The 113,369-nt window shown below is 57.8% G+C and carries 107 protein-coding genes, 3 tRNA genes, 1 pseudogene and 1 riboswitch (2 of these 112 only partly in view); of the genes and pseudogenes, 57 read left to right on the top strand and 54 right to left on the bottom strand.

Annotated features, from left to right (window positions below):
- From JHL21_RS10530 to JHL21_RS10505, 6 genes are all read left to right on the top strand, one after another.
- Window positions 1-29 carry the 3' portion of a RidA family protein gene (locus JHL21_RS10530; RefSeq protein ID WP_200213385.1) on the top strand. 355 nt of this gene lie to the left of the window's left edge, so the window shows 29 of its 384 coding nt (coding positions 356-384); the start codon falls outside the window, past its left edge; its stop codon occupies window positions 27-29.
- A gap of 73 nt (window positions 30-102) precedes the next feature.
- Complete coding sequence (gene eda, locus JHL21_RS10525) at window positions 103-738, top strand: bifunctional 4-hydroxy-2-oxoglutarate aldolase/2-dehydro-3-deoxy-phosphogluconate aldolase (protein ID WP_200213355.1); 636 nt, start codon at window positions 103-105, stop codon at window positions 736-738.
- A gap of 12 nt (window positions 739-750) precedes the next feature.
- Window positions 751-1,128 (top strand): LysR family transcriptional regulator, encoded by a 378-nt coding sequence (locus JHL21_RS10520; protein WP_200213353.1) that lies wholly within the window; start codon window positions 751-753, stop codon window positions 1,126-1,128.
- A 66-nt stretch (window positions 1,129-1,194) separates the two neighbouring features.
- On the top strand, window positions 1,195-1,917 hold the full coding sequence (modA, locus tag JHL21_RS10515; RefSeq protein WP_200213351.1) for a molybdate ABC transporter substrate-binding protein: 723 nt from the start codon (window positions 1,195-1,197) through the stop codon (window positions 1,915-1,917).
- A gap of 124 nt (window positions 1,918-2,041) precedes the next feature.
- Complete coding sequence (modB, locus tag JHL21_RS10510; RefSeq protein WP_200213349.1) at window positions 2,042-2,713, top strand: molybdate ABC transporter permease subunit; 672 nt, start codon at window positions 2,042-2,044, stop codon at window positions 2,711-2,713.
- A gap of 124 nt (window positions 2,714-2,837) precedes the next feature.
- Window positions 2,838-4,019: an alpha-hydroxy acid oxidase gene (locus JHL21_RS10505; RefSeq protein ID WP_200213342.1), complete on the top strand. Its 1,182-nt coding sequence runs from the start codon at window positions 2,838-2,840 to the stop codon at window positions 4,017-4,019.
- Window positions 4,020-4,061: 42 nt separating this feature from the next.
- Here JHL21_RS10505 and JHL21_RS10500 read toward each other — a convergent pair whose 3' ends face one another.
- Window positions 4,062-4,454, bottom strand: coding sequence for a hypothetical protein (locus JHL21_RS10500; protein WP_200213340.1), 393 nt, complete (start codon window positions 4,452-4,454; stop codon window positions 4,062-4,064).
- Window positions 4,455-4,679: 225 nt separating this feature from the next.
- On the opposite strand from JHL21_RS10500, the gene JHL21_RS10495 reads away from it, so the two are divergent.
- Entirely contained in the window at window positions 4,680-5,783 is a 1,104-nt protein-coding gene (locus JHL21_RS10495; RefSeq protein ID WP_200213338.1) for a TRAP transporter substrate-binding protein, read from the top strand.
- A gap of 186 nt (window positions 5,784-5,969) precedes the next feature.
- Window positions 5,970-6,875 (top strand): sensor domain-containing diguanylate cyclase, encoded by a 906-nt coding sequence (locus tag JHL21_RS10490; protein ID WP_200213336.1) that lies wholly within the window; start codon window positions 5,970-5,972, stop codon window positions 6,873-6,875.
- Window positions 6,876-6,877: 2 nt separating this feature from the next.
- Here the strand turns inward: JHL21_RS10490 and JHL21_RS10485 are convergent, their stop codons facing one another.
- The 4 genes from JHL21_RS10485 to JHL21_RS10470 form a co-directional block, all read right to left on the bottom strand.
- Window positions 6,878-7,447 carry a dihydrofolate reductase family protein gene (locus JHL21_RS10485; protein WP_200213334.1) on the bottom strand — a complete coding sequence of 190 codons (570 nt, stop codon included), beginning with the start codon at window positions 7,445-7,447 and terminating at the stop codon, window positions 6,878-6,880.
- Window positions 7,448-7,532: 85 nt separating this feature from the next.
- The gene (locus tag JHL21_RS10480; protein WP_200213332.1) at window positions 7,533-8,159 is read right to left on the bottom strand and encodes a uridine kinase; all 627 of its coding nucleotides are present in this window, start codon (window positions 8,157-8,159) and stop codon (window positions 7,533-7,535) included.
- A gap of 57 nt (window positions 8,160-8,216) precedes the next feature.
- Window positions 8,217-9,608: a TRAP transporter large permease subunit gene (locus JHL21_RS10475; RefSeq protein ID WP_200213331.1), complete on the bottom strand. Its 1,392-nt coding sequence runs from the start codon at window positions 9,606-9,608 to the stop codon at window positions 8,217-8,219.
- Window positions 9,608-10,171, bottom strand: a complete 564-nt coding sequence (locus tag JHL21_RS10470; protein WP_200213329.1) for a TRAP transporter small permease subunit — start codon at window positions 10,169-10,171, stop codon at window positions 9,608-9,610. Before JHL21_RS10470 ends, JHL21_RS10475 begins: the two co-directional genes overlap by 1 nt.
- A 230-nt stretch (window positions 10,172-10,401) precedes the next feature.
- Here JHL21_RS10470 and JHL21_RS10465 point away from each other — a divergent pair, with 230 nt between their 5' ends.
- Both JHL21_RS10465 and JHL21_RS10460 read left to right on the top strand, forming a co-directional pair.
- Window positions 10,402-12,024, top strand: coding sequence for an ABC-F family ATP-binding cassette domain-containing protein (locus JHL21_RS10465; RefSeq protein WP_200213327.1), 1,623 nt, complete (start codon window positions 10,402-10,404; stop codon window positions 12,022-12,024).
- 77 nt (window positions 12,025-12,101) lie between these two features.
- Window positions 12,102-13,049, top strand: a complete 948-nt coding sequence (locus JHL21_RS10460; protein WP_200213325.1) for a carbohydrate kinase — start codon at window positions 12,102-12,104, stop codon at window positions 13,047-13,049.
- A 123-nt stretch (window positions 13,050-13,172) separates the two neighbouring features.
- Here the strand turns inward: JHL21_RS10460 and JHL21_RS10455 are convergent, their stop codons facing one another.
- From JHL21_RS10455 to JHL21_RS10445, 3 genes are all read right to left on the bottom strand, one after another.
- Entirely contained in the window at window positions 13,173-14,024 is an 852-nt protein-coding gene (locus tag JHL21_RS10455; RefSeq protein WP_200213323.1) for a fumarylacetoacetate hydrolase family protein, read from the bottom strand.
- Window positions 14,025-14,112: 88 nt separating this feature from the next.
- Window positions 14,113-14,544 (bottom strand): RbsD/FucU family protein, encoded by a 432-nt coding sequence (locus JHL21_RS10450; RefSeq protein ID WP_200213322.1) that lies wholly within the window; start codon window positions 14,542-14,544, stop codon window positions 14,113-14,115.
- 23 nt (window positions 14,545-14,567) lie between these two features.
- On the bottom strand, window positions 14,568-15,299 hold the full coding sequence (locus tag JHL21_RS10445) for a GntR family transcriptional regulator (RefSeq protein WP_200213321.1): 732 nt from the start codon (window positions 15,297-15,299) through the stop codon (window positions 14,568-14,570).
- Between the two features lie 137 nt (window positions 15,300-15,436).
- Between JHL21_RS10445 and JHL21_RS10440 the strand changes: the two genes are divergently transcribed.
- The 6 genes from JHL21_RS10440 (at window position 15,437) to JHL21_RS10415 (ending at window position 26,378) form a co-directional block, all read left to right on the top strand.
- Window positions 15,437-16,987 (top strand): UxaA family hydrolase, encoded by a 1,551-nt coding sequence (locus tag JHL21_RS10440; protein WP_254082007.1) that lies wholly within the window; start codon window positions 15,437-15,439, stop codon window positions 16,985-16,987.
- Window positions 16,988-17,245: 258 nt separating this feature from the next.
- On the top strand, window positions 17,246-17,707 hold the full coding sequence (locus JHL21_RS10435; RefSeq protein ID WP_169196797.1) for an Hsp20 family protein: 462 nt from the start codon (window positions 17,246-17,248) through the stop codon (window positions 17,705-17,707).
- A gap of 596 nt (window positions 17,708-18,303) precedes the next feature.
- The gene (gltB, locus tag JHL21_RS10430) at window positions 18,304-23,007 is read left to right on the top strand and encodes a glutamate synthase large subunit (protein ID WP_254082023.1); all 4,704 of its coding nucleotides are present in this window, start codon (window positions 18,304-18,306) and stop codon (window positions 23,005-23,007) included.
- A gap of 14 nt (window positions 23,008-23,021) precedes the next feature.
- Window positions 23,022-24,449, top strand: a complete 1,428-nt coding sequence (locus JHL21_RS10425; RefSeq protein ID WP_200213319.1) for a glutamate synthase subunit beta — start codon at window positions 23,022-23,024, stop codon at window positions 24,447-24,449.
- 185 nt (window positions 24,450-24,634) lie between these two features.
- Window positions 24,635-25,180: a hypoxanthine phosphoribosyltransferase gene (gene hpt / locus JHL21_RS10420; protein ID WP_169196794.1), complete on the top strand. Its 546-nt coding sequence runs from the start codon at window positions 24,635-24,637 to the stop codon at window positions 25,178-25,180.
- Between the two features lie 223 nt (window positions 25,181-25,403).
- Window positions 25,404-26,378, top strand: a complete 975-nt coding sequence (locus JHL21_RS10415; protein ID WP_200213318.1) for an alpha/beta hydrolase — start codon at window positions 25,404-25,406, stop codon at window positions 26,376-26,378.
- On the opposite strand, the gene JHL21_RS10410 is transcribed toward JHL21_RS10415, so the two are convergent.
- The 5 genes from JHL21_RS10410 to JHL21_RS10390 all read right to left on the bottom strand — a co-directional run bounded on the left by JHL21_RS10410 (window position 26,375) and on the right by JHL21_RS10390 (window position 30,402).
- On the bottom strand, window positions 26,375-26,785 hold the full coding sequence (locus tag JHL21_RS10410; protein ID WP_200213317.1) for a TadE/TadG family type IV pilus assembly protein: 411 nt from the start codon (window positions 26,783-26,785) through the stop codon (window positions 26,375-26,377). The genes JHL21_RS10415 and JHL21_RS10410 overlap by 4 nt on opposite strands.
- Entirely contained in the window at window positions 26,782-27,222 is a 441-nt protein-coding gene (locus tag JHL21_RS10405) for a TadE/TadG family type IV pilus assembly protein (protein ID WP_200213316.1), read from the bottom strand. The genes JHL21_RS10410 and JHL21_RS10405 overlap by 4 nt, the downstream gene beginning before the upstream one ends.
- Entirely contained in the window at window positions 27,219-28,532 is a 1,314-nt protein-coding gene (locus JHL21_RS10400) for a TadE/TadG family type IV pilus assembly protein (RefSeq protein WP_200213314.1), read from the bottom strand. Before JHL21_RS10400 ends, JHL21_RS10405 begins: the two co-directional genes overlap by 4 nt.
- A gap of 34 nt (window positions 28,533-28,566) precedes the next feature.
- Window positions 28,567-29,373: a histidinol-phosphatase gene (gene hisN, locus JHL21_RS10395; protein ID WP_200213312.1), complete on the bottom strand. Its 807-nt coding sequence runs from the start codon at window positions 29,371-29,373 to the stop codon at window positions 28,567-28,569.
- A 135-nt stretch (window positions 29,374-29,508) separates the two neighbouring features.
- A complete protein-coding gene (locus JHL21_RS10390) occupies window positions 29,509-30,402 on the bottom strand; it encodes an N-formylglutamate amidohydrolase (RefSeq protein WP_200213310.1) in 894 nt (297 codons plus the stop codon).
- Between the two features lie 210 nt (window positions 30,403-30,612).
- On the opposite strand from JHL21_RS10390, the gene cpdR reads away from it, so the two are divergent.
- The 4 genes from cpdR to JHL21_RS10370 all read left to right on the top strand — a co-directional run bounded on the left by cpdR (window position 30,613) and on the right by JHL21_RS10370 (window position 31,466).
- Window positions 30,613-30,972: a cell cycle two-component system response regulator CpdR gene (gene cpdR / locus JHL21_RS10385; protein ID WP_169196787.1), complete on the top strand. Its 360-nt coding sequence runs from the start codon at window positions 30,613-30,615 to the stop codon at window positions 30,970-30,972.
- A gap of 165 nt (window positions 30,973-31,137) precedes the next feature.
- A tRNA-Val gene (locus JHL21_RS10380) sits at window positions 31,138-31,212 on the top strand.
- Window positions 31,213-31,238: 26 nt separating this feature from the next.
- Window positions 31,239-31,313: transfer RNA gene (locus JHL21_RS10375), tRNA-Val, on the top strand.
- A gap of 78 nt (window positions 31,314-31,391) precedes the next feature.
- Window positions 31,392-31,466, top strand: a tRNA-Val gene (locus tag JHL21_RS10370).
- Between the two features lie 28 nt (window positions 31,467-31,494).
- On the opposite strand, the gene JHL21_RS10365 is transcribed toward JHL21_RS10370, so the two are convergent.
- Complete coding sequence (locus tag JHL21_RS10365) at window positions 31,495-31,758, bottom strand: hypothetical protein (RefSeq protein WP_200213308.1); 264 nt, start codon at window positions 31,756-31,758, stop codon at window positions 31,495-31,497.
- A 450-nt stretch (window positions 31,759-32,208) separates the two neighbouring features.
- Between JHL21_RS10365 and JHL21_RS10360 the strand changes: the two genes are divergently transcribed.
- Entirely contained in the window at window positions 32,209-34,155 is a 1,947-nt protein-coding gene (locus tag JHL21_RS10360; RefSeq protein WP_200213306.1) for a PAS domain-containing sensor histidine kinase, read from the top strand.
- A 2-nt stretch (window positions 34,156-34,157) separates the two neighbouring features.
- On the opposite strand, the gene JHL21_RS10355 is transcribed toward JHL21_RS10360, so the two are convergent.
- Window positions 34,158-34,772 (bottom strand): pyridoxamine 5'-phosphate oxidase family protein, encoded by a 615-nt coding sequence (locus tag JHL21_RS10355; protein WP_200213304.1) that lies wholly within the window; start codon window positions 34,770-34,772, stop codon window positions 34,158-34,160.
- Between the two features lie 107 nt (window positions 34,773-34,879).
- On the opposite strand from JHL21_RS10355, the gene msrB reads away from it, so the two are divergent.
- Both msrB and JHL21_RS10345 read left to right on the top strand, forming a co-directional pair.
- Window positions 34,880-35,287 (top strand): peptide-methionine (R)-S-oxide reductase MsrB, encoded by a 408-nt coding sequence (msrB, locus tag JHL21_RS10350; RefSeq protein ID WP_200213302.1) that lies wholly within the window; start codon window positions 34,880-34,882, stop codon window positions 35,285-35,287.
- 228 nt (window positions 35,288-35,515) lie between these two features.
- Window positions 35,516-36,352 (top strand): MipA/OmpV family protein, encoded by an 837-nt coding sequence (locus JHL21_RS10345; protein WP_200213300.1) that lies wholly within the window; start codon window positions 35,516-35,518, stop codon window positions 36,350-36,352.
- Between the two features lie 60 nt (window positions 36,353-36,412).
- On the opposite strand, the gene JHL21_RS17895 is transcribed toward JHL21_RS10345, so the two are convergent.
- Both JHL21_RS17895 and hrpB read right to left on the bottom strand, forming a co-directional pair.
- Window positions 36,413-36,547, bottom strand: coding sequence for a hypothetical protein (locus JHL21_RS17895; protein ID WP_282567601.1), 135 nt, complete (start codon window positions 36,545-36,547; stop codon window positions 36,413-36,415).
- A gap of 142 nt (window positions 36,548-36,689) precedes the next feature.
- Window positions 36,690-39,137: an ATP-dependent helicase HrpB gene (hrpB, locus tag JHL21_RS10340; protein ID WP_200213297.1), complete on the bottom strand. Its 2,448-nt coding sequence runs from the start codon at window positions 39,135-39,137 to the stop codon at window positions 36,690-36,692.
- 108 nt (window positions 39,138-39,245) lie between these two features.
- Between hrpB and JHL21_RS10335 the strand changes: the two genes are divergently transcribed.
- Window positions 39,246-40,154: an aldose 1-epimerase family protein gene (locus JHL21_RS10335; protein ID WP_254082005.1), complete on the top strand. Its 909-nt coding sequence runs from the start codon at window positions 39,246-39,248 to the stop codon at window positions 40,152-40,154.
- 111 nt (window positions 40,155-40,265) lie between these two features.
- Here JHL21_RS10335 and JHL21_RS10330 read toward each other — a convergent pair whose 3' ends face one another.
- The 3 genes from JHL21_RS10330 to JHL21_RS10320 form a co-directional block, all read right to left on the bottom strand.
- Complete coding sequence (locus JHL21_RS10330) at window positions 40,266-41,795, bottom strand: ATP-binding protein (RefSeq protein WP_182394396.1); 1,530 nt, start codon at window positions 41,793-41,795, stop codon at window positions 40,266-40,268.
- A gap of 142 nt (window positions 41,796-41,937) precedes the next feature.
- Window positions 41,938-44,481, bottom strand: coding sequence for an ABC transporter permease (locus tag JHL21_RS10325; RefSeq protein ID WP_200213295.1), 2,544 nt, complete (start codon window positions 44,479-44,481; stop codon window positions 41,938-41,940).
- Window positions 44,481-45,182 (bottom strand): ABC transporter ATP-binding protein, encoded by a 702-nt coding sequence (locus tag JHL21_RS10320; RefSeq protein WP_200213293.1) that lies wholly within the window; start codon window positions 45,180-45,182, stop codon window positions 44,481-44,483. Before JHL21_RS10320 ends, JHL21_RS10325 begins: the two co-directional genes overlap by 1 nt.
- A 192-nt stretch (window positions 45,183-45,374) precedes the next feature.
- On the opposite strand from JHL21_RS10320, the gene JHL21_RS10315 reads away from it, so the two are divergent.
- The 4 genes from JHL21_RS10315 (at window position 45,375) to JHL21_RS10300 (ending at window position 49,264) form a co-directional block, all read left to right on the top strand.
- The gene (locus tag JHL21_RS10315; protein WP_182394393.1) at window positions 45,375-45,890 is read left to right on the top strand and encodes a heme-binding beta-barrel domain-containing protein; all 516 of its coding nucleotides are present in this window, start codon (window positions 45,375-45,377) and stop codon (window positions 45,888-45,890) included.
- A gap of 223 nt (window positions 45,891-46,113) precedes the next feature.
- Window positions 46,114-47,415, top strand: coding sequence for a Gfo/Idh/MocA family protein (locus JHL21_RS10310; RefSeq protein WP_169195282.1), 1,302 nt, complete (start codon window positions 46,114-46,116; stop codon window positions 47,413-47,415).
- Window positions 47,416-47,522: 107 nt separating this feature from the next.
- Complete coding sequence (locus JHL21_RS10305) at window positions 47,523-48,200, top strand: GntR family transcriptional regulator (RefSeq protein WP_169195283.1); 678 nt, start codon at window positions 47,523-47,525, stop codon at window positions 48,198-48,200.
- An 89-nt stretch (window positions 48,201-48,289) separates the two neighbouring features.
- Complete coding sequence (locus JHL21_RS10300) at window positions 48,290-49,264, top strand: aldo/keto reductase (RefSeq protein WP_200213292.1); 975 nt, start codon at window positions 48,290-48,292, stop codon at window positions 49,262-49,264.
- An 11-nt stretch (window positions 49,265-49,275) separates the two neighbouring features.
- Here the strand turns inward: JHL21_RS10300 and JHL21_RS10295 are convergent, their stop codons facing one another.
- From JHL21_RS10295 to JHL21_RS10285, 3 genes are read right to left on the bottom strand one after another with little or no spacing between them, the layout of a single operon-like run.
- On the bottom strand, window positions 49,276-49,788 hold the full coding sequence (locus tag JHL21_RS10295; protein WP_200213290.1) for a hypothetical protein: 513 nt from the start codon (window positions 49,786-49,788) through the stop codon (window positions 49,276-49,278).
- Window positions 49,789-49,800: 12 nt separating this feature from the next.
- Window positions 49,801-50,076, bottom strand: coding sequence for a BrnA antitoxin family protein (locus JHL21_RS17995; RefSeq protein WP_200213289.1), 276 nt, complete (start codon window positions 50,074-50,076; stop codon window positions 49,801-49,803).
- Window positions 50,042-50,314: a BrnT family toxin gene (locus JHL21_RS10285; RefSeq protein WP_182394389.1), complete on the bottom strand. Its 273-nt coding sequence runs from the start codon at window positions 50,312-50,314 to the stop codon at window positions 50,042-50,044. The genes JHL21_RS17995 and JHL21_RS10285 overlap by 35 nt, the downstream gene beginning before the upstream one ends.
- A 175-nt stretch (window positions 50,315-50,489) precedes the next feature.
- Here JHL21_RS10285 and JHL21_RS10280 point away from each other — a divergent pair, with 175 nt between their 5' ends.
- The gene (locus JHL21_RS10280; RefSeq protein ID WP_200213287.1) at window positions 50,490-53,396 is read left to right on the top strand and encodes an insulinase family protein; all 2,907 of its coding nucleotides are present in this window, start codon (window positions 50,490-50,492) and stop codon (window positions 53,394-53,396) included.
- 81 nt (window positions 53,397-53,477) lie between these two features.
- Here JHL21_RS10280 and JHL21_RS10275 read toward each other — a convergent pair whose 3' ends face one another.
- On the bottom strand, window positions 53,478-54,491 hold the full coding sequence (locus tag JHL21_RS10275) for an alpha/beta hydrolase family protein (protein ID WP_200213286.1): 1,014 nt from the start codon (window positions 54,489-54,491) through the stop codon (window positions 53,478-53,480).
- A gap of 91 nt (window positions 54,492-54,582) precedes the next feature.
- Here JHL21_RS10275 and JHL21_RS10270 point away from each other — a divergent pair, with 91 nt between their 5' ends.
- From JHL21_RS10270 to JHL21_RS10260, 3 genes are read left to right on the top strand one after another with little or no spacing between them, the layout of a single operon-like run.
- Entirely contained in the window at window positions 54,583-55,584 is a 1,002-nt protein-coding gene (locus JHL21_RS10270) for a ligase-associated DNA damage response exonuclease (RefSeq protein WP_200213284.1), read from the top strand.
- On the top strand, window positions 55,581-57,143 hold the full coding sequence (locus JHL21_RS10265) for a cisplatin damage response ATP-dependent DNA ligase (protein ID WP_200213282.1): 1,563 nt from the start codon (window positions 55,581-55,583) through the stop codon (window positions 57,141-57,143). Before JHL21_RS10270 ends, JHL21_RS10265 begins: the two co-directional genes overlap by 4 nt.
- A gap of 31 nt (window positions 57,144-57,174) precedes the next feature.
- On the top strand, window positions 57,175-57,438 hold the full coding sequence (locus JHL21_RS10260) for a UvrB/UvrC motif-containing protein (RefSeq protein WP_169195291.1): 264 nt from the start codon (window positions 57,175-57,177) through the stop codon (window positions 57,436-57,438).
- Here JHL21_RS10260 and JHL21_RS17890 read toward each other — a convergent pair.
- Entirely contained in the window at window positions 57,435-57,824 is a 390-nt protein-coding gene (locus tag JHL21_RS17890; protein WP_169195292.1) for a MerR family DNA-binding protein, read from the bottom strand. The two genes, JHL21_RS10260 and JHL21_RS17890, sit on opposite strands and share 4 nt — an antisense overlap.
- Window positions 57,821-59,530 carry a long-chain fatty acid--CoA ligase gene (locus tag JHL21_RS10250; RefSeq protein WP_200213281.1) on the bottom strand — a complete coding sequence of 570 codons (1,710 nt, stop codon included), beginning with the start codon at window positions 59,528-59,530 and terminating at the stop codon, window positions 57,821-57,823. Before JHL21_RS10250 ends, JHL21_RS17890 begins: the two co-directional genes overlap by 4 nt.
- Before the next feature lie 375 nt (window positions 59,531-59,905).
- Here JHL21_RS10250 and JHL21_RS10245 point away from each other — a divergent pair, with 375 nt between their 5' ends.
- The 11 genes from JHL21_RS10245 to JHL21_RS10195 all read left to right on the top strand — a co-directional run bounded on the left by JHL21_RS10245 (window position 59,906) and on the right by JHL21_RS10195 (window position 73,112).
- Window positions 59,906-62,371: an acyl-CoA dehydrogenase gene (locus JHL21_RS10245; RefSeq protein WP_200213280.1), complete on the top strand. Its 2,466-nt coding sequence runs from the start codon at window positions 59,906-59,908 to the stop codon at window positions 62,369-62,371.
- Window positions 62,372-62,386: 15 nt separating this feature from the next.
- The gene (locus JHL21_RS10240; protein ID WP_200213278.1) at window positions 62,387-64,345 is read left to right on the top strand and encodes a 3-hydroxyacyl-CoA dehydrogenase NAD-binding domain-containing protein; all 1,959 of its coding nucleotides are present in this window, start codon (window positions 62,387-62,389) and stop codon (window positions 64,343-64,345) included.
- An 11-nt stretch (window positions 64,346-64,356) separates the two neighbouring features.
- Window positions 64,357-65,640: an acetyl-CoA C-acetyltransferase gene (locus JHL21_RS10235; RefSeq protein ID WP_200213277.1), complete on the top strand. Its 1,284-nt coding sequence runs from the start codon at window positions 64,357-64,359 to the stop codon at window positions 65,638-65,640.
- 441 nt (window positions 65,641-66,081) lie between these two features.
- A complete protein-coding gene (locus tag JHL21_RS10230; RefSeq protein ID WP_254082004.1) occupies window positions 66,082-67,695 on the top strand; it encodes a peptide ABC transporter substrate-binding protein in 1,614 nt (537 codons plus the stop codon).
- Window positions 67,696-67,798: 103 nt separating this feature from the next.
- Window positions 67,799-68,722: an ABC transporter permease gene (locus JHL21_RS10225; RefSeq protein ID WP_199531918.1), complete on the top strand. Its 924-nt coding sequence runs from the start codon at window positions 67,799-67,801 to the stop codon at window positions 68,720-68,722.
- Complete coding sequence (locus tag JHL21_RS10220) at window positions 68,722-69,639, top strand: ABC transporter permease (RefSeq protein ID WP_169195299.1); 918 nt, start codon at window positions 68,722-68,724, stop codon at window positions 69,637-69,639. Before JHL21_RS10225 ends, JHL21_RS10220 begins: the two co-directional genes overlap by 1 nt.
- 10 nt (window positions 69,640-69,649) lie before the next feature.
- Window positions 69,650-70,492 (top strand): ATP-binding cassette domain-containing protein, encoded by an 843-nt coding sequence (locus JHL21_RS10215; RefSeq protein ID WP_200213276.1) that lies wholly within the window; start codon window positions 69,650-69,652, stop codon window positions 70,490-70,492.
- Complete coding sequence (locus tag JHL21_RS10210; protein ID WP_182394376.1) at window positions 70,489-71,355, top strand: ABC transporter ATP-binding protein; 867 nt, start codon at window positions 70,489-70,491, stop codon at window positions 71,353-71,355. The genes JHL21_RS10215 and JHL21_RS10210 overlap by 4 nt, the downstream gene beginning before the upstream one ends.
- A 296-nt stretch (window positions 71,356-71,651) precedes the next feature.
- Window positions 71,652-71,777 (top strand): type B 50S ribosomal protein L36, encoded by a 126-nt coding sequence (ykgO, locus tag JHL21_RS10205; RefSeq protein WP_046105532.1) that lies wholly within the window; start codon window positions 71,652-71,654, stop codon window positions 71,775-71,777.
- 151 nt (window positions 71,778-71,928) lie between these two features.
- On the top strand, window positions 71,929-72,312 hold the full coding sequence (locus JHL21_RS10200; RefSeq protein WP_200213274.1) for a hypothetical protein: 384 nt from the start codon (window positions 71,929-71,931) through the stop codon (window positions 72,310-72,312).
- A gap of 107 nt (window positions 72,313-72,419) precedes the next feature.
- Window positions 72,420-73,112, top strand: a complete 693-nt coding sequence (locus tag JHL21_RS10195; RefSeq protein WP_200213272.1) for an outer membrane protein — start codon at window positions 72,420-72,422, stop codon at window positions 73,110-73,112.
- 77 nt (window positions 73,113-73,189) lie between these two features.
- On the opposite strand, the gene pyk is transcribed toward JHL21_RS10195, so the two are convergent.
- Window positions 73,190-74,629, bottom strand: coding sequence for a pyruvate kinase (gene pyk / locus JHL21_RS10190; protein ID WP_182394373.1), 1,440 nt, complete (start codon window positions 74,627-74,629; stop codon window positions 73,190-73,192).
- A complete protein-coding gene (locus JHL21_RS10185; protein WP_169195305.1) occupies window positions 74,626-75,171 on the bottom strand; it encodes a DUF1036 domain-containing protein in 546 nt (181 codons plus the stop codon). Before JHL21_RS10185 ends, pyk begins: the two co-directional genes overlap by 4 nt.
- 239 nt (window positions 75,172-75,410) lie before the next feature.
- Between JHL21_RS10185 and JHL21_RS10180 the strand changes: the two genes are divergently transcribed.
- Window positions 75,411-75,674, top strand: coding sequence for a DUF2312 domain-containing protein (locus JHL21_RS10180; protein WP_169195306.1), 264 nt, complete (start codon window positions 75,411-75,413; stop codon window positions 75,672-75,674).
- A gap of 57 nt (window positions 75,675-75,731) precedes the next feature.
- Here JHL21_RS10180 and JHL21_RS10175 read toward each other — a convergent pair whose 3' ends face one another.
- Complete coding sequence (locus JHL21_RS10175) at window positions 75,732-75,959, bottom strand: flagellar basal body rod C-terminal domain-containing protein (protein ID WP_200213271.1); 228 nt, start codon at window positions 75,957-75,959, stop codon at window positions 75,732-75,734.
- 270 nt (window positions 75,960-76,229) lie between these two features.
- Here JHL21_RS10175 and JHL21_RS10170 point away from each other — a divergent pair, with 270 nt between their 5' ends.
- Window positions 76,230-77,825, top strand: coding sequence for a methyl-accepting chemotaxis protein (locus JHL21_RS10170; protein WP_200213269.1), 1,596 nt, complete (start codon window positions 76,230-76,232; stop codon window positions 77,823-77,825).
- Window positions 77,826-77,839: 14 nt separating this feature from the next.
- Here the strand turns inward: JHL21_RS10170 and JHL21_RS10165 are convergent, their stop codons facing one another.
- Window positions 77,840-78,610, bottom strand: a complete 771-nt coding sequence (locus JHL21_RS10165; RefSeq protein WP_200213267.1) for a class II glutamine amidotransferase — start codon at window positions 78,608-78,610, stop codon at window positions 77,840-77,842.
- 3 nt (window positions 78,611-78,613) lie between these two features.
- Window positions 78,614-79,324, bottom strand: a complete 711-nt coding sequence (locus JHL21_RS10160; protein WP_200213266.1) for an aspartate/glutamate racemase family protein — start codon at window positions 79,322-79,324, stop codon at window positions 78,614-78,616.
- Window positions 79,325-79,474: 150 nt separating this feature from the next.
- Between JHL21_RS10160 and JHL21_RS10155 the strand changes: the two genes are divergently transcribed.
- Window positions 79,475-79,939, top strand: coding sequence for an Lrp/AsnC family transcriptional regulator (locus JHL21_RS10155; protein WP_169195310.1), 465 nt, complete (start codon window positions 79,475-79,477; stop codon window positions 79,937-79,939).
- Between the two features lie 2 nt (window positions 79,940-79,941).
- Here JHL21_RS10155 and dxs read toward each other — a convergent pair whose 3' ends face one another.
- The 6 genes from dxs to JHL21_RS10125 form a co-directional block, all read right to left on the bottom strand.
- Complete coding sequence (gene dxs, locus JHL21_RS10150; protein WP_200213264.1) at window positions 79,942-81,870, bottom strand: 1-deoxy-D-xylulose-5-phosphate synthase; 1,929 nt, start codon at window positions 81,868-81,870, stop codon at window positions 79,942-79,944.
- Window positions 81,871-82,032: 162 nt separating this feature from the next.
- Window positions 82,033-83,718 carry a DUF882 domain-containing protein gene (locus tag JHL21_RS10145; RefSeq protein ID WP_200213263.1) on the bottom strand — a complete coding sequence of 562 codons (1,686 nt, stop codon included), beginning with the start codon at window positions 83,716-83,718 and terminating at the stop codon, window positions 82,033-82,035.
- A 182-nt stretch (window positions 83,719-83,900) separates the two neighbouring features.
- A complete protein-coding gene (locus JHL21_RS10140; RefSeq protein ID WP_200213261.1) occupies window positions 83,901-85,598 on the bottom strand; it encodes a murein L,D-transpeptidase in 1,698 nt (565 codons plus the stop codon).
- A 153-nt stretch (window positions 85,599-85,751) separates the two neighbouring features.
- Window positions 85,752-86,435 carry an outer membrane protein gene (locus JHL21_RS10135; protein WP_199531911.1) on the bottom strand — a complete coding sequence of 228 codons (684 nt, stop codon included), beginning with the start codon at window positions 86,433-86,435 and terminating at the stop codon, window positions 85,752-85,754.
- 109 nt (window positions 86,436-86,544) lie between these two features.
- Window positions 86,545-88,029: a sigma-54 dependent transcriptional regulator gene (locus tag JHL21_RS10130; RefSeq protein WP_169195314.1), complete on the bottom strand. Its 1,485-nt coding sequence runs from the start codon at window positions 88,027-88,029 to the stop codon at window positions 86,545-86,547.
- A gap of 178 nt (window positions 88,030-88,207) precedes the next feature.
- Window positions 88,208-88,384, bottom strand: coding sequence for a YdcH family protein (locus JHL21_RS10125; protein ID WP_182394366.1), 177 nt, complete (start codon window positions 88,382-88,384; stop codon window positions 88,208-88,210).
- Window positions 88,385-88,538: 154 nt separating this feature from the next.
- On the opposite strand from JHL21_RS10125, the gene JHL21_RS10120 reads away from it, so the two are divergent.
- The 3 genes from JHL21_RS10120 (at window position 88,539) to JHL21_RS10110 (ending at window position 90,417) form a co-directional block, all read left to right on the top strand.
- A complete protein-coding gene (locus JHL21_RS10120) occupies window positions 88,539-88,754 on the top strand; it encodes a YdcH family protein (protein WP_182394365.1) in 216 nt (71 codons plus the stop codon).
- Window positions 88,755-88,827: 73 nt separating this feature from the next.
- Complete coding sequence (gene purE / locus JHL21_RS10115; protein ID WP_199531910.1) at window positions 88,828-89,319, top strand: 5-(carboxyamino)imidazole ribonucleotide mutase; 492 nt, start codon at window positions 88,828-88,830, stop codon at window positions 89,317-89,319.
- A gap of 6 nt (window positions 89,320-89,325) precedes the next feature.
- Window positions 89,326-90,417: a 5-(carboxyamino)imidazole ribonucleotide synthase gene (locus tag JHL21_RS10110; RefSeq protein WP_200213259.1), complete on the top strand. Its 1,092-nt coding sequence runs from the start codon at window positions 89,326-89,328 to the stop codon at window positions 90,415-90,417.
- Here the strand turns inward: JHL21_RS10110 and JHL21_RS10105 are convergent.
- Entirely contained in the window at window positions 90,414-91,106 is a 693-nt protein-coding gene (locus tag JHL21_RS10105) for an alpha/beta fold hydrolase (protein ID WP_200213257.1), read from the bottom strand. The genes JHL21_RS10110 and JHL21_RS10105 overlap by 4 nt on opposite strands.
- Before the next feature lie 204 nt (window positions 91,107-91,310).
- Here JHL21_RS10105 and rpsU point away from each other — a divergent pair, with 204 nt between their 5' ends.
- A complete protein-coding gene (gene rpsU / locus JHL21_RS10100) occupies window positions 91,311-91,541 on the top strand; it encodes a 30S ribosomal protein S21 (RefSeq protein ID WP_169195319.1) in 231 nt (76 codons plus the stop codon).
- Window positions 91,542-91,606: 65 nt separating this feature from the next.
- Here rpsU and JHL21_RS10095 read toward each other — a convergent pair whose 3' ends face one another.
- The 4 genes from JHL21_RS10095 to JHL21_RS10080 form a co-directional block, all read right to left on the bottom strand.
- Window positions 91,607-92,815 carry a multidrug effflux MFS transporter gene (locus JHL21_RS10095; RefSeq protein ID WP_200213255.1) on the bottom strand — a complete coding sequence of 403 codons (1,209 nt, stop codon included), beginning with the start codon at window positions 92,813-92,815 and terminating at the stop codon, window positions 91,607-91,609.
- The gene (locus tag JHL21_RS10090) at window positions 92,812-93,621 is read right to left on the bottom strand and encodes an alpha/beta hydrolase (RefSeq protein ID WP_200213253.1); all 810 of its coding nucleotides are present in this window, start codon (window positions 93,619-93,621) and stop codon (window positions 92,812-92,814) included. Before JHL21_RS10090 ends, JHL21_RS10095 begins: the two co-directional genes overlap by 4 nt.
- A 41-nt stretch (window positions 93,622-93,662) precedes the next feature.
- Entirely contained in the window at window positions 93,663-94,301 is a 639-nt protein-coding gene (locus tag JHL21_RS10085) for a DsbA family oxidoreductase (protein WP_169195322.1), read from the bottom strand.
- A gap of 77 nt (window positions 94,302-94,378) precedes the next feature.
- Window positions 94,379-94,921, bottom strand: a complete 543-nt coding sequence (locus JHL21_RS10080; RefSeq protein ID WP_169195323.1) for a hypothetical protein — start codon at window positions 94,919-94,921, stop codon at window positions 94,379-94,381.
- A 134-nt stretch (window positions 94,922-95,055) separates the two neighbouring features.
- Between JHL21_RS10080 and JHL21_RS10075 the strand changes: the two genes are divergently transcribed.
- Window positions 95,056-95,274: a SlyX family protein gene (locus tag JHL21_RS10075; RefSeq protein WP_254082003.1), complete on the top strand. Its 219-nt coding sequence runs from the start codon at window positions 95,056-95,058 to the stop codon at window positions 95,272-95,274.
- Between the two features lie 39 nt (window positions 95,275-95,313).
- Here the strand turns inward: JHL21_RS10075 and JHL21_RS10070 are convergent, their stop codons facing one another.
- The 7 genes and pseudogenes from JHL21_RS10070 to JHL21_RS10040 all read right to left on the bottom strand — a co-directional run bounded on the left by JHL21_RS10070 (window position 95,314) and on the right by JHL21_RS10040 (window position 102,277).
- Window positions 95,314-96,717: an NAD(P)(+) transhydrogenase (Re/Si-specific) subunit beta gene (locus JHL21_RS10070; RefSeq protein WP_200213380.1), complete on the bottom strand. Its 1,404-nt coding sequence runs from the start codon at window positions 96,715-96,717 to the stop codon at window positions 95,314-95,316.
- Between the two features lie 8 nt (window positions 96,718-96,725).
- Window positions 96,726-97,034 (bottom strand): proton-translocating transhydrogenase family protein, encoded by a 309-nt coding sequence (locus tag JHL21_RS10065; protein WP_200213251.1) that lies wholly within the window; start codon window positions 97,032-97,034, stop codon window positions 96,726-96,728.
- 254 nt (window positions 97,035-97,288) lie between these two features.
- Window positions 97,289-98,515: pseudogene (locus JHL21_RS10060) on the bottom strand (Re/Si-specific NAD(P)(+) transhydrogenase subunit alpha); the annotation flags it as partial.
- Between the two features lie 66 nt (window positions 98,516-98,581).
- The gene (locus JHL21_RS10055; RefSeq protein WP_169195326.1) at window positions 98,582-98,740 is read right to left on the bottom strand and encodes an aa3-type cytochrome c oxidase subunit IV; all 159 of its coding nucleotides are present in this window, start codon (window positions 98,738-98,740) and stop codon (window positions 98,582-98,584) included.
- 46 nt (window positions 98,741-98,786) lie between these two features.
- Window positions 98,787-100,589 carry a M3 family oligoendopeptidase gene (locus tag JHL21_RS10050; RefSeq protein ID WP_200213247.1) on the bottom strand — a complete coding sequence of 601 codons (1,803 nt, stop codon included), beginning with the start codon at window positions 100,587-100,589 and terminating at the stop codon, window positions 98,787-98,789.
- A gap of 102 nt (window positions 100,590-100,691) precedes the next feature.
- On the bottom strand, window positions 100,692-101,453 hold the full coding sequence (locus JHL21_RS10045) for a sulfite exporter TauE/SafE family protein (protein WP_199531902.1): 762 nt from the start codon (window positions 101,451-101,453) through the stop codon (window positions 100,692-100,694).
- A gap of 74 nt (window positions 101,454-101,527) precedes the next feature.
- Window positions 101,528-102,277, bottom strand: coding sequence for a DUF1013 domain-containing protein (locus JHL21_RS10040; RefSeq protein WP_169195329.1), 750 nt, complete (start codon window positions 102,275-102,277; stop codon window positions 101,528-101,530).
- A 297-nt stretch (window positions 102,278-102,574) separates the two neighbouring features.
- Here JHL21_RS10040 and JHL21_RS10035 point away from each other — a divergent pair, with 297 nt between their 5' ends.
- Both JHL21_RS10035 and JHL21_RS10030 read left to right on the top strand, forming a co-directional pair.
- Window positions 102,575-102,760 carry a DUF1192 domain-containing protein gene (locus JHL21_RS10035; RefSeq protein ID WP_169195330.1) on the top strand — a complete coding sequence of 62 codons (186 nt, stop codon included), beginning with the start codon at window positions 102,575-102,577 and terminating at the stop codon, window positions 102,758-102,760.
- 328 nt (window positions 102,761-103,088) lie between these two features.
- Entirely contained in the window at window positions 103,089-103,604 is a 516-nt protein-coding gene (locus tag JHL21_RS10030; RefSeq protein WP_248306526.1) for a DUF1465 family protein, read from the top strand.
- 3 nt (window positions 103,605-103,607) lie between these two features.
- On the opposite strand, the gene JHL21_RS10025 is transcribed toward JHL21_RS10030, so the two are convergent.
- Both JHL21_RS10025 and rpmE read right to left on the bottom strand, forming a co-directional pair.
- The gene (locus JHL21_RS10025) at window positions 103,608-103,931 is read right to left on the bottom strand and encodes a hypothetical protein (protein ID WP_200213379.1); all 324 of its coding nucleotides are present in this window, start codon (window positions 103,929-103,931) and stop codon (window positions 103,608-103,610) included.
- Between the two features lie 66 nt (window positions 103,932-103,997).
- On the bottom strand, window positions 103,998-104,219 hold the full coding sequence (rpmE, locus tag JHL21_RS10020; RefSeq protein WP_169195332.1) for a 50S ribosomal protein L31: 222 nt from the start codon (window positions 104,217-104,219) through the stop codon (window positions 103,998-104,000).
- Between the two features lie 217 nt (window positions 104,220-104,436).
- Here rpmE and JHL21_RS10015 point away from each other — a divergent pair, with 217 nt between their 5' ends.
- Complete coding sequence (locus JHL21_RS10015; protein ID WP_200213245.1) at window positions 104,437-106,251, top strand: ABC transporter ATP-binding protein; 1,815 nt, start codon at window positions 104,437-104,439, stop codon at window positions 106,249-106,251.
- Window positions 106,252-106,325: 74 nt separating this feature from the next.
- Here JHL21_RS10015 and JHL21_RS10010 read toward each other — a convergent pair whose 3' ends face one another.
- Window positions 106,326-107,006 (bottom strand): thiamine diphosphokinase, encoded by a 681-nt coding sequence (locus JHL21_RS10010; RefSeq protein WP_200213243.1) that lies wholly within the window; start codon window positions 107,004-107,006, stop codon window positions 106,326-106,328.
- A 42-nt stretch (window positions 107,007-107,048) separates the two neighbouring features.
- A riboswitch (TPP riboswitch) is annotated at window positions 107,049-107,149 on the top strand.
- A 69-nt stretch (window positions 107,150-107,218) separates the two neighbouring features.
- Here JHL21_RS10010 and thiB point away from each other — a divergent pair.
- The 3 genes from thiB (at window position 107,219) to JHL21_RS09995 (ending at window position 110,500) form a co-directional block, all read left to right on the top strand.
- Window positions 107,219-108,223, top strand: a complete 1,005-nt coding sequence (gene thiB / locus JHL21_RS10005) for a thiamine ABC transporter substrate binding subunit (protein WP_200213242.1) — start codon at window positions 107,219-107,221, stop codon at window positions 108,221-108,223.
- A 62-nt stretch (window positions 108,224-108,285) separates the two neighbouring features.
- The gene (locus JHL21_RS10000; protein WP_200213241.1) at window positions 108,286-109,878 is read left to right on the top strand and encodes a hypothetical protein; all 1,593 of its coding nucleotides are present in this window, start codon (window positions 108,286-108,288) and stop codon (window positions 109,876-109,878) included.
- Window positions 109,862-110,500 carry an ATP-binding cassette domain-containing protein gene (locus JHL21_RS09995; protein WP_200213239.1) on the top strand — a complete coding sequence of 213 codons (639 nt, stop codon included), beginning with the start codon at window positions 109,862-109,864 and terminating at the stop codon, window positions 110,498-110,500. Before JHL21_RS10000 ends, JHL21_RS09995 begins: the two co-directional genes overlap by 17 nt.
- Window positions 110,501-110,511: 11 nt before the next feature.
- Here JHL21_RS09995 and JHL21_RS09990 read toward each other — a convergent pair whose 3' ends face one another.
- Window positions 110,512-112,317, bottom strand: coding sequence for a hypothetical protein (locus JHL21_RS09990; RefSeq protein WP_200213237.1), 1,806 nt, complete (start codon window positions 112,315-112,317; stop codon window positions 110,512-110,514).
- Between the two features lie 180 nt (window positions 112,318-112,497).
- Window positions 112,498-113,369 carry the 3' portion of an adenylosuccinate synthase gene (locus JHL21_RS09985; protein ID WP_169195339.1) on the bottom strand. 418 nt of this gene lie beyond the right edge of the window, so 872 of the gene's 1,290 nt are visible here — the last part of the coding sequence; its start codon lies off the right edge, out of view — the gene reads right to left on this strand; the stop codon is at window positions 112,498-112,500.

The following is a 113,369-nucleotide window of genomic DNA, read 5'->3' as shown; positions in this document are numbered from 1 at the left end:
TTGTCGCCAAGCGTCCCCGTTCTGCATAAATCGCCTTGCGCTCGGGTGTTGCAGGGCCTAACGACTTTAGTCGAATAACCGCTGACATTCGCGAGAGAGTTCATGCCGCAGGACGCAAACGCCATTCGTTCCATTCTGTCGCTGGCACCGGTGGTGCCTGTGATTATTCTTGATGATGTGGCGCAGGCCCGTCCGCTGGCCGAGGCGCTGGTCGCCGGTGGTCTGCCTATATTGGAAGTGACCCTGCGCACGCCAAACGCGCTCAAGGTCATGGAAGAAATGGCCAAGGTTTCAGGCGCGATCGTTGGCTCTGGCACGGTGCGCAATGCCGCGCATATGAAGAGCTCGGTGGATGCAGGCTGCCGCTTCATGGTGTCGCCGGGGGCGTCGCCGCGTTTGCTTGATGCGGCGGAAGACGTGTCTATTCCGCTCCTGCCGGGTATTGGCACCCCGACCGAGGCTATGGCCGCAGCTGAGCGCGGCTATTCCTTCCTTAAATTCTTCCCAGCGGAAGCTCTTGGCGGTGCGCCAGTGCTCAAGGCTTTTGCCTCGCCACTGCCAGACATCACCTTCTGCCCGACCGGTGGCATTGATATCGTCAAGGCCAAGACCTATCTGTCGCTGCCCAACGTCATCTGCGTTGGTGGCAGCTGGATCATGCCAGCGGATGCACTGGCATCGGGCGATTTTGCCAAGATAGAAGCGCTGGCGCGCGAAGCTAGCGCGCTCAAGGGCTAAGGACCTCGTCGCGTGGCCGGATCGGCAAAACCTGTTCCGGACCATGGGCTTGGCCATTTGCGCATTGTTCTCTCGGAAACCGCCTATGTCGGTCCCGGGAGAGCCGATCTCCTCGAAAATATCGAGCTGACAGGCTCAATTGCAGCCGCCGGTAAGGCGATGGGCATGAGCTATAAGCGGGCGTGGAGCCTGGTGCAGGACCTCAATGATGGTTTTGGGCAGCCCCTAGTGATGTCCATGCGCGGTGGGTCTACTCAGGGTGGGGCCACGCTAACTCTCTTTGGAAGCGAAGTGTTGGCGGCCTATCGCCGGATGGAAGTCAGTGCGCAGTGCAGTATTGTCCATGAGGTGACGGCGCTGCGCGAGGCCATGGCAAAGCCAACAGCCTGAAAATCCGCTTGCCAGTGGGATGGCGTTCGGTCATCGATATGTCTGGGAGAACATATCGAGGATAAAATGTTCAAACTGGTGGTTTCGGTTGCGGCGCTTTTGGTCGGTGTTTTGCCCTGTGCTGCGGACCAAGTGCATGTGGCTGTTGCTGCCAATTTCACGAAAGTGGCTGAGCAATTGGCCGAGGATTTTGCCAAAGCTTCGGGCCACGAGGTGGTGCTGAGCTTTGGGGCGACCGGACAGCTTTATGCGCAGATTAGCCAAGCGGCCCCGTTTGATGTCTTCCTGTCGGCCGATACTGCACGGGTCGAAAAAGCGATTGCAGAGGGTCACGGTGTGGCGGGGACGGATTTCGTCTATGCCTTGGGTCGATTGGTCCTCTATGCGCCCGGTCTCGAAACGGGTGAAGCGCCGCTCAACGGTGACTTCCAAAAACTTGCTATTGCCGATCCGAAAGCGGCTCCCTATGGGGCGGCCGCGGTCGAAACCCTTGAGGCGCTGGAATTATACGAGGTGGTGGCCGACCGATTGGTGCAGGGCGAAAACATCACGCAAACCCTGCAGTTTGTTGAGACGGGAAGCGCGGAACTCGGGTTCGTTGCCTTGAGCCAAGTGATCGGCAAAGACGATGTATGGGTGGTGCCGCCCGAGCTCTATAGCCCGATTGCGCAGGGGGCAGTCTTGCTAAATGGAGCTAAGGATAAGGATGCGGCAGAGGCGTTTCTCGCCTATTTGCGCGGGGCTGAAGCGGTGGCAGTAATTGAGGCAGCGGGCTATTCGGTGGAGTAGTTTCTTGTGTTTGCCTTAACCTTGAAGAAGGGCCCCCTCACCCGGCGCTGCGCGCCGACCTCTCCCCGTAGGGGCGAGGTACAGAAAGCGATGTGCTGAGGCGCAGATATAGAATGGCAGATGAATGGGTGAGCTGATTTCGCCAATCGTTTTAACGCTGACGCTGGCGCTGTGTGTCACGGCGATCTTGCTCGTGGTGTCTACACCTTTGGCGTGGTGGCTGGCGCATGGGAAAGGGCGGGGGCGCGAAGTCATTGGGGCGATTGTGACGCTGCCGCTGGTGTTGCCGCCCACAGTTCTTGGGTTTTATTTGCTATTGGCGCTGGGGCCTTATGGGCCAGGGGGCGCGCTGGCCGGGCTTTGGGGTGCGCGGACTTTAGCCTTTTCATTCCAAGGGCTTGTGATCGGCGCGGCGCTTGGCTCGCTGCCGTTTATGGTGCAGCCGCTGCGCAATAGTTTTGCAGCGATTGAACAAGAGGTGCTTGAGGCGGCGGATACGTTAGGCGCGCGGCGGATGCAGAGGTTCTGGCGGGTGGCAGTGCCCCTGGCCAAGCCGGGCTATGTGGTCGGTGCGATTATGAGCTTTGCCCATACGATTGGTGAATTTGGCGTGGTGCTGATGATCGGGGGCAATATTCCGGGTCAGACCAAGGTCCTTTCCATTGCCCTTTATGATTTCGTCGAGCGATTAGAATGGGATAAAGCCCATATTCTGGCTGGGGGCATGGTCGTGTTCGGCTTTACAGTAGTTCTGGCGACCTTGCGTTTTTCTCGTGGTTTTTCCGCCAATTCCTAAGGCCAAACGCGCCGGTGCAGGGCCTGTGCTGACACAAGTTGAGCGCTGAGTTTTGCTTTGTGCGAACAGACATTGACGACTAACATGTTAGTTGCTAGGCGAATGTCTCGGCCGGAGAAATTTTATGACCAAGCTCGATAAACTGCTCACCATTGATGAACTGATGGCGGAAGCGCGCCGTCGTGTGCCTAAGCAGTTTTTCGACTATGCCGACAGCGGTGCTTGGACGGAAAGCACCTACCGCCAGAACACGGAGGATTTCAAAAAAATCTTCCTCAAGCAGAAGGTCGCCGTGAACATGGAGGGCCGCTCGCTGGCCACGATGTTTGGCGGACAGGCTGCTGCAATGCCGGTGGCGCTGGCCCCAACAGGGCTGACTGGGATGCAATGTGCTGACGGCGAGATCAAGGCGGCGCGGGCAGCAGAAAAATTTGGCGTGCCGTTCACGCTCTCGACCATGAGCATTTGCTCGATTGAAGACGTGGCCGAAAACACCTCGAAGCCGTTCTGGTTTCAGCTCTATATGATGCGCGACCGTGCCTTTATTGAACGGTTGATTGATCGGGCGAAGGCCGCGAAGTGCTCGAAGCTGGTGTTGACCATGGATCTGCAAATTCTAGGGCAGCGCCACAAGGATTTGCGCAATGGCATGTCGGCTCCGCCAAAGTTCACGCCAAAGTTCATTTTTGAAATGGCCCGCAAGCCGCGTTGGGCCATGCAGATGCTGGGCACCAAGCGCCACTCATTCCGCAATATTGTGGGGCATGTCGAGGGCGGGGGCGACCTTTCAAGCCTGTCGCAATGGACAGCAAGCCAGTTTGATCCGTCGTTGAGCTGGAAGGAAGTGGCTTGGGTGAAGGAGCGCTTTGGCGGCGAGGTGATTGTTAAGGGCGTTTTGGACCCGGAAGACGCTAAGGCGGCGGTGGCTCATGGCGCAGATGGGGTTATCGTCTCCAATCATGGCGGTCGTCAGCTCGATGGTGCGCCGAGCTCGATCCGGGTTTTGCCAGAAATCGTCGATGCAGTGGGCAAAGACACAGAGGTCTATCTCGATAGTGGTATTCGCTCTGGGCAAGATGTTCTCAAGGCCATGGCGCTGGGCGCCAAGGGCACTTTCATTGGTCGTGCCTTCCTCTATGGACTTGGGGCCGGTGGTGAGGCCGGGGTGACCCGCGCGCTCGAAATTCTCCGTCGCGAAATGGATATTACCATGGCGCTGTGTGGCGAGCGGGATGTGCGCAATATCGGCGCGCATAACCTCTATTCGGTCGATCTGCCGCCGCGTCGGCTACCCGGCCAGAACTAAGGCAGGAAGCGTAGCGGCCACTGGGTCGCTACGCAGTTTTCTTTATTCGATGGCAAGATGCCAAACGCCGCCGACGCCGTCGCCGGTGATGTCGCCTGCGGCTTTGTCATCTACCCAGTAATAGAGCGGCGCACCTTTATAGGCCCAGATTTTGGTGCCGTCGGTGCGGTCGACTATGGTGAAATCGCCCTCGGCGGCGTCGCCATCATTGGCGAAAAGCGGTGGCCATTTTTCCGCACAGTCATCGTAGCAATTGGACACGCCCGAAGTATCCTTGTCGAAGGTATAGAGCGTGAGCCCACCCGCGCCAGTCAGCACGGATTTGCCGCCGATATCGACGGATTTGACCGCGCCACCGAGATAGTCCGTGGCGAAGCTGGGAGCGGCGATAAGCGCCAGAATTGAAGCAAGAACGAGAGTTTTAGGCATACGCATAGGTCAGTCCTCCGCGTGAACAGGCTCTCTGCCTGCGGGAGGACAACGTTGATCGTGCGAAAAAGCGTCAAAGAAATTAACAAAAACAGTAAGTTGCTCTCGCTCTCTAAAAAATTACTCGCTGCGCACAAGTCGCTGGACAGAATTCAAGACTATTGATTTTCTAGTGATTGATAACTGCATGACGAGAAACCCGTCAGCAGAATATTTGCAGGGAGGATATTTATGAAGAGACGTGAGTTTTTCAAATCAGCTTCTGTTGCAACCATCGGCGCTGCAGCAGCGACCACTCTGGCCGCTCCGGCGATTGCTCAGGGCAATATTACATGGCGCATGACAACCACTTGGCCGAAGAATTTCCCCGGCCTGGGCATTGGTGCGCAGAACGTTGCTGACCGTATTACCAAAGCAACCGGTGGTCGTCTGACCGTGCAAGTATTCTCGGCGGGCGAGTTGGTCCCCGGTCTGCAGTCGCTCGATGCGGTGATCGATGGTTCGGCGGAGATGAGCCATGGCACCCCATACTATTGGCAGAACAAGAGCCAAGCGCTGAGCTTCTTTACCGGCGTGCCGTTTGGCATGACCAACCGCGAACTGACAGCTTGGGTGCGCTATCTCGGTGGGCAGGAGATCTGGGATAAGGTCTATGACCAGTTCGGTCTAATGGGCTTCCTCTCGGGCGACACTGGCACCCAGGCTGGCGGTTGGTTCCGCAATGAGCTGACAGGCGTTGCCGATCTGCAGGGGCTGCGCTTCCGTACGCCGGGCCTTGGTGGTCAGGTGTGGGGCAAGCTTGGTGCGTCGGTGACCAATCTTGCCGCCGGCGAAATCTTTGCGGCGCTCCAGTCGGGAACATTGGACGCGGCTGAGTTCGTTGGTCCGTATAACGATCTGGCGCTGGGCTTTTATCAGATCGCCAAGAACTACTACTTCCCAAGCTTCGTCGAGCCGGGCTTGGCCACCGAGGTGGCGGTGGATAAGGCCAAATTCATGGCCCTGCCAGAAGACATTCAGGAAATCGTCAAGGCCTGTATTCAGGCGGCTTATGACGACGTGTCTTCCGACATGTATGCCAACGATCCGCGCGCGCTGCGTGCGCTCGTCGAGGAGCATGGCGTGCAGGTCAAGCGCTTCCCAGAAGAGATCATTGAAGCTGGCGCTAAGGCGTCGATGGAACTGATCGCGGAAATCCGTTCCGGTGGTGATGCACTCACCAAGGAAACAGCGGAAAGCTTTGTTTCGGCGTTCAACTTGCTACGCGAACGTACCGAAGGCACCGACATGCCGTATCTGGCGGCACGCGAAAAATACATCAAGTTCGACGCGTAAGCCGGGCGGATTTTTGACCGGTTGCATCGGGGCTCGCGAGGGCCCCGATGTTTTTTTGCCTGTAGGTTCGTCGTGGAAATCACTCTTGCCGCTCAAACGCTCCCGGGGGGGCAAGTGTTGAGCAGTCAAAGATTTACTTTCATCCCGCAGAGTACAACTATTGAAATTTCGACGTGGGTTTTCAGAATGAATAGCGAAGACAATATTCCCTCAGAAATTTTGAACGCGCTGTTGTCGAGCATGTTTGAAATATCCCCAATCGCGATGTCGATCTCGACGAGTAGCGGAAGAGACTCTCAATATCTGCGCGTCAACGAAGCCTATTTGCGGCTGGTTGGGCGTCAGTGGGCAGACCTCAAGGGTGTGAAGGTGGCCGAAAGTGCGGTGCGCGAGGATGAGGCGCGGATACGGCGGCATCGACGGCTGGCGACTGAGGGTGGCTATGTCGGGGAATATGTCGAAATCCACCGGGCGGACGGGGTAATCGTGCCGACGCTGATTTCGGCCCAGCGCAGCATTATCGATGGTGTGCAATATGACGTCGAGATCATCGTCGATATATCGGCGCGCATGGCCGAGCAAAGGGCACATGAGCAGGCGCTGGCGAAGCTGGCGCGAACTGACGTCATTTCCAAACTGCCCAATCGGCTGGCGTTTGACGAAAAGCTGCGAGAGGCGGTGGAGCGAGGCTGCGACTATGGGCGGCCGACGCTGGCGCTTCTCGACCTTGATGGCTTTAAGGCAATCAACGATCTCCACGGCCATGCGGCGGGCGATGAAGTGTTGCAAACCGTGGCCGACCGGATCGCGCAGACCTTGCGAGCCGAAGACTATGTCTTCCGCATTGGCGGCGATGAATTTGCCATTTTGTTCCGGGTGACACCGCAAGCTGTGCCTGAGGAGCGGCTAGAGCAGATTATTGAGGCGGTTTCCGCGCCTATGGCCATCGCGGGTCAATCCATGGAAGTGGGCGTCTCGATGGGCGTGGTTCGGCTAGAAGACAATGAAGAGCTGATGAGCTTCTTCCGCAGGGCGGACAGCCAGATGTATGCGATGAAGAACCAGCGCAAGCCGATGCGGGTGCGAGGATAGAGCTAGGCCTCGTAGACTAGCTTTTGAATGCCGTTGGAATAGGTCTCAGCGCTAAGCAGCTTGAGGTTTTTCTTGGGCTTGTCAGTGGTGCTGAACAGGCGCTTGCCCGCACCCAGTAGGACCGGGAAGACCAGCAAGTGGTAGCGGTCGATAAGGCCAGCATCCGTGAGCGCGCGGGTGAGGGTGGCGCTGCCGTGGATAATCAGCGTGCCGTTAAAATGGGATTTGAGAGTGGCGACGTCCTCGATCGAGCGCAGGATGGTCGTGGCGCCCCAATTATTGACCAGATCGCTCTCATCAAGCGTCGTGGAGACGACAAATTTGGGCAGCGCATTGTAGCGGGGGAACTCTTCCGTCATGCCCGGCCAAATAGGAGCAAAGCTTTGGTAGCTGTGGCGGCCGAGCAGCATCGCATCCGACACGGATTGCTCTTCACTCTTCATCGCATAGGCGTCTTCGACAAAGTCGATGTCTTGGAAGGTCCAGCCCGAATTGCGGTAGCCTGGTTCGCCGCCGGGGGCTTCTACCACACCATCGAGAGACATGAAGGCGGTCGAAATTATCGTGGCCATGATCGTTGATCGCATTGCTGAACAACGGGAGCATGACGTCATCACGGCGCGAAGTAAACGCAGATTCTGACCGCTGCGTTGGGGCTCAGGCGGCGTCGATGGGGAAGGGGCGCAGAACGAGCCAAGATTTGGGGCGTGACGCGACGATGCAGTCGAAGCGATTGCTTGGTGCCGCCTGCCCAAAATACCAATCCTCGGCGCGATGCCACTGGCGCTCCCATGGCCCAATAGTCCCCTCGCGGGCGATGAGGCGCTTGGTCCGTAGCGGGGGCGACGCCTCGACTAAGAGCGCTAGGTCGATGAGGTCGGAGAGTTCGGGCCGGGCCGAGTAAACGCCTTCGAGAATAATGAGAGGGCGCGGGGAGAGATGCACTGGTGTGGCGGCTAGGGAGCCATCAAAAGCATCCCAATCAAAGCTGTGGTAGTGCGCGTTTGCGCTGTTTCGCAGTGTGGTCAAAACGTGCCGCTGAGATCGCCAATCAATGCAATCGTCTGCGAGGGTTTTGGCGCTGTCTTGGCGCAGCGTGACGCCGCCGCGGTAAAAGTCGTCTCCAGAGACCAGCAGCGCATTGGTGCGCGTGGCGAGGTATGCCGCGAACGTGGATTTTCCAACGCCGCTTCTGCCATCGATGGCTAGAACGAGGGGCTGCGACCGCCCTTGAACACGGTTGGTCAGGTGATCGGCTAAATGGTCCAGTGGCGTATCGACCATCCCCCCTCCGCGTTGCGAGATGGCGGCATCTTGCGACGCCGCCATCTATTCCAGTTCTTAGCTATAGAGCATTCTTGGCAGCCAAGTGATCATGTCTGGGAAGAAATAGAGGATCACAAGGGCCAGAATCTGGAGGCAAACAAATGGAATGATGCCGCGGTAGATCGTGCCCGTGGTGACAGACGGTGGGGCCACGCCGCGCAAATAGAAGAGGGCGAAGCCGAAAGGCGGCGTGAGGAAGCTGGTCTGCAGATTTACGCCCACCATCACGCCAAGCCAGATCGGATCGACGCCGAGCGTGAGCAGCACGGGGGCGGTGATCGGGATGACGATGAAAATGATTTCGAAGGTGTCGAGGATGAAGCCCAAGAGGAACATCACGAGCATCACCACGACAATCGCACCCATCGTGCCGCCCGGCATGGACGACAGGAACTCATGCACGAGGTTTTCCCCGCCCATCATACGGAACACGATGGAGAACACCGCTGCGCCGAAGAGGATGATGAACACCATAGAGGTGATCGAGGCAGTGGAGACGACAACCTGTTTTAAGACGCCAAAGTCGAGCCGACGGCGGATCAGTGCTAAGAGCATTGCCCCAACGGAGCCAACCGAAGCGGCTTCTGTGGGTGTGGCGATGCCAGCGAGGATCGACCCCAAAACCGCAATGATCAAAAGCAGCGGTGGTATGAGCGCCGTCACCACTTCGCGCATGAGGCCGTCTTTTTCGCTCGCTGGAACTGGCGTTGCCGGTGCCGCCTTTGGATTGGTGATGGCAACGAAAATCACATAGAGCGCGTAAAGAACGACGAGCAGCAGGCCGGGGATAATCGCGCCAGCAAACAGCGCTCCAACGGAAACCGGTTCTGGAGCGAAATTGCCCTTGGACATTTGCACCTGGGCGTTAATGCCCGAGAGCATATCGCCCATGAAGATCAGCACCGTCGATGGTGGAATGATCTGGCCCAAAGTGCCGGAGGCGCAGATGACGCCGGTTGCCAGCTTTGGATCATAACCAGCACGCGTCATAGCGGGCAGCGAAATCAGGCCCATGGTGACGACGGTTGCGCCGACAACGCCGGTGGATGCAGCGAGCAAGGCGCCAACCAAAATCACCGACAGGGCTAAGCCGCCGCGAAGGTTGCCGAAAAGCTTGCCCATGGTGAGCAGCAATTGCTCGGCAATGCCGGATCTTTCCAGCACCACACCCATGAAGACAAAGAGCGGCACCGCAACGAGGACCTCGTTGGTCATCAAGCCGATATAGCGCCCAGCAAGGGAGCCATAGTTGGAGGGGTCGTAGACGCCAAACCACCAACCTACGAGGCCGAAAATGAGAGCAGTTCCTGCGAGCGAGAACGCTACGGGAAAGCCGAGCATCAGCACGCCGATGACGCCGAGGAACATCGTCCCGGCGAGGATTTCTCCAAGAAGTACGGGATCCATCAGTGGGCTTCCTTCACGTCATCAAGCTTGTAGCGCAGGTTCTCAGGCAGCAGCGCTTCGCTGTCGCGTAAGACGAGAATGGCGCGTGCGGCCATTCCAATGCCCTGCAAGATGATCAGCACGGCGAAGACGATGATGAAGCTCTTAAGAATGAAGAGTCCGGGCATGCCGCCGATATTGGCGGAGCCTTCATAAAAGCTCCACGAGCGGCGAACTGCCGGCCAACAATACTGGATAACGATCCACATAAAGGGCAGCAGGAAGAAAACCACGCCGAACAGATCGCGCCAGGCTTTGCTGCGCAAAGTCGCCGGGCGATAGAAAATATCGACGCGGACGTGATCGTCGCGTAATAGCGCAAAACCTGCGACACCGGTGAACATGGCGCCAGCGAGCCAGACGTAAAGATCCTGCATCCATAGGATGGAGACATGGAAGAAATAGCGCTGAACTACGACGGTGAAGCAAACCAGCACGCAAGCGAGTGCGAGCCAGGATAAAATCTGGCCTACCAGCCAGTTAATAGAACTGATCAACCGGACCAGTGCGGCTAAAGCCTGCAATTCCGTTCCCCCTCCAACCAATTTGTCCGTGCTTATTTGCGGACGATCTCCTCAACTTGATTGAGCATTGATGTTTGTGTGTGGTCAACTTGATAAGTGAACGGTTTAGATAAAATCCGTTCCGTGTGCGGCATTGTCTTGCCGAGGCCAACAATTGGTTGAGGGGGCTTGCTTGATGAGGACGCGGATGATTTAGGGGCGGTTCCAGTTTTCTCCGCTAAGGCCTCCCCATGATCCGCCTCGAAAGTATCGGCAAGCAGAACGGCAAGCAGATTGTCTTCATCGAAGCGTCGGCGGCGCTGCAGAAGGGCGAAAAGATCGGTCTCGTCGGTCCCAACGGCGCGGGGAAGACCACGCTCTTCCGCATGATTACCGGCGAAGAAAGCCCTGACGAAGGTCAGGTCTCCGTCGATCGCGGGACCTCGATCGGCTACTTCAATCAGGACGTTGGCGAAATGTCTGGTCGCTCGGCGGTGGCTGAAGTGATGAATGGCGCGGGCCCCGTTAGTGAGCTGATGGCGGAAATGGCTGAGCTGGAAGCAGCTATGGCTGATCCGGACAAAGCCGACGAAATGGACACGATCATCGAGCGCTATGGCGATGTGCAGGGGCGCTTCCAAGAACTCGATGGTTATTCGCTCGACGGTCGTGCCCGCGAAGTGCTCGACGGTCTTGGCTTTAGCCAAGAGATGATGGACGGCGATGTGGGGAAGCTCTCGGGCGGTTGGAAGATGCGCGTGGCTCTGGCCCGCATCCTTCTCATGCGCCCAGACGTGTTGCTCCTCGACGAACCGAGCAACCACTTGGACCTTGAAAGCCTGATCTGGCTCGAAACCTTCCTCAAGGGGTATGCTGGCGCGCTACTCATGACATCGCACGATCGCGAGTTCATGAACCGCATCGTCAACAAGATCCTCGAGATCGACGCGGGTACGCTGACCACCTACACAGGTGACTACGAATTTTACCAAAGCCAGCGCGAGATCGCGAACCGCAATCAGCAGGCGCAGTTTGAGCGTCAGCAGGCGATGCTGGCCAAGGAAATCGCTTTTATCGATCGTTTTAAGGCCCGTGCGAGCCACGCCGCGCAGGTGCAGAGCCGCGTGAAAAAGCTCGATAAGATTGACCGCGTCGAGCCGCCAAAGCGTCAGCAGGTTGTCGCCTTCGAGTTCCGTCCTGCGCCACGTTCGGGCGAAGACATTGTCCTCGTGAAGGGCGTGAACAAAGCCTATGGCTCTAAGGTGATTTACGATAACCTCGACTTCCATGTGCGCCGCAAGGAACGCTGGTGCATTTTGGGCGTCAATGGCGCTGGTAAGTCGACCCTACTCAAGCTGGTTGCTGGTGCAACTGAGCCGGATGCCGGCACGGTGGGTCGTGGGCCGAGCACGAAGATGGGATATTTCGCCCAGCATGCGATGGATTCCATCGATGGCGACAGCACGATTTTCCAGACGTTGGAGTATCATTTCCCGCAGGCTGGTCAGGCTCCACTGCGCGCGCTGGCTGGTTGCTTTGGCTTCTCCGGCGACGACATTGAAAAGAAATGTCGGGTGCTTTCTGGTGGCGAGAAGGCGCGTCTGGCGATGGCGCTGATCCTGTTTGATCCACCAAATTTCCTTGTGCTCGACGAACCGACCAACCACTTGGATATTCAGACCAAGCAGATGTTGATTGAGGCGCTGTCGAATTTTGAAGGCACGATGCTGTTCGTCAGCCACGATCGCCACTTCCTCGCCGCGCTGTCGAACCGCGTTTTGGAGCTGACGCCAGAAGGCGTGCACACCTATGGCGGTGGCTATACCGAATATGTGACGGCGACTGGTCAGGAAGCGCCTGGTCTGCGCAGCTAATTCAGCGTCGCCCTTACTGGTGAGGCAAGAGACAAAGTGGTATCTCCCGAAACGAGACTGTGTTTTGGGAGATATGCATGTTCGTTGTGGGTGGAGAGAGCCTCGTAGACCTCGTTCCGGTGTCAAACGCGCCGGATGCAGAGCGACAGGCTCTACCCGGCGGGTCGCCAATGAACTGTGCGATTGCTATCGCCAAGCTGGGCAATAAGTCTGGCTTCATGTGCCCCATCAGCCAAGATGAATATGGCGACATGCTGCTCAAGCCTTTGGCGGCGGCGGGGGTGGAGGTTTTGGTCAAGGAGCGCGTTGCTGCGCCGACGACCAAGGCGATCGTTTCCTTCAATGAAAAGATGCAGGCCTCATATGTGTTTGAGCGTGGGGCAGATCGAGCCTTTACGCGCGACAGTCTGCTGAAGGCGCTCCCCAGCACGCTTGAGCTGTTCCAGATCGGTGGGTTCTGTCCCATTTTGGCAGAAGACGCTGTGGTTTGGGACGAGGTGGTGAAGTCGGCAATCGGTCGAGGCGCAACCATTTCTATTGACATCAATGTGCGTGAAAAGCTGGTCGATGATGAGGCTGGCTACCGCCAGCGCCTGTCGCATTTCCTCGATCTGGCGCACATCATCAAGCTTTCCGAAGAGGACCATGATTGGCTCTCGCCCGGGCTCTCCATTGAAGAGCACGCAAAAGAACTGCTCTCGCGCCCCAATAGCGAACTGGTGGTGGTGACGCTGGGCGAGGGGGGCTCAATTGCTTTCTCCCATGCTGGTCATGCGCAAGCTCCGATTTATTCGCCGCCGGTGTTTGGGGACACGGTTGGGGCAGGCGATAGTTTGATGGCAGGCATTCTGACCTGGCTCTACGAAGCCGACGTGCTCAAGGCGCATAGTTTGTTGTCGCTCACTGATGAGCAGCTGGAAGATATGCTGGAATTCGGTGCGGTGGTTGCTGGGATAAATTGCGGTCGTAAGGGCTGCCAGCCGCCGACCCGTGCGGAAGTTGAGCAGGTAATGTCGGAACTTTAGGTCTTGGGGGCTCGCTGATGGGCCCCTTAACCTAACCTCTCCGTAAAAGGAAAGGTTGAAAAGCGCCTTGAAAAGAAAAGGGCCCGATGGGGCCCTTTATAATTTGCCGTGTCAGCTTTGGCCTTAGGCGGTGTAAGCTTTGACGTTTTGGCGTTGTTCGCCAAGACCGTCGATGCCCAAATGCATGACATTGCCCGGCTTGAGCCAAACGGGTTCTGGCTTGATGCCCATGCCGACGCCTGGAGGGGTGCCGGTAGAAATAACGTCGCCTGGCTGTAGGCTCATGAACTGGCTGACGTAGGAGACAATGGTCTTGACGTCGAAGATCATGGTCTTGGTGGAGCCGTTCTGGTAGCGCTTGCCGTCGACTTCGAGCCACATTCCAAGATTCTGCGGATCTGTGACTTCGTCCTTGGTGACGACCCATGGGCCAATCGGGCCGAAGGTGTCGGAGCCTTTGCCCTTATCCCAAGTGCCGCCGCGTTCGGTCTGGAAGTGGCGCTCGGACACGTCATTGATCAGGCAATAGCCTGCAACGTGATCCATCGCGTCTTCAAGCTCGACATAGCGCGCTTCAGTGCCGATGACGATGCCGAGTTCGACTTCCCAATCCGGCTTGATCGAATTCTTTGGAATGATGACGTCGTCATTGGGGCCGATGATGGCGCTGGTGGCCTTCATGAAAATGATCGGCTCAGCTGGGATCGGCGCGCCCGTTTCAGCGGCGTGATCGGCGTAGTTGAGGCCAATGCAGATGAACTTACCAACGCGGCCCACGCAGGGGCCGATGCGTTCACTCGCCGAAAGTGTCGGCAGCGAAGCGAGGTCGGCCTTTTCAATCTTGGCCAGACCGGCAGGCGTGAGAACATCACCAGCGATGTCATCGACGACAGAGGATAGATCACGGATCGACCCGTCAAATGCGAGGATCGCCGGCTTTTCGGCGCCCTTAGCACCTACGCGCAGAAGTTTCATATGAGGTCTCCCTTGAACTTGGCTCTGTCTTACAAACTAACATGTTAGCGTGTCGAGGCCGCTAGACGGAAAATCCGTTCGGTTCGACTTAAGACTGACGGATCACGCCTTTCTTGAGAAGGATGTTGCCATAGAGGCGGCCCTCGCCGGTCTGCACCACGGCGGAGGCGCCGCGCGCACGGTCATAGAAGGCGAAGCGTTCAATGGTCGAGAATTTTGCGGCGGGTTCGTGCTTGGCGATGATCTGTTCGAATTCGTCAAAAATCGGGGGCTTGGCGTTCGGATCGCCGACGACAGCCATGGCGATAGCGGCATGATCGACAAAATCATCGAGCGGAAGCAGCGCCAGCACGGCGTTTAGGACATCGGTGGCGGAGCTGCCATCGGCGCGGATCACTTCGGGACCCAGATATTCTGCCGGGAAATTGGCGTCGACAATGGCGATCTCATCGCCGTGGCCCATGGCGCGCAAGGCGTAAAGCAGGTCTGGGCTGAGAATGGCCGGAATATTCTTGAGCAATGTTTCCTCCCTGAAACAAATGTTTAGCCGAAGGGGAAATCGTCCTTACTGGCGGAAAATTCGGCACCGTCGGCGAACATGAGTGGATGCTCTGTGGCGAAAGCGAAAAGTTCGATCATCACAGCATCAATGTGAGCGCGAATGGCGGTGATGGCCTGGCGTTCGTTCTTGGCGAGGATGCCGTCGAAAATGGCCTGATGTTCGGCAATGGTGTCGTTGAGGCGTCGTGGGGTGATGATCAGGCGGCGCGCGCGATCAAGATTGGCGCGCGTCTTATCGATCACCGACTTCACCTTATTAAGGCGCATCGAGGTGAAGATGATGTCGTGAAATTCAACGTCGATCTGATGGAAGGCTTCTTCATCGTCGCGGTGCGCCGCATCGCGTTGGGCCGCCATATTGGCATGGAGCGCGGAGATAACGCTCGCGTCGTGTTTGCCGATGAGCACGCGCAACGCTTCACTCTCAATACCTTTGCGGATCAGCATGTATTCGCGCACATCGGCAATGCGAATGAGGGAAACGGTGGAGCCGCGCTGAGGTGCGATATCCACCAAGCCCTCTTCGGCAAGGCGGGCTATGGCCTCACTAACGGGGAACCGCGAGACACCGAGCTGGGCGCAAATGGCGTTCTTGTCGAGCATGACGCCGGGTTCGAGTTCGAGCGTGACAATTCCCTGACGCAGAGCGTTCGTCACATCTACGGTGACAGTGCCGCGGGCCAGAGACCCGGGAGCGCCAAGAAAATCATACATACCAGTTTGCGTCCTCATGCTAACATGTTAGTTAGGGTTCGAGTGTTTGACAATGCGCTGCCGTGCTTAGAGTTCCAATGCCTATGGCACAAGTGAGCTGGCGTCACAGTCATTGTCAGAATGTGTGAAGGCCCACGATGACCGAAGCTATGATCCGCCCCGAAGGCAAAACGCTAGTTTTGAACGCTGCCGATAATATTGCGGTGGCACTGGCAAACTTGGATGTCGGCACTCAGACGCCGCAGGGCGTGGCGATTATTCGGCGGGTGCCGCGCGGGCATAAATTTTCCACGCAGCCGATTTTGGCCGGTGAGGCGGTCGTCAAATTTGGTCAAATCATTGGTTTCGCCAAAGAGAACATCGCGCCGGGCGATTGGGTCCATGAGCACAACTGCGGCATGGGTGGGCCCGATGGGTCGCTGAGCCATGACTACGCTTTTGCGCAGGGCGCGTTGCCGGTAGATTTTGTGCCCGCCGAAAAGCGGGCCACGTTCCAAGGCTTTAAACGGGCGAATGGCTCGGTGGGGACGCGCAACTACATCGGTATTTTGACCTCGGTGAATTGTTCGGCAACCGTCGCGAAATTTATGGCGGAGGCGATTAATCGCTCTGGCGTGCTCGATGATTATCCCGAAATTGATGGTGTTATCCCCTTTGTGCATGGCACGGGCTGCGCCATGGACCTCTCGGGGGAGGGCTATCAAATTTTCCGCCGGACCCAGTGGGGGTATACGTCCAACCCCAATCTGGGAGCGGCGCTTCTGGTCGGCCTCGGTTGTGAAGGCTTCCAGATCGATAAGATGAAGGAAGCTTATAACCTCAAGGAAACCGACACCTTCCAGACCATGACGATCCAAGAGATCGGCGGGACGAAGAAGATCATTGATTGGGGTGTCGAGCGAATAAAGGAAATGCTGCCGGTAGCGGCGCGGGCGCGGCGCGAGACTGTCGACGCTTCGCATCTGTCGCTGGCGCTTCAATGCGGTGGGTCGGATGGCTATTCGGGCATTACCGCCAACCCGGCTCTGGGCGTTGCGGCGGACTTGCTGGTTAAGCAGGGCGGCACGGCCATCCTTTCGGAAACGCCAGAGATTTACGGTGCGGAGCACCTTCTTACGCGCCGCGCAGTGAACCAGGACGTGGGCGAAAAGCTCATAGCGCGCATCAAGTGGTGGGAGGAATACACCGCGCGCAATGGCGGGGAGATGAACAACAACCCCTCGCCCGGCAATAAGCTCGGTGGGCTGACGACGATTTTGGAAAAGTCGCTCGGCGCTGCGGCCAAGGGCGGCACGACGCCGCTGACCGCTGTTTATGAATATGCCGAAAAGATCACCGAAAAGGGCTTTGTGTTTATGGACACGCCCGGCTTTGATCCGGTGTCGGCAACGGGGCAGGTGGCGGGTGGGGCCAATATTTTGGCGTTCACAACCGGCCGTGGCTCCGCCTACGGCTGCAAACCAGTACCGTCGATTAAGCTCGCGACAAATTCGGATATGTATGCGCGCATGACGGACGACATGGACATCAACTGTGGGGACATTGTTGAGGGCGTGTCGATCGAGGCCAAGGGGCAGGAGATTTTTGATCTTATGCTGCGCGTGGCTTCTGGCGAAGAAACCAAGTCTGAAGCCTTGGGCTATGGCGACAATGAGTTTGTGCCTTGGCAGGTTGGTGCGGTGATGTAATCGCTGCCATTTGGTAGGACAGAAAAAGGGCGGCACTCAGGTGCTGCCCTTTGTTTTTTTGACGTGCAAATCAGAAAATCTCCAAGAAACCGAAAAATGAAATTGGGGTCTTGAAGGGGCATTTTTGAACCCTACATCTGAAGCGTTCGCCGGTATCCGGGAACGCCGGTTCAGAAAATACAGCGCTCGCCACAGATGGGGGTGCGTCTTTTATGGGCCGGAGCAAACATCCACGTTGCTTAATGAAAGAATGTGAAAATGCAGACCGTCGATTTCTCCCCATTCTACCGTTCCACTGTTGGCTTTGATCGCCTGTTCAACCGTTTGGACACGCTTTCGGCTCAGGAAACGAAGAGCTACCCTCCTTACAACATTGAGCGCACCGGTGATGATGCTTATCGCATCTCCATCGCAGTTGCAGGTTTCTCCAATGGCGACATCGCAGTCGAAACCAAGGAAAACAGCCTCGTGGTAAAGGGTGCCAAGGCTGTTGAAGCTGGCGACACCAAGCGCGAGTTCCTGCATCGCGGCATTGCTGAGCGCTCCTTCGAGCTGCGCTTCCAGCTGGCCGACTATGTTGAGGTGCAAGGCGCGAGCCTTGAAAATGGCCTGCTGCATCTCGAGTTGAAGCGCGAGCTGCCGGAAAGCAAGAAGCCGCGCACCATCGCAATCAACTCGGCAGCCCCGACTGCAACCATCGAAGACAAGTCGGTTAACTAACCTCCTCTGGGCCCGCTCTTCCTCCTGCGGGCCCTATCTCCCTCCGACGTCCATCGGATAGGCAAAGGCGCAGGCTCGTTCCCTGCGCCTTTTTCTTGTGCAGTCAGGCTGTTTGCATCAAATAGGAGTTTCGCGCTCCACACCTAAACTTCTGGCCATTTCGCGGGGGATGTCATGCCTAAACGGGCATTGTCCTATCATTTCCTATAGGTAATTCCACAGAACTCCTATTTTTTCTTCTCGCGCTGCGTCGAAACTGCTTGCTGCCAGTTTGGAATTATGCAAATGTGGAAGTGTTAGGGCAGTATCTCTGTCCTATCTCCGTGCGTCCCGCTCTCCGCGGTCAAGCGCACACGCTGGTTCGGCTGGCCCGCTTATCGTGAGCGGAAACGGATAGGCGGGGCGAGAGGAAGCCCGAAGTTGAGCGGCCATTTGGATGCAGCGCCGCTACCCTATATTATCGACGGATACGCCGTTCGAGCCGTACGCTGTACGACCCGCAACTTCGCCGTGTCTGTTATTAACTTGCGGCTTGCCGCCTGTGCATTCGTCCCCCTGTGAAGGGGCAATTCAGTTAAGGGATAAGTTTGATGGTCATGAGCCCAGGATCGAACCAGACGCCAACACGCCAGTCCGCCGCCGGCGCGGTTCAGGGACGCCCGGCGGCACAAGGCCTGTATGACCCCAAACGCGAGCGCGATGCCTGTGGCATCGGGATGATCGCGAACATTAAGAATAAGCCTAGCCACGAAGTGGTCCAGAAGGGTCTCGAAATCCTCGAGAATCTGGAACATCGCGGCGCCGTCGGCGCAGACCCCTTGATGGGCGATGGCGCTGGCATTCTCGTGCAGACACCGCACGCCTTCTTCAAGAAGGTGCTGCCCTTCGCACTTCCCGAAAAGCACCACTACGCAGTCGCAATGATCTTCTACCCGAATGGGGAAGAGCTCAAAGTCCGTTGCGCCGAAGTGGTTCGTCGCTGCATCGCCCAAGAAGGCCTCACCGTTCTCGGCGAGCGCACTGTGCCTTGGGATAACTCCAAGCTTTCCGAAGGCGTTATCGCCACGCAGCCGATCATCGAACAGATGGTTGTGGCGCGTCCGGACGGCCTGACCCTCGATGAGTTCGAGCGCAAGCTCCTCATCGTGCGCAAAGTCATTTCCAACACCGTTTATGGCGAGATCCCCGAGAGCCAGTCGGACAACGGTTTTTATGTCGTGTCGATGTCGGCCCGTACGCTCGTCTATAAGGGCATGTTCCTCGCGGACCAGCTGGGCGCATTCTATACCGATCTTCACGACGAAGATTTCGAAAGCGCGATTGCCCTTGTGCACCAGCGTTTCTCGACCAACACCTTCCCGTCCTGGAAGCTGGCGCACCCCTATCGCATGACCACCCACAATGGTGAAATCAACACCATCCGTGGCAACGTCAACTGGATGGCTGCCCGTCAGGCTTCGGTGCACTCCAAGTATTATGCCGAGGATATCGGCAAGCTTTGGCCGATCTCCTACGAAGGTCAGTCCGATACGGCATGCTTTGACAACGCGCTCGAATTCCTCGTGCGGGGTGGCTATCCGCTGCCGCACGCAGCGATGATGCTCGTGCCAGAAGCATGGGCTGGTAACCCGCTGATGGATGAAAAGCGTCGCGCTTTTTACCAGTACCACGCCTCCTTGATGGAGCCATGGGACGGTCCGGCAGCGATGTCGATCTCGGACGGCCGCTATGTTGTGGCAACGCTCGATCGTAACGGTCTGCGCCCGGCACGCTACCTTGTGACCAAGGAAGATCACGTCATTCTGGCCTCGGAATCGGGCGTTCTCGATATTCCGGATGAAGACATTGTTGAACGCTGGCGCTTGCAGCCGGGTCGTATGTTGCTCATCGATCTGGAGCAGGGTCGCATTATCTCGGATGACGAGATCAAGTCGACGCTCGCTACCTCCAATCCATATGCTGATTGGCTCGCGCGCACCCAGATCGTTCTGGAAGATCTTCCCGCCGTTGCACCAAAAGCTCCGGAGTCGACCGAAGCGCTGCTGGATCGCTTGCAGGCGTTTGGCTATACGCAGGAAGACGTAAAGCTGCTGATGGCGCCAATGGCGACCACTGGGCAGGAAGCCGTTGGCTCGATGGGGACCGACACACCGCTGTCGGCGCTGTCGAACCAGTCCAAGCTGCTTTACACCTACTTCAAGCAGAACTTTGCGCAGGTCACCAACCCGCCAATCGATCCGATCCGCGAGGAATCGGTGATGAGCCTTGTCTCGTTCATCGGTCCGCGTCCGAACTTGTTTGACCTAGAAGGTCTTTCGAAGGTGAAGCGCCTTGAAGTGCGCCAGCCAATCCTGACCAATGAAGATCTCGAAAAGATCCGTGGCATTGGCGAGATCGACAGCAACCAGTTCAAGACCAAGACGCTCGACATTACCTATCCTAAGTCGGAAGGTGCTGAAGGCATGGAAGCGGCGATTGAACGCCTCTGCCAGGCCGCAGAAGATGCCGTGCGTGGTGAATACAACATCATCATTCTGAGCGACCGTTTGGTTGCCGCAGATCGTCTGGATATCCCGACCCTGCTGGCGCTCGCGGCTGTTCACCACCATCTGATCCGCAAGGGTCTGCGTACCTCCACTGGCCTCGTGGTTGAAACGGGTGAAGCCCGCGAAATCCACCACTTCGCTATGCTCGCGGGCTATGGCGCAGAAGCGATCAACCCATACCTCGCTTTCGAAGCGCTGCAGTCGCTGCATGCTGAGAGCAACTTCCCTGAGGAAGTGTCGGCGGATGAAGTGGTTTACCGCTACATCAAGTCGGTCGGTAAGGGCCTGCTCAAGGTCATGTCCAAGATGGGCATTTCGACTTACCAATCCTATTGCGGCGCGCAGATCTTTGATGCGGTTGGTCTCAACACCGATTTCGTCAACAAGTACTTCTTTGGCACCTCGACCTCGATCGAGGGCGTGGGCCTTGGTGAAGTTTCGGAAGAAACCGTTCGTCGCCACGACCTCGCCTTTGGCGATGATACTGTGCTGCGCAAGTCGCTCGAAGTCGGTGGCGAATATGCCTACCGTATCCGCGGCGAAAAGCATGCTTGGTCCCCAGACGTTGTCGCTGACCTGCAGCATGCTGTGCGTACTGCTGACGAAGCGCCTGAGAATGCTCAGGACCGCTACAACAGCTTTGCCAAGCGTGTGAACGAAGCTGAAAACGGCTATCTCGCCATTCGTCACCTCTTGGACGTGAAGCCAATTGGCGAGGCTGTCGCACTGGACGACGTTGAGCCTGCTGCGGACATCGTCAAGCGTTTCGTTACCGGCGCGATGAGCTTCGGCTCGATCAGCCGTGAAGCGCATACGACGCTTGCGCAGGCCATGAACAAGATCGGCGGCAAGTCTAACACCGGTGAAGGTGGCGAAGAGCCTGATCGCTATAAGCCACTGGCAGATGGTTCGCAGAACCCACTGCGTTCAGCCATTAAGCAGGTGGCTTCGGGGCGCTTTGGCGTGACGGCTGAATATCTGGTCAACTCGGACCAGATCCAGATCAAGGTTGCACAGGGCGCAAAGCCAGGTGAAGGCGGTCAGCTGCCGGGCCATAAGGTCGACTGGATTGTGGCCAAGACTCGTCACTCGACCCCAGGCGTGGGCCTTATCTCCCCGCCGCCGCACCACGACATCTACTCGATCGAAGATCTCGCGCAGCTCATTTACGATCTCAAGAACGTCAATGAACAGGCCGACATTTCGGTCAAGCTCGTGTCAGAAGGCGGTGTTGGTACGGTTGCCGCTGGCGTTGCCAAGGCACGTGCTGACCACATCACCATCTCCGGCTTTGACGGTGGCACCGGCGCTTCGCCGCTGACATCGCTCAAGCACGCTGGCGGTCCGTGGGAAATCGGTCTGGCAGAAACCCATCAAACGCTGGTGCTCAACCGCCTGCGCTCGCGTGTTCGCCTGCAGGTTGACGGTGGTCTCAAGACCGGCCGCGACGTGCTGATCGGCGCGCTGCTGGGGGCTGATGAATTCGGCTTCTCGACTGCGCCATTGATCGCGGCTGGCTGTATCATGATGCGTAAGTGTCACCTCAACACCTGCCCGGTTGGCGTTGCTACCCAGGATCCGGTGCTGCGCAAGCGCTTCAAGGGCACGCCAGAACACGTCATCAACTACTTCTTCTTCGTGGCAGAAGAGCTACGTGGCATCATGGCTTCGCTGGGCGCACGCACGCTCAACGAGCTGGTTGGCCGCTCGGACCTGCTGGCACAGAAGGGCGTAGATACCCACTGGAAGACCGCAGGGGTTGATCTCGCCAAGCTGATCTACAAGCCAGAGCCTCTGGGTGAAGACACGATCTTCCACTCGGAAGTTCAGAACCACCACCTTGAAGCTGTGCTTGACCGTCAGCTGGTTGAGCTGGCCGCTCCGGCACTCGAAAACGGCACTCCGGTGCAGATTGATCTGCCGATCCGCAGCCGTGACCGTTCGGCTGGGGCAATGCTCTCGGGCGCTCTCGCCAAGAAGTACGGCAATGACGGTCTGCCGGAAGACACCATTTCGATCACCCTGCGTGGCACGGCTGGTCAGGCATTTGGTGCCTTCCTGTCGAAGGGCATTTCCATCGATATGATCGGCGATGCCAATGACTATGTCGGCAAGGGCCTTGCTGGTGGTCGCATTGTGGTGCGTCCATCCGACAAGATCGGCATTGTTCCGGAAAAGTCGATCATCGTTGGTAACACCGTTCTTTATGGTGCAACCTCAGGTGAATGCTACTTCCGCGGCGTTGCTGGCGAGCGTTTCGCCGTTCGTAACTCCGGCGCTATTGCAGTTGTCGAAGGCACGGGCGACCACGGTTGCGAATACATGACCGGTGGTCTGGTCGTCGTCATGGGCAAGACCGGTCGAAACTTTGCTGCAGGGATGTCCGGCGGCGTGGCTTATGTTCTCGATGAGGAAGGTACCTTCCGCGATCGCTGTAACTTGGCCATGGTCGATCTCGAACCGGTGCAGGAAGAAGAAGATCTGATGCAGAAACTCCACCACCACGGTGGGGATCTCGAATGGCATGGCCGTGTCGACATCTCTGGCGACATGACCAAGCACGACGATGAACGTCTGCACCAGCTCATCTCCAACCACCTGCACTACACCGGCTCGACCCGCGCAAAGTACATCCTTGAGAACTGGGCCGAGATGCGTCCGAAGTTCGTTAAGGTCATGCCGGTCGAATACCGTCGCGCCATCCTTGAGATGGAAAAGAAGCGCGCCTTTGGCGTCAATGTGGCTGCTGAGTAAGGGGAGAGCGAGCAATGGGTAAGGTTACTGGCTTTCTCGAAATCGAACGTGAAGAATCCCGCTATCAGCCGGCTTCGGACCGTATTCGTCACTTTGGTGAGTTCACCATTCCACTGTCTGAAGCGCGCGTCACCGATCAGGCGGCGCGTTGCATGGACTGCGGCATCCCCTTCTGCCACGGCGATACGGGCTGCCCGGTTCACAATCAGATCCCGGATTGGAACGACCTCGTTTACAACAACGACTGGGAAGAGGCTGCGCGCAACCTCCACTCAACCAATAACTTCCCCGAGTTCACTGGCCGCATTTGCCCCGCACCGTGCGAGGAAGCGTGTACGCTGAATTTGGAAGATAGCCCGGTCGCGATCAAAACTGTTGAGCAGGCGATTGCCGACAAGGCAATCCGTGGCGGTTGGGTCAAGCCCGTTATCGCTGAAGCCAAGACCGGCAAGAAGGTCGCCATCGTTGGCGGTGGTCCTGCAGGCATGGCTGCGGCCCAGCAGCTGGCGCGTGCAGGTCATGACGTTCACCTCTATGAGCGTGAGCCCAAGGCTGGCGGTCTGCTGCGCTACGGCATTCCAGACTTTAAGATGGAAAAGGAACACATCGACTTCCGCGTTTCGCAGATGGAAGCCGAAGGCGTCACTTTCCACTATGGCGAAAACATTGGCGTCACCCGTCCGCTCTCTGAGCTTCAGGCTGGTTACGATGCGGTGCTGCTGACCGGTGGGGCAGAACGTCCGCGCGATGTGGATGTTGAAGGCAAGGACTTTGACGGCGTTCATTTCGCCATGCCGTTCCTCGTACAGCAGAACCGCCGCGTCGGTGGCGAAGACGTCTCCGAGCAGTTCCAGCTATCTGCCGCGGGCAAGCATGTTGTGGTTGTCGGTGGTGGTGATACTGCCTCTGACTGCGTTGGTACTTCGTTCCGTCAGGGCGCGATTGCCGTGACCCAGCTCGACGTGCGTCCAATGCCACCAGAAATGGAAGACAAGCTGACCAACTGGCCAAATTGGGCAGTTAAGATGCGTACCTCGTCTTCGCAGGCAGAAGGCGCGATCCGTGAGTTTTCTGCCGGCACGATGAAGATCATCAGCAATGCCAAGGGGCATGTCACGGGCGTTGAATGCGCGCGTGTGGATCGTTCGCGTAAGCCAATTGAGGGTTCGGAATTTGTCATCAAGGCTGACCTCGTGCTCTTTGCAATCGGCTTTGCTGGTCCAGTGGCCGAAGGCATGCTGACCGAGCTGGGTGCTGATCTCGATAAGCGCGGGAATCTGTTTGCTGACACGTTCACCTACAAGACCTCGGTCGATAAGGTTTACGCAGCAGGCGATATGCGCCGCGGCCAGTCCCTCGTTGTTTGGGCGATCCGTGAGGGCCGTCAGGCTGCTCGTGCGATTGACCTTGATTTGATGGGCAAGACTGCACTGCCGCGCTAAGCGGCTAGGGTTCAATTGAATAGAAAGCCCCGCTCCGGCGGGGCTTTTTTGTTTTAAGCAGTTCCTCGCGCGTTCATAGAGGAGCAGAGGGGAAAGGCGTGCAATCTAGGGAGTAAGTAAGCCTTCTGTTGACCCCAAACCCGCCCCGCTCTAAGACCGCACTCTCTGCGCTGCCGAGGACTCACATGAGCCACACACCTTACGTCATTGATGAATTGATCTCCGCCAAAGCCATTGCTGCACGCGTTGAGGCGCTGGCGAAGGAAATTTCGGCTCACTACTCGGATACCGACAAGCTGGTGGTTGTTGGGCTGCTGCGCGGCTCGTTTATTTTCATCGCGGATCTCGTGCGTGAAATTAATCTGCCAGTGGAAGTCGATTTCATCGAAGCCTCATCCTATGGCGACGGCATGGAATCGAGCCGTGAAGTGCGCATCTTGAAGGATCTACGTGGCGAAATCGGTGGTCGCGACGTGCTGGTGGTGGAAGATATTATCGACACCGGTCACACGCTGACCCATGTGCTCGAAATCCTCAACACGCGTCACCCGCGCCGGATTGAAATTTGCGCGCTACTCAACAAGCCGTCGCGTCGTGAAGCGGAAGTGAACGCCAAGTGGATTGGCTTTGATATTCCAGACGAGTTCGTGGTTGGCTATGGTATCGACTATGGCCAGCGCAACCGTAACCTTGGCTACATCGGTAAGGTGCGTTTCACCGACGACGAATAGTATTTAGGGCGCTGCGGCGCCCTTTGATTTGCGCAGTGAACGCAGAATGAATGCCTTTTTCGGATCGGGTTCAGACCTGGGTGCGTAGTTATGGGGGGCGGTTCAAAGTCCCCCGCACCCCGCTTGGGCCGCAATCAAAAGGAAAAGCCAGTGGCCATCAGGTTGCTGGCTTTTCTTTTACCCTCAAGGCAGTAAGGTTCACAGCCGTAAGCATGAGGACGTCGTGACAGTACTCGTTGATCCGAATGGAGCAAAACTCCTCTCAATTCCCAATAATCCAGCACCGGAAGGGGCGCGGGTGGGGTATTTTCGGACCTCGGATAGGGTGCGCCTGCGCTATGCGCTGTGGCCACGGAAAGGCGATGTCGCGCGTGGAACGGTCTGCCTTGTGCAGGGGCGCACCGAATATATTGAAAAATATTTTGAGACAGTCGCTGATTTTCAAAAGCGTGGATTTGCCGTGGCGACATTTGATTGGCGCGGGCAGGGCGGCTCAGATCGGCTGATCGGCAATAAGACCCTTGGTTATGTCGATCGCTTTGAGGATTACTGGACCGATCTGCGCTGTTTCCATCGGGATATTTTGCTGCCCGATTGTCCGGGCCCATTCTATCTCGTCGGGCACTCTATGGGTGGTATGGCCAGTCTTTATGCGGCAACGCAGGATCGGATGATCTTTGATCGCGTGTTCCTATCGGCGCCTATGGTTGGGCTCCATGGCATGGAAGATAGCTTGCCAAGAGTGCGGATGGTTGCTGAGACGCTAAGCTTTTTGGGACTAGGACGCCTGCCAATGGCGCGTCGTGGGGATCGTCGACCCGATGAAGCCATGTTCCCCAACAACCCGCTCACATCCGACGCGGGGCGATATCAGCGCATGGTTGAGACGCTCCGCGCCGATGAGAGCCTATACATTGGGTCGCCGACATTTCGTTGGCTCGCCGCGGCCATGGGGGCGATGATGGCCACGAAGCGGGATCGCTTCCCTAGCGAGATACAAATCCCTGTCCTGATGCTGGCGGCTGGCGGAGACCGTATCGTCTCAACGCCCGCGATTGAGGAGTTGGGCCTGCGACTGCGCACAGGACACCACACTGTTGTGCCAGGTGCCCAGCACGAGTTGTTCATGGAGAATAACCGCGTTCGTGCTCAGGTGTTTGCGGCGTTCGACGCGTTTGTAACCAATCAGACGGTTTAGGTGCCGCCGAGTGGAACCGAAGCACGGGCGACCATGGGGATGCCACTCGGAAGTGAAAATGGGCCAACCGGTCGGAAGATATAACTCAGTGTGACCTCCAAGTGATGATAGGGCGCGGTCTTTTCAGTCAGCGCGACTGTGAGGTCCTCAGCCGTGATCGTGGTGCCCTTGGTGTCAGCAAAAATTTGGGTTGTAGCGCCACTTCTATCCTCTGGGGCGAAGAGAAGGTGACGTGCGCCTCCTTCGGCGATTTGGGTCAGTGTGGCGTGCGCGTGAATGGCGAAGCCCACTTCTGTTAGGCCGACCAACGTCAGAATAAAGATGGGTGCGATGAGCGCAAATTCCACGGCTGAACCGCCGCCGTCGTCGCGCAGTGCGCTTTTAGAATTTCTCCGCCGCCGCATCATTTGTACCCTACAAAGAGTTCAAAATTGGCGGATACGGACATGTCGACGCCCATGAGCGGGCTCGCATAAGGCAGGCTGGCGCTTGCCAGAACGTAGTGCGCGACGCCCTTGTAGCAACTCTGGCTGCAGGCGATAGCCTGACTGTTGCAGCGGCAGATTTTCTCGACGGAAACGCTGGCTGCTCCGGCTTTATCGTCCAGCTGATGATTAATGACCGTGGTGGTCATGGCGAGGTCTGTGCCCTCGGTCTGCATAACGTGCTGCATTCCAGAGTTGAGCGCCGACTGCACTTTGATCTTTTCAGTGAACCCGGTTCCGAGATCGTAAACCGCGACAAGCAGAAGGAGAACGATTGGGACGATGAGGGCGAACTCAATCGCCGCATGTCCGGCTGCGGTGCGCCAAAACCGACGAAGCATGCGCAAGAGGGCCATCATGCTGCAGGACCTTTGGCGAGACGGACTTGGCCGGCATTTGCACTCGCACCAGTGCCGCCTGAGCAATTATTGTTGATGGTACCCGCACCGCGAATGTCGATCATTGACGCTACAATCTGTGTACAGCGGGCCGTGGCGAGGTTGGGTCCTGCCTCCGTGAATAGTCTATCATTGGGGAAATAGACTGCGCCTTGCACATTGCCCAAAATGCCGATGAGACGGACATCTCCGCCGACGAGATTGGGGTTCCCCATGATGGCAATACCCGCAGTTGGGCCGGTTTTTGGCGCACTCAACTGCCATTGAACATCTTGGGCAATGTCTAGGACGTGCGTTTGATCGACATAGATCGTGACGCCCTCGCCGATAATTTTCGCGCCATTCGTGGCGCGGAAGCCGGCCGTAAAATAATAAATGCCCGGAGCCAGCGTCACTGTGCCGGCAATCTCAACTTGTTTGCCATATTTTCCCGGATGCAGGCTGGCGCCGCCGGGCATGCCTGCGCCATACCGGCCTTGGGCAACATTCTGATCGGCCAAGGTGTTGGTGTCTGGAATTTGGCTTGTGCCCCAAAACTGGGTGCCAGCGAGATGGTTGCTGGTTTCAGCACGTGTATAGGTGCCATTGGGGCAATTGCTAAAGGTGATTTTTGCGCTGCCGTTTGTGGCGTAATTCCCTGGCGTGGTTGCGCATTCGGCGGCCAGTCGGGTTGACCCTTCACCCCAAATAGCGTCCGCGCTGTTGGAATTGGTCGCGACCGTGCAGCTCATGTTCACTTGGACAGAGGCGGCAATGAGGATCGAGCGAGACTGCTTCTGCTTTAACGCCAACATGCACGGCACGTTTGGCGCAGCGGTGTTTGCCGTAGCATACGAAACGGTGGAGATATCGAGCCAGCTCTGTTTGAGAAAAAGTTGCGATAAGAACAGACGCGAGGGTTCTTGGAGGATGGCGCGTGAGGAATTAGCGCCCAAAGTCCCGTCTGGCGACGGGATCAAAATCACGATCTGATCGTCTGGTCCCGAATATCCAGATGCACGTGCCTCAGCGATGCCGATAGTGACGGCATCAGTGAGTGACTTGTCCTTCTGATAGGCGACAAGCGCGCTATAAGCCGCTGCGTCCGCCGCGATTTGCAGACGGTTCTTATCCGCGTACCAAGAGCCCACTTCAATGGCGAGTGCGGAAACTCCAAGCAGCGATGGCAGGAGAATGCCAAATATTATGGCGACCCCACCGGAATTGTCGGTGAGAAATTTTTTGAGATTGCGCAAAGTTTCGATGCCCCCAGCGAAAGCGCGTGGAGGCATCTAACATGTTGTCAGTTAATAAAACGTTCGGCGATTATTTGGCTTTAGTGATGAGTTCTAGCGCTTTTTCGAGCAGTTCTTGACTCGCGGCTGCGACTACATTTCCGCCACCTGTGGGCTCTGATCCATCCCAGCAAGAAATGGCGCCGCCCGCTTCTCGGATGATCGGCACTAGGGCGGCAATGTCGTATGTGTTCAGGTATGGCTCAACGACGAGATCTGCATGGCCTGAGGCGAGCAGAGCGTATCCATAGCAATCCATGCCAAAGCGCTGGAGACGCGTTGCGCCTTCAATTGCTTGCCATTTCGCCTGGAGGTCTTCCGTGTCAAACAGCTTGGGTGTCGTCGTAAATACCCGTGCTGACGCCAATTCGTTTAAGCCGGAAGTTCGGTTCGATTGGGCAAGGTCGCCGCGTCGATAGGTGGAGGCCCCTGGCACTGCTAGGTAGTTTTCGCCAATGAACGGTTGGCTCATTAGGCCCGCGACGGCAACACCGTCTACAGCAAAAGCGATGAGTGTGCCCCAAACGGGCGCACCGGAAATGAACGCCCGTGTGCCGTCAACCGGGTCGATGATCCAGCTATAACGACTATCTCCTGTGCGCCCCCATTCTTCGCCAATGATTGCGTGGTCGGGGAAAGCTTGCTCGATCACAGAGCGGATGGCGGTTTCAGCACCTTTGTCCGCTTCCGTCACAGGATCAAAGCCCTTGGCAAGCTTGTTGTCGACGGCGATCGGTGTGCGGAAAAGGGGAAGTGTTTTTGCCGCCGCTGCGTCGGCGGCCGCAAGTAGCGTCGCCTGAATGCGGGCAAAGTCAATTTCTGAGGGGAGGTCGGCCATTATCGCTCACCAATGCCAGCGGGTTTTCTGACCAAAGCAGATAGCTTGCAATGCAGCAGGGTTAAACCCCTAAAGCATTTCTGATCGGCGCAGTTCGGGCCATGTTGGTTCTAAGCAGAGGGGATGATTGGTTTTCTATTCTGCCGCCTTAGAGAGCCCTACGCGATTGGTCGCGAGCGCGACGAGGTCAAGACCGATCAGGGTCTGGATCAGGCTGTCGATCACCGTTTTCATGGTGGCGAAGCCCGAATGTTTTTCGAGGGTCACTTCGTTCATATAGAGGTGGCGGCTGATTTCGATCTGGAGTGCGTGGACACCATGCTGGGGGCGGCCATAGGACCGCGTGCAAAAACCCCCCGCATAAGGCCGGTTTCTCGCGACCTTTAACCCGGCCGTTGTGAATGCGGTTTCGACCAGATCGATGAGGGGGGCGGCGCAAGTCGTGCCGTAGCGGTCGCCCAATACAACGTCCGGCGTAGCGCGTTCACCGTTGCGGCCAATGCGCGGCATAGAATGACAATCAATGAGGATCGCAATGCCCGAATGGGTCATAGCCTCACTCATGAGCTTTTGAAGCGCAGCGTGGTAGGGGTGATAAATCCCTTCGATGCGCATGCGAGCATCGTCCATGGTCAGGCGTTCGCGGTAAATGGGCTTATTTTCGGCGACCACGCGGGCAATGGTGCCCAAGCCAGCGGCAACGCGCGGCGAGGTGGTGTTAAAGCGATCTGATAAGGAGTCGACGAACATCGTGGGATCCAGCTCCCACGGCTCACGATTGACGTCCAAATACGCGCGCGGAAAATGCGCTCTCAGTAAGGGGGCGCCAAGGTGTGGTGCTCGGGCGAAGAGCTCGTCCACATAAGCGTCTTCCGATTGGCGGATTGACAGATGATCGAGCCGTGCCATTGCCAGAAATCGTTCTGGATAGACTTTGCCAGAATGAGGTGAATTGAAAACAAGGGGCGATACCGGCCGCCGCGGGCGGATGGTTTCGAATGCAGGTTGATCCCAATAATCGGATCGCACGCGTTTCCCCCATTGCGCTCAGAGCGCCGCCGTGATTTTGCTCATACCAGTTTCGCCCTTCGCGGCCGACTTGTCCAGTTTGTCGCGCAATTGCCTTGTGGCGTTCCTCGAAAGAACTGCCTATGGTCGAGAGTGGTTGCGAAACTGCAGAACTGGCATAAATATCGCCAGAACTCCGACTCACTCTTAAAGACGACATCAGGGATGCTGATGAAGCGAATTCTGCTTGCTGAAGACGACAATGATATGCGCCAGTTCCTGACGCGCGCGCTCAAGAACGCAGGCTATGACGTTGTCTCATTCGACAATGGGCTGTCAGCCTATGAGCGTCTGCGCGAGGAACCTTTCTCGCTGCTGCTCAGTGATATTGTGATGCCCGAAATGGACGGGATCGAGTTGGCACGTCGTGCCACCGAACTCGATCCAGATCTCAAGGTCATGTTCATCACTGGCTTTGCCGCTGTCGCATTGAACCCAGACAGCGACGCGCCCAAGGATGCCTCTGTTTTGTCAAAGCCATTCCACTTGCGCGATTTGGTGAGTGAAGTGGAACGCCTACTCGCCGCGTAAGCGGGGCGAGCGCGCAAAATGCTAGGCGTTTCGCGGTAATCTGCGGAAACTGCAAAAGAATTTGCGAAAGTAATCCACAGGGGCAAACGGCCTCTTGACCGGCGGAACCGAAATATGGTCTATCGCCAACATCGGAAGCGGCAACGCTTCTGACCCGAGAGAGATGGGCGTATAGCTCAGCGGGAGAGCACTACGTTGACATCGTAGGGGTCACAAGTTCGATCCTTGTTACGCCCACCATCTCTTTCTCCTCTGCACAGCGCAGGGGGTGCGTAGCTCAGCGGGAGAGCACTGCCTTCACACGGCAGGGGTCACAGGTTCAATCCCTGTCGCACCCACCATGATACAGAACAGGCTTTCAGCTCAGTTCATGCGGGAAACCGGATAGACGACGTTGTAAGACAGTTCACCCGAGAGATGGGCGTATAGCTCAGCGGGAGAGCACTACGTTGACATCGTAGGGGTCACAAGTTCGATCCTTGTTACGCCCACCATCTCTTTTTCATCAAAAAATAAAGTCGCCTAAACCAAGCCCACCAGATTGGTGGCCGTGGTGTTTGTCGCTTTGATGCGCCGAATACGGATTGGCATTATGCTGCCTGTAGGGATGTTGGCCAATGTTAACTCGGCGCCGGACAGCAGTGTCACAGCAAGATTGCCGCCGGTCCCAACATAAATGGCGCGGGTCGGCTCGGTTAGGTCTAGCGAGTCAGAAGGGCTTATGGAGAAGCCGTGGTCCGCAGGGGAACTCAAGCTCTTGGCGTGGCCGGAATATCGATCTGTCATTTCAATTCTCTTTTTGCGCTGTAGAGAGCGTATGCCGAGCCAGCGGTCCGGGGATAACTCCGATGTGTTCATCTTAAATGCGAATGCGATGATCGTTCGCCTTTAGCATTTTACCCGAGGGGTGCGGAGTTGGTTTTGTTTTTGTTGGGTGTTGTTGCAGAAAGTTAACTTTAGGAGGTTCAGGGTGGGTTGTACACTTCGGAATTGCTTGCTGGTTTTGTGATTTATTGATTTGATGAAATTGGAGTGCTTGTCACTTGCTTTCAGCAAGGATAGAAACGCTCTATACAACTGTCAGTCCATATTTTTAATTAATAAGCGTTGGCTAAAGTGCGTGTGTCGATCTCGGTCCGACCGTTGCTTGTCTCTGGCGCAAAAGTAGCGATGCAAACGCGGAACCAAGTCGCTGAGCATGAGTTCATCTGCTGAATTGATGGAGAGCGTTCGCCTATGCACAATGATCCATCTCGGCTGCTAAGCCCGGGTGAGACCGAACGCTTCAAGTTTCTGGTCGACACGATAAGCGAGTATGCGATTTTCGCTCTTGATGACGAGGGGCGGATAACCTCGTGGAATCGTGGCGCTACGTTACTCAGCGGTTTGTCGGCGACCGACGCCATTGGTCAGCATCTCGATAGCTTGTTTAAAGGCAGTTCTCACTCGCTAGGCCTAATGACGTGCATTCAGCAGGCGATAGGCGAAGCCGGTCGATTTGAGAGCACGGAATTTTTAGTTCGTGGAACCTCGTCTCCGGTTGCCGTGCACGTTACGGCGGAAGCACTTGTGGGCCAAAATGAGCGCGATGCCGCGTATGGCGTAACGATCCGTGCGATAGATGAGTTCGATAGCGCTGACGTTCATCCGCTCGGGACCGAAGACGGATTTCGCACTCTGGTTATGAATGTTTCAGACTATGCGATTTCCATGTTGAGCTTGGAGGGGCGTGTTGAAAGCTGGAACAAGGGTGCGGAGCGGATCAACGGCTATACCGCCGAAGAGATAATCGGCACGCATTTTTCAGCGTTTTTCCCGAGCGAGGCTCAAGCGGCGGGGCTGCCTCAGAGGGCGCTTGAGATTGCCGCCACCAAAGGCCACTTCCACGATGAAGCGCAACGCGTTCGCAAGGATGGGACGGTCTTTTGGGCCAGCATTGCAATTGACGCAATTCGCGACAGTAATGGAATGCTCGTTGGTTTCGCCAAAATCGTTCGTGATATTACCGATCGGATCAACCAGCAGGAGAGTTTGGAGCAAGCCCGCGAGGAATTGTTCCAGACCCAAAAGCTTGAGGCTATTGGCCAACTGACGGGTGGTGTCGCGCACGACTTCAACAATCTCTTGATGGTGGTGATGGGCAGCCTTGAAGTGCTGAAAAGGCGATTGCCGGCTGATGACCGCAATAGTCGCCTCATCGACAACGCCTATCAAGCCGCACAACGCGGTGCCCAATTGACCAAGCGGATGTTGGCTTTTGCCCGCAAGCAGGATTTGGAGAACCGTCCTGTCGACCTTGCTGAAGTGGTGCGGGGCATGGGCGAACTCTTGAGCCGCACGCTTGGGCACTCGGTGATGGTGGAAACGCGCTTTCCGATTAGCCTGCCCAAGGTCAGCACAGATCCCAATCATTTGGATGCCGCGCTGCTGAACCTGGCCGTCAATGCGCGCGATGCAATGCCGAACGGGGGCACGCTTCGGTTTTCCGCAGCGGAGCACGACATCGCTCCTGGCCATGTGAAACTCAAGCCCGGCAAGTATGTTTGCCTGTCGGTTGAGGACACTGGCGAAGGCATGGACGAGGAAACGCTCGCACATGCTCGTGAACCGTTCTTCACCACTAAAGGGGTCGGAAAAGGCACCGGCTTGGGACTGCCGATGGTTCAGGGGATCGCTGAGCAGTCCGGCGGCATGATGTCGATCTACAGCGTTAAGGGGGAAGGGACCAGGGTCGAGCTTTGGCTTGAAGCACTCGCCGCCGAGACTGAGCCGGTGGCTGAAGTGATCAAACCTGATGCCCTGACACCGCGCATTGCTAAAACCCAGCTCAAAGTCCTAGCGGTTGATGATGATGCGCTGGTTTTGCTCAACACCTCTCTCATGCTCGAGGAACTGGGTCATAAGGTCGTTGAGGCGCATTCTGGTGCGGAGGCTCTGGCCTTGCTCGAAGCGAACCAAGACATTGATCTCGTTATCACGGATCACGCCATGCCGCGCATGACTGGGGTGGCGCTGGCTGAAGAAATTATCAAGCAGTACCCAGAGCTTCCCGTCGCTTTAGCCAGTGGCTATGCCGATATTGAGCAGGCCCGACGGATGAACCTGCCGCGCTTGGCGAAGCCATTTACACAAGGCGAGCTGCAGAAGCTGATTTCGACCCTAACAGAGGCTCCCGCAGCCTGATTTCACCAGAGCGTCTCTTTGGCTCGTTGAGGCCAAGATTTATCATAGCTCTCGCCGCCGACGGCATTGGCTGTGATCGCGGCTAACATTTGTCCTGCTGAGGGAAGATCTTTGGGATCGACATGATGATCCGGGTTCCATAGCTCCGAGCGCATGATGGCGCGGGCGCACTGGAAGTAAATTTCCTCAATCTGCAACACGACGACGGTCCGCGGTGCTTTTTCCTCGATGGCGAAGCTTTCGAGTAAGGCGGGGTCTGCCGAAAGATGCGCCCGGCCATTGACCCGCAATGTGGTGCCGGAGCCCGGAATGAGAAAAAGAAGCGCACAGCGGGGATCCCGCACGATATTTCGCAGGCTGTCGATACGGTTATTGCCCCGGCGATCCGGCATCATCAGCGTGCTGCTGTCATGAATCCGGATGAAACCCGGTTTGTCGCCACGGGGCGAGCAGTCGAGGCCTTCGGGGCCAGACGTCGCGAGTGCCACAAAGGGGCTGGCTTCGATGAGGCGGGCGTATTCCGGCGTGACGGTGGGGCTGACCTTCACTAGGGAGGCGGGGGCTGGTGCTGGTTGATAGAGCGCCTCGAGTTCAGCGATTGAGGAAATCACAGTCATAGCGCCTCCGCGTTCTCGGCCAAACTTGATGGAACAAGGTGGTGGGAATAGGCGCTTAGACTAACTATATCCTTGAGGCGAACAAGGGTGATTGAAGGAGTAAAGCCATGGATGGCCATACTTACAAGGTGACGCGTACTGATCAGGAATGGCAGGAGCGCCTGACACCCGAGCAATATTATATTATGCGCCAGCACGGTACCGAGCGTCCGGGCTCTTGCGCCTTGTTGCATGAGAAGCGTCAGGGTGTTTTTTCCTGCGCAGGCTGTGACACGCCGCTGTTTGGCGCGACGCTGAAGTTTGAAAGTGGCACGGGTTGGCCAAGTTTTAACGACCCTCTACCCGGCGCTGTAGCGAGTACAGTTGACCGCTCGCATGGCATGGTTCGTACCGAGGTGCATTGCGCGACTTGCGGGAGCCATCTCGGGCATGTTTTCCCTGATGGACCGCCTCCAACGGGCCTGCGCTACTGCATCAATGGGATCGCGCTGACCTTCGAGCCGAGTGCGGAATAAGCCCTTTGAACATGTTCTCGGCAGAGTTTTGCTCTGCCGAGAGATCTAAGGCACACAAGCTTGCGTAAGTGAGTTGAAAGGTTCGATCGCTACAAGGGATGAGCGCAGGGTGTGTCATACAGCAGTGTAGGCAACACATGCTGAAGGAAGGCGTTGGCCAGACTTCGACGCTCTGCTCTGAACGAAGGCGCGGGCGGTTTCGCGTTTCGTCATGTTACGGAGTTTGTATTGCGTCATCCCAAATATATTCTCGGTGCAGTTGCTGTTAGCACGCTGCTTCCGAGTGTCGCCCTTGCCCAGAATTTTGGCCAGCTGGATCAAGCTCAGCTTAGCTATTCCCAAGCGGAAACCAGGCCAGATCTTATCGTTGAACTCGGCCTCGGGGCGGGTGCGACGCCTGCCTATGAGGGTGCTTCCACCTACACCGGTACGATCCTTCCCCTCATCAATCTCGAGCGCCTCAATATTCCCGGCGTGATCGACATTGGTGGTGCTGGCGCGACCGATGGGCTGAAGATCGCTCCGTCCATCAGCGTCGTGCGCGAACGCAAAAGCGCCGATTTCGCACCATTGGCTGGCCTAAACAATGTCGACACGACCTACGCGCTTGGTGGTCGGATCGGCTATGAAATCGGCTTGAATGAAGCTGTCAGCGTACAACCCTATGTAGCGGCGCGTTATGCTTTTGGCGGCGCGCAAGGCTTTGTCGGGGAAGTGGGGCTTGATATGACGGCGCGGTTGACGCCTGAGCTGACCCTTGTTGCTGGGCCTGTCGTGAACTTCGCCAGCGAAAACTATATGGACCGATATTACGGCGTCAGCGCTGCAGAATCTGCGGCGACAGGCGGGCGTTTGGCCGCGTTCGATCCGCAAGGTGGGATCAAGTCGGTCGGCGTAAAAGCTGCTGTGAAGTATGAGTTCGTCGCCGACACCTTCCTTAATCTTGAAGGGTCCTATTCACGGATCGTGGGCGGCGCCGAAAACTCGCCAATCGTGCAGTCGGGCAGCGACTCTGCCTTTACTGCGGGCGTGGGTATTTCACGTCGCTTTTCGTTCAACTACTAAGTCTATCCGGGGGCAGGCCATGCCCCCGGGCTCACGCTTTAGAGCTGATACGAGTGGGTGTTAGCTGCGTTCGGCGATCTTCGTGCCGATAAAGCGACCGAGGCCTAGGCCGACGACATAGAGGGCCACACGCATCCAGAACTCGGGGATATGGAACACGAATTGCGTGGCAATCACGGCAATTACCACGCCCACTATCGCTCCGATATCGCTGAAACGTTGCGTTTTTGGTTTATCGCGCCAAGCCAATGTATTGCCCCCCAAATGCGTTGACCATCTTAGCTAGCTGATTTGCCTCTGTCCCGAAACAAGGAACCTCTGCGCGGGCAGATGTGCCCTAGGTGCCGCGGGGTTTGGCGCGGCTGGTTGGTGGGGCTGCAATGGGGTCTTCGGGCCAAGGGTGACGCGGATAGCGGCCTTTTAAGTCTTTTGCCACGTCTTTCCATGAACCTCGCCAGAAGCCGGGCAGATCGCGCGTCGTTTGGATCGGGCGATGAGCCGGGGAGAGCAGGATCAACAACAGCGGGATTTTGCCATTGGCGACAGAGGGGTGGCGGTCAAGTCCGAAGAGTTCCTGCACGCGGACTTCGAGCGCTGGGCCATTTTCGGCAGCATAATCAATCGGTAAGTTACTGCCTGAAGGCGCTGAGTAGTGGCTGGGCAGAAGGCGGTCAATGTCTTGCCGCGCTGACCACGGGAGCAGGCCATCGAGGGCCGCGCCCATGTGTTCGGCAGTGATTGCTGCCAGCTTGGTTTCGCCGAAAAGATGGGGTGCGAGCCAGCTCGGATCTTGGGCGAGGGCATCGTTGGAAAGGTCTGGCCAGTCGCCGCCAAGTGTTTGATGCAAATAGGTTGCGCGGGCGCGGATGGCCTTTTGATCTTTGGACCAGGGAAGGTTTTCTGGGCGCTTCAGCGCCGCTTCGGCCAGAAGCTGCGCGGCGGCTTCATGGTCAGTGACTGGGGCGGTGTCATCGGCAAGTTTTAGGGCGTCGAGGCGGCGCTGGCGGCGGGCGCGGACGGAGCCGGTTTGCGTTTCAAAGGTCAGAGTGGTTTCAGATTTTATATGCGCGCCAAAGAGTTGGTCGAGCTCATCTGCGCTGAGCGCGGCGGCGGAGCGGATGCGGCCTTGGGTTGCACTGCCGGTGATGTCCGCGACGACGAGAAAGGGCGCCCCTGCAAGGGCATGGGCTTCGTCGAGTTGGGCTTGGCGGCCATTGGCGAGACGGAAGCGCCCGCGCGCGCCAGCGGGCTGCGCGACCCGGTCAGGGAAGGCATTGGCGAGATGATAGCCAGCGGCCAGAGGCTCGCCGGATCGGGCACTGCCAGTCTGCTTGGCCCAGCGTTGAGCGAGCGCTCGCGCGTCATCAGCGCGTTTGCCGCGTTCGGAGCGGAAGCGCTCGAGACGGCGGGCGAGATCGGTATCGTCTCCACCAAGGCCGCGCTCACCAATGAGAACGGCGAGTTCGGCTGCAGTTTTGGCGTCGCCCGCTTCTGCTCCGGCGACAATCATATGCGCAAGCCGAGGGTGGAGAGTAAGTTTGGCTAGGGCTTTGCCTGCGCTCGTCAATTGTCCTGTTTGGTCGATAGCGTCAAGGCGCGTGAGCAGAGCCTTGGCTTCCGCCCATGCGGGGGCAGGGGGCGGGTCGAGGAAGGCCAAAGCCTTCGGATCGGTAACACCCCAAGCGGCCAAGTCGAGCAGCAGATTGGACAGATCTGCCGCCAAAATCTCAGGTGTATCAAAGGCTTCGAGCGCTGCTGTCTGGCCTTCGTTCCAAAGACGGATGCAAACGCCGGGGCTGGTGCGACCAGCGCGGCCACGGCGCTGGTCAGCGCCAGCGCGAGAGACGCGTTTGGTTGCAAGTGTCGTCAGCCCGGTCGAGGGTTCGTAGACGGGAGCGCGGCGAAAGCCGCTGTCGACGACAATCCTAATCCCTTCAATTGTCAGGGAAGTTTCGGCGATGGAGGTGGCGAGAACGATCTTGCGTCGGCCTTCTGGGGCGGGCTGGATGGCGCGATCTTGTTCGGCAGGCGTGAGCTGGCCATAGAGCGGCGCGAGATCGACATTGGCCGGAAGGCGCTGCGCGAGACGCTCGGCGGTGCGGGTGATCTCACCTTGCCCGGGTAAGAACACCAAGGCTGAGCCTTCATGCTCGCGCATGGCTTTGAGGACGGCGGAGGTGACCTGATCTTCAAGCCGTTGCAGCGGATCGGGCTCCGCATAAAATGTTTCGACCGGGAAGGTTCGACCAGGGCTATCAAGGACTTGCGCATTGTCGAGCAGAGCTGAAATGCGGGCGCTGTCGATGGTCGCGGACATGACGATGATTTTGAGATCATCGCGAAGGGCGCGGGCATCGAGAGCTAGGGCAAGGCCGAGGTCGGCATCAAGGCTGCGTTCGTGGAACTCGTCGAACAGCACGGCAGCGACGCCGGACAGTTCTGGGTCATCGAGGATCATGCGGGTGAAAACACCCTCGGTGACCACTTCAATCCGGGTCTTGGTAGAGACCTTGGATTCCATGCGGACGCGATAACCCACTGTTTGGCCAACGTCTTCGCCCAAGAGCTTCGCCATTTGCCGGGCGGCGGCGCGAGCGGCGAGGCGGCGGGGTTCAAGGAGGATGATCTTGCCATCTTTGCGCCAATCGGCGGCGAGGAGGGCCAGTGGTACCCGCGTGGTTTTACCCGCGCCGGGTTGGGCCACAACTATGGCACCTTGCTGGCATTTAAGGGCCTCAGAGAGGGCCGGAAGTATGGCGTCGATGGGCAGATGGGGCCAATTCATGCCCACGGGATAACCGTGCCGTGGCTTTGGAGCAAGTACTCCGGATTTTTACCGATTATTATGTCGGATCGAACGAATTTGGGTCGAAGCGTCTACAGGGGCGGAACCATGAGAGATAAGTTCCGGTCCGACACAAAACTGCCGGAGATCGCTATGCAGCTCACCCGTATCGCCAATGATGAGCTCACCGTCGATGTGGCCGCGCTTGGGGCAGAGATGCAGTCGCTGCAAACGCGGGATGGGCGGAACTGGATGTGGCAGGGCGATGCCAATTTCTGGACGGGTCGTTCGCCCATTCTGTTTCCCATTGTCGGCAAGGCGATCAACGATAGTCTGCAGATAAATGGCGAGCGCTTTCAGATGGGACAGCACGGCTTCGCGCGGCGATGCGCATTCGAGCTGGTGCTGGAAGAGGCAAGCCGGTGTATCTATCGCCTGAGCGCGTCAGATGCGACGCTGCAAATGTATCCGTTCGATTTCCAGCTCGATATTGAGCACCGCCTTGTGGGACGCTCGGTGATTGTGACGGCCACGGTGGCCAACCTTGGTGATAAGCCCATGCCATTTGGTGTCGGTTTCCACCCCGCATTTGCCTGGCCGCTGCCGGGCGCAAATGGCGCGCACAAGATCCGTCTGGAGAACCAGAACGCGCCGGGGATGAAGCGCTTGTCGGGCGGCGTGTTCAACGAAGAGGTTTTGCCGTCTCCGTTCGTGAACGGGGAATTGACGCTCGATCATAGCCAGTTTGTTGACGATGCGATGGTCTTCATGGAAGGGGCGGGAGAGTCTCTGGTTTATGGTCCTGACGACGGTCCGAGCTTGCGGTTCTCGTGGACCAATCTGCCGAATTTTGCGCTGTGGACTAAGCCCGGCGCTGGGTTCATCTGCCTCGAGCCCTGGCATGGGACGGCAGCGGCGCAGGGTATGAGCGACGAGTTGGCGGATCGTCCGTATACGTATTGGCTCGAAGCGGGCGACAGCGCGAGTTTTGCGTTTGAAGCTGAGGTAAGGGGGTAAGTTAGCCCCCACCCGGCCTCCCCCTGGAAGGGGGAGGGGCGCAGGGGCTATAGTTTTGGTGCTCGGTATAGAGCTCTCGGGGGCTGACCTGAGGGCGGCAAGAGCTGAGGTTTACTCGGCTGCCGGGCGGTGGTCGGCTAGGGCGTCGGGGCCTGCGGGATCGCCGGGCAGGGTTTCAGCGCCGAGGTCTGGGAAGGCGACGATGCGCTGATTGCGGAAATCGGTGCGCAAGACGATCAATCCGCGTTCTTCAAACCATGTCAGCAGACGGCGCGCGCGTGAGGCCGAGTGCGTGCCGTATAGGCGCGCGAGGGTTGCGTCGGACGGGCAAGGTTGGCTGGTCAAAGCCGCTTGCGCGAGCACGAGGAAAACGCCCTGCACGTCGTCGGTGAGGGTTTCCGAGAGATCAAGGGCTTGCTGCCAGCCTTCCGACTTGGCCACATCTTCTTCGGGTGCAACGCGCGCGACGTTGAGCATGCGCTTGAATTGCGGCAGGGCCGGAGGCTCGCCGGGGACGCGGCGAATGCGGCAGCGAACCAAAAAGTCCTGATAGAGCTGAGCATTGGTGCGGAAACCCGCATCCGGATCGCCCATCAGTTCTTCCATCACCGCTTTGATCAATTCATCTCGCTCGGCCTGATCGATTTCAGGGAAGAGCGTTGGTGGTGGTTGATCGGCTTCTGCTTCCGCCTTTGCCTTCGCGCGCTTTTCAGCGACCTGCGCCAGCAGTTCGTTGGTTGATGGCGGTGGTGGCGGAGGCGGACGGCGCACGATTGGACGGGTGATCTCGTCTGGATCGTGGGTGAAGATCAGGTCCGCTGCATCGACCGGCGCATCTGGGAGTGGGGTCAGCTTAGGCGATGTGGAACGGGCCGAGGTTTCGACCGCGCCAATAACGATCGGCAGCGGGCGGCGCGAAATGGCTGGTCCGAGGGCGACGAAGTGGCCGCGCTGCAAATCGCGGAACTGTTCGGCCTGACGACGGTCCATGCCCAAAAGGTCGGCGGCGCGCGCCATGTCGATGTCGAGGAAGGTACGGCCCATGAGGAAGTTCGACGCTTCCGCCGCAACGTTTTTGGCCAGCTTGGCCAGACGCTGGGTGGCGATGACGCCTGCGAGGCCGCGCTTACGGCCACGGCACATGAGATTGGTCATGGCGCCAAGGGAGAGCTTGCGCGCTTCGTCGGAGACTTCGCCAGCAGCTGCGGGCGCAAAGAGCTGGGCTTCGTCAACAACGACCAGCACAGGATACCAATAGTCACGGTCTGCATCGAACATGCCGCCAAGGAAGGCAGCGGCAGCGCGCATTTGCTGCTCAGCGTCGAGGCCTTCGAGATTGAGCACGACTGAGACGCGGTGCTGGCGCACGCGGTTGGCGATACGGGTCAGCTCGGCTTCGGTGCGGGTGGCATCGACAACCAGATGGCCGAACTTGTCCGAAAGGGTGACGAAGTCCCCTTCCGGATCAATGATGCATTGTTGAACCCACGGGGCGGATTGTTCGAGCAAACGGCGCAAAAGATGCGATTTGCCCGAGCCAGAATTGCCCTGCACCAGTAGACGGGTGGCGAGCAGCTCTTCCAGATCCATTGCGGCGGAGCCTTGGCCCCGCGCCTGTCCCATGTCGATTGCGACCTGCATTGCTTCTCCAGCGGAATGCGCTCGCACTCCAGCGGAACGGGCGAACGCATTGTGACGGCTTAGGTGAGGTGACTGTTAGCACATCACTAGTCCGATTCGTCTCGCCCAGACGCGCAATGTTACCGCAGGCCCCGCGACCTGTTTAAAGGTCGCGGAGAAGGCGGGCGGGACGCGCTGTGGCGGCACGCAATATTGTCATCGCCCCCAAGAGCGCGGTGATCGAAATGGCGAGGCCGATGACGATGGCAATAACGTCGGGACGATAGGTGAACTCTACCTCCAACATCAGGCCAGAAACAACGCGACCAACCAGCAAGCCCAAGACCACGGCTGGGATTGCCGCAAGGAGCGCCAGCAGGAAGTATTGGAGGAATGCGGTGGCCAGAAGTTCGAAGCGCGTCGCGCCCAGAACCTTGGTGATCACCGTATCGGCTTCGCGCTGACGGCGCCCTGTAGAGAGCGAGCCCACAAGCACCAGTAGGCCATTGCCGACGGCAAGACCCCCGACCAGTGTCGCGGCGAAGGACAGCTGACCGAGCGCGTCGGTCACCTGCTTGAGCGTATCGCCCACGGAGATGAAGCGAATGTCGGGAAGCTCAGCGGCGAGGAGGCGCGTGATGGCTTCCTCTTGGCCGGGGTTAGCCGTGACCGAGGCAAAGAGCGTGGTTGGATAGGCTTCCAAAACGCCGGGTGCGAAGGAGGCGAGGAAGTCGATGCCGCCTTGCCAAGAGTAGTCACGGAAGTTGGCAATGGTGGCCGTGACGGGCTCGCCAAAGATTTCGAAAGTCAGCGTGTCGCCTATGTCGACGCCCAAACCATTGCGCAGGCTCTGATGGAGGCTAACGAGCGGTTCGCCCGCATAGTCTTCGGGCCACCAATTTCCAGCGACGAGGCGAGAGCTCGACGGCATCTCCTCGCGATAGGTGAGAGGGACTTCGCCGGACAGCAGGAAGCTGGCCTCAGGACCGCGCGTGCGGATCTGATCGGCGGCCGTTCCCTTGATCTGGGTGAGCGCGCCGCGCAGCATTGGCGTGGCGACGAAGCGGCCGATGCCGCGTTCCTCGGCAAGGGCTTCGAGATCTTCGATTTCGTCGGGGAAGAGGTCTGAGCCCACAAGCGTTGGAGCGTCGAAGGCCGATGCGCCCAAGAACTCGCGCTGTAGGTTCGCCTGCATGACCAGAACGACGATGAGCATGGCGAGGGCCATGCCGGCAGAAACGGCGACAGCTGCGGCGTTTTGACCGGCGGCAGAGATCGACCGCAGGGCATGGCGAATGATGCGCGGCCCGCGTTCTGGAAGCTTTGAAAGGCTCCACTGAACAAGGCGGATGAAGCCCTGGAAGAGGATTGCCGCGATGGCGCTGGCCGCGCCAAAGGCGAGCACGAGCGCAATGTCATTGGTCATCAGCCACGCCAAGAAGAAAAAGGCGAGAATGGCGAGCAGCAGTGGCACGACCTGCGGCGAGAGCAGCAAGGCTTTCCAATCGACCGGTGGCGCATCAAGGCCCTTCGAGCGGAACAAAAGCACCGGGCGGATCGCCTGGGCTTGCTGCAGCGGCAGATAGGCAAAGGCGAAGGCTGTGACGAGGCCCGCGCCTGCGGCGACCAGCAGGGGCTGGGGGTAGATGGCTGGCGTCAGCGATATGCCGACCGCGCCCGAAATTGAGGGCAGGAGCAACCAAGCAATGCCGCCACCGACGACGAGCCCGATCAGCACCCCGACAATGGCAAGCGCTGCGACCTGAGAGAAAAAGTGCAGGAACACGCGCGAGCGGCCAGCACCAATGGAACGCATGACAGCGATAACGCTTGAACGCTCGGAAATATAAGCGCGCATGCCGGTCCAGACGCTGACCCCACCAATGAGGAGGGATCCGAGGCCGACGATGACGAGGAAGCGCATGAAGAGATCATAGTAGCGCACCATTTGACCCAGCCCATCGCGGGCAGAGCGAACGGTCCAGCCGAAATCGGAAAACTGCTCGGTGGCACTGGCCAGACCGGCGTCGATGTCGCCCGAGGTCAGCTTGACCTTATAGCGATACCAAGAGCCGAGGCCCGGGAGGGGCGAGGTGCGGTCTGAGATGCGGTTAAAACCATCGACAGTGATGAGGACGGGAATGCCCAAGCGGAAGCCGCGGACCGCTGCATCGGGTATCCGGGTGAGCGTGCCGCGCACGGAAAACTGCGTGCCGCCAATGCCCATGATGTCGCCGGGGGCGAGATTGAGCTGGTCGAGAAGCACTGGGTCAATGAGGGCGCCATAGGCATTGTCTTGGCGCCTGAGAAGCTCGTTGATGTCTTCGCCAGCGGGCAAGTGCGGGCTGACGATAGAGCCGAACATGGGGTAGCCGTGATCGACGGCGGTGACGTCGGCGAAGGCTTCGCCGTCAAAACTCTCGGCGCGCAAATTGGTGTCGACGACGTAGACAACCTGCCCGAGCTTTTCCATTTCCGCCACTTCATCGGGCGTTGCAGGACGATCGGCGCGAGACAGCTCGATGTCGCCGCCCATGATCTCGGCAGCGCCTTCGTCAATGGCATGACTGATGCTGGTGCCGACCGAATTTACGCCGGAGATCAGTGCGGTGCCGACGGCAAGGCAGACGACGAGCAGCAGGAAGCGGCGCAGATCGCCGCGCATGTCGAGGAGGCCAATACGGATGGCCGGCCAAATCCGTCCCATTAGCGTGCTGCCGTGGTTTCGATGAGCTCGCCCGCGGTCATGGTGTAGACGCGGTCGGCCTTGGCGGCGAGGGCTGGGTCATGGGTAATCAGGACAACGGCGGTGCGGTTCTTGCGGGCCAAATCGAACATGAGATCGACAACCACGGCGCCGGTTTTTTGATCGAGATTGCCGGTTGGCTCATCGGCGAGAAGAAGCGGCGGATTGGCGACTGTCGCGCGGGCAAGGCCAACGCGCTGTTGTTCGCCACCCGACATGGCCGAGGGACGGTGGTCGAGCCGATCTTGTAGGCCGACGGCTGCGAGAGCCTTGGCGGCTTGTTCGCGCACCTGCGCCATGGAGAGCTTTTCATCGGCGATTTCGAGGGCCATGCCGACATTGTCGAGCGCGGTTAGCGAGGGGATGAGGTGGAAGCTCTGGAAGACAATGCCGACGGTGTTGCGGCGGAATTTGGCCAGTTCGTCTTCGTTGAGCTTGCCGAGGTCGGTGCCATTGACGGTGACACTGCCGCCGGTGGCCTTTTCGAGGCCCGCCAGAAGCATCAGCATGGAGGTCTTGCCCGAACCCGATGGGCCGACGATCGCGACCACTTCAGCCGGTTTTACTTGCAGGAAAACCTTGCGCAGGATGTTGAGCGGACGTCCGGCGACGTCGAGAGTGTAGTCAACATTTTGTGCGTCGATGATCGCGGCTTCGGACATGCCGGGCCTTCCCCCTAATAAACTCAGAATCGTGTCTGTGACACTTTTGGAACTCTTGTAGACGAGAGAGGTTGGCAATCGGTAACAAAGCAAGTCACACGTAAAATTTCCCACTGGCGTGAATTTGCGTCGGCTGGCAGACATAATTAAGAGCTAACTGCGAAGCTTAGATCGATTTTGACGAGGCTATTCATGCTTAAGACTTGGCTGCGGACTTCCTTTGTGGCGCTGACCATGCTGACGCCGTTTACGGCTCCAGCGCTGGCGCAGCCGGAATTAGAGAAGCTGCAGAGCTATCTCGGCGATTGGCGCGGCGAGGGCGCGCTGACCGGAGGTGGCAGAAATGAACCCTTCCGTTGCCGCTTGTCGGTGGCGCAGGGCGTACAGCTGAAAGTCAACTATACCGGGCGTTGCACGCTGGTGAATGCGACGCTCTCGATTAGCGGTACCATCGCCTACAATGCTGCGGGTAAGCAGTATGAGGCCGCGATGAGCTCGAATGCCGGGTTTACCGGCCTCGCCATTGGCCGCCAAAGTGGGGATCGGATTTCGTTCGATCTGCAGGAAAAGCAGAAGGACCGCGCCGGGAGCGATGTGCGCATCGGCTCGAAAATCAATTTGATCGGGGAAACGATCACCGTCGATTTCGAGGTGGAGTTCAACGATTCAGGTGAAGTGCTGAAGGCATCGGTGCCGTTCGCAAAGTAACCTTTCGGTTAACTTATGTATGTGGGAAGCGGGGCCTTGTGGTCCCGCTTTTTGTTTTTGTGGCCATGGGACGCGCCGTAAAAACGGGGAAATGATGAGCCGTACCTCAATTTCTTTAGTGTTGGTGCGGTAAGGCGTTGACAGCGCGATGGTCTTGTTCAATCTTGTATGGAAGAGCGAACCAATTGGTTCAGGCCCCTCCTACAAGATCGACAGTTCTCAGATGAAATATGCAATTGTTGGCACGGGTGGCCGACACCAGATGTTCCGCGAAGCGATTGCCGAAACACATGCTGATACGGCGGAGCTCGTGGCGCTGTGCGACAATAACCAGAGCCGTTTAGCGCTATCGGCGTCTAAGGTTCCCAATCGCGGTGGCAATGGTATCGCCACGTATCTGGCGGAAGATTTCGACCGCATGCTGGGCGAGCAGGACCCAGATACGGTGGTCGTGACCGTGCCGGATTATCTGCATGACGAATACATCGTGCGGTCGCTGCGTGCGGGGCGCAATGTGATGACGGAAAAGCCGATGACCATTGATATGGCGCGGCTGAAGCGGATTTTGGATGCGCAGCGGGAGACGGGAAAAAAGGTCACGGTGACCTTTAACTATCGTTACTCGCCAGCGCGGACGCAGCTTAAAGAAATTCTGATGAGCGGCACGATTGGCGATATTACCGCCATCGACTTCCGTTGGTATCTCGACCGGGTGCATGGTGCTGACTATTTCCGGCGCTGGCACCGCTATAAGGATAAGTCGGGTGGCCTACTCGTGCATAAAAGCACGCACCATTTTGACCTGCTCAACTGGTGGGCGGCGTCGACGCCTAAGAGCGTTTCAGCCATCGGCAAGCGTGATTTCTACACCCCAGAAATGGCCGTAAAGCTCGGATTGGCCGACCATGGCGAGCGTTGCCACACCTGCCCGGTGGCGGACAAATGTGCGTTCAAGATGGACCTCGAGGCAGATGAACCGCTGAAGGAACTCTATCTCGATGCGGAGGATGATGACGGCTACTGGCGCGATAAATGCGTCTTTGCCGACGACATCACCATTGAAGACACTATGCAGGTGCAAGCGCAGTATCAGAACGGTACCTCGCTCAATTATACGCTTGTGGCTTATTCCCCTTGGGAAGGGCTGGAGGTGAAATTCCACGGCACGAAGGGCGAATTAACCCATAGGCACATCGAAGTGCATGGTGTTTTCGCCGGTGGGCACCGCGAGCGCGGAGGCGATGAAGTGGAACAAATGACCACTGAATTGCATCTCGCCGGGGAACTCCCCAAAAAGCTTGACGTTTGGACAGGCAAGGGCAGTCACGGCGGTGCGGACCCGATCATGCTTGGATACTTGTTTAATCCCAATGGGATGGAGGAAGATAAGTATGGCAGAGCGTCTGACCACACGGCTGGCGCTTGGTCTATTCTGACGGGCATTGCGGCAAACCGCTCCATTGCGGAAAGCGGCGCAAGAATAGACATCGACCAGATGTTACGAGACGCGGGCATTTCCCTTTAGATGGAAATGAGCAACAGCGCTCAAAACTCAGCACTCCGACCTGCGCGGGGTGCTTTTCATTTCCGGGGGGATTTGGGATACCAGTTGGCAAAAGGATGGCCAGAGATATGGGTGTAGAAATAGACAGCGTCAGTGAACAGACCATGGCCATGCGCCTTGTGCAGGCCCTGCGCGATGAAATCGTGACGCTCGTTCTCAAGCCCGGCGATGCCATTTCGGAAAGCGATATTGCCACCAAGTATGGCGTATCCCGCCAGCCCGTGCGCGAGGCCTTTATCCGACTGTCCCAACAGGGCCTGCTGCTGATCCGCCCTAAGCGGGCGACCGTGGTGAAGAAGATCTCGCCAGATGGCGTGCGTCAGAGCCGCTTCATCCGCGAAAGCATCGAGGTCGAAACCATTCGCCGTGTCGTGGCGGAAGGCAATGGCGAGGCCAAGTCCATTCTTGATGCGATCATCGTTGATCAGGAAGCCGCGGCGGCTAAGGACGACACGCTGCAGTTCCACCTTCTCGATGAGCTGTTTCATCGTACTTTGGCGCGCATGGCGGGCGTGGAATACGCTTGGCAGATGGTTGACGACCACAAGATGCAGCTCGACCGCGTGCGCTATTTGACGCTCGATCTGAGCTCGAAGGACCGCGCGATTGCCGAACATAAGGCCATTGTTGACGCGGTAGCGCGTGGCGATGCGGCGGCATCCGAAGAAGCGATGCGCGCGCATTTGGGTCGTGCAGAAGCTCTGCTCGACCAGACGATTTCTGAATATCCAGAATTTTTCGAATAAGCGTTAGCTCTTCCGGGAACTGAGCGCGTGTCTTTGTCTTGTCCCTTCTGTGGGTGGGCGATAGCCTGACCCAAAATAAGGGGCAGGACATGAAGACACGGCGTTTGGGGCGGACGGGCTACGAGGTGAGTGAAATTGGTCTCGGCTGCTGGCAGCTGGGGGGCGATTTCGGTCCCGTTGGTGACGACACCGCCAAAGCCATCCTTGATGCTGCGGTCAATGCGGGTATCAATTTTTGGGACACTGCGGACGTTTATGGTGGCGGGCTGAGCGAAAGCCGGATTGGTGCTTTCCCGAAGGCCGGTGCCGTTAAAGTCGTTACCAAGGTTGGACGGTCCAGCACACTCTTTCCCAATCGCTACACCAAAGAGGGTGTGCGCCAAAGTCTTCTTGGATCAGCGCAGCGCCTCGGCGTTTCGACGCTTGATCTGGCGCAGCTTCATTGTGTGCCGACCAGTGTTCTGCGCGACGGGGCGATCTTCCGCTGGATGGATGAGCTTCGCGATGAGGGGCTCGTGCGCCACTGGGGCGCCAGTGTTGAAACGATTGAGGAAGCTCTTCTGTGCCTAGAGCAGTCAGGCTGCGCTACACTCCAAATCATCTTCAACCTGTTGCGTCAGGACGCGGCGACGCAATTGTTGCCGAAGGCGGCTGAAAAGGATGTTGGCATTATCGTCCGACTGCCGCTGGCGAGCGGCCTCCTCACCGGAAAGTTTGATAAAACCTCGGTCTTTGAGGCGAGTGACCATCGCAATTACAATCGGGATGGTGAGGCTTTTTCGGTGGGCGAAACTTTCTCCGGCATTCCCTTTGATCGCGGCGTCGAGCTTGTTGCGGAATTGAAGGGGCTTGCGCCCGAAGGCATGCCGATGAGCCAATTTGCGCTGCGATGGATTTTGGATCATCCGCAGGTGTCCACGGTGATTGCGGGTGTGTCCAAGCCAGAGCAGATCGCAGACAATGTTGCCGCCAGCGAGCAGCGTAGCCTATTCCCCGCACTCTCCAAGCAATTGGGGGAATGGTATGAGAAGACAGTGAAGCCGGAGATCAGGGGCGGGGTCTAACCCCGCCACGGTTATTCAGGCGTACAATCGGTGGGGAGCACGGCGTCGAGCGCCTTGCTCTCGACCGCCTCCAGCTTACCCTCTTCGATATGCATTGGAGCGTAAGGAGGAGCGTCCTGATTGGTTGGCAGGGCGAGCTTGAGTGTGAAACAGCCTGCGAACTGCGCACTCGTGCCATCGTGATTTTGGGCGTCAATGGCGACGGGCAGATAGTAATAGCTCGAGCCCGCCGCCCCCTCTTCGGTCGGTTCGCCCGTCAGGAGGGTAACGGCTTTTGTCTCTTCGTAACCGGCCTTGAAGGCTTCGTAATCTGCTGACGCGGCAGTGTCGTTCGACTGAGCGTGAGAGTTGGCGCCATAGTAGGACCAGGCGCGCAGATATTCTTCGCGATTGATGGCGTTATAAAGCGATTGCACGACAGCTTGGGGGGACGAACGATCGTCTTGATAGGCTGGGTCCGGCATGTCTTGAGCAAAGGCAGGCAGAGCCATCAGCGCGGAAAACACCGCAAAACAAAAACGCATAGTCCGACTTTCTCAGCGTGATTTTTGGGCTTTTACATAAGCGGCGAGCACATTCTGCATCCGCGTTATGTGACCTTTGCCTTGCTGTTTGAAGAACTCAAACACTTCCGGGTCAAGCTTGAGGTGAACTGATTTTGAGGTCAGTGGTTCGCGCAATACAGCGTTTTTCCAGAACTCATCGCCAAGTTCGGGGCCTTCTGGGGCGTCAGGATTGTGATAGTAATCGCCGCGTTCGTTGAACTCTTTGATCTGTTCAATCGTATATCGTCTGATATCGGGCTTGGTCACGTCTGCCCCCTTTCCATGCGGAGATGATCCGTATCACCTCGCCGCGCAGCGTATAGACAACGACGAAGTACTCACTGCCGAGGCGGCCGACGGCCCGCCATCTCTGTTCTTGGTAATCTGCCCGCTCATCGCGTTCTGCGATATGAAGCAGCAGGAAAACCATTGAAACGCGGCGGAAATCGACGCCATGCTTTGCCAAATTGGCCAGTCGTTTCCTTTCGTCCCACTCGAACTCCATATTTCAGCTCCAGACCGGTAGGAGCATGAGAACAGGCGGATGGTTCTGGCGTCTATTGTTAGATATCCGATGTACACCAAAAGTGTACACTTTTCAAGTGAGTGCTTTGTGCCTCTAGCGGATCAGTGTTGCGACACCTAGGTTAAGTGTCAGAAATTTGCTGAAGGCGTGATTTATGTCCCATCCTGCGTTCGAACTGGTTCGTGATGAAGCTATTGCCGAGATCAATTCTCAGGCGCGGCTCTATCGGCATAAAAAAACCGGCGCAGAGGTGCTTAGCCTCATAAATGACGACGAAAACAAGGTCTTCGGCATTACCTTCAAAACCCCGCCAGAAGACGCGACTGGCATTGCTCATATTCTTGAGCATTCGGTGCTGTGTGGGAGCCGAAAGTACCCGGTGAAGAAGCCGTTTGTGGAGCTGCTCAAGGGCTCCATGCATACCTTCCTCAACGCCATGACCTATCCGGACAAGACCGCTTATCCGGTCGCGAGCCAGAACCTCAAAGATTTTTACAACCTCGTGGATGTGTATCTCGACGCGGTGTTGTTCCCGATCATTTCGGAAGACACTTTCGAGCAGGAAGGCTGGCACTATGAGCTGGATAGTGCTGACGCACCGCTGGTTTATAAGGGTGTGGTCTTCAATGAGATGAAGGGCGTTTATTCGTCGCCGGACTCGGTGATGCATACCCAGAGCCAAAACGCGCTCTATCCGGACACCACTTATGGCAAAAGCTCGGGGGGCGACCCTAAGGTCATTCCTGATTTGACCTATGCGCAGTTTAAGCGCTTCCACGAAACCTATTACCACCCGTCCAATGCACGTGTGGTGTTCTCTGGTGATGATGCGCCGGAAAAGCGCCTCGACATTCTGGATGCCTATTTTGACCAGTTTGACCGTATCGCTGTTGATGCGGAGGTGAAGCTGCAGCCGCGGTGGAATGCGCCGCGCGCGGTTTCGGGCACTTATGCGGGGACGATCGACAGCGAAAAGCGTCGTGACGGGATGGTGTCCGTCAACTGGATGCTCGATGAGCCCGATGGGCGTGAGGAAACGCTGAGCCACGGCATGTTAAGCTATTTGCTCGCGGGCAATTCGGCTGCGCCGCTGCGCAAAAAGCTCAATGAATCTGGCCTTGGCGAAGGTGTTTTGGGCGGTGGTATTTCGACCTATTTGCGCCAGCCAATGGCAGGCGTGGGCCTCAAGGGAATTGACCCAGCCAATGCCGAAAAGGTCGAAGCGCTTATTCTTGATACCTTGCGGGACCTCGCCGAAACAGGGTTTTCGGACGATCAGATTGATGCTGCGATCAATATGTTCGAGTTCAACCTGCGCGAAAACAATACGGGTTCTACCCCCCGTGGCATGAGTTACATGTTCACCGCTATGGGCCCCTGGCTGCATGGTGGCGATCCGCTGGCCCAGCTTTCCTTTGAGGAGGCGCTAGCGTCGGTTAAGGCCAAGGCGAAGGGCGAGCATTTCAAGCATGAAATTCGGCGTCTTTTCCTTGATAACCCGCATCGGGTGACCTCGACGCTTGAGGCTGATCCAGAGCAGGGCGCACGCGAAGCGCAGGCAGAAGTCGACAAGCTTGCCGCTGTTCGCGCCGGTTTGGACGATGAGGCGATCCAGAGTGTTGTCGCGCGCACAGAACGGCTGAAGGCGCTGCAAGAGGCGGTCGACAAGCCCGAAGACTTGGCAAAGATCCCGACGCTGAGCCGCGATGATCTGGAACGCGATATCCGCACCATCCCGACGGATGAAAGCGCGATTGATGCGGCGCGGTTCTTTTATCATGACCTTGCGACCATCGGGATTTTGTATCTCGATGTCGGGTTTGATGTGACTGTGCTCGACAGTGAGCAGCTGCCCTATATGCCGCTCTTTGGCCGCGCATTGCTGCAGACCGGGACGAGCAAGGAAGATTTTGTCTCGCTGACGCAGCGCATCGGCAGAACAACAGGGGGCGTTGCCCAGAATCGCGCATTGGCGACGCGCTCTGAAGATGGGCAGACGGCAGCCTGGTTCTTCCTTTCTGGGAAGGCCGTGGCTGATAAGTTTGGCGATATGCTCGACATTATGAGCGATGTCCTGCTCGACGCACGCCTGTCAAACAAAGAACGTTTCCGCCAGATGGCGCTGGAAGAAAAGGCGGGCTTTGAGGCGCGTCTGGTGCCCGGTGGCAATGGCATTGTCGATACCCGTATCAAGGCGGCGCTGACCGAGGCGAGCTGGGTGGCCGAGCAGATGAGCGGGGTCAGCTATCACGAGTTTCTCAAGGTGCTGATTGAGCGCATCGATAGCGATTGGGCGAGTGTGGAAGCGGAGCTGGTGAGCATTCGCGAAAAGCTCTTCAATCGTGGGGCGATGGTGATCAACCTGACCGCGGACGCGGACCTGTTGGATCGCGCCAAAAGCGAGCTGAGCCAATTTGTAAGCCAACTGCCGGGCGGCAAATTTGAGCGCGCGACCTGGCGGCAGACAAGTTTTGCGGCGCATGAAGGGCTCATCATTCCGGCACAGGTGAATTATGTCGGTAAGGGCGCAAATTTGAAGGCGCTGGGCATCGAGTTGACGGCTTCAGCGTCGGTCGTTCTGCGTCATCTCAACACCACTTACCTTTGGGATAAGGTGCGTGTGCAGGGCGGGGCCTATGGTGGGTCGAGCCGGTTTGACCTGTCGTCCGGCAATTTCTCGTTCCTCTCCTATCGCGATCCAAACTTGCTCAAAACGCTTGAGGCTTATGACGGCGCGGCGAAGGCGTTGCGCGCGGGCATTGGCGAGCAGGATTTGACACGCTCGATCATCGGGGTGATCGGCGATCTGGATCGTCCGGAGTTTGCGGATGCGAAGGGCTATTCGGCGATGTGGCGGATTCTGAACGGCACGACGGACGCGGTGCGTCAGCAGCGCCGAGACGAAGTTCTGGCAACGTCAGCGGCAGATTTTGAGGCCATGGCAGCGGCTGTTGAAGCCGTGGCCGAAAAGGGCCGTATTGTAGTGCTCGGCGGCGAGGCTGCGATCACGGCGGCCAATGCAGAGCGCGATGGTCTGCTGACGGTCCAGAAGGTGGTTTGAGGCTCGTTACCCCGCCCTTAATCCCTCCCCGCAATGGGGAGGGAGACGGCTTCGCGTTCGGAAAGGTGGGCAGGGCCTAGACTATTTGTTTAAGGCGTCGACGAGGTAGGGCAGGCTAATGTCCATGCGGTAGTCGACGCCTGAGTGGTTGTCGGGGAATTCCTCGTAGCGGTGCTCAATGCCACGCTCGCTCAGGAGCTTCTGGATGCGGCGGGAGCCATAGAGGATGTTGTACTGATCCTCGGTGCCGCAATCGAAGTAGAAGGCTTTGAGCTTCGATATTTCCTGCGCGTGCGTTTTGACCATTTCGGCCGGGTCCCACTTGAGCCAATTGGCCCAGCGTTCTTCGATGATATCGCAGGTGTCATAAGTGACGGGCAGACGCAGACCGAGGAAGGTCTCCTCGCTTGGATCGGGGTCAAAGCTTGCAGCTTGCGCAAGGATCATGAGCGTCAGCGTGTCCTTGCCGTCGATTTTCACCTTGCTTTCAAAAGCGGTGAGCCACTGCTCAATGGAATTTTCGGTCTTGGCGAGCGCGCGCAGCGTGTTGGGGAATTCGCCGAGATAGAGGAGGTCAAAGCCGGCGTCGCCAGAATGGCTTGCGGCAGCGGACCACACATCGGGATGGCGCATGGCGTGAATATGGGCGCCGAAGCCGCCTGAGGATTTTCCGAAAACGCCACGACGTCCGGTGCCGCCGCAGCCGAATTTTTGCTCAACCGCTGGGAGCATCTCAGCGATGAGGAAATCCTCGTAATTGCCGACGACGGGCGAATTTACATATTGGTTGCCGCCGAGGCGTGAGTAACAATCGGGGAAGGCAACAACGACCGGGGCGAGCGTGCCTTCGCCGATCAGGCGGTCAAGGCGCTCTGGGACGTTTTCGGAGAAGGCTTTCCAGGCTGTGTGGGCAGGACCTCCGGCCGTGTAGCCAACAAGGTCGACCAGAAGCGGTAGATCTTTGCCGTCATGGCCGTGCGGGACGTAGACGTCGACAATGCGCGCGGTGTCATCACCCAAACGGTTGCCAATGAGCGCCTTGCTCTCAACGATCAGCCGATGGACTGTGCCTTGTGGGTGCTTGCTGCGACGCATGTCGGGCTCCTTGTGTTGCGGTATGGTTTTAGGCCAACGCGAAGACAAGGCAAGAGGTTGAACCTGTCACGCGGGCGAGCGTTAGGGGACTATGGGTCATATCTTAAACCGAGATCTTTACGTCCCTTCCATCGACGCTTGGATTGATCCGAGCGTGCCACGTCCGCGTGCGGTGATTACCCATGGCCATGCCGACCATGCGCGATCGGGGCATGGGGCGGTGTTGGCGACGCCAAAAACCATCGAGATTATGAAGGTGCGGTATGGCGTGGATTGCGCGGACACGTTCCAGGGGCTCGATTTTGGCGAAAAACTTACGATCAACGACGCGGTGGTGAGCCTATATCCGGCGGGGCACATTTTGGGCTCCGCGCAGGTTCTTATTGAAGCCCAAGGCCAAAGGGCGGTGGTCACTGGGGACTATAAACGTTTGCCGGATCGGACAGCGGAAGCGTTTGAGCCGGTGGCCTGTGATCTGATGGTCACCGAGGCGACGTTTGGCTTGCCTGTGTTTCAGCATCCCAAGCCGCAGAGCGAGATCGCGCGGCTCTTAAAGTCGGTGCAGGATCAGCCAGAGCGCTGCCATTTGGTGGGGTCATATGCATTGGGCAAAGCACAGCGGGTGATCGCGCTGCTGCGCGATGCGGGCTGGGACAAGCCAATCTATTTGCATGGCGCAATGATTAGGCTTTGCGAGCTTTATGAGCAGTTGGGCGTACCGCTTGGAAACCTCATTCCGGCGACGGGGACGACCAAAGCGGAAATGGCCGGGCAGATCGTTATCGCGCCCCCCTCGGCCATTCGGGATAAGTGGAGTCGCCGCTTCCCCGACCCGGTGGTGTGTCAGGCTTCCGGCTGGATGAGCGTCAAACAGCGGGCGCGACAGGCCCTGGTTGAACTACCGCTGATTATCTCTGACCATTGCGATTGGGGCGAGCTGAACCAATCCATCCACGATAGTGGTGCTTCAACCATTTGGGTGACGCATGGGCGCGAGGATGCGCTGGTTTATTGGTGCAAGAAGCAGGGGCTTGAGGCTGAGCCGCTGGCGCTGCCCGGCCTTGATGATGACGGCGGGGAGGGCGGGGAATGAAGCGTTTCGCGGACCTGCTCGATCTCTTGGCACTGACACCCTCGCGCACGCGAAAGATTGCGGCACTGGCACAGTATTTTGCTGAGGTGCCCGACCCGGACCGGGGGCTGGCGTTGGCAGTTCTGACCGGCGAATTGGACATCCGCAATGTGAAGCCGCAATTGCTGCGGCAGACGGTGCTTGCGGAGGTTGATGAAACCCTCTTTGCGCTCTCCTATGATTATGTTGGCGATCTGGGAGAGACCATTGCGCTGATCTGGCCACACCACGGCACCGGTGTGCTGCCGAGCGTGAGTGCGGTGGTCGATATTCTTAATCAGACCAGCAAAGCCGAATTGCCCAAGGTGATTGGGGAGCTGCTAACCAATGCTGCGATCCATGAACGCTGGGCTTTGGTGAAGCTGGCGACGGGGGCGCTGCGGATTGGCGTTTCGGCGCGGCTGGCCAAGACAGCGCTGGCGGAGATGAGCGGAGTGCCGCTGCAAGAGATTGAGGAGGTCTGGCATGGGCTCGAGCCACCCTATGCCAACCTCTTTGCGTGGCTAGAGGGCAAGGCCGAGAGGCCCGACATTGATCACACAGCGCGGTTTCATCCGTTGATGCTGTCGACGCCGATAGAGCTCAGCGATTTTGAAAAACTCGACCCCAAGGACCACTCGGTTGAGTGGAAATGGGACGGTATCAGAGTTCAGTTGGTGCTGAGTGGCGACAGCAGTTCGCTGTTTTCCCGCACAGGGGACGATATCGCGGGAAGCTTTCCAGATGTGGTCGAGGCTGCTCGGGGGCGGGCGGTGCTCGATGGGGAGTTGCTGGTCGGCAAGGATTTCGAGCCGGGAAGTTTTAACGATCTGCAGCAGCGGCTGAACCGGAAGGTGGCGACCGGCAAGCAGATGGCGGAGCTGCCGGGTTTTGTGCGGGTCTACGACATGCTGTTTGATGGCGATGAAGACATTCGGGCTCTCCCATGGCGGGAGCGACGAGGAAGACTTGAGGCTTGGTTCGCGCGCAATCCGCAGACGCGGCTTGATCTATCGCCGGTTCTGGACTTTGCCGATTGGGAGGAATTGGCCAAGCTCCGCCGCATGGGCGCAGATGAGCATGGGCACGAAGGAGTGATGATCAAACTCAAAAGCTCGCCCTATGTGCCGGGGCGGCCAAAGGGGTATTGGTTCAAGTGGAAGCGCGACCCTAATGTGGTCGATGCTGTGCTGATGTATGCCCAGCGCGGGCATGGCAAGCGGAGCTCCTATTACTCCGACTACACATTTGGCGTGTGGAAGGGCAATGAGATTGTGCCAATCGGAAAAGCCTACTTTGGTTTCACCGATGAAGAGTTGAAACAGCTCGATAAGTGGATCCGCGCCAATACGACGGCGGCGTTTGGGCCTGTGCGTGAGGTCAAAAAAGAGCTTGTGTTTGAGGTGGCGTTTGACAGTGCGCAACGCTCGACACGACACAAATCTGGCGTGGCCCTACGCTTTCCGCGCATCAGCCGCATTCGATGGGACAAGCCTGCGCAAGAGGCGAATAAGCTTGAAGATATGGACGCATTCTTGTGAGCGGGACGAAGACCGAACCGAGGGAGTAAAAATGTCATCGCGAACAAATTTGCAGCGCTTACAAGCGCTCGAAAAGGAAATGGACGCAGCGGCGGCCGATTTCGATTTTGAGAAAGCCGCAGCCCTGCGCGATGAAATTGCGCGCCTCAAGGGGGAAGCTGATGGCATTGTTGGGCGCGCACCACCGGGCCAGATCGGGCTGGGCACGGATCAGCCTGTTCGAGAGCCGCCCAAGAATTGGGTGAAACCCAAGAAGCCGGATTTTCTAATCGGGGCGAATAAAAAGAAGCGTTAGGTTTTGACCAGCCGATCTTGCGCCAGGTTTTTGATCTCACGCAGCTCGCGGATCGTCGTCTCGAGGTCATCGCGCTGACGCTCCAACAGGGCAATGCGCTCATCGACTTTCTCGGCGAGCAGGTTCACCTGTTGACTGCGGTTGGCGTCATAAAGGCTGAGGTAATCGGAAATATCGCGCAGCGAAAAGCCGAGGCGTTTGCCGCGCAAAATCAGGATCAATCTGGCGCGGTCGCGACGCCGAAAGACGCGGGTTGCACCAACGCGCTCCGGATTGAGTAGGCCCTTGGTTTCATAAAAGCGGATTGCACGCGTTGAAATGCCGAACTCTTTGGCAAGGTCGGCAATGGCGAAGAGATCTTTTGTCTCGCTGGCCTCTTCGGTCACTTTTGCGCTTTCCGCTGTGTGTATTCTTCACGGAGCTCTTTCTTGGAGAGCTTTCCGATCAAGGTCTTAGGCAAACTGTCTTTAAAGATAAACTCTTTTGGCATCTCGAGTTTGTTGATTTTCTCGGCCAAGAAGGTCTTTAGCGCGGGGCCGTCCGTGGACATGCCTTCGCGCAATTTGATGAAGGCGACCGGGGCTTCGCCGCGGTATTCGTCAGGAACACCAATGACGTTAACCTCTTCGACGGCTTCGTGCGTCGCGAGCGCTTCTTCGATGGTGCGTGGGTAGACGTTAAAGCCTGAGCAAATGATGAGATCTTTGATGCGGTCAACAAGGAAGACATAGCCGTCTTCGTCCATGTGACCGACGTCGCCGGTGCGCAGCCAGCCATCCATGAACACATCGGCATTGGCTTCATCATTGTTGAAATAACCGGCCATGACCTGCGGGCCCTTGAGCTGCAACTCGCCATCTTCGCCGAGACCGACAACTTGTTTGGTGTCGATATTGACGAAGCGAACGTCAGTGGCCGGGAGCGGCAGGCCAATGGACATGGGCTTGTTGACGCCCGAGAAGGGGCCGCAGCAGACGACCGGCGAGGCTTCAGTGAGGCCATAGCCTTCAACGAGGCGGCCGCTGGATTTTTGCGCAAACAGACCGCGCAACTCATTTGGCAATGGTGCGCCGCCGGAGACAATGAGCTCGAGGCTGGCGAGGTTTTCGCGAGTGAAGCTAGAATTGTTGACCAAGGCTGCGATGAGGGTCGGCACGGCGGGCATCAAATCGGGCTTGGCGCGTTTGAGCAGTGCCAAGAAGCCCTTGGGCTCAAAACGCGGCATCATAAACACCGACATGCCGCAAATGAGCGGCATGTTGAGACAGGTCGTCATGGCAAAGATATGGAAGAAGGGCAGTACCGCCACGGCCTTGTTGCCAGTCTTGAACACTGGAGAAAACCACAGGCGCGCCTGGTCGGCGTTGGCGGAAATATTGGCGTGCGTGAGGAGGGCGCCCTTGGGAATGCCAGTGGTGCCGCCGGTGTATTGCTGCACCGCGATATCACTGCCATTGATCTGTACCGGTGTCGGCGTGTGGCGTTTCGCCAGAAGCGCCTCGAAAGAGAACAGCGCCGCGCCCTCGTTGCTGCGCGGAATTTTGGTCAGCTCTTTGGCCTTCACAACACTGAACAAGATTTTCTTGACCAGCGGCAGCGCATTGGGGAAGTGCGCGACAATCAGCTTTTTGATGTGACCCGCTTCGACAAGGGCTTGGCCCTTTTCGCAGATATTGGCGAGGTTGAGCGTCACCATGATGTCGGCACCCGCATTGCGGGTGATGTGCGTCAGCTCAGGGATGGTGTAGAGTGGGTTGCAATTCACCACCGTACCACCAGCCAATAGCGTGCCGTAATAGGCGATGGGGTAGAACGGGGTGTTGGGCAGCATGAGCGCCACACGCGTGCCCTTCGTTACCCCAAATTCTTTTTGCAGCGCACCGGCAAAGGCGCGGATTTGCTCGGCAAGTGAGGCAAAACTAGTTTTTCCGCCGAGGAAGTCGAGAGCCAGACGATTGGGTTCGCGCGCGCAAGTGGCGAGGATTTGCTCATGGACTGGAGTCGTGTCGATCGCTGCGTCCCAGGCAATCGTTTCAGGATAGCTGTGGAGCCATGGGCGCGACTGCTTAGAGGTATCCAAAGAAGTGTCCAAGAGAAATTCCTCCAATAGTACTGCGCTGCGCGGAGCAGCTGGTCCCCCTCGCGTGTTGAATGAACTTTGTGTTCGGCTCTTTGGTCGATTTTTCCAACACGTATTGGAAACTATTCCACGGGTTTACGTTAGCGTCAATTGAGCGCTTGTGGCTGCTCAGAGCACCAAATCAAGGTTTGCGTTACCACTGGCGATGAACCTATTGGTGTGTAAGTTGACGTATACGTAAACTTGAGTAAATTAAGTGGGCGTCGCGCTTGAGTTCTGAATAGGCCTTGGGTGCGCGCTGAGGAGTAGCCGCGGCGAGTATTCGCGGGCGAGGAGACAGTGGCGATCCAAGCCTTCGGGCGTGGCGCGCTTGTGGAGGATAGGGGCATGACCCTGTTGCTGATCGTGATCAGTTTGATCGTTTTTGCCGCTTTGGCCGTGCGTGAAAGTGCGCTTTGGCAATGGGGAGCGGCAGTGGTGGTCATCGGCCTTGCCTCCGGTTTCCATTTTACAGCGGACGGGGCCAATTATGCTCTGGGCTTCGGGAGCTGGCTGCTGCTTGTTTTCGGCGCGCTGCTGTTGCTGCTGGCGATAAAGCCACTGCGTCTCGCGGTGCTGACGACGCCCGTTTATGGCGCTGTGAAGTCCATTCTTCCCAAGGTGAGCCGCACTGAGCAGGAAGCGCTGGACGCGGGTACTGTCGGTTGGGATGCCGAGCTCTTTTCCGGGCGTCCGAACTGGGACAAGCTGACCCAGATCCGCCCGCTGACCTTATCGGCTGAAGAGCAAGCCTTTTTGGATGGCCCGACCGAACAGGCGTGCCAGATGCTCGACGATTGGGATATTCGCCATAACCGCGCGGACCTGTCGCCTGAGTTGTGGCAGTTCCTGCGCGACAAGGGATTTCTGGGCATGTTGATTGCCAAGGAACACGGGGGCCTTGGGTTTTCGGCGCAGGCCCAATCGATGATTGTGTCCAAGATTGCCAGCCGCTCGGTGGCGGCGGGGATCACCGTGATGGTGCCAAACTCGCTCGGACCGGGTGAGTTGCTGGAGAAATACGGCACGCCGGCACAAAAGGAAAAATATCTCCATCGTCTGGCGACCGGTCAGGATGTGCCGTGCTTTGCACTGACGGGTATTCACTCCGGGTCTGACGCCGGCGGCATGCGCGATATTGGTGTTGTGACCAAGGGCATGTGGAATGGCGAGGAAGTGCTTGGGGTCAAGCTGTCGTTCGACAAGCGCTATATTACGCTTGCCCCAGTGGCGACGCTGGTTGGTTTGGCGTTTCTTCTCAAAGATCCGGACAATCTGCTCGGCCGTGGTGTTGACGTTGGCATCACGTTGGCTCTGGTTCCGCGCGACCATCCGGGCCTTGATATTGGTCGTCGTCACTTCCCATCGCGCCAGGCCTTTATGAATGGTCCGGTGCGGGGCAAGGACATGTTCGTGCCGCTCGATTATCTGATCGGTGGTGTGGATTATGCCGGTCAGGGCTGGCGCATGCTGATGGAGTGTCTCTCCACAGGCCGCGCGATTTCACTGCCTGCGATCGGCACGACGTCGATCAAACAAACCCTGCGCACCACTTCCGCCTATGCGCGTATTCGTCGCCAGTTCGGCATCCCCGTTGGGATCATGGAAGGCGTGGCGGAGCCTCTCGGGGAGATGGTCAAGCGCGCCTATATGTATGAAGCAGCGCGGCGGCTGACGGCGTCAATGGTTGACGAGGGGCAGCGTCCGGCGGTTATCGCGGGGCTGCTTAAATATACGACAACGGAAGCCATGCGCGACAGCATGGACGAGGCCTTCGATATTCAAGGCGGGCGCGCCATTCAGGATGGTCCGAAGAACTATCTGTTTGGCGGGTATATGGCGATCCCGGTGGCGATCACCGTGGAAGGGGCCAATATTCTCACCCGTACGCTGATGACCTTTGCGCAGGGGGTGCTGCGGGCGCACCCTTATTTGCTCAAAGAAATTCAGGCGGTTCAGAACAAGGACCGCAAGGCGGGCCTTAACGCGTTCGATCTCGCTTTTGGTGGGCACACCAAATTTATGCTGCGCAATATTGTGGCGAGTTTCCTGCACGGGATGAGCAATGGCGCTTTCGCTTCGTCTCCCAATGAAGGGCCGATGGCGGGGCATTATCGCAAGCTGCACCGCTACTCGCAGGCCTTTGCGCTGGTGGCGGATTGGACCACAGTGGTGCTCGGAGGTTCGCTCAAGCAGAAGCAGAAGATCTCGGGCCGCATGGCTGACCTGTTGGGCGAGCTTTATCTGATGTCGGCAACGCTCAAGCGTTTTGACGAGGAAGCGCGCATTGAGGAAGATAAGGCACTGGTCGACAGCATCATTGCCGACCGCATTGCCAATATCGAAAAAACCTTCGGCGAGGTGTTCGACAATTTCCCGAACCCCGTCTTTGCCTGGGCGATGCGCATCCTCTGCTTCCCCTTTGGCCGCTACGCAAAGCGCGCGTCCGACAGGGCCAACTATCGCCTGGCTAAGGCTGTGTTGGTGCCGGGTGGGTTCCGCGATCGCCTGACGACGGGTGTCTATATCTCCAATGATCCTGACGATGTGACCGGGGTGTTGGAGGATGCGTTCAAGAAGGTCGTCGACGCCGAAGAGATCGAAACGCGCTTCATCAAGGCATCGCGTAAGGGTGTTATCGAGCGTCGTCTTGATCGTGACGCGATTGCTGACGCGGTAGCCGCTGGCGTGCTCAACGACAATGAGGCGGGCATCATGCGGGCGGCTGATGAGGCCACCGAGCGCGCCGTGCAGGTTGATGATTTTGCGATGACCGTGTTGGATAAGACCGCGCCACGGTCGGCGGCGGAATAGGGATCGGAGGAAAGAATGGCTACTGCAATCGCAGAGACCAAGTTCTGGAATTTCACTATCGATCTCGAAAAGATTGGTTGGCTAACGATCAATACTCCAGACGCGCCGGTCAACACGCTGAGCCGTGCGGCGCTGATGGAATTGGAAGCACTGGTTGCCCATTTTGAGGAGATGCAGACGACCGGCGAGTTGATCGGCGTTGTTCTGCTCTCCGGCAAAGACAGCGGTTTTATCGCGGGCGCCGATGTCGCCGAGTTTGATAGTCTGAGTGACTTCTCGGTTCTGCCCGACGCGCTGCGTCGCACCCACACCATCTTCCAGCGCTTGGAGAGCTTAAAGATTCCGGTTGTGGCCGGTATTCATGGGTTCTGCTTGGGCGGGGGGCTAGAGCTAGCACTGGCCTGCCACTACCGTATTGCCGTCAATGACGAGAAAACTCGTATTGGCTTCCCTGAGGTCAACCTTGGGATTTTCCCCGGGTTTGGCGGGACGGGACGCTCTATCCGTCAGGCCGGGCCGGTTGATGCTATGCAGATCATGCTCACGGGCAAGATGCTACGCGCCGGGGCGGCGCGTGGTCTCAACCTTGTCGATAAGCTGGTGCGGCATCGCGATATGCTGGCCTGGGAAGGCCGCAAGGCTGTGCTGCAAAAGCGCAAATCCGAGCAAGCCCCGCCGTATAAAAAGGCGATGGCTCTGCCCGGTGTTCGCGGCTTCATTGCTAATAAAATGCGCGAGCAGGCGGCCAAAAAGGCGCCAAAAGCGAATTATCCGGCTCCCTATGCTCTCATTGATTTGTTCGAGGAGCATGGCAATGATTGGCGCGCGATGGCACGCGGCGAAATCGAGGCTATCACCCCACTGATGGGTGGCCCGACTGCTAGCAATTTGCGTCGTGTGTTCTTTCTCTCTGAAAAGCTTAAAAAGCAGGGGCTGAAGGGCGCGAAATTTGCGCGTGTTCACGTCATCGGGGCAGGCGTCATGGGTGGCGATATTGCCGCGTGGTGCGCTTATCGCGGGATGAGTGTGACGCTTCAGGATCTCGATTTAGAGCGCATTCAGCCGGCGCTGGATCGAGCCAAGAAGCTCTTTAAAAAACGCTATAAGAAAAAACACGAGGTTGATGCGGCGATGCTGCGCCTCACGCCTGATCCGCATGGCACAGGGGTGCCGCGCGCCGATGTTATCATCGAGGCGGTAGTGGAAAAGCTTGAGGTCAAGCAGAGCATTTTCTCTGGCGTCGAAGGCAAGTTGAAGCCGGGTGCGATCCTCGCGACGAACACTTCGTCGATTGAGCTTGAACGCATCGCGGAAGCGCTTAAGGACCCCAGCCGCTTGATCGGCTTGCACTTCTTTAATCCAGTGGCGCAACTGCCATTGGTTGAGGTGATCCGCTCAACCTTTAACGACGATGTAGCCATTGGTAAGGGCGCAGCTTTTGCGCTCGCTATCGGCAAATCGCCAGTGGTGGTGAAGTCTGCACCGGGCTTCCTCGTGAACCGTGTGCTCATGCCTTACATGCTGGGCGCCGTGGAGCGCGTTGAAGCGGGCGAAAGCAAGGAATTGCTCGACGCGGCAGCAGTTGCCTTTGGCATGCCGATGGGGCCGATCGAGTTGATGGATACGGTTGGGCTGGATGTGGGCAAGTCAGTTGCGACTGAGCTCGGGCATGCGGTGCCGGAAAACAGCATTTTTGCCAAGCTGATTGCGCAAGGCAAGCTCGGGCGCAAGACCGGCGAGGGCTTCTATTCGTGGAAGGACGGCAAGGCCGTCAAGGATGCAGCGCCAGAGCATCCCGATCTCGTCGGGCTGGGCCGCGAGCTGGTCAAGCCACTGGTTGATATGACCGAAGTTGTGGTCCGTGAAGGCGTGGTGGCCTCGCCTGAGCTGGCCGATATCGGTGTGATTTTCGGCACGGGTTTTGCGCCATTTCTGGGTGGGCCGATGAAGGCCCGTGCAGACGGCCGGGCGTGAGGGGGAAGACAATGACTGAAGTGAAACGCGTTGCCATTGTCGGTTCGGCCCGCATCCCGTTTGCACGCGGCGGTACGGCATATGTCGAGGAAAGCAACCTCTCGATGTTGGCGGGGACGCTGCGCGGGCTTTCTGACAAATACGGGCTTAAAGGCGAAAAGATTGATGAAGTTATCGCCGGGGCAGTGATCAATCATTCGCGCGATTTCAATATCGCGCGAGAGGCCTTGCTCGACGCCGGGCTGTCGCCGCGCACGCCGGGAACGACCATGCAGATTGCCTGCGGAACCAGCTTGCAGGCGGCACTGGTTCTGGCCGGTAAGATTGCTTCGGGTCAAATCGACAGCGGTATCGCGGCGGGCTCAGACTGCGTGTCAGACAGTCCAATTGTTTTCGGGCCGAAGTTTCAGCATCGCCTTCTCAATGTGAATGCTGGGAAAACTCCGGGCGACAAGTTCAAGGCGCTCAAAGGGTTTTCTTTTGGCGAACTGACGCCGGTTGCGCCCTCGGTCAATGAACCGCGCACGGGCCTATCGATGGGTCAACATTGCGAGCTCATGGCGCGCGAATGGAACATTGCGCGGGCCGATCAAGATGCGCTGGCTGTCGCTAGCCATCGCAACGCCAGCGCTGCCTATGAAGAGGGCTTCCACGACGATCTCGTGGTGCAGCATGCGGGCCTTGTGCGGGACAATAATGTGCGGGCCGACGCCAATCTTGAAAAAATGGCGACGCTCAAACCGGCCTTTGACAAAACTTCGGGCTACGGCACGCTGACCGCGGGCAATTCGACCCCGCTCACAGATGGCGCGGCCAGCGTGCTCTTGGCGAGTGAAGAGTGGGCGAAAGCGCGGGGTCTGCCAATTCTTGCTTACCTCACCACAGGCCGGGTGGCGGGAAATGATTTCGCCCATGGCGAAGGGCTGTTGATGGCACCCACCATTGCGGCAAGCGACATGCTCGATCGGTCGGGCCTGAGCTTTGCCGATATCGATTACTTCGAGCTTCATGAGGCGTTCGCAGCGCAGGTCTTGTGTACGCTTAAAGCTTGGAATGATCCCGAATATTGCCGGACAGTCCTTGGCCGTAATGACGTTCTTGGCCCGATTGATCGGGCAAAGATCAATGTGAAGGGCTCGAGTCTTGCCTATGGGCACCCATTTGCAGCGACGGGGGCGCGCATTCTGGGACTGACGGCAAAGCTGGTTTCGGGGCAGGCCGGTAAGAAAGCCTTGATCTCGGTGTGCACTGCCGGTGGCATGGGCGTGACTGCTCTGGTAGAGGGAGCGGCATGAGTGATAACGTTGTAAAATTCCGTCGCCCTGAGAAGAAGCCAGAACCAAAAGCGCCCAAGCCTAAACAGACTTGGCCGAGTTGGTTACCTTTCGCCGTGCTCCTTGCTGTGGCTGTAGTGATCTATCTTTTTCAAATGTGATGTCCGCTTAGACATGCTGGACAATAGCGGGCGCGCCTTGATTTATGAGGGTGCGCCCGCTTTGTATTCACAAACCTGTTTACCGCGCGAAATCAGGCTGTTGTGGCACCACATAGTTCAAGCCTAACTGTTCGTATGAACAGATATTTCATAGTTGTTTTGAGTTCTGGCAAGTTTCACTTGTCAGTAGACGGATTTGCACGATACCGTCCAATGATCTTGGCAAAGGAACTGCCAAGCTGAGTTGAAGTTGGGCAATGAACAACTTCCCCCAAGGGATAATTATAGGAGATGGGACCATATGAAGTTCACGACAGCTTTTAAGGCAGTCGCGACCGCCGGCGTTATGGCGTTGTTGATGAGCACGGCAGCTTCTGCTGTGACACTGCAGTTGCACAACGGTGGTGATCCGGGAACTCTGGACCCGCATAAGGCGTCGGGCGACTGGGAAAACCGCGTTATCGGCGACTACATCGAAGGTCTGCTCACCGAAAGCCCAAGCGCTGAAGCTATTCCGGGCCAGGCCGAGTCCTGGGATATTTCGGAAGACGGCACGGTCTATACCTTCCACCTGCGTGACGGTATTGCTTGGTCGGACGGTACCCCAGTGACCGCTGGCGACTTCGTGTTCGCATTCCAGCGCTTGTTTGATCCAAAGACTGCTGCCGACTACGCGTATCTGCAGTTCCCGATCAAGAACGCTGAAAAGATCAACTCGGGCACAATCGCCGATTTGAACGAACTTGGCGTCAAGGCAATCGACGACAAGACGCTCGAAATCACGCTGGAAGCTTCGACCCCATTCTTCCTTGAAGCGCTGACGCACTACACCGCTTACCCAGTGCCAAAGCACTTGGTTGAGAAGGTTGGCGACGATTGGACTAAGGTCGAAAACATCATCGGCAACGGCCCATACCTGATCAAGGAATGGCTGCCAGGTTCGTATGTTCGCTCTGAAAAGAACGCTGACTATTACGACGCTTCCAACGTGAAGATCGACGAAGTCTTCTACCACGTTCTGGAAGATCAGGCTGCAGCGCTCAACCGCTACCGCGCTGGCGAATTCGACATTCTGACCGACTTCCCATCTGACCAGTATCAGTGGCTGCAGGACAACATGCCTGGCCAGGCACACGTCACGCCATTCCTGGGCATCTATTACTACGTGCTGAACCAGGAAGAAGGCGAAGTTCTTTCCGACGTTCGCATCCGTGAAGCGCTCTCGACCACCGTCGTTCGCGACGTGATCGGGCCAGATATTCTGGGTACGGGCGAGCTGCCAGCCTATGGTTGGGTCCCACCGGGCACTTCCAACTATGTTGAAAATGCTTACCATCCAGCTTGGGCTGACACGCCATATGAAGAGCGCGTCGAAAAGGCCAAGGCACTGATGACTGAAGCCGGTTACGGCCCAGACAAGCCTCTGACCCTGCAGCTGCGTTACAACACCAACGACAACCACCAGCGTATCGCTGTGGCACTTGCTGCCATGTGGGAACCGCTGGGTGTTAAGATCGAGCTGTTCAACGCTGAAACCGCAGTGCACTACGACGCTCTGCGCGCAGGCGATTTCCAGGTTGGCCGCGCTGGCTGGCTGCTCGACTACAACGATCCATCCAACACGCTCGACCTTCTCAAGGACGGCGTTGATCAGGCCGGTACGATCAACTGGGGCAATAACTACGGTCGCTATTCGAACGACGAGTTCAATGCGCTGATGGTCCAGGCTTCGACCGAACTTGATCTGGTAAAGCGTGGCGAACTGCTCGCTGCAGCTGAAAAGATCGCCATGGATGAGTTCGCTGCAATCCCGATCTACTGGTACGTGTCTAAGGACGTCGTCTCGCCAAAGATTTCGGGCTTTGAAGCAAATCCGAAGAACATCTTCCGTACCCGCTGGCTGTCTAAGTCCTAGTAACCGAAGTTAAGTTTTTTGAGACCGTGGGGGCCAAAAGGCCCCCACGGCGCTTTTGTCCGGGAGAGGTGCTTCGCCTCTTCGGCCAAGGAGTTCGCTATAAATGCTGGCATATGCCTTTCGGCGTGTCTTGTCGGCGATCCCTATCGCTTTGATCGCTGTGACCGCCTGCTTCTTCATTCTCCGCCTAGCTCCCGGTGGTCCGTTCGACGGTGAGCGCGCGCTCCCGCCAACAGTGCTCGCCAATCTCAGAGCGCACTACAATCTCGATCAGCCGTTGATCGTTCAGTATTTCCTCTACGTGTGGCGTTTGCTGCAGGGCGACCTTGGCCCATCGATGGTGATCGACGGGTTCAACGTTAGCGAACTCATCTCGATCGGCTTTCCCTTCACCCTCACCATGGCTTTGTCGGCCTTTGTGATCGCGACGATTGTCGGCATGATCGCGGGCATGGTCGCTGCCGCTTATCAGAACAAGTGGCCCGACTATGTGTTGGTGCTGGGCGTCATGATCGGCGTGCTGATTCCGAACTTCCTGATGGCGGCCCTGCTCCAGCTCTGGTTCGGCGTTTATCTGAAATGGGTGCCTGCGGGCGGTTGGGTCAGCGGCTCTTGGGCCCACTTGGTTCTGCCTGTCACCGTTTTGGCTTGGCCGCACGCTGGGCGTATCTCGCGCCTGATGCGCGGCTCGATGATCGAAACGCTCGGTACAAATTATGTCCGCACGGCGCGTGCGAAAGGTCTTGGCGAACGTCTGGTGCTGATGCGCCATGCGATCAAGCCGGCACTGCTGCCCGTCGTGTCCTATCTTGGACCTGGCCTTTCATATCTCCTCACTGGCTCTCTCGCCGTTGAGCAGGTGTTCGGCCTGCCGGGTATCGGCAAATATTTCGTCACAGCCGCGCTTAACCGCGACTATGGCGTCGTTCTGGGGACCACCATCCTCTACATGTTCATTATTCTCGCGCTCAATCTGCTCGTGGACCTCGTCTACGCTTGGCTTGACCCAAGGGTGAGGTACCGCTGATGGCTGGTTTTACCGGTAAAGACCACGTTCTCACCGCCTATGCTGAAAAGCTGGCCACCGAAGCGCCAAAGGGTCGCTCGCTGGGGCAGGACGCGTTCAATCGCTTGAAAAAGAATAAGATGGCGGTGATCTCCATCTTCATTCTCGTAACAATTATCCTCGTCGCCTTCATCGGGCCGTATCTCGTGCCATGGGGCTATTCCCAGGTCGACTGGAGCAATATTCGCAAGCCGCCTGATTTTGACGCTGGCCACTATCTCGGCACAGACCAGAACGGGCGCGACATGCTCGCTCGTGTGCTGCAAGGCACGCAGATGAGCTTGGTCGTGGCCTTTGTTGCGACGCTGGTTTCGGTAACCATCGGTGTCGTCTACGGAGCCGTCGCCGGCTATTATGGTGGGCGCGTTGACGCCATCATGATGCGCTTTGTCGATATTATGTATGCGCTGCCTTACATCCTCTTCGTCATCATTTTGGTGGTGATGTTCGGTCGTAACCCGGTGCTGCTGTTTATCGGCATTGGTGCGATCGAATGGCTCACCATGGCGCGTATTGTGCGTGGGCAAACGCTCTCCATTAAGGAGAAAGAGTTTGTCGAGGCCGCGCGCGCTGGTGGGGTCAAGCCTTTCACCATCATCATGCGTCACATCGTACCGAACCTGACCGGTCCGGTGGTGATCTATGCGACGCTGACCATTCCAGAAATCATTATCGCGGAGAGCTTCCTCTCCTATCTCGGTCTGGGTGTGCAGGAACCGCAAACCTCGCTCGGTACGCTGATCTCGGCTGGTGCGCCAGTTGCCGAAGTGATGCCGTGGTTGATGCTTGCGCCAGCCGCTGTGCTGATCACGCTGCTGTTCTGTCTCACCTATATCGGCGACGGTCTGCGTGACGCGCTCGACCCCAAGGACCGATAGGAGGCTGACCATGGCACTACTAGAAGTCAAAAACCTCAAGGTCGAGTTCGAAACCCCCGATGGCATCATCGAGGGCGTGCGGGACCTGTCCTATACGCTCGAGAAGGGCAAAACACTGGCCATCGTTGGCGAGTCGGGATCTGGTAAAACGCAGGGCGCTTTCGCCATAATGGGTCTATTGCCCAAAAATGGTCATGCCTCTGGTTCGGTGAAGTTTGATGGCAAGGAGATTCTCAATCTCCCCCGCAAGCAGCTCAACGAATATCGCGCCAAGCGTATTGGTATCATCTTCCAGGACCCGATGACGTCGCTGAACCCTTATCTGCGCATCTCGCGGCAGATGACCGAGGTTCTGCAGCTCCACAAGGGAATGAGCTATAGTGCGGCGCTCGCGGAAAGCGTGCGTCTGCTTGAGGCGGTGCGGATTACCGATGCGAAGAATCGCATTCATCTGTATCCGCATGAGTTCTCGGGCGGCATGCGTCAGCGCGTGATGATCGCAATGTCGCTGCTGTGTAGCCCGGAATTGCTCATCGCTGACGAGCCAACGACCGCGCTCGACGTGACAGTTCAGGCCGAGATCATCGATCTTCTCGTGGATCTGCAAGAGGATTTCGGGACTTCGATCATCCTGATTACCCATGATCTTGGGATTGTCGCTGGCACGTGTGAGGACACGCTGGTGATGTTTGGGGGTAAGGTGATGGAATATCGCAAGACCGCCGATATTTTTGCCAGTCCCGAGCATCCCTATACCAAGGGCCTGTTGGCGGCATTGCCGCGCTTGGACAAGCGAGTCGAGCGTCTTTCCACCGTCTCCTATGACTTCATGACAGGGGCGCGCCAAGCATGAGTGACCGCGAACCAATTCTGAAAGTCCGCGATATCAGCGTGGACTTTAGTCTTCCGCCAAGCACGCTCTTCGGCAAGAAACGCGTCCTGCATGCGGTCAAGAATGTCTCGTTCGACCTCTATGCGGGCGAGACACTGGGCATTGTCGGCGAGTCGGGTTCTGGAAAGTCGACGCTCGCGCGAGCCGTGTCGCGGCTGGTGCAGGCAACCGGGGGCACATCGCACTATTTGGGTAAAGACATCCAGACCATGACCAGCAACGAGCTTCTGGCTCTGCGCAAGGACATTCAGATGGTGTTTCAGGACCCACTGGCGTCGCTGAACCCGCGCATGACGGCAGGGGCGATCATCGCCGAGCCGCTGCAGACCCATGAGCCGCGTGTGACCAAGGCCGAGCGCACAGCACGCGTGATCCATATGATGGAGAAGGTTGGGCTGCAGGGCTCGATGATCAACAAATACCCGCACGAGTTCTCGGGCGGGCAATGTCAGCGTATCGGCATTGCGCGCGCCTTGATCACCAACCCCAAGCTGGTGGTGTGTGACGAGGCGGTATCAGCGCTCGACGTGTCGATCCGGGCGCAGGTGATCAACCTTCTCATGGACCTCCAGAAAGAGCTGGGCATCTCCATGCTCTTCATCTCCCACGACATCGCCGTGGTTCGGCACATAGCGCAGCGCGTGATGGTGCTCTATCTCGGGGAAGTGGTGGAAATTGGCGACGTGGCGCAGGTGGTGGAAGATCCACAGCATGCCTACACCAAGAAGCTGATCGCGGCCGTGCCGGTTCCCGATCCGGTTGTAGAGATGGAGCGGCGTGAAGAGCGGCGTCGTCTCCGCAAGGCTGCGCAGTCGGCAGCGTAAAGCGTCCGGCAGGCTTAAAAGGAGCGGGGGTGAGTCTCAGACTCGCCCCCGCTCCTTTGTAATTGATGTCTTGTTGACGCCGCGCACAGGGTCCAGATTGCGCAAAATGGCGCGAAATCCACGCCTGATGGCCTGTAATTGCTCGGGATTTCCACAGGACAGGGCCAGAATAGGCAAGAGTCTAGAGTTTAGGATTTCTGCGCGTCTGCCGCGTTGACAGGCTCCGACGTATTCCCTATGAAGGGGCAAGTTTCCGGGCGCCTAGGCGCCTCTTTTGTTTGACCGAGGATACCAAGATGAAGATCCGCAACTCGCTCAAGGCGTTGATGACGCGCCATCGCGCGAATAAACTCGTCCGCCGTCGCGGCCGGGTTTACATCATTAACAAGGTGGACAAGCGCTTCAAGGCCCGTCAGGGCTAATACGCTTCCCAGCAAGAATTGCTTGACAAGGCCCGCATAAACATGCGGGCCTTGTTTTTTATTGGGCTGGTGAAGGTTGGGGGACCTGATGCCGCTATCGCACACGCTTACGGTGACTGTGGACAGGCCGTATCGCCAGGTTGATACGTTCATGTCTGACCCAAAGAACTTCGGCAAATGGGCCGCCGTGGTTCCCGGGACGTATAGAAAGCAAGAGGGTGGGGACTGGCTGGCCGAAGTGACCTTCGGCGGGGTGAGGCATATCCGCTTCGTTCCCGGCCTCGGAAACGGCATTTATGACCATGCGGTGTTCCGGCCCGGAGAGATACCGTTGTTTATGCCAATGCGCGCTATGCGCTATGGCGAAAAGACGGAGGTGCGGTTCACCTTCGTTCAGCGCTCCGACATGTCGGTTGATTCTTTTCACGACACTATCGCCTGTATTACCCGCGATCTGACGCGCCTTAAGGATGCGATTGAAGCGGACTACTATTCCACCGATCAAGTGAGCAATGTTTTCGCCTTCAGAGCGTGAGTTTTAGCGCATCTCAGGATGCGGTCGCGTGGGCTGAGGCTGAATATTTGTGCGTAACTGCATATTAACTATAAATGTTCATGCTCCTCGGTAATTTCGGAGGGGCTATGCGTAAGATTTTAGGGTCAATTGTTTTAGTTTTTTCAGTAACACCGGTTGTTGCTGCCGACTTGTATCTGCCAGATTTTGGCAATTCTGCGATTGCCTATGCTGGTCCGGCACATGACTGGACAGGGTTTTATGCTGGTGTGTACGGCGCCTACACGGGCGGCATAACCAGTACGACAAATACGAGTAGCGGTGTTGTGACAGACGTGACAATGCGCGGCGCAGGGCTCGGCGTCACTGTTGGCGCTAACTACCAATATGAGCAGCTGGTTTTTGGTGCTGAAGCTGATCTAGGCTGGTCCGGTGCCACCGGCACAACTGCATGCGTAATCCTGACGACTTCCGATTGCTCGGCAGATATTCGCTGGTCCGGGACGCTGCGGGCTCGTGCCGGCATCGCCTTAGACTCGGTGTTGCTGTTTGGTACAGCTGGTCTTGCCGTTGCTGAGGGCGTGGGTAAGACAACGCCAGCACTCACCGGTACCGATGGTATTTATTCTGCCGGATTTGTCGGCTGGACGGCAGGCGTTGGCGCCGAGGTCAAGGTGACCGAAGCGATTTCGCTCAAGGCCGAATATAATTATGTCGATTACGGTAAGAAGACCGCGTCGGTCGGCGCGCTGGGTAACGACCCCTATGACATTCACGCCAAGGCGCATGTCGGTAAGCTTGGGATCAACTACCACTTCTAATACGGGCTCCTTCCTGAGGCCCAAAGAAAAGCCCGCCGAAAGGCGGGCTTTTCATATTCATACTAGGCTTGCAGCGTTTAGCTGGAGCCAGCGCCATCCTGACGGACAAAGGCGATGCGCAGCATATTGGTGGCGCCAGGAGTGCCCAGTGGCACACCAGCGGTGATGGCAATGCGGTCGCCTGGGCGGGCAAAGCCTTCCTGGTAAGCGATGACGCAAGCGCGATCGACCATGTCTTCAAGGTTCACTGCGTCTTCAGTTTGAACGCAATGGATGCCCCAGACCACCGACAGGCGGCGATTGGTGCGAAGGTTTGGCGACAGTGCAATGATTGGTTTGGAGGGGCGCTCACGGGCTGCGCGGATCGCGGTCGAGCCGGATGCGGTGTAGGTGAGAATCGCGGCCAGATCGAGCGTTTCAGCAACCTGACGGGTTGCAGCGGAAATCGCATCGGCTGCAGTGGCTTCTGGCTCGGTCTGTGCGGCGCGGATAATGCCACGGTAGTTTGCATCGCTTTCAACGGCGATGGCCACCTTGTTCATGGTCGCCACAGCTTCGACCGGGTACTGGCCCGATGCGGATTCTGCCGAGAGCATGACAGCGTCAGCGCCTTCGAAGACCGCGATAGAGACGTCCGAAACTTCTGCGCGGGTCGGGACCGGTGCGGTGATCATCGATTCCAGCATCTGGGTAGCGACGACGACTGGCTTGCCGTAGCGACGGCACATGCGGATCATACGCTTCTGCAGGCCCGGAACGGTTTCCAGCGGCAGTTCAACGCCGAGGTCGCCACGGGCAACCATGATGGCGTCGGACAGCTTGACGATGTCCTCAAGGCGCTCGATGGCCTGTGGCTTTTCGATCTTGGCCATAACGCCAGCACGACCCTGAACGATCTTGCGGACGTCGATAATATCTTCTGGGCGCTGAACGAAGGAGAGCGCGATCCAATCGACTTCAGCCTTGAGGGCTTCGAGAAGGTCAGCGTGATCTTTTTCGGTCAATGCACCGGTGGGGAGCAGGGTGTCTGGAAGGGATACGCCCTTCTTGTCCGAGAGCTTGCCGCCATAGACGACTTCAGTCTCAATGGCGCCGCCTCCGACTTTAGTAGCCTTGAGCTGCAGCTTGCCATCGTCTAGCAGGAGACGGTCGCCGACCGAGACGCTTTCGATGATTTCTGGATGCGGCAGGTAAACGCGCTGTTCGTTGCCCTGATCGTCATTTTGACTATCGAGCGTGAACTTTTGGCCTGCGACGAGATTGATAGAGCCCTGTGCGAACTTCCAGACGCGCAGCTTGGGGCCCTGCAAATCGGCGAGAATGCCGATTGGGTGCTTGAGACGCGCTTCGACATTGCGGATCCGCTTGACGGTCTGATGCAGAACCTCGTGGCTCGCATGGCTCATATTGATCCGGAAGACGTCGGCACCGGCCTTGGCCAGCTCCTCGATCATAGTCTCCTCGTGACTTGCTGGCCCGAGGGTTGCGAGGATCTTCGCGCGTCTGATCCGTCTCATTGCGTGTCCGTGTCTTCTGAAGTTAGAGGTGCGTCGGGGTCTACCAGAAAAGCTGGCTCTTCAAGATCTTCGCCCAAGTCCGGGCCGACAACGCTTGGAAGACCATCGCTTTCGGTCAATTGTAGCGTCCAGTCGGTACGGTTCTGCGTGTCAATTTCAAAGAACCCGGTGCGCTCATACCCGCGGGCGAGGCAATCCTCAACCCCGAATATCGTGAAGGTCTCGTCTCTGGTACACATGAAGACTTCGCCATCCCACGATCCGCCGCCGACATCATCAACAGCGTAGAGATAGAAAAAGCGTTGTTGCAGGTCGCCTTGGTAGAGAACGCGACAGTCGCCAGGAGGGGCCTGCCACCAGCCTTCACTCATCCAGCCACGCTCTGCACGATAGCCGAGCGAGACTGATATGAGGTTTCCAGTTTCGTTACAAATGCGGAGGTCTGCCTTGGCGGGCACAGCCAGGGCAAAAAAGCCACCAAAACTCGCAAGCAAAATTGCAGATCCGAGGCGGATGCGGCGCACGTGCGATCCCGAATTCATTGAAAAATGTACTACCGTTTTGACCCTAAGCGGAAGGTGAGGTCAACTGATAACGCCTCGATATGACGGAAACATGGAGTTGTTATCACAAGCGGTGGCGCGCTGTGTGAATCCGCGCACAAAGGGGTTGAACCCAAACCGCCCTTGGGGTTGATGGGGAACAAGACTATTTATTCATTTCTCCGAGTCAAAACAGGCGCCAAGCCGCCAGTTTCGGCAGCGATCTACAAGAGGTTATCATGGCCGTCGAAGACAGCGTCGCACAGGACCAGCTGCGTGCGTTCATCGAACGTATCGAGCGTATGGAAGAAGAAAAGGCGGCAATTGCCGCTGATATCAAGGAAATTTATGCCGAAGCCAAGGGCAATGGCTTTGACACCAAGATCCTGCGCAAGATCGTGACGATCCGTAAGCAGGATCACAATGAGCGCATGGAGCAGGAAGCGATTCTCGAGCTCTACATGAGCGCGCTGGGCATGGTGGACGCTCCATCCGACGACTAAGAGTTGTCCTGCCGTTAAACAAAACTCCCGCCCTGGTGCGGGAGTTTTTTTATGCGCCTAGGCCAAGATGTCGATTAGCGATTTTGTCATGTTTTGCGCGGCGTTAGCGACTTTGACATTGGCCTTGAAGTCGATTTCTGCGGTCATGGCGCTCATGAGTTCATTGCCGATGTCGACTTCGGCGCCGGGAATGCCACTGCGCGCAATCTGATTGGCACTGTGCTGAAGTTGGCTGGTCGCACGCGCCATGCCGTGGGTGGCGGTTGATAAGGCGGAAATGGTCATTACGTTCCTCGCCGGGACAATGTCCCGAGTGTCTGCCCGAGGTCATGAACAATCCGCTAAACCTTCATTTCAAAGGTGATGGTCTGTCAGAATAATGGGTAATGACAGTAGTTTAGCATAATCCGCTGTTTACTTTGATCGTATAGCGTACTGGCACGACTTGGTTTGTGGCGAATACGTGCGCATAGCTTAATTCATTGAAATATAAAGATCTTTGTCTTGCGCTGTGTGGGAGGGGCCACACGCATGTTGTCGTCGGGGAGGTACTGTATGGAAATAAGCGCGCAGGACGCTCGTCTGCAATTTATTGGTTTAGCCCGCGATGAGGCCGCACAATTGGCGCCGATCTCGGACAAGGTGGAGGCATTGATCGCCAGTGCGCTCGCTGTGTTCTACGCAAGGCTCGATAATGAACCCGAGGTGGCTAAACTTTTCTCCTCCAAAGCGAGTGTAGAGCGCGCACAGGCGCGCCAAACTACGCATTGGCAAAGCCTGGCGCGCGGGCAGTTTGACGAAGCTTATTTTGCCAGAGGTAAGGTCATCGGGGATATCCATGCCAAAATTGGTTTGGAGCCAAGGTGGTATATGGGCGGATACGCCCTCATTCTGGAGCATTTGCTGATTGGATTGCTCGAGGAAGACGAGCCAAATTTTTGGCATAAGCGTGGGACTAGGCTGGCACAAAAGGGCGCCACGAGGGGCGCCATTGGGGCTTTTGCGAAAGCCATTGTCCTCGACATGGAAATTTCCGTCAGCACCTATTTCGATCAGATCAGCGCCGAGACGGCGCGGCTTAATGGTGCACTCGGCGATGTGGTGGCAAGTGCCACCAATGGGGTGTTCGATAAACGGATCGAGGCGAACTACGCCAATGATGATCTGAACCGCCTGGCTGAGCGCGTGAACGGGCTTATGGCGGTGATTGGCACCCAATTGGCCTCAAATGGCGCGGCCTTGGAAGCGCTCGCGCGGGCGGATTTGAGCCAAAGGCCGAATTATGCAGCGGAGGGTGCTTTCGCGCAGTTGCGGGACAACATCGACCATGTGGCTGTGAACCTGACCAGTATTGTCGATGAGCTACGCGAAAATTCGAGCCAGCTGAAATCAACCACTGCCGAACTGGTGAGCGGCACGAGTGACCTGTCGGCACGAACCACCCAGCAAAGTGCAGCTGTCGAAGAGATTGCCACAACAATCGGCGGGGCCTTCGAGCGGTTGGACCAATGCGCGCAGCAGGCGGATCGGGCCGAGAGCGGGACGATTGGCGTGCTCAATGATGTCGCCAAAGCAGAAGCTGTGATGAGCCAAGCGACCGACGCCATGGTGGACATTGGCACAGCGTCCCGGCAGATCGGCTCCATTATTGATCTCATCGACACAATCGCCTTCCAGACCAATTTGCTGGCGCTCAATGCTTCGGTAGAGGCGGCGCGTGCGGGGGACGCAGGCAATGGCTTTGCTGTGGTTGCTCAGGAAGTCCGGCGATTGGCGCAATCGGCGGCGGAAGCCTCCAAAAAAGTGGGGGGCCTTGTGGAGCAGTGCATGAGCATCGTCGACCATGGGACTGGCGTCGTCGGCTCTGCTGCAGAGCAGCTTGGCACGATCGCCGATGGCGTGCGCAAGTCATCGCATGACACGACCGCAATTGCTGTGGCGACGCGGGAGCTTTTGGGCACGCTGGGTGAAGTGAACCGCGCAGTGCAGCAGATTGATCAGATGACCCAGCACAATGCCGCGCTGGTCGAGCAGACCAATGTCGCTTTGGAGCAGACTGAAGCAAGAGCCAAAGGCCTCGATGCCATTGTCGACGTGTTTATGGTTGAAAGCCTGAAACACCCTGCGCGGGCGATGGTGGGCGGTTTCTAACCCGCACAGTCACATCACCAGGCAATCATAAAGTCTTCGAAAGCGATGTCCTTGCCGATGGTCATATGACAATTGGCAGGGACGGCGTGCCACTCATTCTCATTGCTGACGAAAGGCTCGGACGCCACGGCTATGCCGCCGGACATGTGGCGCCAGTAAAGGCTGGGGGGCCTATCGTCACTGGCGCAGCGGAAGGCATGGAGATTTTCGCCGTCGCTCAAAATGGCGGTGAAACGCAGCGCTTCGGTGATCCCCTCATTGATCTGAAGGCGGTGACAGGCTTCCAGCGTTCTGGCGATGGCGCGGGCAGGGTCTGTATCCAGCCCTTGTCCGAGCGCCGAGAGGAAAATCGCCTCGCTGTCAGAATTGCCGCGACGGCGACCATAGATCGGATCAGGAATGAGGGCTTCGACCGAGCGGCGAATGGCTGGATAGCCGCCGATCTGGCCATTGTGCATGAAGAGATGTTTGCCCGCCGAGAAGGGATGGCAATTGGAGAAGGACACTTCCCCCGATGTGGCCGAACGCACATGGGCAAGAAAAAGCTTCGCCTCCACCGACCGGCAGAGCGAGGCTAGGTTGGCATCGGACCAAGCAGGGAGGGTGCCGCGGTAAACACCCGGCTCGGGCCGGGCGCCATACCATCCAATGCCACATCCGTCGCCATTAACGACGGTTTTGGCTTCACGCGCCGAAAGCGACTGACTGACGAGTGACGCTTCCGGCTCGATGAGCAGGGTGTCGAGATAAATCGGCTCTCCGGTATAGGCGAGGAACCGACACATGATTTAGGCCGCGATCTCGAGGTCGTTGGCGAGCGCGAAGCGGACGGCCGCATCGGCGTGAATGATGGTGGAATCGTAGCCGGCAATGCCGAGCTTGTCTGGATCGACCAACATCGAGATTTCAGTGCAGCCCAGAATGACGCTGTCGATGCCGCGGGACTTCATCTTTTCAATGATACCGAGGTATTTTTCGCGGCTGGTGTCGAGGATTTTGCCCTGGCACAGCTCGTCGAAGATGACGTCGTGGACGATCTGACGGTCTTCTGCGTCGGGGGTGACAATCTCGATGCCGAGCTTGGCCATGCGTTCGGCATAAAAGCCGTGTTCCATGGTGTAGCGCGTTGCCAAGAGGAGTGGGCGCTTGCGGCCGTCGGCCTTCAGCGCCTTGGCGGTTTCTTCGATGATGCAGATCAGCGGAACGCCAGCCATGTCAGCGACAGGCTTGGAGACCAAGTGCATGGTATTGGTGCAGATGAGCACACAGGCTGCGCCAGCGCGGTTGAGGCTTGCGGCGGCGTGGCCCAAGAGATTGCCAGCATCTTCCCAACGGTCGGCCTTTTGGAGGGCAACGACTGTGGTGAAATCGAGCGAGCGCATCGCGATCTCTGCTGAGGCCAACCCGCCACGCATACGGCGGATCTCCTCGTTGATACGGCGGTAGTACACAGCGGTGGATTCCCAGCTCATACCGCCGATCAAGCCAATGGTTTTCATCACACAACTCCGAAATTCTTGAAGACTAGTGTGCCTGCAAGTGGTCGCCTCAAAATTGAGTTTTTGGGTCGCTTTGGTGGTGATATTGCAAGTGGATTGCGTAATATTGGTGTTTTATGCAAACTAGCGACGAATTAATGGAGTGTTACGATGCTTGATGAGCGTGATCGGCAGATTCTAAGCCTGCTGCAAGCCAATGCGGATACGCCGCTCAATGAGATCGCCGAGGCGGTGTCTCTCTCCCCCAGCGCCTGTTCACGCCGTATCGCCAAGCTGAAAGAAGACGGCATTATCCGGCACAACAGGGCGGAGCTCGATCGGGGCAAGATCGGGCTACCGTCGACGATTTTTGTGATTGTGCGTACGGGGAGCCATGCTGCGGACTGGCTCGAGAAATTTCACGCGGCGGTGGATACGATCCCTGAGATCGTCGAGGTGCACCGGCTGACGGGGAATTTCGATTACATCATGAAATTGGTGCTGCCCAATGTCGAGCATTACGACGTGATCTATAAGCAGCTGGTCGGGCGCATCGAGATGTATGACATGTCTGCCTACATCTCGATGGAGACGGTCAAGCACGCCAGCGGCGTGCCGACCCATTATGCGCGCTAGGATTAGACCTGAGCGAGTGCTGCTGTCATGGCCGCTTGGTCGTAACCGAGCGTGGTCAGAGCGGTTTTGACGATGCCTGCACGGTCGAGACCGGACTGGGCATACATGTCAGCCTGTGTCGAGTGCTCGAGGAACTCATCTGGGATCATCAGCGGGCGGAAGCGGAGCTTGCCGTCCAAGAGGCCGTTGGAGGCGAGGAAGGTCGCCACGTGAGCGCCGAAGCCGCCCTGACCACCTTCTTCTGTGGTGATGAGGACATCGTGGGTCTGCGCCAGCTTGGCGATGAGTTCCTCATCGAGCGGCTTGAGGAAGCGCGCGTCGGCGACAGTGGGGTTGAGGCCGAGGGCCGCCAATTTATCTGCGGCTGCCAGTACTTCACCGAGACGCGTGCCGTAGGACAGCAGCGCAATCGTTGCGCCCTGACGCACGATGCGGCCCTTGCCGATCTGCAGAATTTCGCCACGCGCGGGCATGTCGACGCCCATGCCGTCGCCACGCGGATAGCGGAAGCTGATCGGGCCATTGTCATAGGCTGCGGCGGTCGCAACCATATGGCGGAGCTCAGCCTCGTCGGCAGCGGCCATTTGGATGATACCGGGGATCGCGCCGAGATAGGCGTTATCGTAATTGCCCGCGTGGGTCGGACCATCAGCGCCAACATAGCCAGCGCGGTCGATAGCGAAGCGAACGGGCAGATGTTGAATGGCGACGTCGTGCACGACCTGATCGTAGGCGCGCTGCAGGAAGGTCGAGTAGATGGCGCAGAAGGGTTTTAGCCCTTCGCTTGCCATGCCCGCGGCAAAGGTCACGGCGTGCTGCTCGGCAATGCCGACGTCGAAAATGCGGCTCGGGAAGAGCTCGGCGAATTTGTCGAGCCCGGTGCCCGAGGGCATAGCGGCGGTGACAGCGACAACGCGACTATCGGCTTCCGCTTCCTGGATGAGTGAAGAGGCAAAGACCGAGGTGTAGGACGGCGCGTTGGACGCGGCCTTGGCCTGCGCGCCGGTGACGACGTTGAACTTATTGACGCCGTGATATTTGTCGGCGGCGTTCTCAGCCGGAGCGTAGCCCTTGCCCTTTTTCGTCACCGCATGGATCAGGATGGGACCCTTGGGGAAATCGCGGGCATTTTCCAGAATGACAATGAGGTCATCAAGGTTATGGCCGTCGATTGGGCCGATGTAATAAAAGCCCAGCTCTTCAAACAGCGTGCCGCCGGTGAAGAAAGACCGAGCGAACTCTTCGGTCTTGCGTACGGGCTCGTGGAAAAACTCTGGGAGTTTTGAGACGACAGCTTTGGCGGCTTCCCGCGTGTTACGGTAAGCGGGGCCAGAGACGAGGCGCGCCAGATGGCTGCGCAAAGCCCCGGTTGGCGGGGCAATCGACATGTCATTGTCGTTGAGAATGACGATGAGGCGCGCATCCATGGCGCCAGCATTGTTCATGGCTTCATAGGCCATGCCTGCGGACATCGAACCGTCACCAATGACAGCGATGACGTTGCGCGGCGTGGACTGCAGCTCTGAGGCAACCGCCATGCCGAGACCGGCGGAAATGGAGGTTGAGGAGTGGCCAGCGCCAAAGGGGTCGTACTCGCTTTCGGCGCGGCGGGTGAAGCCGGACAGACCATCCTTTTGGCGCAGCGTGCGGATGCGGTCGCGGCGGCCAGTGAGGATTTTGTGCGGGTAAGCCTGGTGCCCAACGTCCCAGATGATGCGATCATGCGGGGTTTGGAAAACGGCGTGCAGGGCGACGGTCAGCTCGACCACGCCAAGGCCAGCGCCCAAGTGGCCACCAGTCACCGAAACGGCGTCGATCATTTCCAGACGCAGCTCATCGGCCAGCTGGCGCAATTGCTCGCGCGGCAGCGCACGCAGTTCCGCTGGTGTCGTCACTTTGTCGAGCAGCGGTGTATCGGGCTTTTCGGCCAAGCTGGTCCCCGTCGAAAGGAAGAAAATCGCCGCCTGTTCTAGGCGGCGTCAGAAGCAATGGCAATGCGGCATGAGTTGTCTGGAAAGCTTAGCGCAGGATAAGCGCAGCCGGCACGCACCGCAGATAGCAACTCCCACCGTGTTGAACGGTGGGAGGCAAGATTAGTTTCGTGCCAAAGAGAAGCGGTTGCTTGGCAGACCTTCGTCTGATTTCTGAAGGCCCAAGCTGCGGCTGCCCATCTGCGGAGCAGGGTCGAGACCAGCCTCATCGTAATCATAGATCACGGCAAAGTGGTCTGAGGTCAGCGCTTTGGGAACGGTCAGAATGTCGACCGCGTGCTCCAGATCGGGTGCGACGAAATCACGAGAATTGGTCGGAACCAGGCCTGCAACATGTGCTTCGAGCGCCTTTGCCAAAACTGTGTCTGGCACAGCAGAGGTCGTGAACGGCTTGTCAAAGAGACCACCGTAAGCCGGGACTTCTGGCGAGAGCGCTGCTGTCTGCACAGCGCCGGTCGAGGCAACAACAGGGCGGCCCAGAGGGGGAAGCGCTGTTGGCAGAGCCGCTGGCGCGGAGGCGACCAGAGGTTGAGCCGCGGACGCACCTTCGGTTTGCGGCATAGCCGGAGCATAGGCCGAAAGCAGCGCTGGCGCTTCCTCGCTCATATGCACACGTGGGGTCGGCATTGCTGGCGGCGCGAGAGCTGCCAGTGCCATTACCGCGTTCTCAGCATTGCCTGCACGGAGGTCAGACGGGAGCGCTGTCGGCAAGGCAACGGCCACAGTGATAGGGCCGCGCAGCTCGTCTTCGGTTAGCGGTGCGCTGCCGACGGTCGAGAATGGCAATGTTGGGGTCGCGGCTGCGACCTGCACTGCTGGCCGCACTTCTGGCTGTGCTGCGGCCACGGCGACCGCTGGGCCTCCGAGGTCAGCAGGGCGCATCATCGGCATAACTGGGGCAATGGATGCGACGGCGAGAGGCGCTGCAGGCTGAGCCTGTGGGGTTGCGCGAGGGGCTGGCGCGGAGGCGACTTGCACCTGTGGCGCTGCTGCCTGCTGCTGATTGCCGCCGAACAGCATGTCCATGAGATTGCGACCGCCACCAGACGCGGCTGGCGCTTCGGCAAACTGGGTGCCGCTCGAGGAGGAGCCATTGCATGGATAAGCGTGGCACTTTTTCCATTCCGCCAAGGCGACCTGATAGCCTTGTTGCGACAGCGGTTTGCCATCGTTTGGAAGGTGCATGGTGCGACCATCGGGGAAGAGCTCATTCAGCTGCGCGCGGGTCATGCGCGGCCAAGCGCGCACCGAACCGGTATCAAGGTGAACGAAAGGGCTACCCGAGGATGGGTAATAGCCGACGCCGCCCACCTGCTTGCGCATCGCTGCGGCGCGAAGGCGCGCGAGGGGTACGCCAGGGATGTAGAAATCCATAGCGGTGCCGCGCATGTGCTGGGAATTGTCGGCAACGCCAGACGAATTCTTGGCCAGCATGGCGTTGGTTTGCGGAGATCGATAAGCGGAGACAACGTGGATCGGCTGGGTGCCGCCGACGTCCTGATAGACTTCCCACACCAAATCGAACAGGCGCGGGTCCATTTTCGCTGGCTCGTTGCGGCGCCAATCGCGCAGCATAACGTTGAGCTGATTGAGACCATCCTGCACATAGCGACCGTTGCGCTTGAAGACGATGCGCTGAGTCTCTTTTGTGTGGGTGTAATGCAGATAAATGGCGCGCTCGTTAGCCGCCTGCGCCGGCAATGCCGACAGCAAGACTGGCAGGCTGAGAACAGCTACCAACGAAAGGCGCGCAAGGCGCTTCCAATTTTTCAAACCCAGTACCGTCACGCGAAACACTGCCCGGTTCTTTACAGATCAGGACGGAAGGTTAACGTTAAAAAGCAAACGAATGTCTTAACGCTAACCAGATGTGAACGAGAAAATCGCCCGTTCACATGAGTGTTATAGACCCCAAAAGCAGGCACAACCAAGGCAAAAGTGTGAACGCGCTGTTAGGGTTTATTTTCCGTTTACGGTGCCACTTCACCCGGAATACTGGTGTCTGCCACGACATTTGGTGTGATCGGAGTGGCGCCTAAGCCCATGGCAGCAATCAAAGCGGCATGGTGACCGTAAACGTCCGAAAAGTTTTGCATGGCACCAGCGCCGTCAACGCGGACGGTGAAATAGGCCAAGTGCACTGGAATCTGCTTGGTTGGATTAACCCAGCGTTCGGAGGGGCCAAACATGGCCTCGAGCGAGGTGCGCGAAATGTTGGGCTCGTTCGCCATTAGCGCATCGGCGAAAGCAAACGGATCTTCAACGCGGACACAGCCGTGGCTGAAAGCACGCGAGGCGCGCGAGAAGAGGTTCTTCGATGGCGTATCGTGGAGATAAACGTCGTGCTTGTTGGGGAACAAGAACTTGATCTGGCCGAGCGAATTGCCTGGGCCTGGACGCTGACGGACGCGGAAGGGGAAATTACTCGCGGACACGGCGGACCAGTTGACCTGCCACGGGCTCACAACGTCGCCGTTGTAGATGAGGTCCATGTTCTTGGCGTCGGTGTAGCCGTGGTTGTTCAAAACAGCCGGAGCGATCTCGCCTTTAATGATGGAGGTCGGAACATTCCAATAAGGATTGACCACGAGATGGCGGATGCTGTCGGAGAAAACCGGCGTTTGGTTTTTGAATGTGCCGACGACGACGCGTGTGGTGTATTCTTCCTGGAAGTTGCGCTGCACAGACAGGCGGAACTCTGGGATGTTGACGAAGACGTTGAAGTCGCCGAGGTCGGACGGCATCCAACGCCAGCGTTCCATATTGGCAATGATGTCTTCACGGCGGATTTCAGCACCACCGTTGAGAGCGGAAATGGTCGCAGGTCCAATGACCCCGTCCACTTCTAGGCCTTGCGAGGCCTGGAAGGATTTGACCGCCTGGAAAGTGATGTCGTCATAGATGTCGGAGCCAAGGCTCGCGACCTGCAAACGCTCACGAATGGCATGAACGCGCGGGTCTGTATTGCCGGGGCGAAGGGTCGGGCCGCCTGCAATCGGCGTCGGGCGATCCGTCGCAATTGTATTAAAACTCGCGAGCGCCGCCTTGAGCGAGAGAAACTCAGGATGGGTTGGGCTCAATTCGTTCAGAACGGCAGCGGGGTCGGCACTGCGGGCCAAGCGTTCGAGCAGCGCCGCTTCATCAATCGACTTGGTTTTGATGTCGAGATTGGTGCTGATCGACTGCGGATTGATGCGGCCGTTGTGAAGGTGGTGGGCATAGCGCGTGGTGGCACTAGTGAAGGCTGTTTCAAGCGTTGCCATCGCGACGGCATCACCACCAACGCGGGTGAGGTCGATCTCGGCGGTCAGGTAGTCCTGCGGGCGCAGACCTTCGGCTTCGGCATTGCGAAACAGGGCGACGATTTTTTCAGCGGCCGGGGAGAAAGTCAGCTGGCCCGAGGTATCCTGGCTCAGCCAGATCGGCTCAAAGCTGCGTTCGCCATAAAGGAAATAGAGGCGCTGGGCCTCTTCATAGGCCGGAGTGCCTGCGCGGGCACTTGCATAGGCGGTCGAGAGACCTTCCTTGATCGTGCGGGCGAGTGGACTTTGTGCGGGGGCAATGACGATACGGGAGGTCGTCAGATTAGCGGCGGGTTGCGCCAGTGTAGGCTGGACGATGCTTGCTGCTGCCAGCAGAGCGACAAAACTTACGACGACCTTATTCATACCTGGCTCCAAGACGCACGCGGCACGGCCGACTCTGCCCCAAAACCTAGCCGCAAACTTGTCGATACTCCGTAAAGGTTAACGGGAGCAATCACTCCCGAATGTGTGAAGTCGGCCTGTTGCGATCCTGCAACGGGCCGACTTCTGATCGTATTAGAAGCGGTAGTTTACGCCAGCGCGGACAACCGAGAAACGCTGGGTCACATCGCGGGTCGAAGTGCCGATGCCGTAGGACTGGGTGCCCAGATCGACATAGAGGTACTCAGCCTTGAAGGAGAGGTTCTGGGTTGCCTGAGCTTCCAGACCAACACCAGCAGTCCAGCCGAAGTGGTTTGCGTTTGTCGTGGTGGTCGACGCGCCGCTCTTAATTTCTGCAGCGCCACGACCAAAGGCAACGCCAAGGGTCGCAAATGGCATAACCTGACCAACCGGGATACCGGCACGCGCGCGAACGGTCGAGAAGAACTCTGTGCGCTGTTCGAACTTGTCGCCGGTGCTCAGGGTTTCTTTGTAAACCGGGCCGCCGAACTGGACGTCAGCTTCACCGCCGAGGACGAAGCCGCCCATGTCCATGTTGTAGCCAGCCTGAGCGCCGAGGTTGAAGCCGCCGCTGTTGTGCTTGCCACCAGTTGCGCTACCGGCGACGACGCCGCCTTCGATTTCGGTCTGACCGAAGGCATAGCCCCCGTTCACGCCTGCGTAAAAGCCGGTCCATTGGGCAACGGACGTCGCAGCGAACATTGGCGAAGTGGTGTTGCTGTTCCAATTGAGGTCAGCAGCGTTGGCGGCAGCTGTGCCTGCCAGAAGTGCGAGAAGAGCGATGCCCGAAAGTCTCATGATGGCCTCGACGTTAAAAACTTCCCGCAAAATCGCGCTAATCTCTTAACGCCTCGGTAAGCAACGTGGTTAACGTCGAAGTTTGTTCATCACGTTCGTGCTGGCTTTGTTAAGCAGCGTCGGTAACCAAACCTTCGGCCAAGCCATATTCATGGAGCTTGCGATAAAGGGTCGAGCGGCCAATGCCCAAGGCTCTGGCGACACGAGACATGCGACCGCCGTGGTGCTCGATGGCAAACTGGATTGCGTCACGCTCGATGGCTGCTAGGGACAGCAAGGCCCCGCTGTCGTTCAGGAACCTGTCGGGAGCGGGTGTGCTCAGGATATCCACGCGCACGCGAGATGGGGCGTCGTCGATGTGGGTTGGATTGCGCGGAACCGGGGCCAGCGCAACGCTGCGGAATGCTTCTTCGCGCCCGGCAGACTGGGCCAAGATCTGGGGGAAATCGGCAGGTTCGAGGAAGGCGCCGTCGGTGAGCACAATGGCGCGATAAACCGCGTTTTCGAGCTGACGGACATTGCCAGGCCAATCATAGCCCATAAGAAGAGCTTGCGCTTCAGCGGTGAGTCCCAAGATGCGCTTGCCAGCTTCAGCTGAGAAACGGGCAATGAAGTGGCTTACCAGTGCGTTGAGGTCTTCCATTCGCTCGCGTAGCGGCGGGGTATAAATGGGGAAGACGTTGAGGCGGTAATAGAGATCTTCGCGGAATTCGCCCGATTTGGCGAGATTCAACAGGCGCCGGTTGGTCGCCGATATGAAGCGAACATTGACGCGCTCAGGGCGCGTTGCGCCGATGGGCTCTATTTCGCCTTCTTGTAGGACACGCAAGAGCTTGACCTGCGTTTCGAGTGGCAGCTCGCCCACTTCATCAAGGAAGATCGTGCCGCCATTGGCTTCAGCGAACTTGCCGCTCTGATCAGCATGCGCGCCTGTGAACGCGCCCTTCTTGTGACCAAACAGGACCGACTCGACCAGGTTCGGGGGAATGGCACCGCAATTGACGGTGACGAAAGGTTTTCCGGCGCGTTCGGACGTGCCTTGGATGATGCGGGCGACAAGTTCTTTGCCCGTACCGGTTTCGCCTTCAATGAGGACCGGGATCGCGCTCTTGGCGGCTTTGCCACAGAGGGTAATGACGCGCGCCATAGCAGGGGCTGCGGCGATCATATCCTTGTGGCTGAAGGTGCCAGATTTGCGGGCGTGCTCGGCGCGGATCGCCGATTCGAGCGCATCCAGTTTCATGGCGTTGCGCAGCGAAATAACCAGACGCTCGGGGCTGACGGGTTTGACGAAATAGTCCGCCGCGCCCTGACGCATGGCCGAGATAACGGTTTCAAGTGAGGCGCTTGCGGTCTGGACAATAACGGGGGTGGTCATGCCCTCGCGGCGCATCACTTCCATAACGCCCATGCCATCGAGATCTGGCATGACCAGATCGAGAATCATCGCGCCGATTTTGCGATCTTCGCGCAGGATGGAGAGCGCCTGTTCGCCACCGGTGGCGGTCAGCGGTTTGAACCCGGCACGGTTTGCAATCTCGGCGGTGAGCCGCAACTGGACCGGATCGTCATCAACCACCAGAACACGCGTCATGAACCTATTGGCCTTCCCGTCGCAGGACACACGAATCGCTGTGTGCCACTTTGGGAAGACGATGAAGGTCTGCCCTTAAGAGGGCGTTAATCCTATTGATTTTGCTTTTGTTTACTAAAATGAAAAAGGGTCCCGGCTGTGCCGTGACCCTCCAGAGAAACTCTGCCTTTCGTAGAATTTATTGCCGCGTGGCGCCCTGGAGACGGTAAAGTTCGTCCTTCACTTCGAGTTTTTTGCGTTTGAGCGAAGCAACCATCAAATCGTCTTTGAGGCGATTTTGCATTTCAGAATGGATCTGCTTATCCAGTTCCTGATGGCGCCGCTCGAGCGCTGCGATGTGGCCTTCAGTCGTCATTAAAGAACTCCTTTCAGCGTGTTGGACTTGGGTATCGTCACAAATCTTTCATGCTTTGTCGACACCCATGCGGCAGTCCTCGAAAATGTGATGCATTTTCCATGATCATGGGCTAACCAGAGGTAACTGATATGCCCACAAAGTTGGTGCGTGAATGCTGCCCCTGACTAAGGAAATTGAGGCCCAGTTCGGTCTTGAACTGGCAACAAAACGCCAGGAACATGCCGATTTGGACGCTGCGATCCTGACTTTAACGCAGTCTCAAATGGCCGATCAAATGCTGATCCAGCGGCTCAAAAAGCGCAAACTGGCGCTCAAAGACCGTATCGCTCAGCTCGAAAATATACTCTTGCCTGACATCATCGCTTGAGGCCTTGGCTGCTTGAGTTATGGCCAAATCTGGGCTAATGCCGCGCTTTGTGGAGCGCTCTGAGGGACACGCCATGCTCAAGCCACCCGTCGCCATTGTTATGGGCAGCCAATCTGATTGGCCAACTATGCGGCTGGCCGCAGAAACCCTCGAAAGTCTCGAAGTCGAATATGAAGCGCGCATCGTTTCGGCGCATCGTACGCCTGAGCGCATGGTCGATTTTGCCACCAACGCCAAAGCTGAGGGCGTTAAGGTGATTATCGCCGGTGCTGGTGGCGCGGCGCATCTGCCGGGCATGATTGCCGCGATGACGACACTGCCTGTGTTCGGCGTGCCCGTGCGCTCCAAGGCGCTTTCGGGCGTCGATAGCCTTTATTCCATCGTGCAGATGCCGGGCGGAGTTCCTGTTGGAACACTCGCCATTGGCGAGCCGGGCGCTATCAATGCGGCGCTGTTGGCGGCAGCTGTCTTGGCGCTGAACGATGATGAACTTTCCGATCGCCTCGAGGCGCATCGCGCCCGCCAAACGGCGTCTGTGCCCCAATTTCCCTCTGATACTGAGTAGTCGTCCGTGACCCAAGATTCCGCGCTGCCCGCTGGCTCCACTATTGGTATTTTGGGCGGGGGGCAGCTTGGACGCATGTTGGCTTTGGCTGCCGCAAAGCTGGGTTTGAAAAGCCACATTTATTGCCCGGACCCACAGAGCCCGGCATTTGATGTGACGCCTTTCAAGACGGTGGCGGCCTATGACGATACGGCCGCGCTCAAGGCCTTTGCCAGCCAGGTCGATGTCATCACCTATGAGTTTGAGAATGTGCCTGCTGCAACAGCGGTAATTCTCGCGGGGCTGAAGCCGCTGCGTCCCGGCGCAAAAGCGCTGGCGATCTCGCAGGATCGTCTGGCCGAGAAGGGCTTTTTGGCGTCCAAGAACATTCCGGTCGCGCCTTATCGCGCAATTCATTCGCTTGATGATTTGAAGGCGGCGGCGGCTGAGGTGGGCCTGCCGGCCGTGCTCAAGACCACGCGTCTCGGATATGACGGCAAGGGGCAGCGTGTGTTGCGGGACGCTTCGGAGCTTGAAGCGGCGTTTAATGCGCTCTCGCCGCACCCGCTGGTGCTTGAAGGTTTTGTGCCGTTCAGCAAGGAAATCTCGGTCGTTGTTGCTCGTGGGCTGGACGGGTCGGTCAAAAGTTTTGACCCGGCGGAAAACGCCCATCGTGACCACATCCTTTACACGTCCACGGTCCCGGCCGAGTTGCCGATGATCGTCGAGCGGCAGGCGGGCATGATCGCCAAGGCGATTGTTATCGCGCTTGAATATGTGGGCGTGCTGGGGGTCGAGTTTTTCGTGGTCGAGACGGACGGCAAAACCAGCCTGATCGTCAATGAGATCGCGCCGCGGGTGCATAACTCGGGCCATTGGACCGAGGCCGTGTGCCTGACCGACCAGTTTGAGCAGCATGTGCGGGCCGTTGCAGGCTGGCCTTTGGGCAATCCGCAACGCATGGCAGACGTCGTCATGCAAAACCTTGTCGGCGATGAAGTCGACATGGTGCCCAATGGGCTTGATGGCGATACGCAACCCCACCTCTATGGCAAGGCGGAAGCGCGGCCCGGTCGCAAGATGGGCCACATCAACCGCATCGTGCGCAGCTCGGTTTAACGGGCGAGAAGCGTCTTAAACGCCGCAATCACTGGGGCGGGGTTCTCCATAGGCGGCAGGTGCCCTGCATCAGGGAAGACCGACAATTCGGCGTGGGGAATGGCTGAAGCCATTTCCTTGGCCAAGTCCAGTGGCGCCATTTTGTCGAGCGCACCAACGCCCACCAAGGTTGGGACGGCGATAGCGGGCAGGGACGGCAGGGAGTCGATGCGGCTCAGAATGGCGTTCTGCTGACGGATATAGACATCTTGCCCGACGCGTTCGGACATGGCTTGAACCTCGCCTGCCAAGGGCGTGCCCAAATGATGGGGCGCGATGAGATTGCCCAAGAGACCACGCGACACGCCGATGAATTTGCCCTGACCAACCATGGCTATGCCCTTGCGGCGCGTGTCTTGGCGCTCTGGCGTATCAGCGCGCGCCGATGTGTCCAGTAGGGCGAGGTGGGTGACGCGTTCAGGGGCCTGACGCATAATTTCGAGCGCCACATAGCCGCCCATGGAGAGGCCCGCCAAGGCGAATTTATCTGGCGCCGCAGAAAGTGTGCGAGCGGCCATCGCCTTGATGGTGTCATCCAGACGAAGGTCGGCGACCATTGGCGCAATAGTGTCGCTCAGCCCATCGATGACATCACGCCACAAGCGCTGATCGCAGATAAGGCCAGGCAAGAAGACGAGGGGGCGATACATGGGGTGCACTTTCGTTTGGAGGTGGTGCTGTAACAATGCTGGCTCGTATGTAGCAAGTTGAGGGTCGCAACGCCCGGAAACTATGGACATATTTGGAGCGTTGTTGTATAGAGCCCGCCATTCAGGCGGTGCGGGCGGTGGGTTGTTTCGATCGGCGCGCACATGTTCAACACATTAGCCAAGCATTGAAGGGGCTGGTTACCTTTGCAAGTAGTCGTTCGCGATAACAATGTTGATCAGGCGCTGCGCGCGCTCAAGAAAAAGCTGCAGCGCGAAGGCGTCTTCCGTGAAATGAAGCTGCGCAACTACTTCGAGAAGCCTTCGGAAAAGAAGGTTCGCCGTAAGGCCGAAGCTGTTCGTCGCGCCCGCAAGCTGGCTCGAAAGCGCCTACAGCGCGAAGGTCTGGTGGCTGCACCGACGCCAACGCCACGGTAAAGCCTGACCGCTCAAGAGAATTTTGAAAGGCCGTCTCCAAGGGGAGGCGGCCTTTTCGTTTGTGGTTACGTGGCCACCTTCAGGCGCTTTTTGTCGTACAGCGCCAGTGCGATGATGAGCACGGCGATGATGGGGAGCTCGACCATCATGGCTGTACGGGCGTTTGGGAAGAGGGTGCTGCCAATGAGCGAGCCGACGAAGCCTCCGCCCATTTGTAGAAATCCGCTCATGGCGGCGGCGGCGCCCGCGATCGTGCCGAAACCAGCCATAGCGGCGGTTGTGACGCTAGGGCCGATCAGCGATAGGCCAACCATCCAGATGCCGACCGGGACCATGATCGAGAGCAGGCTGGTCGGGATCAGGGTGGGGAGAATGATAAAGCTCAGGCCCGACAGACCAAATGCCACGAGGGAAAATGTGACGATCCGATCAGCCGTGGTGCGGCTGGCGAGGGCTCCGGCAACCAGATTGCCAATGGTAAAGCACCCGGTTTGCACCAGCATGGCCATAGCGAATTGGAAGGGCGTGAGACCCAGATCGTTGATGAGGACGAAGGGCAAAAGCGCCGTGAACCCGTGGAAACCACCAAAGGTGAGACCGAGCAAGAGCGCAGGGACCATGAAATCCTTGGAGGTCAGCAAGGTCTTGTAGTTTTTGAAAATAATCGACGGACTGAACGGGATGCGGCGCTCGGGGGGCAGGGTTTCGCGGCTCGAAAAACCCAGCAGTGCCAATATCGCCAAGCCGAAGCCCGCCATGATTACGAACATAATGTGCCACGGGCCAAAGGCGAGGATAACGCTGCCTAAAGTGGGCGCGACGGCGGGCGTGACGGTGAGAATGAGATTGACCATCGTCAAAATGCGGATGGCTTCGGCACCGACGAATTGATCGCGCACCATGGCACGCGATAGCGCTACGCCGGCTGAGACGCCGAATCCCTGGACGAACCGTCCCACGAACAGCATCTCGATATTGGGCGCGAAGGTGCACAGAAGGCTACCCAGCACATAGATGCCGAAGAACACCATGCCGATACTGCGGCGACCGAACCGGTCGGAGAGGGGCCCACAGAGGAGCTGCGCGAGGGCGAAAGAGGCGAAGTAGACGGTTAGAGTGAGTTTGCCAGCGTTTTCGCTGATGGCCAGCTCTTGGACAATGGTGGGCAGAGCCGGTTGATATAGGCCTAGACTTAAGGGGCCGGTCGCCACCATGAGACCGCCGATAATGGCGGTACGGCGGGCAGACATGCCCGCCAGTTTGGTTTCACTCACTTGGTAAGTGCTCTTTCAAAAAACGGTTCGGCTTGCCCCCAAATCCCTGCGGCCCAGAGGTCGCTGTGGTCAGCGCCGGGGACGATCCAGAGTTCATCCGGATTGGGTGCGAGGGCATAAAGGCGTTCGCCGTTGCTCACGTCGATAGTTCTGTCTGCGGTCCCATGTGCCACAAGCACCGGAGCGGAAACAGTTCTGATCCACTCATTGCTGGGATACTTATCTTGCATGACTAGGGCGACAGGCAGGATGGGATACCATTCTGCGGCGACGGTGACCGCCGAAAGGAATGGCGTCTCTAAGAGCAAGGCTTTGGGTTGGCGTAAGCTCGAAACATAAGTGGCCGGGCCGGTGCCGATGGAGCGCCCCCATACCATGATCGGGTCGCCTTTGGCGGCAGCCCAATCGTAGACGGCCAGAGAGTCCGCCAAAATATTGGTCTGGTTGATCTCGCCTGGCGAGGCCGGGAAGCCGCGATAGTCAAAGGCTAAAAACCCGTAGCCAGCCTCAACCCAAGTTTCGTAGCGCTCGTATTCTTCCGAGAAGCTGCCTGTATTGCCCTTGTAGAACAGGATGAGGGGCTTGCCCTCTGCAGGTGGCTGATACCAGCCGTTGACGAGAGTGTCGGCATCGCCAATGGAAATGGTTTGTGCCTCGGTCAACGCTGTGTCCGAAAGCGGGATCAGAGTGCCGACAGGGTCGTACTGAAAATTGCGCTGGTTGAAATACATATAGGCCGTGGCGCTGAGGTAGGCCAACGCCGCAAGGGAGACCAGAGCAATTGCCGCAACGCGAATGATCTTCATCGGAGACGTCCTTGGCTGAGCTGCTCTGGTCTATAATACGATCAGAGTTCCGAAATGGTTTTTTCGAGCGCCTGAGCGAAGACTTCTGCAGGTTGTGCGCCGGAGAGCGCGTATTTTTCGCCAAAGACAAAAAATGGCACGCCGCGAATGCCCTGCTCGGCCGCGCTGGTGGCGAGTTGAGCGGTGATGGCGAGCTCGTTCTCGTCATTGATTGCGTCGAGGACATCGCCGCGATCCCAGCCAAATTCGACAGCAATATCGGCTAGGACATTGTCGTCATTGATCTGACGGTGTTCGAGGAAATAAGCGTCAGCGATGGCATTGGCCAGTTCGTGCTGATTGCCATTGGGCTTGGACAGACGCGTGATGGTGTGCGCCTTGGCCGTGTTGAACATGCGCGGTTGCTTGCTCAAATCGAGATCGACGCCGGCCTTTTTCGCTTCACTTTCGACCCGCTCCCACATTTCCTTGGGATCCTTGCCGTATTTTTCGGCGAGCATTTTGCCCACGTCCACACCTTCGGGCGGCACGGTAGGATCGAGGTAAAACGGGTGATTTTCGACGATAACTTCAACGTCGTCTGGAAGCGCTGCAAGGGCTGAGTCGAGACGCAGAGAGCCGACCAAGCACCATGGGCAGACCACATCAGTGAAGACGTCTATTTTGAGTTGTTTAGCCATGGTGGCTCCTCTTGCGTTTGAGCGTTTCAAATGAGCCTTCATATGAGCTCTTGCAAGAGGGAACTTCTGAGTAACTGTCAGACCGCGGCAGAGTGTGTCTGCACATAGATCGGCGCGAAGGGGGGAAGGTATGAGGCTGCGAGCAGCAGGCCCATGACCGTCGCCAGCCCGACCATCACGAGGGCCGGTGTCATGAACCAGACCGCGCCCTGGGAGTGCGGAGCGACGCGCAAAAGCGTGCCGACGGTGAGCAGGAACAGGCTCGTGCCAGCCAGTGTGAGTTGAAACGGATCGAGCGCGGACGTGGCAAAGGGGAGGGCGATGAAGCCTGCGGTGGTGAGCATGACCCAGAACCCGGCAGAGTGCGAGCTGCCCGCGCGTGTGATCGCCGCATAGGCTGCGCCAAGGCAGGCGAGCTGGCTGAGATGGAAAATGGCTCCGATCCAGCCCGGCATTCCGAAGGGTGAAAAGAAGAGCGGCTGCATGCCCAGTGGGTCAGCCAAAAAATTGACCAAGCCAAAGACCCCGAGCGGGAAGAGGACGGATACAAAGGTGCGCAACCACTGCGCGGGGGTCAGGTGCAGGCTCTGTACTTTGTCAAAGGCTTGGGAGATAGCCATCGCAACCGCTCCAGAAGGTTCGGGTATCAACAGCGATTGGCGTTGCTAGGTTCCGTATAGGTAAACTTGCGCTCTTTAACGTGATCTCTTGTGAACGGCTGTGGCTCAGCCTATGTCGGGCGGAGACATGAGGTATGAAGGTGAACAGCATGGATACCAATGAGCGGATCGATGCGCTCGAAATGCGGATCGCCTATCAGGACCAGGCGATCGAAGAGCTGAACGCAACAATTACCGACCAGTGGCGCGTGATCGATTTGATGCGCAAAAAGCTCGGCATGCTGGAGGAGCAAGTGCGTTCGGGCAGCTTTATCGCAGACCCATCCACTGAACGTCCGCCGCCGCATTATTGATCAAAGAAAAGGCCCGCCGAAGCGAGCCTTTGATTTTTGCTAGTGACCGAGCGCTTTGACGATGTCCTCGGTGACTTTTTTGGCGTCGCCAAACAGCATCATGGTGTTGTCACGGAAGAACAATTCGTTCTGAACGCCAGCATAGCCCGCTGCCATGCCGCGCTTGATGAACAGAACTGTGCCTGCGTCCTCAACATTCAAAACCGGCATGCCATAGATGGGCGATGTTTTGTCGGTCTTAGCCGCTGGGTTGGTGACGTCGTTGGCGCCAATGACGAAGGCAACGTCAGATTGCGCAAACTCCGAGTTGATGTCTTCAAGCTCGAACACTTCGTCGTAAGGCACATTGGCTTCGGCGAGCAGCACGTTCATGTGGCCGGGCATACGACCTGCCACAGGATGAATGGCGTATTTGACCTCAACCCCTGCAGCCTTGAGTTGGTCGGCCATTTCACGCAGCGCGTGTTGAGCCTGCGCGACGGCCATGCCGTAGCCGGGGACGATGATAACCTTGCCCGCGTTTTTCATGAGGAAGGCGGCATCGTCGGCCGCGCCCTGTTTTACGGGACGATCATCTTCCGCGCCCGTACCCGATGCCGTAGTGTCCCCACCAAAACCGCCTAGGATGACCGAGATAAAACTGCGGTTCATCGCCTTGCACATAATGTAGGAGAGGATCGCGCCCGAGGAGCCGACAAGCGCGCCCGTGATGATGAGGGCGGTGTTACCGAGGGTAAAGCCGATGCCTGCGGCGGCCCAACCCGAGTAGGAGTTGAGCATGGATACCACCACCGGCATGTCCGCTCCGCCGATGGGGATGATCATCAAGCCGCCTAGGATGAGCGCCAAAATGGTGATGGCCCAGAAGAGCCACGGATCGCCATTGGTGGAGAAGACCCAGACCAGCGCGACTATGGCGATGCCAAAGGCGATGTGAATGGCGTGGCGATAGGGCAGGATGATCGGCTTGCCGCTCATATTGCCGTTGAGCTTGGCAAAGGCGATGACCGAACCGGTAAAGGTGAAAGCGCCAATGGCAGTGCCAATCGACATTTCGATGAGCGCCTGCATGTGGATGTGTTCGGCTGTGCCGATGTTGAAGGCTTCCGGCGCGTAAAGCGCGGCGGCGGCCACAAAGACCGCAGCAAGGCCGACGAGCGAGTGGAAGGCGGCGACAAGCTGAGGCATGTCGGTCATCTTCACCGCTTTGGCGACGTAAGCCCCTATGCCCCCACCAATGGCGAGGCCGCCGATGATGAGGAGCCAGCTGACCCAATCACTGGGGGCGGCAACGGCGAGAGTGGTGACGATGGCAATGCCCATGCCTACCATGCCGAAGAGATTGCCCTGACGGGCCGAGCGAGGGCTAGAGAGCCCGCGCAGCGCGAGGATGAAGAGCACGCCTGCGACGAGGTAGAGAATGGCAGCGATATTTGCGTTGATCATCGCTATCAGCCCTTCTTCTTATACATCGCCAGCATGCGCTGGGTGACGAGAAAGCCGCCAAAAATGTTCACGCTGGCAAAGATCAGCGCGATAAAACCAAAGGCCTTGCTGGCCCAGCTGGCTTCATTGACGGAATGCACCCCGACGGCGAGGAGCGCGCCAACCACGATCACTGAGGAAATGGCATTGGTGACGCTCATGAGCGGGGTGTGCAGGGCTGGCGTCACACTCCAGACGACGAAGTAGCCGACAAAAATAGCCAGCACGAAAATGGCCAGACGGAAGGTAAACGGGTCGATGGCAGAGACGTCCATTACTTGTCCCCCTTGGACGCAGTGGCGGTCTTTCTGGTGCGTTTTGGCGCTGGCTTTGCGGCTGCTGCCGCGGCTGCAATGACAGCCTCAGCTTTTTTGGTGGCAGCGGTTTTGCGCGGCGAGGGCGCTGGTTCTGCCCCTGCCGGAATGGATTGTTCCACACCAGTCTTCGCTTTCTTGGGCGGATCGGCCATGGCTGGCACATCCGCTTTGGCGGCGCGCTTGGGCTTGACCGGCTCAGGAATTGTGACGGGCGCAGTTGCTTTCGCTGCCTTGGGCTTAGCAGCAGGCTTGGCTGGTGCCGGGGCTGCCTTTGCAGCTTTGGGTTTGGACCCCTGGGGCTGCTCGGCGGGGGCGGCGAAATTGGGATGAACAATCGCGCCGTCGCGGGTCAGCAGTGTCGCTTTGACCAGCTCGTCATCCCAATTGATGGCGATCCGCTGTTCCTTTTTGTCGACCAGCGTCTCAATGAAGGCGAGCAGATTGCGCGCATAGAGCTGGCTCGATGTGGTGGGGATGCGGCCCTGCATATTGGTGTAGCCAACGAGGGTGACGCCCTTGTGCTCGATAATCTTGTCAGCCTGCGTCAGCTCAACATTGCCGCCGCGTTCTGCGGCGAGGTCAACGATCACCGAGCCGGGGGCCATGCTCTCGACCATGGCTTTGGTTATTAGCAGTGGGGCCGGGCGTCCTGGGATGAGCGCTGTGGTGATGACAATGTCTTGCTTAGCGATGTGCTGGGCAGTGAGCTCGGCCTGTTTGGCTTGATAGTCCGCGCTCATTTGCTTGGCATAACCGCCAGCGGTTTCCGCCTGTTTGAACTCGTCATCCTCAACAGCGATGAATTTTGCGCCGAGCGATTCGACTTGTTCTTTGGCGGCGGGGCGCACGTCTGTGCCCGACACAACAGCGCCTAAGCGACGCGCGGTGGCGATGGCTTGAAGACCGGCAACGCCTGCGCCCATGACGAAGACCTTGGCGGGGCGGACGGTGCCTGCGGCGGTCATCATCATCGGGAAGGCGCGCTCAAACACGGCTGCCGCTTCGATAACGGATTGATAGCCAGCAAGGTTAGCCTGTGAGGACAGGATATCCATGACCTGAGCGCGGGTAATGCGCGGCATGAACTCCATAACAAAAGCGCTCACACCGGACCGGGCGAGCGCTGAAACGTCTTTTTCATTTCCGTAGGGGTCGAGTGCACCAATAAGCAGTGCGCCGGGATTGGTACCAGCTAAGGCGTCGGCCGCTGGGCGACGGACGCAGAGCACAATATCGGCGGACTTAACGGTGTCCTTTGTGCTTTTGGCGATGGTCGCGCCGGCTTGGGCGTAGTGCTCATCGCTGATGCGGGATAATGCCCCCGCGCCTTGTTCGACAACAACTTCTGCCCCGAGGGCAATAAATTTGCTGACGGTCTCGGGGGTTGCCGCAACGCGGCTTTCCCCCCCGATACGTTCACGCAATACGGCAATCTTCATGAAGGTCCTCCTGCCCCGCCTGCGCGAAGCAGGCCGTTTTCATGCGCCTGCGTAGTTTTGGTCTGATTAGTGGATAATCAGGAAGTAGAGAATGATCATCAGCGCAGCGCCGCCATAGCAGCTCCACTTAACGCCGGTGATGAAACCGCTGTAGGTGCGGTTGTGTTCTGGGTAGTCCATTCCATTTGCAGGAGCTGGGTGATGGTCGGCGGTCTTGCTGGCCATGGTGTCCTCTGAAACTAGGAGCGTCAAACTTATAGATGAAAGGACCTCAAGGCGAGGTCGCCTCCAATTCGTCGATCAGGCCTTCGATCATGGAGAGACCGAGCGACCAGAACTGGGGATCTTTGGCATCCAGACCAAACGGCGCGAGCAGCTCGGAGTGGTGCTTACTTCCCCCGGCCTTAAGGAGCTCAAAGTAGCGCTCCGCAAAGCCTTCGTTGGACTTCTCATACTGCGCGTAAAGCGAGTTCACAAGACAGTCGCCGAAGGCATAGGCATAGACATAGAAGGGGGAGTGGATGAAATGTGGGATATAGGTCCAGAACACCTCGTAGCCATCGTTGGAAATGATGGCGTCGCCTAGGGATTCCGCTTGGACTTCAAGCCACATAGCGTTGATTTCTTCGGTGCGCAGCTCGCCCTGACGGCGGGCAGTGTGAACCTTGCGCTCGAAGGTGTAGAAGGCGATTTGCCGCACGACAGTGTTGAGCATGTCTTCGACCTTGGAAGACAAAAGCGCAAAACGCTGTTTCGGATCGGTGGTTTTGGCCAGAAGCGCACGGAAGGTGAGCATTTCGCCAAAGACGGAAGCCGTTTCCGCCAGCGTGAGCGGGGTGTTCGAGAGGATCGGGCCCTGAGCGGCGGCCATGCGCTGGTGAACGCCATGACCCAGCTCATGCGCCAAGGTCATGATATCGCGGGTGCGACCGAGGTAGTTGAGCATCAAATAGGGATGTGCGCTTGGCACGGTTGGGTGCGCAAAGGCGCCCGAACGCTTGCCATTGCCCGCTGGGGCATCAATCCAGCCCGAATTAAAGAACGGCTTGGCCCACTCGGCCAGTTCTGGCGAGAAACGGCCATAGGCGTCGAGAACTGTGTCGACCGCGCTGTCCCAATCCCAAATGCGTTCGTCGCTGGTTGGTAGAGGCGCGTTACGATCCCAAGCGTTGAGCTTTTCCTGACCGAACCACTTGGCCTTGAGCTTGTAGTAGCGGTGGGACAGGCGCGGATAGGCGGCCTGAACAGCGGTTTGCAACGCGTCGACGACTTCGCGCTCGACCGAATTGGACATGTGACGGCTGTCAGCAATGTCGCCATAGCCGCGCCAGCGATCGGAGATTTCTTTATCTTTCGCCAGCACATTGGTGATGTGGGTGAAAAGACGGGTGTTCCTTTTGAAGGTCTCGGCCAGTGCCTTAAAGCCTGCTTCGCGCTTGGCCGGGTCCTTGTCGGACAGCAGGTTGAGCGTTGCTTCAAGGCCGAGCGTTTCACCCGCCACAGAAAACTCTAGGCTGGAGAGGGTTTCGTCATAGAGGCGATTCCAGGCCGAAAAGCCGGTGACGGACTTTTCGTTGAACAGCTCTTCAAGCTTGTCATCGAGCTGGTGTGGCTTGGCTTTGCGCAGTTCGGCGAACCAGACCTTGTAGCGTGCCAACTCTGCGCTTTGCGCGAGGGCGGCGTCGAGATCAGCGTCTTCGATGCGGTTCAGCTCGAGCTCGAAGAAGAGGGTTTTGATGGAGAGCTGAGTGAGAACTTCGTTGATGTCGCCCATGAACTTGGCGCGATCCTGATCGACGGTATTCTGCGCATATTGGAGAAACGCGAATGAGCCAACGCGACCTCCGATGTCCGACAGGGTCTCGCTGTCTTTGATGGCCTCAATGAGCTTGCCGGCCTTGGTCAGCTCAACCAGCTTACCTTTGTATTTGGCTTCGAATGCGTCGGAAAGCGTGCGCAATTGATCGAGCGCTGTCTTGAACTCTGGGCTGTCCTTGCCGGGGTAGAGATCATTGAGATCCCAGACGGGAAGGGTACCAAACTGGTTGTGGCTCGATTGTGGGGCGGCGCTCATGGTCGAATTCGACTCCTGATCGTTTTCTTTGCGGCGGACCTTAGCCAGCGGCTTGCAAAGTGTGAAGTCGATTAGGCCAAGCAAGAGCCGCTTTGATGCAGATTAACTGCCTGCGAGAATGCCGGTCACACCATCCCAGATGAGTTTGAAGGACAGCAGGAACACCAGCCAATAGGCGATGGTGTAGAAAAGTTTTGCAGAAATCTTGCGCACCAGAATGACGCCGATGAGCACACCGAGCATGCCAATGGGGGCAAAGAGGGCAGCCAATTGCAGATTGCTCACATTGAGCTGACCGAGGAAGAAATAGGGGATCAGCTTGGAGGTGTTGACGATGGCAAAGAACACCGCGCTGGTACCCGCATAAATCGCCGGTGTGAGCTTTTGTGGCAGCGCGTAGATTTGGAAAGGGGGGCCACCCGTATGGGAGATGAAGCTGGTAAAGCCAGCGATCACGCCCCAAAAACGCCCCCAGCCGGTCGAGGGCGGAAGGCCCTCAAGTTTTTTACGTAGAGGCAAAAGGGCGTCGAGGACGAAGAGCAGCGTTACGACACCAACGATGAGGATGACCACAGCATCACTGACGAAGGCCCAGAGCACCCAGCCAAGCAGGGTCCCGACCATGGCGCCTGGTATCATGATCTTGAGGAGGTCGCGGCTGAACTCCTTGCGGTACATCCAGACAGCAACGGCATCCATGCACAACAGGATGGGCAACATCATACCCGCCGCGTCTCGCGCAGGCATGTAGAGGGTAAGCAGGGGAACCCCAATAACGCCCAATCCACCGAGAAGCCCGGCCTTTGACAGGCCAACGATGAGCATGGCGAGCGACGCCACAGCGAAGAACACGGGGTCAATCATCTCGGGAACCGATAGGGCGCGGGAAGGAGAAAAGGCAGGATAAAAAAATCCCCGCCGGAGCGGGGATTGAAAGCTTATTCTTCGTCGTCTGCTGTCGACTTGAGGCTCTTGAGCTTAGCGAAAACAGAATCAGCGTCGATTTCGTCTTCGACCACTGGAGCGGGTGCGCCGCCCATGTCTTCAGCGCCAAAGCTCAGACCCAGATCGATAGTACCGATTTGAGCGCGGCTCTGCGCACGGGCAAGCGCTTCTTCAGCGGTGAGAAGGGTGGTGCCTTCACTGTATTCACGCTCGGTTGGAGCATCCTTGGAGGCGCGCTTCACTTCCATATCGAGATCGATCTGGCTGCAGAGGCCCAGAGTAACCGGGTCCATCGCTGTGAGGTTCGCTGCGTTCCAGTGATTGTTGTCACGAACGGATTCAATTGTGGTCTTGGTGGTGCCAACCAGACGCATGATCTGGGCGTCCTTGAGCTCAGGGTGGTTACGCACGAGCCACTTGATGGCGTTCGGGCGTTCGTTACGACGCGAGATCGGGGTGTAACGTGGACCCTTGCGCTTTGGTGCAGCAACGCGAACCTTTGGATCGCTTACCTTCATCCGGTAGTTCGAATCGGCCTCAGCCTTTTCAATTTCCGAACGCTCGAGCTGGCCATTCTGAACTGGGTTGACGCCCATAATGCCGCCGGCGACGTCGCCATCGGCAATACCCTGCACTTCAAGCGGGTGCAGCGTGCAGAAAGCGGCGATCTGTTCGAACGACAGAGCAGTATTGTCCACGAGCCAGACGGCAGTTGCCTTCGGCATCAAAAGGGGCTGGGACATGATAAACTTCTCCTGTTGGCGCGGCCGGTATTCCTCCGGGCCGCTCCGCCTCACGGACAAATCTGAGGGGGAACTGGAGCGCAATATAATGCGCAGGACGCTAATCCGCAATCCTTAACTACTCTATCGGGAATGATCTGGTTCTCGTCGAAGGTGTTGCGAGAGCGTTTGATGAGTGAAAGTGGCGCTTGTGCATAGAGTTAGCGACCGCAGGGCGTGACGGGAGCAAGCGGGTTAACGGTTTTCTCTCGCGATGGGCTGAGTTAGGCTCGGTGGGCAAGGCGAAAGGGTGTCGACATGATGGATGAGGAATTTGCCAAAAAGGCCAAGACACACGAGCTCGGAATGGTGCTCGATAGCCTCTCTGTGAGCGAACTGGAGGAGCGCATCCGTTTGCTCGAAGGTGAGATCGGGAGGCTAAAAGCGGCAATCCTGGCCAAAGGGGACAGTCGCGCGGCTGCCGAAGCGGCCTTCAAATTTTGATTTTTAGCAGGTGTTTAGGCGGCTAATGATGCCAAGTTTAACCCTTTACCAACGAGCAAGGTTAAGCAATTTCAACCTGTTAAGTGGCAATTAATCTTTGCTCGTTAAGGTCTGGTTATTCAGAGTTCTTCTGGATTCTGCAGAGCGAATTTTCTCTCTGTTTGACGCCTCCCTGTTAACTTCGAGAGCCGTTTCCATACGGCTCTTTTTTTCTGCCGGGCGTCCAAAATCCTAACGCTATCGACCGGATTTTAAGCATATCGTTCAGCTTGTGATGACACATGCGCGCGTGAGACATTAAATAAGTGCTCAGCGCTTAGGAGTCCTCGTGTCCGAATCCCTTAATGATCGATCTGCCGTTTCCATTGGCCCGCGTATCGTCGCGTCCGCTGGATTTGACGTGCTCTATCGTGAAGGGATGACACTGATCGAACAGGTCGCTGCCTATCTCGACACAGATGGGCGCATTGAAAGCCGTATCCTGTCACGGGAAGCGAGCTTTATGTACGCCACAGAATCGATGCGCCTGACCACGCGCTTGATGCAGTTGGCCTCGTGGCTCTTGCTCCAGCGCGCAGTCAACGAAGGTGAAATTAGCCGAGAAAACGCACGCTCCGAAAAAGAGAAGGTGAAGTTTTCGGCGACCCCTTCAGAGCGCGGTGGCCCCGGCTATGACGACCTTCCTGGCGCCTTGCGTGACTTTATCGATAAGGGTGATCGGCTGTTTGATCGCGTGATGCAGCTGGACCTGCTGGAGCGAGGCGCAGTGCCGGACGCTCTCGAGATTCACAGCAATGGGATTGTCGACCAGATGACGCGCCTGCAGTCCGCCTTTAAGCGCTAACCGTCACGCGCCTCTTGGGGCAAAGTAGATGACGGCGGCGCCTGCAAGGGCGAGACCGGCTCCCAGCATGTCCCAATGATCAAGGCGAACGCCTTCGACGCTTCCCATGAAGATGAGGGAGGCGAGGATGTAGATGCCGCCATAGATCGCAAAGGCCCGACCGGCGCTGGCTGTGCCGGTGAGCGTCAATATCCAAGCAAAGAGCGCGAGTGCGACAAGAGCTGGGGCCCAAAGCCAGAGCTGGCCTGTGCGTAGCGCCTGCCAAACGAGATAACAGCCAGCAATCTCAAAAACGGCCGCGCCGAAAAATATGGCAAAGCCCATAATTTCAAGCTCCAGATAAACAAAAGCCCGACACGAGGCCGGGCTTTCAAAATTCCTGTAGGAATGAGCTTAGATGCCCAGGCCCTTGAAGCGTTCCTTAAAGCGGGAAACGCGACCACCACGGTCCATCAGCTGGCCCTGAGTACCAGTCCAAGCTGGATGGGACAGCGGGTCGATGTCGAGCTGCATCGTGTCGCCATCCTTGCCCCAAGTCGAGCGGGTCTGGTAGGTCGTGCCGTCGGTCATGACGACGTTGATGGTGTGGTAATCCGGGTGGATATCGGTCTTCATGTTGGCCTCAAATCAAACGGGCGCAGAAGCGCCCGGAGAGCAGGAATTGGTTCTTGGGCCGCTTCCTACAACATGAACTTAGCTTCTGCAAGGGCATGGAGGGCGGTTCTCAGCGTCAAAAGCGCGGCAATTGGGCTGAGAAGTGGTTGTTGCGAGCGAAACGGCCAGCGCCTATATGGACGATATACTTCCGCAATATAGACGGCGTATTCTTTCCATGACAGATCAGGCCGTCTCGGCTGAGACCGATCCGCAGAAGCTTACTGACCAGGTTACCTCGGCACCTAAGCGTCTGCAGCCCCTCAAGCGGCTTTTGCCCTTTTTGCTGCGCTATCCGCTGCGACTTCTGCTGACGGTTCTGTTTCTGCTTACGTCTGCAGTGACGTCTCTGGCGATTCCCGCTCTGTTGGGTGGCGCCATTGACGAAGGCTTTATCGCGCAAAACCTCGATATGGTGGGGCGCTATGGCTGGCTGATCCTTGGGGTCGCGGCGATTATGGCTTTTGCCAGCGGCGCGCGTTTCTATTTTATCTCCGTTATTGGCGAGCGCGTGGTCGCCGATCTGCGCGGTGATTTATTCAACCACCTGCTCAAGCTCGAAACGCGCTATTTCGATACCAATCGTGTGGGTGAGCTCACGAGCCGCCTCAACACCGACACGTCAATTATTCGCGGCGCTATTGGCTCGAGTTTCTCGCTGGCGCTGCGTTCGATGGTGACGATTGTCGGCGCGCTGATCATGATGATCCTGACCAGCCCGGTCCTGACCGTGGCTGTCGTTGTGGCGATTCCCGCAATCGTGCTGCCGGTTTTGGCCTTCTCCAAGCGACTGCGAAAGATGAGCCGCACAACGCAGGATGCGATGGCTGAGCTGTCGGCTATGGCGACCGAAATGTTGGGCTCGAACCGCACCGTGAAGGCCTTCACTCAGGAAGGCATTCAGGACAAGATTTATCGCGCCCGCAATGCAGAGTCTTATGACGCTGAAGTGCGCCGTCTCGGGGCCCGCGCTTTTCTCGTCGGCATGGTGATTTTCCTCGGCACTGCGGCTCTTGTTGGCCTTGTGTGGTGGGGCGCGCGCTCGGTCTTTGAAGGTTCGGTATCTGCAGGCCAGCTGGCGCAATTCCTAGTTTATGCTTTGATGGCGTCGGGGGCTCTGACCAATTTTGCTGAGGTGATGGGATCGCTGCAGAACGTTGCAGGGTCGACCGAGCGGATAATTGAAATTCTCGATACTGAGCCGCAGATCATCGATCCAGTCGCGCCTAAGGCCCTGCCTGTGCCGTCGCTGGGCACTGTGGCCTTCAACAATGTGACCTTTACCTACGGTTCTGAAGAGCCGGTGATCTCCAATCTCAGCTTTGAGGTGGGTAAGGGGCAGACTGTTGCGCTGGTGGGTCCTTCGGGCTCGGGCAAGTCGACAACGCTCTCTTTGCTGCAGCGTTTCTATGATGTGACCGGCGGTGCAATCAGCGTCGATGGCGTCGATATTCGTGATGTGAAGACGTCCGATCTGCGTCATCGTTTCGCTTATGTCGAGCAGGAGCCGACCATTTTTGCGGGCACGATTGCGGACAATATCCGCTTCGGCAAGCCGGGGGCGAGCGATGCTGATGTCGTTGAAGCTGCTAAGGCGGCTCTGGTTGATGACTTCGTGGCTGACCTGCCGCTGGGCTATCAGACAATTGTCGGCGAACGCGGGGTGATGCTCTCGGGCGGGCAGAAGCAGCGGTTGGCGATTGCTCGCGCTATTTTGAAGGACGCACCGATTCTGCTTCTCGATGAGGCGACCTCGGCGCTGGATGCGCAGAGCGAGCGCTTCGTGCAGATCGCTCTCGAGCATTTGATGAAGGGCCGCACCACATTGGTGATCGCGCATCGCTTGGCCACTATTCGGGACGCGGATCGCATTCTGGTTATGGAAGCCGGCAAGGTTGTCGATGCGGGCACGCATGATGAGCTGGTCGCGGCCGGTGGGCGCTATGCCGATCTGGCGGCATTGCAGTTCCGGAGCGATGACGCAGGGCTGTAAGAATTTCAGCCAAAAGCAAATGTGAGCCGTCGAGAGCAATCTCGGCGGCTTTTTTGTGCGCCGTTATGTTTGGCCTAGTGACCTGCCGAGCAGGCGGCCACCAAGTCCCAAAGGCGCTCGCGCGGAAGGAGGAGGAGCCACGGCGTTAGCGTTTCAGGAACGATCTGTACCGGCCCGCCGAGGGCGGCATTGGACGTGCCGAGAAGCCCGGTCGGTTCAAGCGTGAGGCCGTTGAGCGGATAAAACAGCCCATCGGAATGGGTAAAGGTGATGGGCAGCAGGGGGTGGATGGAGACGCGCTCGTCTTTCGTTGCCGTAAAGCTAAAGGGGCCCGATACGGCCAAGGCAACGTCGACCTCGTCGACCAAGAGAACATGGCGATTGCGCGCGACTTGAAGCACGGCGCTGAGGGCTGCCAGCGTGTGGTCGAGACGGCCGCCGGTCATGCCCAGCGCCAAGGTGACGGGCGCTTGCGTGGAATACAGCGTCTTTTGGAAATCGGTGGTGATCTGCTCAGGGATGTGGATCACGCGGGTCTTTTGCTCCCAGGCCGCGCGGTCGGAAACAGAATCAAGATCACCAATAATGGCGTCGGGAATGATCCCGGCCGCGCCGATAATGTCAGCGCCGCCGTCGGCGCCAATCAATGGCACGCCGCGCTTGGCAAGATCGCGCAGAAGAGCGGGATCAGTGGTGCCGCCGCCAACTATTGCGATGGGTTGATCGAAGACAAGCGGGGTGGTCGTTTCAGTCAAACCGGGGGATTGCACTCTTGGCTCACTCTCAATATGGTCCACGACGTCTCGCTGGGGTGTTCCGGTTACTGCCGGAGCTGAGAGTTACCCATTGAACCTGAACCAGGTCATGCTGGCGGAGGAAGTTCGAGATGGCAAGGGTGCCTTTACGGACATCCTCACCATTGACACCCCTTCACACATGGCCGCAACTGATTGAAGGGATGACCAATATGGTCAAGTTCACTTCCATTGCGCTTGCGGTCCTACTTGCCGGAGTTTCCGGCACTGTGATCGCTCAAGATAAGCCCTCTTTGACCGTTTATACCTATGACGGCTTTGCCAGTGAATGGGGCCCGGGCGTTCCTCTTAAAGAGGGGTTTGAGAAGACCTGCGGTTGCACCATCAATTTTGTCGCTGCCGATAGCTCGATTGGCGCGCTCCGTCGTGCGCAGCTGGAGGGGACGAGCACGGAAGCCGATATTATCCTCGGGCTTGATACAGCCATCGCCGGGGAAGCGCGGGCGACGGGCCTGTTTGCCGACCACGGTCTCGACCTTTCCGGCCTCGATACGCCAGAGCCTTGGGTCGATGCGCAATTTGCGCCGTTCGACTATTCGCACTTCGCGTTTATGTACGACACCGACAAAACCACAACGCCTCCCGCCTCGTTTGAGGAGATGATCGCACTGCCCGATGACACCAAGATCGTCATCCAGGATCCAAGATCGTCGACGCCGGGCATGGGCGTTATGCTCTGGGTTAAGGCAGCTTATGGGGATCGCGCTGGTGAGATTTGGCAGGGGCTGAAGCCCAAGATTTTGACCATCACGCGGGACTGGTCGGAAGCCTATGCGCTGTTCCTCGATGGGGAAGCGGATATGGTGCTCTCCTACACCACGTCGCCCGCCTACCATATCTTTGACGAAGGTGATCACACCATCAAGGCGGCTTTGTTTGACGAAGGCCACTTCCCGCAGATCGAAGTTGCGGGCGTTTTGAAATCGTCGCCGCATCAGGACTTGGCAAAGTCGTTCCTTGCGTATCTGACCTCACCGGAGGGGCAGGCTGTCATTCCAACGACCAATTGGATGTTCCCGGTTGTGGATTTGGGCGACGCGCTCGATGCCTCCTTTAAGGATCTGCCGCAGCCGACCAAGACGCTGACGCTGCCGGAAGCCGAGGTGATCGCCAATTCGCCCGCGTGGATCGATGAGATGCTCGGGGCATTGCAATAGCGATTGTGCTTTGGACCCGCGCGGGCGCAGAGCCTGCGTGGGCTTTGGCTAAGGATTAGGTGGTGAATTCTCTTCCCTTTCGCCCTTATCGCATCGCGGGGGCAGCGCTCTTGGCGTTGGCAGTGGCGGGACTGATCGTTTCCGTTCTGCTCGCCATTGCTGCTGCTGCCGATGATGCTGGTGGCACCAGCCGTGTCGACATCTGGCATTTGGTGCGGATGACCAGCGTGCAGGCCGGTCTAACAACTGTGCTGTCGCTAACGGTCGGCGTGGCTGTGGCCTGGTCGCTCAGTCGCCTGCGCTTTGTCGGGCGGAATCTGGTGGTGGCGCTGTTTGCCTCGGCCATTGTGACGCCCGGCATGGTGGTGGCCTTTGGTATTCTCTCGATTTGGGGACGGAACGGCTGGATCAACCAGACGCTTCAATCCCTTTTCGGTTTTACCCTCGATAGTCCTGCCTACGGGCTTTCGGGGATTTTGCTCGCCCATGTCATTCTCGATGGCGCGTTTGCCGCTCGTATTCTGCTTGCGCGGCTCGATGCGGTGCCTACTACACGGCTTAAAGTCGGGCAGTCCTTGGGGCTTTCGGCTTGGACGCGGTTTCGTTTGATCGACTGGCCAGCGCTCAAGGGGAGTTTGCCGGGCTTGGGGGCGATCATTTTCTTGCTCGCCTTCACCAGCTTTCCGATTGTGTTGTTGCTTGGCGGGGGACCGGCCAATCAGACGTTGGAAGTCGCGATCTATTCTGCGGTGCGACTGAATTTTGATCTGGTTGGGGCGGTATGGCTGGCGGTGACGCAGATTGGTGTTTGCGCGGTGATCATCATCCTCGCGTCGGCATTTGCCCCAGTCCCGGCAGCACTGGGACTATCCGCGCAGCCACGCTGGCAGGATAGTATCGGCGTTAGGGTGGTGCAGTGGGCCATACTGCTGACCGCTGCCATTGGCTTTGCCTTGCCGCTGGTGTCGGTGCTTTGGGACGGTTTGGCGACTGGATTGCCGCGCGTTTTGGAACAGCCAAAGTTTTGGCAGGCGAGTGCGACCAGCCTCATTATTGGTGCGGCCTCGGCGGTGCTCACCTTGGTGTTCGCTCTGATCATTGCTTTGGGGCGTGCAGCCGTCGCCAATCCGATTTGGCGGACAATCTTGGGAGCACCGGCTTATGCTTATCTGGCTGTGCCTGCGGTGGTTCTATCGCTGGGGTTTTTCCTGATCGTGCGGACGCTGGGGCTGGGTATCAATTTTGCGGCGCCCATCGTTGTCATAGTCGCCAACAGTCTTTTGGCGCTGCCGTTTGCCATGGCGACACTAGGGCCGCCACTCGACGGCATTGTCCGCAATCGTGGGAAGCTGATCCGGTCGCTCGGAATGGGCGGGTGGAGGCAGTTTGCTGCGGTCGAATACCCCCTTTTAGGTCGGGATATCGGCTTAATGCTGGCGCTCGCCTTCTGCTTTTCGCTGGGCGACCTCGGCGTTATCGCCCTGTTTGGCACGCAGGACTTTGAAACTCTGCCCCTAATGATGTTCCGTGCCCTTGGGGCTTACCGGTCCAATGATGCCGCAGCTATCGCTGCGCTCTTGCTCATTGGGACAATCCTAGCCTTTATCGTGCTTCCGCGCGCCTTGGAAAGAATCGCTCATGCTCATCGCCACTGATCTGGTTTTTAGCTATCCCGGTCAGACCGAGCCCTATCGCTTCTCGCTCGAGGCCGAAGCGGGGGAGGTGACGGCCGTTTCGGGGGCAAGCGGGTCGGGGAAATCGACGCTGCTTGATCTCTTGTCAGGATTTCTGACCCCGGTATACGGCTCGCTCACGGTCTATGGTGAACCGCTTTTGCATCTGCCGCCCGAGACGCGCCCAATATCCCTGCTGTTGCAGGCGGATAATCTCTTTGACCACCTGAGCGCGGCGGAGAATGCTGTTCTGGGCATTCCTAAAGGCCGCGACAAGGCAGAGCGCACTCAGCTGGTGGCGCAGGCTTTGGCTGAGGTTGGCCTTGGTGGGATGGATGAGCAAATTACATCGACGCTATCAGGCGGGCAAAAGCAGCGCGTTGCTCTCGCGCGGACTCTTCTGCGCGCTCGGCCGGTGCTTCTGCTCGATGAGCCGTTTTCGGCGCTCGACGACACAACGCGCGCGTCCGTCCGGGACCTTGTTGCTTCCTTGACCAAGAAACACGGCTGGCACACGGTTTTAGTGAGCCATCACAGCGATGATATCGCTGCGCTCGCAAGCCGCCACTATCAGATCGTTGAAAAGAAATTGGAGCGCACTTAGCGCTCCAATTATTATTCAGCCCATTCGGCCATGACGCGATCAAAGACCGCTTGCGCTTCGTCGTCTTTTTCCAGTGTCAGGATGGCATTGCGCCCTGAGCCATAGACCATGGCAAGGTCGAGCCAACGACGGTTTTGGAGCAGATCGATATTGGACTCAACGTCAGATGGTGAGGCGCTGAGGGCAAAGAGGAATGTGTTCCCCAATACGCGTGCGCCAGCGCCAACCAGAGCGGTGCCCGGAACGAGCTCGCTATCCTTGAGCAGGACAGCTGCAAGGGTCGCTATATTGCCACCTGCAAAAGTGTCCGGCACGTTGAAGGTGATTTCCATCAAGTGACTCGCTGGCAGCACAGGATCTGTGTTGCGGCGGATGATCAGGTTCACACCAAGGTTTCGGGCCGGGATGCTGGCCGTGCCGACCAGAGTAGGCATGCCAAGTTCATCAACGCTTTCGGTCCATTCCACCGATCCCGAATAGGGAACTGCACCGGATTGACCGGTGGCGGAAGCTTCAAGCAAGAGAGACTGATTGCCTGCGAGTACCGAAGGATCAACCGTTGCTGAAGGGTCGCTCGTGCCCGAAATTTGGGTGTCGAGACCGGTCAGGCGCTCTTCGATTTTTCCTTCGCCGTTGAGAGAAGGAAGCGCTGTGGGCGCAGAAGGAGTGGCGGCCAGACGATCTTCGGCTGTGCCTTCGAGACTGCTCGTCGGCTCAGACGGAGCTGTTGTTGCAGTGTTCCCGGGACCGGTATTGGCACCGTCTTCGCTGACCACTGGGTCAGAAACGGTGGTATCGAGGCTTGGGCCCGGAGTTGGTTCCGGGGAAGGGGTTTGAACCGCAGCAACTTCGGTGCGGCCGAACATCTGGTCGAGATTGACGTAGCCTTCGCGCCACGCCCAGAAACCAGCCCCGCCAGCGCCAACAAGCAACATGGCAAAGACAATCAGGAAAATTGTCAGGCCAGTGCCGGAGTGCGTTTCAGTACGGATTGGTACAAAATTAGGGTCGTCTTCTGTGTGGCCAATGGCGGCCTTGAGCGACGCATCTCGATCCGGCAGCGGCTCGGTGGTCTCACCACGGGCTTCACGATCCAAAGTCTCGATGGCGCGTTCGATAGCGCCTTCAGCTTCTTTGGTGTCGCCCTCAAGCTCGACTTCGCTCACGCTCGAAAGCGCAGGCTCAACAGGGAGCGGCGGCTCGATGATGACCGGAGCGGTCTCAGGCTGATTACCGAGCGCAGTGCTGGTCATAACCGGCGGAGCGGTTTCCTCAGCAGATTTGCGGGGGGCAAAGAAGAACGGCTTGGGCTGCGGACGCTCAATTGGCGCAATGAAGGCTGGCGCGGCCACTGGAGCGTCGGCCTTATCGGTCTGCGCATCTTGGACGACTGCAACACCAGTGGTGCTGGCCGCTTCAGCGATAATTTCTTCGATGGAAGCCACGGGCGCGGGGGCAGGGGCAAGCGGATTAGGCTCGCTCACGACAGTCGGCGCAGGCGCAGCCGGAGGCGCTTCCGGCACTGCTGAAGAAGAGGCTTCAACCGGGCGCGGTACGAATTGTGGCTCGGGTTGCGGCTCAGGCTCCGGCAGCTTTTCGGGCGCTGGTGGAGGCGTTGATTCGGTTTTTGGCGGCGTCGGCTCGGGAGCCGGCGCCACAGGGGCGGGGGCAGGAGTTGGACGTGGCGTCGGTGGGACCGGGCGAGAGAATACAGTATCGCGACCAAGGCTGATGACAGCCTCGCTCGCTTCCTGTTCCACCTGCCGAATGCAGTCTTCCAACTGCAGTCGGTGCTGGGTGATTTCCCTTGCTGGCAATGGGGGCTCGATGGCCCGTAGCTGAGCTACGAGCGCTGAACGTGCCTTCTCATAGACTGCGCGTCGCGCAGCCCCATTGTTCTCCGGAAGCGCCGAGATAGCTCGACGGAGCAGCTCCTTGTAATCCGCCATAGGTTACTTGGTACTCACTATTGCTGCGAAGACTTGTAGCAAAAAAACTTAGTCTTGGAATGGGTCTACTACAAGGATCGTATCGGCACGTTCGGGGCTGGTCGACAACAAAGCGACCGGTGCTCCAATGAGCTCTTCGATGTAGCGAACATACTTGACGGCCTGCGCTGGCAATTCTGCCCAGCTGCGCGCACCTGCAGTCGTGTCAGTCCAACCTTCGAGGGTCTCGTAGATTGGCTTAACGCGCGCTTGTGCTCCCATTGAGGCAGGCAAGTAATCAATGCGTTCGCCGTCGAGTTCGTAGCCGACGCAAACCTTGATTTCCTTGAGGCCATCAAGAACGTCGAGCTTGGTCAGGGCAATACCGGTGATGCCGGAGGTCTTGACGGTCTGGCGTACGAGAACCGCATCGAACCAACCGCAACGACGTGGACGGCCGGTGTTGACGCCGACTTCGCGACCAACGGTGGCCAAGTGATGGCCGACGTCGTCGTTGAGCTCGCAGGGGAATGGACCTTCACCCACGCGGGTGGTGTAGGCCTTGGTAATGCCAAGCACGTAGTCGATAGCGGTTGGGCCAAGGCCCGAACCGGCAGCAGCCTGACCAGCAACAGTGTTCGACGAGGTCACGAACGGATAGGTGCCGTGGTCATTGTCGAGCAGAGCGCCTTGTGCCCCTTCGAACAGGATGCGTGCGCCAGCGCGACGCTTCGTGTCGAGGATTTCCCAGACGCGATCCATGAACGGCAGGATCTCTGCGGCGACCGAGGTCAATTCTTCGTAGATTGCGTCAGCACTGATTTCGGTGAGGCCGAGACCGCGACGCAGAACGTTGTGGTGACCGAGCAGACGCTCGATCTTTGGCATGAGAGTTTCTGGCTCGCTCAGATCGATGAGGCGGATCGCGCGGCGGCCGACCT

This window comes from Devosia sp. WQ 349K1 (genome assembly GCF_016595685.1).
In the GTDB taxonomy this organism is placed as follows: domain Bacteria; phylum Pseudomonadota; class Alphaproteobacteria; order Rhizobiales; family Devosiaceae; genus Devosia.
This window is presented reverse-complemented; position numbering and strand designations above follow the sequence as displayed.

Excerpts from the sequence above, each read along its gene's own strand:
- JHL21_RS10295 (WP_200213290.1), bottom strand. The coding sequence starts at position 49,788 with ATGCGTTTTTGTTTTGCGGTGTTTTCCGCGCTGATGGCTCTGCCTGCC.
- JHL21_RS10120 (WP_182394365.1), top strand. The coding sequence starts at position 88,539 with ATGCTGCCCCTGACTAAGGAAATTGAGGCCCAGTTCGGTCTTGAACTG.
- JHL21_RS10230 (WP_254082004.1), top strand. The coding sequence starts at position 66,082 with ATGAAGTTCACGACAGCTTTTAAGGCAGTCGCGACCGCCGGCGTTATG.
- JHL21_RS10410 (WP_200213317.1), bottom strand. The coding sequence starts at position 26,785 with ATGATGCGGCGGCGGAGAAATTCTAAAAGCGCACTGCGCGACGACGGC.
- JHL21_RS10135 (WP_199531911.1), bottom strand. The coding sequence starts at position 86,435 with ATGAGACTTTCGGGCATCGCTCTTCTCGCACTTCTGGCAGGCACAGCT.
- JHL21_RS10495 (WP_200213338.1), top strand. The coding sequence starts at position 4,680 with ATGAAGAGACGTGAGTTTTTCAAATCAGCTTCTGTTGCAACCATCGGC.
- JHL21_RS10310 (WP_169195282.1), top strand. The coding sequence starts at position 46,114 with ATGAAATATGCAATTGTTGGCACGGGTGGCCGACACCAGATGTTCCGC.
- JHL21_RS10200 (WP_200213274.1), top strand. The coding sequence starts at position 71,929 with ATGTCTGACCCAAAGAACTTCGGCAAATGGGCCGCCGTGGTTCCCGGG.
- gltB (WP_254082023.1), top strand. The coding sequence starts at position 18,304 with ATGAGCCCAGGATCGAACCAGACGCCAACACGCCAGTCCGCCGCCGGC.
- eda (WP_200213355.1), top strand. The coding sequence starts at position 103 with ATGCCGCAGGACGCAAACGCCATTCGTTCCATTCTGTCGCTGGCACCG.
- hrpB (WP_200213297.1), bottom strand. The coding sequence starts at position 39,137 with ATGAATTGGCCCCATCTGCCCATCGACGCCATACTTCCGGCCCTCTCT.
- JHL21_RS10075 (WP_254082003.1), top strand. The coding sequence starts at position 95,056 with ATGAAGGTGAACAGCATGGATACCAATGAGCGGATCGATGCGCTCGAA.
- JHL21_RS10275 (WP_200213286.1), bottom strand. The coding sequence starts at position 54,491 with ATGCGTCGCAGCAAGCACCCACAAGGCACAGTCCATCGGCTGATCGTT.
- JHL21_RS10330 (WP_182394396.1), bottom strand. The coding sequence starts at position 41,795 with ATGCAGGTCGCAATCGACATGGGACAGGCGCGGGGCCAAGGCTCCGCC.
- JHL21_RS10180 (WP_169195306.1), top strand. The coding sequence starts at position 75,411 with ATGGCCGTCGAAGACAGCGTCGCACAGGACCAGCTGCGTGCGTTCATC.
- JHL21_RS10425 (WP_200213319.1), top strand. The coding sequence starts at position 23,022 with ATGGGTAAGGTTACTGGCTTTCTCGAAATCGAACGTGAAGAATCCCGC.
- JHL21_RS10500 (WP_200213340.1), bottom strand. The coding sequence starts at position 4,454 with ATGCGTATGCCTAAAACTCTCGTTCTTGCTTCAATTCTGGCGCTTATC.
- JHL21_RS10440 (WP_254082007.1), top strand. The coding sequence starts at position 15,437 with ATGACCGAAGCTATGATCCGCCCCGAAGGCAAAACGCTAGTTTTGAAC.
- JHL21_RS10355 (WP_200213304.1), bottom strand. The coding sequence starts at position 34,772 with ATGACTGTGATTTCCTCAATCGCTGAACTCGAGGCGCTCTATCAACCA.
- JHL21_RS10040 (WP_169195329.1), bottom strand. The coding sequence starts at position 102,277 with ATGTCCCAGCCCCTTTTGATGCCGAAGGCAACTGCCGTCTGGCTCGTG.
- JHL21_RS10490 (WP_200213336.1), top strand. The coding sequence starts at position 5,970 with ATGAATAGCGAAGACAATATTCCCTCAGAAATTTTGAACGCGCTGTTG.
- JHL21_RS10365 (WP_200213308.1), bottom strand. The coding sequence starts at position 31,758 with ATGACAGATCGATATTCCGGCCACGCCAAGAGCTTGAGTTCCCCTGCG.
- JHL21_RS10405 (WP_200213316.1), bottom strand. The coding sequence starts at position 27,222 with ATGATGGCCCTCTTGCGCATGCTTCGTCGGTTTTGGCGCACCGCAGCC.
- JHL21_RS10220 (WP_169195299.1), top strand. The coding sequence starts at position 68,722 with ATGGCTGGTTTTACCGGTAAAGACCACGTTCTCACCGCCTATGCTGAA.
- JHL21_RS10400 (WP_200213314.1), bottom strand. The coding sequence starts at position 28,532 with ATGCCTCCACGCGCTTTCGCTGGGGGCATCGAAACTTTGCGCAATCTC.
- JHL21_RS10435 (WP_169196797.1), top strand. The coding sequence starts at position 17,246 with ATGCAGACCGTCGATTTCTCCCCATTCTACCGTTCCACTGTTGGCTTT.
- JHL21_RS10315 (WP_182394393.1), top strand. The coding sequence starts at position 45,375 with ATGCTTAAGACTTGGCTGCGGACTTCCTTTGTGGCGCTGACCATGCTG.
- JHL21_RS09995 (WP_200213239.1), top strand. The coding sequence starts at position 109,862 with ATGCTCATCGCCACTGATCTGGTTTTTAGCTATCCCGGTCAGACCGAG.
- JHL21_RS10015 (WP_200213245.1), top strand. The coding sequence starts at position 104,437 with ATGACAGATCAGGCCGTCTCGGCTGAGACCGATCCGCAGAAGCTTACT.
- JHL21_RS10045 (WP_199531902.1), bottom strand. The coding sequence starts at position 101,453 with ATGATTGACCCCGTGTTCTTCGCTGTGGCGTCGCTCGCCATGCTCATC.
- JHL21_RS10485 (WP_200213334.1), bottom strand. The coding sequence starts at position 7,447 with ATGGCCACGATAATTTCGACCGCCTTCATGTCTCTCGATGGTGTGGTA.
- JHL21_RS10240 (WP_200213278.1), top strand. The coding sequence starts at position 62,387 with ATGGCTACTGCAATCGCAGAGACCAAGTTCTGGAATTTCACTATCGAT.
- JHL21_RS10210 (WP_182394376.1), top strand. The coding sequence starts at position 70,489 with ATGAGTGACCGCGAACCAATTCTGAAAGTCCGCGATATCAGCGTGGAC.
- JHL21_RS10245 (WP_200213280.1), top strand. The coding sequence starts at position 59,906 with ATGACCCTGTTGCTGATCGTGATCAGTTTGATCGTTTTTGCCGCTTTG.
- JHL21_RS10360 (WP_200213306.1), top strand. The coding sequence starts at position 32,209 with ATGCACAATGATCCATCTCGGCTGCTAAGCCCGGGTGAGACCGAACGC.
- JHL21_RS10300 (WP_200213292.1), top strand. The coding sequence starts at position 48,290 with ATGAAGACACGGCGTTTGGGGCGGACGGGCTACGAGGTGAGTGAAATT.
- JHL21_RS10080 (WP_169195323.1), bottom strand. The coding sequence starts at position 94,921 with ATGGCTATCTCCCAAGCCTTTGACAAAGTACAGAGCCTGCACCTGACC.
- JHL21_RS10260 (WP_169195291.1), top strand. The coding sequence starts at position 57,175 with ATGTCATCGCGAACAAATTTGCAGCGCTTACAAGCGCTCGAAAAGGAA.
- JHL21_RS10155 (WP_169195310.1), top strand. The coding sequence starts at position 79,475 with ATGCTTGATGAGCGTGATCGGCAGATTCTAAGCCTGCTGCAAGCCAAT.
- JHL21_RS10090 (WP_200213253.1), bottom strand. The coding sequence starts at position 93,621 with ATGAAGATCATTCGCGTTGCGGCAATTGCTCTGGTCTCCCTTGCGGCG.
- modB (WP_200213349.1), top strand. The coding sequence starts at position 2,042 with ATGGGTGAGCTGATTTCGCCAATCGTTTTAACGCTGACGCTGGCGCTG.
- JHL21_RS10235 (WP_200213277.1), top strand. The coding sequence starts at position 64,357 with ATGACTGAAGTGAAACGCGTTGCCATTGTCGGTTCGGCCCGCATCCCG.
- JHL21_RS10065 (WP_200213251.1), bottom strand. The coding sequence starts at position 97,034 with ATGGACGTCTCTGCCATCGACCCGTTTACCTTCCGTCTGGCCATTTTC.
- JHL21_RS10170 (WP_200213269.1), top strand. The coding sequence starts at position 76,230 with ATGGAAATAAGCGCGCAGGACGCTCGTCTGCAATTTATTGGTTTAGCC.
- hpt (WP_169196794.1), top strand. The coding sequence starts at position 24,635 with ATGAGCCACACACCTTACGTCATTGATGAATTGATCTCCGCCAAAGCC.
- JHL21_RS10475 (WP_200213331.1), bottom strand. The coding sequence starts at position 9,608 with ATGGATCCCGTACTTCTTGGAGAAATCCTCGCCGGGACGATGTTCCTC.
- JHL21_RS10160 (WP_200213266.1), bottom strand. The coding sequence starts at position 79,324 with ATGAAAACCATTGGCTTGATCGGCGGTATGAGCTGGGAATCCACCGCT.
- JHL21_RS10270 (WP_200213284.1), top strand. The coding sequence starts at position 54,583 with ATGGGTCATATCTTAAACCGAGATCTTTACGTCCCTTCCATCGACGCT.
- JHL21_RS10175 (WP_200213271.1), bottom strand. The coding sequence starts at position 75,959 with ATGACCATTTCCGCCTTATCAACCGCCACCCACGGCATGGCGCGTGCG.
- JHL21_RS10035 (WP_169195330.1), top strand. The coding sequence starts at position 102,575 with ATGATGGATGAGGAATTTGCCAAAAAGGCCAAGACACACGAGCTCGGA.
- JHL21_RS10480 (WP_200213332.1), bottom strand. The coding sequence starts at position 8,159 with ATGGTCGATACGCCACTGGACCATTTAGCCGATCACCTGACCAACCGT.
- JHL21_RS10105 (WP_200213257.1), bottom strand. The coding sequence starts at position 91,106 with ATGTATCGCCCCCTCGTCTTCTTGCCTGGCCTTATCTGCGATCAGCGC.
- JHL21_RS10505 (WP_200213342.1), top strand. The coding sequence starts at position 2,838 with ATGACCAAGCTCGATAAACTGCTCACCATTGATGAACTGATGGCGGAA.
- pyk (WP_182394373.1), bottom strand. The coding sequence starts at position 74,629 with ATGAGACGGATCAGACGCGCGAAGATCCTCGCAACCCTCGGGCCAGCA.
- JHL21_RS10195 (WP_200213272.1), top strand. The coding sequence starts at position 72,420 with ATGCGTAAGATTTTAGGGTCAATTGTTTTAGTTTTTTCAGTAACACCG.
- JHL21_RS10050 (WP_200213247.1), bottom strand. The coding sequence starts at position 100,589 with ATGAGCGCCGCCCCACAATCGAGCCACAACCAGTTTGGTACCCTTCCC.
- hisN (WP_200213312.1), bottom strand. The coding sequence starts at position 29,373 with ATGGCCGACCTCCCCTCAGAAATTGACTTTGCCCGCATTCAGGCGACG.
- JHL21_RS10325 (WP_200213295.1), bottom strand. The coding sequence starts at position 44,481 with ATGGGACGGATTTGGCCGGCCATCCGTATTGGCCTCCTCGACATGCGC.
- JHL21_RS10285 (WP_182394389.1), bottom strand. The coding sequence starts at position 50,314 with ATGGAGTTCGAGTGGGACGAAAGGAAACGACTGGCCAATTTGGCAAAG.
- modA (WP_200213351.1), top strand. The coding sequence starts at position 1,195 with ATGTTCAAACTGGTGGTTTCGGTTGCGGCGCTTTTGGTCGGTGTTTTG.
- JHL21_RS10225 (WP_199531918.1), top strand. The coding sequence starts at position 67,799 with ATGCTGGCATATGCCTTTCGGCGTGTCTTGTCGGCGATCCCTATCGCT.
- JHL21_RS10085 (WP_169195322.1), bottom strand. The coding sequence starts at position 94,301 with ATGGCTAAACAACTCAAAATAGACGTCTTCACTGATGTGGTCTGCCCA.
- JHL21_RS10455 (WP_200213323.1), bottom strand. The coding sequence starts at position 14,024 with ATGAAACTTCTGCGCGTAGGTGCTAAGGGCGCCGAAAAGCCGGCGATC.
- cpdR (WP_169196787.1), top strand. The coding sequence starts at position 30,613 with ATGAAGCGAATTCTGCTTGCTGAAGACGACAATGATATGCGCCAGTTC.
- JHL21_RS10280 (WP_200213287.1), top strand. The coding sequence starts at position 50,490 with ATGTCCCATCCTGCGTTCGAACTGGTTCGTGATGAAGCTATTGCCGAG.
- JHL21_RS10305 (WP_169195283.1), top strand. The coding sequence starts at position 47,523 with ATGGGTGTAGAAATAGACAGCGTCAGTGAACAGACCATGGCCATGCGC.
- ykgO (WP_046105532.1), top strand. The coding sequence starts at position 71,652 with ATGAAGATCCGCAACTCGCTCAAGGCGTTGATGACGCGCCATCGCGCG.
- rpmE (WP_169195332.1), bottom strand. The coding sequence starts at position 104,219 with ATGAAGACCGATATCCACCCGGATTACCACACCATCAACGTCGTCATG.
- JHL21_RS10465 (WP_200213327.1), top strand. The coding sequence starts at position 10,402 with ATGATCCGCCTCGAAAGTATCGGCAAGCAGAACGGCAAGCAGATTGTC.
- purE (WP_199531910.1), top strand. The coding sequence starts at position 88,828 with ATGCTCAAGCCACCCGTCGCCATTGTTATGGGCAGCCAATCTGATTGG.
- JHL21_RS10320 (WP_200213293.1), bottom strand. The coding sequence starts at position 45,182 with ATGTCCGAAGCCGCGATCATCGACGCACAAAATGTTGACTACACTCTC.
- JHL21_RS10215 (WP_200213276.1), top strand. The coding sequence starts at position 69,650 with ATGGCACTACTAGAAGTCAAAAACCTCAAGGTCGAGTTCGAAACCCCC.
- JHL21_RS10445 (WP_200213321.1), bottom strand. The coding sequence starts at position 15,299 with ATGTATGATTTTCTTGGCGCTCCCGGGTCTCTGGCCCGCGGCACTGTC.
- JHL21_RS10165 (WP_200213267.1), bottom strand. The coding sequence starts at position 78,610 with ATGTGTCGGTTCCTCGCCTATACCGGAGAGCCGATTTATCTCGACACC.
- thiB (WP_200213242.1), top strand. The coding sequence starts at position 107,219 with ATGGTCAAGTTCACTTCCATTGCGCTTGCGGTCCTACTTGCCGGAGTT.
- JHL21_RS10140 (WP_200213261.1), bottom strand. The coding sequence starts at position 85,598 with ATGAATAAGGTCGTCGTAAGTTTTGTCGCTCTGCTGGCAGCAGCAAGC.
- JHL21_RS10185 (WP_169195305.1), bottom strand. The coding sequence starts at position 75,171 with ATGAATTCGGGATCGCACGTGCGCCGCATCCGCCTCGGATCTGCAATT.
- JHL21_RS10130 (WP_169195314.1), bottom strand. The coding sequence starts at position 88,029 with ATGACGCGTGTTCTGGTGGTTGATGACGATCCGGTCCAGTTGCGGCTC.
- JHL21_RS10265 (WP_200213282.1), top strand. The coding sequence starts at position 55,581 with ATGAAGCGTTTCGCGGACCTGCTCGATCTCTTGGCACTGACACCCTCG.
- JHL21_RS10460 (WP_200213325.1), top strand. The coding sequence starts at position 12,102 with ATGTTCGTTGTGGGTGGAGAGAGCCTCGTAGACCTCGTTCCGGTGTCA.
- msrB (WP_200213302.1), top strand. The coding sequence starts at position 34,880 with ATGGATGGCCATACTTACAAGGTGACGCGTACTGATCAGGAATGGCAG.
- JHL21_RS10055 (WP_169195326.1), bottom strand. The coding sequence starts at position 98,740 with ATGGCCAGCAAGACCGCCGACCATCACCCAGCTCCTGCAAATGGAATG.
- JHL21_RS10125 (WP_182394366.1), bottom strand. The coding sequence starts at position 88,384 with ATGACGACTGAAGGCCACATCGCAGCGCTCGAGCGGCGCCATCAGGAA.
- JHL21_RS10335 (WP_254082005.1), top strand. The coding sequence starts at position 39,246 with ATGAGAGATAAGTTCCGGTCCGACACAAAACTGCCGGAGATCGCTATG.